Annotated in this window: 108 protein-coding genes and 1 pseudogene (2 of these 109 only partly in view); 54 read left to right on the top strand and 55 right to left on the bottom strand. The window is 69.8% G+C overall.

All coding sequences use genetic code 11. From position 1 onward, the window contains the following. Both ACFVWW_RS02800 and ACFVWW_RS02795 read right to left on the bottom strand, forming a co-directional pair. A protein-coding gene (locus ACFVWW_RS02800; RefSeq protein ID WP_386875505.1) for a PfaD family polyunsaturated fatty acid/polyketide biosynthesis protein crosses the window boundary here: on the bottom strand, positions 1-385 show its beginning. Its footprint begins 1196 nt before the window's first position; 385 of the gene's 1581 nt are visible here — the first part of the coding sequence; it begins with the start codon at positions 383-385; its stop codon lies off the left edge, out of view. A gap of 33 nt (positions 386-418) precedes the next feature. Beyond that, the gene (locus ACFVWW_RS02795) at positions 419-1600 is read right to left on the bottom strand and encodes an SDR family oxidoreductase (RefSeq protein WP_386875503.1); all 1182 of its coding nucleotides are present in this window, start codon (positions 1598-1600) and stop codon (positions 419-421) included. A gap of 760 nt (positions 1601-2360) precedes the next feature. Between ACFVWW_RS02795 and ACFVWW_RS02790 the strand changes: the two genes are divergently transcribed. Further along, a complete protein-coding gene (locus ACFVWW_RS02790) occupies positions 2361-3677 on the top strand; it encodes a wax ester/triacylglycerol synthase domain-containing protein (RefSeq protein ID WP_386875501.1) in 1317 nt (438 codons plus the stop codon). Between the two features lie 66 nt (positions 3678-3743). Here ACFVWW_RS02790 and ACFVWW_RS02785 read toward each other — a convergent pair whose 3' ends face one another. Both ACFVWW_RS02785 and ACFVWW_RS02780 read right to left on the bottom strand, forming a co-directional pair. Then, positions 3744-4967, bottom strand: coding sequence for a wax ester/triacylglycerol synthase domain-containing protein (locus ACFVWW_RS02785; protein ID WP_386875499.1), 1224 nt, complete (start codon positions 4965-4967; stop codon positions 3744-3746). Positions 4968-4992: 25 nt separating this feature from the next. Next, positions 4993-6369: a flavin-containing monooxygenase gene (locus ACFVWW_RS02780; protein ID WP_386875497.1), complete on the bottom strand. Its 1377-nt coding sequence runs from the start codon at positions 6367-6369 to the stop codon at positions 4993-4995. Positions 6370-6763: 394 nt separating this feature from the next. Between ACFVWW_RS02780 and ACFVWW_RS02775 the strand changes: the two genes are divergently transcribed. The 4 genes and pseudogenes from ACFVWW_RS02775 to ACFVWW_RS02760 all read left to right on the top strand — a co-directional run. Next, positions 6764-7378 (top strand): ABC transporter ATP-binding protein, encoded by a 615-nt coding sequence (locus ACFVWW_RS02775; RefSeq protein WP_384328096.1) that lies wholly within the window; start codon positions 6764-6766, stop codon positions 7376-7378. Next, entirely contained in the window at positions 7375-8244 is an 870-nt protein-coding gene (locus tag ACFVWW_RS02770) for an ABC transporter permease (protein ID WP_384328093.1), read from the top strand. Before ACFVWW_RS02775 ends, ACFVWW_RS02770 begins: the two co-directional genes overlap by 4 nt. Positions 8245-8366: 122 nt before the next feature. Next, entirely contained in the window at positions 8367-8888 is a 522-nt protein-coding gene (locus ACFVWW_RS02765; RefSeq protein ID WP_384182677.1) for a hypothetical protein, read from the top strand. 188 nt (positions 8889-9076) lie between these two features. After that, positions 9077-9341: pseudogene (locus tag ACFVWW_RS02760) on the top strand (helix-turn-helix transcriptional regulator); the annotation flags it as partial. A gap of 59 nt (positions 9342-9400) precedes the next feature. Here the strand turns inward: ACFVWW_RS02760 and ACFVWW_RS02755 are convergent. Beyond that, complete coding sequence (locus ACFVWW_RS02755) at positions 9401-10150, bottom strand: SDR family oxidoreductase (RefSeq protein ID WP_386875494.1); 750 nt, start codon at positions 10148-10150, stop codon at positions 9401-9403. A gap of 322 nt (positions 10151-10472) precedes the next feature. On the opposite strand from ACFVWW_RS02755, the gene ACFVWW_RS02750 reads away from it, so the two are divergent. Together ACFVWW_RS02750 and ACFVWW_RS02745 are read left to right on the top strand one after the other, a co-directional pair. Further along, entirely contained in the window at positions 10473-10940 is a 468-nt protein-coding gene (locus tag ACFVWW_RS02750; RefSeq protein ID WP_384328090.1) for a DUF1348 family protein, read from the top strand. A gap of 130 nt (positions 10941-11070) precedes the next feature. Further along, positions 11071-11898: an alpha/beta fold hydrolase gene (locus ACFVWW_RS02745; protein ID WP_384328087.1), complete on the top strand. Its 828-nt coding sequence runs from the start codon at positions 11071-11073 to the stop codon at positions 11896-11898. A gap of 19 nt (positions 11899-11917) precedes the next feature. Here ACFVWW_RS02745 and ACFVWW_RS02740 read toward each other — a convergent pair whose 3' ends face one another. After that, the gene (locus tag ACFVWW_RS02740; RefSeq protein ID WP_386875491.1) at positions 11918-12862 is read right to left on the bottom strand and encodes an oxidoreductase; all 945 of its coding nucleotides are present in this window, start codon (positions 12860-12862) and stop codon (positions 11918-11920) included. A gap of 80 nt (positions 12863-12942) precedes the next feature. Here ACFVWW_RS02740 and ACFVWW_RS02735 point away from each other — a divergent pair, with 80 nt between their 5' ends. The 3 genes from ACFVWW_RS02735 (at position 12943) to ACFVWW_RS02725 (ending at position 15357) form a co-directional block, all read left to right on the top strand. Continuing rightward, positions 12943-13584: a TetR family transcriptional regulator gene (locus ACFVWW_RS02735; RefSeq protein WP_384182664.1), complete on the top strand. Its 642-nt coding sequence runs from the start codon at positions 12943-12945 to the stop codon at positions 13582-13584. A 70-nt stretch (positions 13585-13654) separates the two neighbouring features. Continuing rightward, positions 13655-14632, top strand: a complete 978-nt coding sequence (locus ACFVWW_RS02730) for a CehA/McbA family metallohydrolase (protein ID WP_386875489.1) — start codon at positions 13655-13657, stop codon at positions 14630-14632. 140 nt (positions 14633-14772) lie between these two features. After that, a complete protein-coding gene (locus ACFVWW_RS02725) occupies positions 14773-15357 on the top strand; it encodes a hypothetical protein (RefSeq protein ID WP_386875487.1) in 585 nt (194 codons plus the stop codon). Between the two features lie 56 nt (positions 15358-15413). On the opposite strand, the gene ACFVWW_RS02720 is transcribed toward ACFVWW_RS02725, so the two are convergent. Beyond that, complete coding sequence (locus ACFVWW_RS02720) at positions 15414-15959, bottom strand: hypothetical protein (protein ID WP_384328072.1); 546 nt, start codon at positions 15957-15959, stop codon at positions 15414-15416. 138 nt (positions 15960-16097) lie between these two features. On the opposite strand from ACFVWW_RS02720, the gene ACFVWW_RS02715 reads away from it, so the two are divergent. Together ACFVWW_RS02715 and ACFVWW_RS02710 are read left to right on the top strand one after the other, a co-directional pair. Further along, complete coding sequence (locus ACFVWW_RS02715; protein WP_386876709.1) at positions 16098-16928, top strand: IS5 family transposase; 831 nt, start codon at positions 16098-16100, stop codon at positions 16926-16928. Positions 16929-16961: 33 nt separating this feature from the next. After that, positions 16962-17219: a DUF6221 family protein gene (locus ACFVWW_RS02710; protein ID WP_384328069.1), complete on the top strand. Its 258-nt coding sequence runs from the start codon at positions 16962-16964 to the stop codon at positions 17217-17219. A gap of 19 nt (positions 17220-17238) precedes the next feature. Here ACFVWW_RS02710 and sigJ read toward each other — a convergent pair whose 3' ends face one another. After that, the gene (gene sigJ / locus ACFVWW_RS02705; RefSeq protein WP_386875485.1) at positions 17239-18138 is read right to left on the bottom strand and encodes an RNA polymerase sigma factor SigJ; all 900 of its coding nucleotides are present in this window, start codon (positions 18136-18138) and stop codon (positions 17239-17241) included. A gap of 101 nt (positions 18139-18239) precedes the next feature. Between sigJ and ACFVWW_RS02700 the strand changes: the two genes are divergently transcribed. The 4 genes from ACFVWW_RS02700 (at position 18240) to ACFVWW_RS02685 (ending at position 20201) form a co-directional block, all read left to right on the top strand. Then, entirely contained in the window at positions 18240-18602 is a 363-nt protein-coding gene (locus ACFVWW_RS02700; protein WP_384328063.1) for a hypothetical protein, read from the top strand. Between the two features lie 177 nt (positions 18603-18779). Continuing rightward, complete coding sequence (locus tag ACFVWW_RS02695) at positions 18780-19286, top strand: CS1 type fimbrial major subunit (protein ID WP_386875483.1); 507 nt, start codon at positions 18780-18782, stop codon at positions 19284-19286. A gap of 87 nt (positions 19287-19373) precedes the next feature. Continuing rightward, the gene (locus ACFVWW_RS02690; protein WP_384182650.1) at positions 19374-19535 is read left to right on the top strand and encodes a hypothetical protein; all 162 of its coding nucleotides are present in this window, start codon (positions 19374-19376) and stop codon (positions 19533-19535) included. Positions 19536-19691: 156 nt separating this feature from the next. Next, positions 19692-20201 carry a VOC family protein gene (locus ACFVWW_RS02685; RefSeq protein ID WP_386875481.1) on the top strand — a complete coding sequence of 170 codons (510 nt, stop codon included), beginning with the start codon at positions 19692-19694 and terminating at the stop codon, positions 20199-20201. Positions 20202-20206: 5 nt separating this feature from the next. Here the strand turns inward: ACFVWW_RS02685 and ACFVWW_RS02680 are convergent, their stop codons facing one another. Then, the gene (locus ACFVWW_RS02680) at positions 20207-20878 is read right to left on the bottom strand and encodes an HAD family hydrolase (RefSeq protein ID WP_386875479.1); all 672 of its coding nucleotides are present in this window, start codon (positions 20876-20878) and stop codon (positions 20207-20209) included. A 327-nt stretch (positions 20879-21205) separates the two neighbouring features. Between ACFVWW_RS02680 and ACFVWW_RS02675 the strand changes: the two genes are divergently transcribed. Further along, positions 21206-22270, top strand: coding sequence for a glucose 1-dehydrogenase (locus ACFVWW_RS02675; RefSeq protein ID WP_386876707.1), 1065 nt, complete (start codon positions 21206-21208; stop codon positions 22268-22270). A 279-nt stretch (positions 22271-22549) separates the two neighbouring features. Continuing rightward, positions 22550-22840: a hypothetical protein gene (locus ACFVWW_RS02670; RefSeq protein ID WP_386875477.1), complete on the top strand. Its 291-nt coding sequence runs from the start codon at positions 22550-22552 to the stop codon at positions 22838-22840. Here ACFVWW_RS02670 and ACFVWW_RS02665 read toward each other — a convergent pair. After that, positions 22791-23645: a methyltransferase domain-containing protein gene (locus tag ACFVWW_RS02665; protein ID WP_386875475.1), complete on the bottom strand. Its 855-nt coding sequence runs from the start codon at positions 23643-23645 to the stop codon at positions 22791-22793. The two genes, ACFVWW_RS02670 and ACFVWW_RS02665, sit on opposite strands and share 50 nt — an antisense overlap. A gap of 40 nt (positions 23646-23685) precedes the next feature. Here ACFVWW_RS02665 and ACFVWW_RS02660 point away from each other — a divergent pair, with 40 nt between their 5' ends. From ACFVWW_RS02660 to ACFVWW_RS02650, 3 genes are all read left to right on the top strand, one after another. Then, positions 23686-25176 (top strand): PLP-dependent aminotransferase family protein, encoded by a 1491-nt coding sequence (locus ACFVWW_RS02660; protein ID WP_386875473.1) that lies wholly within the window; start codon positions 23686-23688, stop codon positions 25174-25176. A 157-nt stretch (positions 25177-25333) separates the two neighbouring features. Then, positions 25334-26488 (top strand): site-2 protease family protein, encoded by a 1155-nt coding sequence (locus tag ACFVWW_RS02655; protein ID WP_386875472.1) that lies wholly within the window; start codon positions 25334-25336, stop codon positions 26486-26488. 87 nt (positions 26489-26575) lie between these two features. Beyond that, a complete protein-coding gene (locus ACFVWW_RS02650; RefSeq protein WP_384182638.1) occupies positions 26576-27064 on the top strand; it encodes a DUF6328 family protein in 489 nt (162 codons plus the stop codon). A 105-nt stretch (positions 27065-27169) separates the two neighbouring features. On the opposite strand, the gene ACFVWW_RS02645 is transcribed toward ACFVWW_RS02650, so the two are convergent. Next, positions 27170-28279: a hypothetical protein gene (locus ACFVWW_RS02645; RefSeq protein ID WP_384328043.1), complete on the bottom strand. Its 1110-nt coding sequence runs from the start codon at positions 28277-28279 to the stop codon at positions 27170-27172. Positions 28280-28644: 365 nt separating this feature from the next. Between ACFVWW_RS02645 and ACFVWW_RS02640 the strand changes: the two genes are divergently transcribed. After that, entirely contained in the window at positions 28645-29364 is a 720-nt protein-coding gene (locus ACFVWW_RS02640; RefSeq protein WP_386875469.1) for a hypothetical protein, read from the top strand. Between the two features lie 67 nt (positions 29365-29431). On the opposite strand, the gene ACFVWW_RS02635 is transcribed toward ACFVWW_RS02640, so the two are convergent. The 3 genes from ACFVWW_RS02635 to ACFVWW_RS02625 all read right to left on the bottom strand — a co-directional run bounded on the left by ACFVWW_RS02635 (position 29432) and on the right by ACFVWW_RS02625 (position 32076). Next, positions 29432-30613 carry a S1 family peptidase gene (locus ACFVWW_RS02635; protein WP_386875467.1) on the bottom strand — a complete coding sequence of 394 codons (1182 nt, stop codon included), beginning with the start codon at positions 30611-30613 and terminating at the stop codon, positions 29432-29434. 190 nt (positions 30614-30803) lie between these two features. Continuing rightward, a complete protein-coding gene (locus tag ACFVWW_RS02630; protein ID WP_386875466.1) occupies positions 30804-31541 on the bottom strand; it encodes a hypothetical protein in 738 nt (245 codons plus the stop codon). A 184-nt stretch (positions 31542-31725) separates the two neighbouring features. Then, the gene (locus tag ACFVWW_RS02625; protein ID WP_386875464.1) at positions 31726-32076 is read right to left on the bottom strand and encodes a hypothetical protein; all 351 of its coding nucleotides are present in this window, start codon (positions 32074-32076) and stop codon (positions 31726-31728) included. 290 nt (positions 32077-32366) lie between these two features. Between ACFVWW_RS02625 and ACFVWW_RS02620 the strand changes: the two genes are divergently transcribed. Further along, positions 32367-33527 carry a glutathione-independent formaldehyde dehydrogenase gene (locus ACFVWW_RS02620; RefSeq protein WP_384328028.1) on the top strand — a complete coding sequence of 387 codons (1161 nt, stop codon included), beginning with the start codon at positions 32367-32369 and terminating at the stop codon, positions 33525-33527. 159 nt (positions 33528-33686) lie between these two features. Beyond that, positions 33687-37046, top strand: coding sequence for a LamG-like jellyroll fold domain-containing protein (locus ACFVWW_RS02615; RefSeq protein WP_386875462.1), 3360 nt, complete (start codon positions 33687-33689; stop codon positions 37044-37046). Positions 37047-37124: 78 nt separating this feature from the next. Here the strand turns inward: ACFVWW_RS02615 and ACFVWW_RS02610 are convergent, their stop codons facing one another. Both ACFVWW_RS02610 and ACFVWW_RS02605 read right to left on the bottom strand, forming a co-directional pair. Continuing rightward, a complete protein-coding gene (locus ACFVWW_RS02610) occupies positions 37125-39470 on the bottom strand; it encodes an AbfB domain-containing protein (RefSeq protein ID WP_386875460.1) in 2346 nt (781 codons plus the stop codon). 163 nt (positions 39471-39633) lie between these two features. Beyond that, positions 39634-41925, bottom strand: coding sequence for a beta-L-arabinofuranosidase domain-containing protein (locus ACFVWW_RS02605; protein WP_389679111.1), 2292 nt, complete (start codon positions 41923-41925; stop codon positions 39634-39636). Positions 41926-42474: 549 nt separating this feature from the next. Here ACFVWW_RS02605 and ACFVWW_RS02600 point away from each other — a divergent pair. The 6 genes from ACFVWW_RS02600 to ACFVWW_RS02575 all read left to right on the top strand — a co-directional run bounded on the left by ACFVWW_RS02600 (position 42475) and on the right by ACFVWW_RS02575 (position 49790). Continuing rightward, entirely contained in the window at positions 42475-43560 is a 1086-nt protein-coding gene (locus ACFVWW_RS02600; protein ID WP_386875456.1) for an ABC transporter substrate-binding protein, read from the top strand. Positions 43561-43678: 118 nt separating this feature from the next. Further along, positions 43679-45289 carry a sugar ABC transporter ATP-binding protein gene (locus ACFVWW_RS02595; protein WP_384182612.1) on the top strand — a complete coding sequence of 537 codons (1611 nt, stop codon included), beginning with the start codon at positions 43679-43681 and terminating at the stop codon, positions 45287-45289. Continuing rightward, complete coding sequence (locus ACFVWW_RS02590; protein ID WP_384328017.1) at positions 45286-46254, top strand: ABC transporter permease; 969 nt, start codon at positions 45286-45288, stop codon at positions 46252-46254. Before ACFVWW_RS02595 ends, ACFVWW_RS02590 begins: the two co-directional genes overlap by 4 nt. Beyond that, complete coding sequence (locus ACFVWW_RS02585; RefSeq protein WP_386875454.1) at positions 46251-47312, top strand: ABC transporter permease; 1062 nt, start codon at positions 46251-46253, stop codon at positions 47310-47312. The genes ACFVWW_RS02590 and ACFVWW_RS02585 overlap by 4 nt, the downstream gene beginning before the upstream one ends. Before the next feature lie 101 nt (positions 47313-47413). Further along, on the top strand, positions 47414-48433 hold the full coding sequence (locus ACFVWW_RS02580) for a LacI family DNA-binding transcriptional regulator (RefSeq protein WP_384328011.1): 1020 nt from the start codon (positions 47414-47416) through the stop codon (positions 48431-48433). Between the two features lie 265 nt (positions 48434-48698). Next, on the top strand, positions 48699-49790 hold the full coding sequence (locus ACFVWW_RS02575; protein WP_386875452.1) for an aldose epimerase family protein: 1092 nt from the start codon (positions 48699-48701) through the stop codon (positions 49788-49790). A gap of 20 nt (positions 49791-49810) precedes the next feature. Here the strand turns inward: ACFVWW_RS02575 and ACFVWW_RS02570 are convergent, their stop codons facing one another. The 4 genes from ACFVWW_RS02570 to ACFVWW_RS02555 form a co-directional block, all read right to left on the bottom strand. Continuing rightward, on the bottom strand, positions 49811-50491 hold the full coding sequence (locus tag ACFVWW_RS02570) for a response regulator (protein WP_384182599.1): 681 nt from the start codon (positions 50489-50491) through the stop codon (positions 49811-49813). After that, positions 50488-51762 (bottom strand): sensor histidine kinase, encoded by a 1275-nt coding sequence (locus ACFVWW_RS02565; protein WP_384182742.1) that lies wholly within the window; start codon positions 51760-51762, stop codon positions 50488-50490. Before ACFVWW_RS02565 ends, ACFVWW_RS02570 begins: the two co-directional genes overlap by 4 nt. 140 nt (positions 51763-51902) lie before the next feature. Further along, positions 51903-52751: an ABC transporter permease gene (locus tag ACFVWW_RS02560; protein WP_386875450.1), complete on the bottom strand. Its 849-nt coding sequence runs from the start codon at positions 52749-52751 to the stop codon at positions 51903-51905. Then, positions 52748-53686 carry an ATP-binding cassette domain-containing protein gene (locus tag ACFVWW_RS02555; RefSeq protein WP_384328003.1) on the bottom strand — a complete coding sequence of 313 codons (939 nt, stop codon included), beginning with the start codon at positions 53684-53686 and terminating at the stop codon, positions 52748-52750. Before ACFVWW_RS02555 ends, ACFVWW_RS02560 begins: the two co-directional genes overlap by 4 nt. Positions 53687-53916: 230 nt before the next feature. On the opposite strand from ACFVWW_RS02555, the gene ACFVWW_RS02550 reads away from it, so the two are divergent. Both ACFVWW_RS02550 and ACFVWW_RS02545 read left to right on the top strand, forming a co-directional pair. Then, positions 53917-54504 carry a hypothetical protein gene (locus tag ACFVWW_RS02550; RefSeq protein ID WP_384182593.1) on the top strand — a complete coding sequence of 196 codons (588 nt, stop codon included), beginning with the start codon at positions 53917-53919 and terminating at the stop codon, positions 54502-54504. A 79-nt stretch (positions 54505-54583) separates the two neighbouring features. Next, positions 54584-54841 (top strand): hypothetical protein, encoded by a 258-nt coding sequence (locus tag ACFVWW_RS02545; RefSeq protein WP_386875447.1) that lies wholly within the window; start codon positions 54584-54586, stop codon positions 54839-54841. Positions 54842-54934: 93 nt separating this feature from the next. Here the strand turns inward: ACFVWW_RS02545 and ACFVWW_RS02540 are convergent, their stop codons facing one another. After that, a complete protein-coding gene (locus tag ACFVWW_RS02540; RefSeq protein ID WP_386875445.1) occupies positions 54935-55675 on the bottom strand; it encodes a DUF1775 domain-containing protein in 741 nt (246 codons plus the stop codon). Positions 55676-55724: 49 nt separating this feature from the next. After that, complete coding sequence (locus tag ACFVWW_RS02535) at positions 55725-56381, bottom strand: hypothetical protein (RefSeq protein ID WP_386875443.1); 657 nt, start codon at positions 56379-56381, stop codon at positions 55725-55727. 138 nt (positions 56382-56519) lie between these two features. On the opposite strand from ACFVWW_RS02535, the gene ACFVWW_RS02530 reads away from it, so the two are divergent. Further along, on the top strand, positions 56520-56879 hold the full coding sequence (locus ACFVWW_RS02530) for an ArsR/SmtB family transcription factor (protein WP_384182584.1): 360 nt from the start codon (positions 56520-56522) through the stop codon (positions 56877-56879). A 108-nt stretch (positions 56880-56987) separates the two neighbouring features. Continuing rightward, positions 56988-58253, top strand: a complete 1266-nt coding sequence (locus tag ACFVWW_RS02525; RefSeq protein WP_386875440.1) for an MFS transporter — start codon at positions 56988-56990, stop codon at positions 58251-58253. Positions 58254-58267: 14 nt separating this feature from the next. Here the strand turns inward: ACFVWW_RS02525 and ACFVWW_RS02520 are convergent, their stop codons facing one another. Then, positions 58268-59917: a SpoIIE family protein phosphatase gene (locus ACFVWW_RS02520; RefSeq protein ID WP_386875438.1), complete on the bottom strand. Its 1650-nt coding sequence runs from the start codon at positions 59915-59917 to the stop codon at positions 58268-58270. A gap of 214 nt (positions 59918-60131) precedes the next feature. Between ACFVWW_RS02520 and ACFVWW_RS02515 the strand changes: the two genes are divergently transcribed. Beyond that, on the top strand, positions 60132-60791 hold the full coding sequence (locus ACFVWW_RS02515; RefSeq protein WP_384182577.1) for a response regulator: 660 nt from the start codon (positions 60132-60134) through the stop codon (positions 60789-60791). Continuing rightward, positions 60788-61867 carry a sensor histidine kinase gene (locus tag ACFVWW_RS02510; RefSeq protein ID WP_386875436.1) on the top strand — a complete coding sequence of 360 codons (1080 nt, stop codon included), beginning with the start codon at positions 60788-60790 and terminating at the stop codon, positions 61865-61867. The genes ACFVWW_RS02515 and ACFVWW_RS02510 overlap by 4 nt, the downstream gene beginning before the upstream one ends. A gap of 39 nt (positions 61868-61906) precedes the next feature. On the opposite strand, the gene ACFVWW_RS02505 is transcribed toward ACFVWW_RS02510, so the two are convergent. Together ACFVWW_RS02505 and ACFVWW_RS02500 are read right to left on the bottom strand one after the other, a co-directional pair. Further along, a complete protein-coding gene (locus tag ACFVWW_RS02505; protein ID WP_386875434.1) occupies positions 61907-62827 on the bottom strand; it encodes an oxidoreductase in 921 nt (306 codons plus the stop codon). 163 nt (positions 62828-62990) lie between these two features. Continuing rightward, positions 62991-63728 (bottom strand): class I SAM-dependent methyltransferase, encoded by a 738-nt coding sequence (locus ACFVWW_RS02500; protein WP_386875432.1) that lies wholly within the window; start codon positions 63726-63728, stop codon positions 62991-62993. 351 nt (positions 63729-64079) lie between these two features. Between ACFVWW_RS02500 and ACFVWW_RS02495 the strand changes: the two genes are divergently transcribed. Beyond that, positions 64080-64685, top strand: a complete 606-nt coding sequence (locus tag ACFVWW_RS02495) for a TetR family transcriptional regulator (protein ID WP_384182566.1) — start codon at positions 64080-64082, stop codon at positions 64683-64685. A gap of 28 nt (positions 64686-64713) precedes the next feature. On the opposite strand, the gene fumC is transcribed toward ACFVWW_RS02495, so the two are convergent. The 9 genes from fumC to ACFVWW_RS02450 form a co-directional block, all read right to left on the bottom strand. Continuing rightward, complete coding sequence (fumC, locus tag ACFVWW_RS02490) at positions 64714-66156, bottom strand: class II fumarate hydratase (protein WP_384182564.1); 1443 nt, start codon at positions 66154-66156, stop codon at positions 64714-64716. Then, positions 66153-67817: an NAD-dependent malic enzyme gene (locus ACFVWW_RS02485; protein ID WP_386875429.1), complete on the bottom strand. Its 1665-nt coding sequence runs from the start codon at positions 67815-67817 to the stop codon at positions 66153-66155. The genes fumC and ACFVWW_RS02485 overlap by 4 nt, the downstream gene beginning before the upstream one ends. Before the next feature lie 134 nt (positions 67818-67951). Beyond that, a complete protein-coding gene (locus tag ACFVWW_RS02480; protein WP_386876704.1) occupies positions 67952-68551 on the bottom strand; it encodes a class F sortase in 600 nt (199 codons plus the stop codon). Between the two features lie 148 nt (positions 68552-68699). Further along, positions 68700-69200: a sortase gene (locus ACFVWW_RS02475; protein WP_384182559.1), complete on the bottom strand. Its 501-nt coding sequence runs from the start codon at positions 69198-69200 to the stop codon at positions 68700-68702. 241 nt (positions 69201-69441) lie between these two features. Beyond that, entirely contained in the window at positions 69442-69945 is a 504-nt protein-coding gene (locus ACFVWW_RS02470; protein ID WP_384182556.1) for a flavin reductase family protein, read from the bottom strand. After that, positions 69942-70289, bottom strand: coding sequence for a cupin domain-containing protein (locus tag ACFVWW_RS02465; protein ID WP_384182553.1), 348 nt, complete (start codon positions 70287-70289; stop codon positions 69942-69944). Before ACFVWW_RS02465 ends, ACFVWW_RS02470 begins: the two co-directional genes overlap by 4 nt. A gap of 51 nt (positions 70290-70340) precedes the next feature. Next, positions 70341-71789 (bottom strand): 4-hydroxyphenylacetate 3-hydroxylase family protein, encoded by a 1449-nt coding sequence (locus ACFVWW_RS02460; RefSeq protein WP_384182550.1) that lies wholly within the window; start codon positions 71787-71789, stop codon positions 70341-70343. Then, a complete protein-coding gene (locus ACFVWW_RS02455) occupies positions 71789-72478 on the bottom strand; it encodes a DUF2848 family protein (protein WP_386875426.1) in 690 nt (229 codons plus the stop codon). Before ACFVWW_RS02455 ends, ACFVWW_RS02460 begins: the two co-directional genes overlap by 1 nt. Positions 72479-72549: 71 nt before the next feature. Continuing rightward, positions 72550-74073 carry a UbiD family decarboxylase gene (locus ACFVWW_RS02450; RefSeq protein WP_384182545.1) on the bottom strand — a complete coding sequence of 508 codons (1524 nt, stop codon included), beginning with the start codon at positions 74071-74073 and terminating at the stop codon, positions 72550-72552. Positions 74074-74287: 214 nt separating this feature from the next. Between ACFVWW_RS02450 and ACFVWW_RS02445 the strand changes: the two genes are divergently transcribed. Next, on the top strand, positions 74288-74959 hold the full coding sequence (locus ACFVWW_RS02445) for a UbiX family flavin prenyltransferase (RefSeq protein ID WP_384182542.1): 672 nt from the start codon (positions 74288-74290) through the stop codon (positions 74957-74959). On the opposite strand, the gene ACFVWW_RS02440 is transcribed toward ACFVWW_RS02445, so the two are convergent. From ACFVWW_RS02440 to ACFVWW_RS02415, 6 genes are all read right to left on the bottom strand, one after another. Continuing rightward, the gene (locus ACFVWW_RS02440; protein ID WP_386875424.1) at positions 74912-75886 is read right to left on the bottom strand and encodes a LysR family transcriptional regulator; all 975 of its coding nucleotides are present in this window, start codon (positions 75884-75886) and stop codon (positions 74912-74914) included. The two genes, ACFVWW_RS02445 and ACFVWW_RS02440, sit on opposite strands and share 48 nt — an antisense overlap. 13 nt (positions 75887-75899) lie before the next feature. Further along, positions 75900-77702 carry an FAD-binding protein gene (locus ACFVWW_RS02435; RefSeq protein WP_386875422.1) on the bottom strand — a complete coding sequence of 601 codons (1803 nt, stop codon included), beginning with the start codon at positions 77700-77702 and terminating at the stop codon, positions 75900-75902. Positions 77703-77710: 8 nt separating this feature from the next. Beyond that, complete coding sequence (locus ACFVWW_RS02430) at positions 77711-78937, bottom strand: M24 family metallopeptidase (RefSeq protein ID WP_384182533.1); 1227 nt, start codon at positions 78935-78937, stop codon at positions 77711-77713. An 81-nt stretch (positions 78938-79018) separates the two neighbouring features. Continuing rightward, on the bottom strand, positions 79019-80620 hold the full coding sequence (locus ACFVWW_RS02425; RefSeq protein ID WP_386875420.1) for a gamma-glutamyltransferase family protein: 1602 nt from the start codon (positions 80618-80620) through the stop codon (positions 79019-79021). Beyond that, a complete protein-coding gene (locus ACFVWW_RS02420) occupies positions 80617-81855 on the bottom strand; it encodes an amidohydrolase family protein (RefSeq protein WP_384182527.1) in 1239 nt (412 codons plus the stop codon). The genes ACFVWW_RS02425 and ACFVWW_RS02420 overlap by 4 nt, the downstream gene beginning before the upstream one ends. 15 nt (positions 81856-81870) lie before the next feature. Next, on the bottom strand, positions 81871-82644 hold the full coding sequence (locus tag ACFVWW_RS02415) for a FadR/GntR family transcriptional regulator (protein ID WP_384182525.1): 774 nt from the start codon (positions 82642-82644) through the stop codon (positions 81871-81873). Between the two features lie 286 nt (positions 82645-82930). Between ACFVWW_RS02415 and ACFVWW_RS02410 the strand changes: the two genes are divergently transcribed. The 7 genes from ACFVWW_RS02410 to ACFVWW_RS02380 all read left to right on the top strand — a co-directional run bounded on the left by ACFVWW_RS02410 (position 82931) and on the right by ACFVWW_RS02380 (position 89318). Then, complete coding sequence (locus ACFVWW_RS02410; protein WP_384182522.1) at positions 82931-83371, top strand: heme-binding protein; 441 nt, start codon at positions 82931-82933, stop codon at positions 83369-83371. A gap of 61 nt (positions 83372-83432) precedes the next feature. Beyond that, a complete protein-coding gene (locus ACFVWW_RS02405) occupies positions 83433-84962 on the top strand; it encodes an ABC transporter substrate-binding protein (RefSeq protein ID WP_386875417.1) in 1530 nt (509 codons plus the stop codon). 13 nt (positions 84963-84975) lie between these two features. Continuing rightward, on the top strand, positions 84976-85971 hold the full coding sequence (locus tag ACFVWW_RS02400; RefSeq protein ID WP_386875415.1) for an ABC transporter permease: 996 nt from the start codon (positions 84976-84978) through the stop codon (positions 85969-85971). Continuing rightward, on the top strand, positions 85968-86834 hold the full coding sequence (locus ACFVWW_RS02395; RefSeq protein WP_384182513.1) for an ABC transporter permease: 867 nt from the start codon (positions 85968-85970) through the stop codon (positions 86832-86834). Before ACFVWW_RS02400 ends, ACFVWW_RS02395 begins: the two co-directional genes overlap by 4 nt. Next, complete coding sequence (locus ACFVWW_RS02390) at positions 86831-87868, top strand: ABC transporter ATP-binding protein (RefSeq protein ID WP_384182510.1); 1038 nt, start codon at positions 86831-86833, stop codon at positions 87866-87868. The genes ACFVWW_RS02395 and ACFVWW_RS02390 overlap by 4 nt, the downstream gene beginning before the upstream one ends. After that, positions 87865-88923, top strand: coding sequence for an ABC transporter ATP-binding protein (locus tag ACFVWW_RS02385; RefSeq protein ID WP_386875413.1), 1059 nt, complete (start codon positions 87865-87867; stop codon positions 88921-88923). The genes ACFVWW_RS02390 and ACFVWW_RS02385 overlap by 4 nt, the downstream gene beginning before the upstream one ends. After that, complete coding sequence (locus ACFVWW_RS02380) at positions 88920-89318, top strand: RidA family protein (protein WP_384182505.1); 399 nt, start codon at positions 88920-88922, stop codon at positions 89316-89318. Before ACFVWW_RS02385 ends, ACFVWW_RS02380 begins: the two co-directional genes overlap by 4 nt. Before the next feature lie 41 nt (positions 89319-89359). Here the strand turns inward: ACFVWW_RS02380 and ACFVWW_RS02375 are convergent, their stop codons facing one another. From ACFVWW_RS02375 to ACFVWW_RS02330, 10 genes are all read right to left on the bottom strand, one after another. Further along, entirely contained in the window at positions 89360-90751 is a 1392-nt protein-coding gene (locus ACFVWW_RS02375) for a condensation domain-containing protein (RefSeq protein WP_386875410.1), read from the bottom strand. Continuing rightward, positions 90748-91839 carry a hypothetical protein gene (locus tag ACFVWW_RS02370; RefSeq protein ID WP_386875409.1) on the bottom strand — a complete coding sequence of 364 codons (1092 nt, stop codon included), beginning with the start codon at positions 91837-91839 and terminating at the stop codon, positions 90748-90750. The genes ACFVWW_RS02375 and ACFVWW_RS02370 overlap by 4 nt, the downstream gene beginning before the upstream one ends. Continuing rightward, a complete protein-coding gene (locus ACFVWW_RS02365; protein ID WP_386875407.1) occupies positions 91836-92849 on the bottom strand; it encodes a phosphotransferase family protein in 1014 nt (337 codons plus the stop codon). Before ACFVWW_RS02365 ends, ACFVWW_RS02370 begins: the two co-directional genes overlap by 4 nt. After that, positions 92846-93859: a Gfo/Idh/MocA family protein gene (locus tag ACFVWW_RS02360; RefSeq protein WP_384182496.1), complete on the bottom strand. Its 1014-nt coding sequence runs from the start codon at positions 93857-93859 to the stop codon at positions 92846-92848. Before ACFVWW_RS02360 ends, ACFVWW_RS02365 begins: the two co-directional genes overlap by 4 nt. Further along, entirely contained in the window at positions 93856-95172 is a 1317-nt protein-coding gene (locus ACFVWW_RS02355; RefSeq protein WP_384327952.1) for a hypothetical protein, read from the bottom strand. The genes ACFVWW_RS02360 and ACFVWW_RS02355 overlap by 4 nt, the downstream gene beginning before the upstream one ends. Next, positions 95169-95435, bottom strand: coding sequence for an acyl carrier protein (locus tag ACFVWW_RS02350; protein WP_384182491.1), 267 nt, complete (start codon positions 95433-95435; stop codon positions 95169-95171). Before ACFVWW_RS02350 ends, ACFVWW_RS02355 begins: the two co-directional genes overlap by 4 nt. Before the next feature lies 1 nt (position 95436). Further along, complete coding sequence (locus ACFVWW_RS02345; protein WP_384182488.1) at positions 95437-96612, bottom strand: radical SAM protein; 1176 nt, start codon at positions 96610-96612, stop codon at positions 95437-95439. 8 nt (positions 96613-96620) lie between these two features. Further along, positions 96621-97871, bottom strand: coding sequence for an MFS transporter (locus ACFVWW_RS02340; RefSeq protein WP_386875404.1), 1251 nt, complete (start codon positions 97869-97871; stop codon positions 96621-96623). A 171-nt stretch (positions 97872-98042) separates the two neighbouring features. Beyond that, a complete protein-coding gene (locus ACFVWW_RS02335) occupies positions 98043-98765 on the bottom strand; it encodes a DUF6585 family protein (RefSeq protein ID WP_386875402.1) in 723 nt (240 codons plus the stop codon). Continuing rightward, positions 98762-99859, bottom strand: a complete 1098-nt coding sequence (locus ACFVWW_RS02330) for a M20 family metallopeptidase (RefSeq protein ID WP_386876702.1) — start codon at positions 99857-99859, stop codon at positions 98762-98764. The genes ACFVWW_RS02335 and ACFVWW_RS02330 overlap by 4 nt, the downstream gene beginning before the upstream one ends. Positions 99860-100077: 218 nt before the next feature. Here ACFVWW_RS02330 and ACFVWW_RS02325 point away from each other — a divergent pair, with 218 nt between their 5' ends. After that, positions 100078-101001 carry a LysR family transcriptional regulator gene (locus ACFVWW_RS02325; protein ID WP_384328230.1) on the top strand — a complete coding sequence of 308 codons (924 nt, stop codon included), beginning with the start codon at positions 100078-100080 and terminating at the stop codon, positions 100999-101001. On the opposite strand, the gene ACFVWW_RS02320 is transcribed toward ACFVWW_RS02325, so the two are convergent. From ACFVWW_RS02320 to ACFVWW_RS02305, 4 genes are all read right to left on the bottom strand, one after another. After that, positions 100998-101507 carry a hypothetical protein gene (locus tag ACFVWW_RS02320; protein ID WP_384327946.1) on the bottom strand — a complete coding sequence of 170 codons (510 nt, stop codon included), beginning with the start codon at positions 101505-101507 and terminating at the stop codon, positions 100998-101000. The genes ACFVWW_RS02325 and ACFVWW_RS02320 overlap by 4 nt on opposite strands. Positions 101508-101652: 145 nt before the next feature. Then, positions 101653-101895 carry a DUF6411 family protein gene (locus ACFVWW_RS02315; RefSeq protein ID WP_384182148.1) on the bottom strand — a complete coding sequence of 81 codons (243 nt, stop codon included), beginning with the start codon at positions 101893-101895 and terminating at the stop codon, positions 101653-101655. A 220-nt stretch (positions 101896-102115) separates the two neighbouring features. Then, on the bottom strand, positions 102116-103042 hold the full coding sequence (locus ACFVWW_RS02310; protein ID WP_386875400.1) for a family 16 glycosylhydrolase: 927 nt from the start codon (positions 103040-103042) through the stop codon (positions 102116-102118). A 200-nt stretch (positions 103043-103242) separates the two neighbouring features. Next, the gene (locus ACFVWW_RS02305; RefSeq protein ID WP_384182142.1) at positions 103243-104214 is read right to left on the bottom strand and encodes an acetylxylan esterase; all 972 of its coding nucleotides are present in this window, start codon (positions 104212-104214) and stop codon (positions 103243-103245) included. A 161-nt stretch (positions 104215-104375) separates the two neighbouring features. On the opposite strand from ACFVWW_RS02305, the gene ACFVWW_RS02300 reads away from it, so the two are divergent. From ACFVWW_RS02300 to ACFVWW_RS02265, 8 genes are all read left to right on the top strand, one after another. After that, positions 104376-105674 carry an alpha/beta fold hydrolase gene (locus ACFVWW_RS02300; RefSeq protein WP_384327937.1) on the top strand — a complete coding sequence of 433 codons (1299 nt, stop codon included), beginning with the start codon at positions 104376-104378 and terminating at the stop codon, positions 105672-105674. Between the two features lie 178 nt (positions 105675-105852). After that, a complete protein-coding gene (locus ACFVWW_RS02295) occupies positions 105853-106146 on the top strand; it encodes a DUF5133 domain-containing protein (RefSeq protein WP_384182136.1) in 294 nt (97 codons plus the stop codon). A gap of 201 nt (positions 106147-106347) precedes the next feature. Continuing rightward, positions 106348-107316 carry an NADPH:quinone oxidoreductase family protein gene (locus ACFVWW_RS02290; RefSeq protein ID WP_384182133.1) on the top strand — a complete coding sequence of 323 codons (969 nt, stop codon included), beginning with the start codon at positions 106348-106350 and terminating at the stop codon, positions 107314-107316. Beyond that, positions 107313-108512: an acyl-CoA dehydrogenase family protein gene (locus tag ACFVWW_RS02285; RefSeq protein WP_386875397.1), complete on the top strand. Its 1200-nt coding sequence runs from the start codon at positions 107313-107315 to the stop codon at positions 108510-108512. Before ACFVWW_RS02290 ends, ACFVWW_RS02285 begins: the two co-directional genes overlap by 4 nt. Next, on the top strand, positions 108509-109615 hold the full coding sequence (locus ACFVWW_RS02280; RefSeq protein ID WP_384182128.1) for an acyl-CoA dehydrogenase family protein: 1107 nt from the start codon (positions 108509-108511) through the stop codon (positions 109613-109615). Before ACFVWW_RS02285 ends, ACFVWW_RS02280 begins: the two co-directional genes overlap by 4 nt. Before the next feature lie 258 nt (positions 109616-109873). After that, positions 109874-110740 (top strand): phosphatidylinositol-specific phospholipase C/glycerophosphodiester phosphodiesterase family protein, encoded by an 867-nt coding sequence (locus ACFVWW_RS02275; RefSeq protein WP_384182125.1) that lies wholly within the window; start codon positions 109874-109876, stop codon positions 110738-110740. Between the two features lie 119 nt (positions 110741-110859). Further along, entirely contained in the window at positions 110860-111054 is a 195-nt protein-coding gene (locus tag ACFVWW_RS02270) for a hypothetical protein (RefSeq protein WP_384182123.1), read from the top strand. A 123-nt stretch (positions 111055-111177) separates the two neighbouring features. Next, positions 111178-111792, top strand: coding sequence for a GPP34 family phosphoprotein (locus ACFVWW_RS02265; protein WP_384182121.1), 615 nt, complete (start codon positions 111178-111180; stop codon positions 111790-111792). A 43-nt stretch (positions 111793-111835) separates the two neighbouring features. On the opposite strand, the gene ACFVWW_RS02260 is transcribed toward ACFVWW_RS02265, so the two are convergent. Then, positions 111836-112119 carry the 3' portion of a 2OG-Fe(II) oxygenase gene (locus tag ACFVWW_RS02260; protein ID WP_386875394.1) on the bottom strand. The gene runs 448 nt beyond the window's last position, so 284 of the gene's 732 nt are visible here — the last part of the coding sequence; its start codon lies beyond the right edge, outside the window; the stop codon is at positions 111836-111838.

Below are 112119 nucleotides of genomic sequence, written 5' to 3'. Positions count from 1 at the left end.
CCCCGGCCAGCGCGTGCACGGCCCGCTCCACGTCGGCATGTGCCAGGCCGCCGGCGCCGAAGAACCCGAGCATCTCCGCCCGGGCCATCGCGGACACCATCCGGGTGGTCGCGATGCCGTTCGCCATCTCGCCTGCCACATAAGGGAAACGGACGCCGTGCGCCTCGCAGAAGGTGCGCCCGCCGAGCCACTCGGGGTACAGCGGCGGCAGCGTCCCGAGCACCGGGCCGTCGGGTACCGGACCGGCCGCGAGACCCAGTTCACGGCCGCTCGGCCCGCTGACGATGTGTACGGGTTCCCGGATCAGTCGGGCCCGGGCGGCGATCTCCTCAGGGGAGAAGACCGGCGGGGACGCGGCGGCGACGGGAGCGGAGAGGACGGACACGGAGGGGCTCCAGCGGGAGAGGAGGTGTGCGGGTCAGGCGTACCGGGCGGACGGGAAGACGGCGGTGGGCGACGGCCCGGCGGGAACCCGGCCCCTCGGGACCAGGCCGGACCACAGGTAGTCGAGGTCCACCCGGTCGGAGGCCGCCGACGACCCGAACAGGGCCCGGACCCGGGTGTTGTCGAAGCGCCGTCGGTGGGTCAGGTAGGCCGTCAGACCCGGGTAGAAGTCCACCAGCGTCTCCAGCGCCGACGGGTCGTCCGGCTCCGTGGCGACCAGGTCGATCGACAACTCAACCAGCCGTTCCAGCAGGGTTGCGATCGTCTGCACGGGCACGTCGCGGTCGTGGACGACGTGGTACGTGTCGACTCCGCCCGAGGGCGTCCGGCCGGCCAGCCGCACCATGACCTCGGCCGCGTGCTCCACCTGCATCAGGTTCAGCCGGCCGTGCGGATGACCCAGCAACCGGACGCGGGGACGGCCGCCCGGGTCGGCGCCGTGGGGGTCGTCGGGTCCGTCGCCGTCGTGGCCCGGGTTTCCAGGGCCGGCGGTGCGTCGCGCGTCGCGCAGGATCCGCTCGATGACCTGAAGCGGATGCGAGGGCAGTTCCGGGTGCGGCGGCAGGTCCGTGACGAGGATGCTCGGCCGCAGCACCACGACCGGGCGGCGGTGCTCCCGCGACCACGCGTGGATCAGCACCTCCGCCTCGTACTTGGAGCGTTCGTAGGCGTTCTCGAAGCCGTACGCGTCGTCCAGCTCGTCCTCGTACGCCACCCCCTCACGCCGGCTCCCGGCGACGAAAGCGGTACTCACGTGGTGGACCACGGGTCTCTCGCGTCCGGCGGCGGCCAACTCCAGTACATGCCGGGTTCCTTCGACGTTGGTCCGGCGCAGCTCGGGAAGGTCTCCCTCCAGGTTGATGCTGCCCGCGCTGTGCCAGATCGCGCCGAGACCGTCGGCCAACTCCTGGAACACGCGCCTGGACAGCCCCAGCCCGGGCTGCTCCAACTCGGTCTCCACCACCCGCAGCCGGTCGGGGAGTTCGGCGACGAACGCCTCGGGCACGCCGGTCAGTGCGAAGAACCGGGTGATGCGGTGCAGCGCGTCACCCGACCCCGCGTGGACCAGGACCGTCACCGACCGGTGCGTGTCGAGCAGACGGCGCAGCAGGCGCAGTCCGAGGAATCCGGTGGCGCCGGTGAGGGCGACGTGCATGACCTTGGCTCCAAGGGCTCCGAGAGGGACAGGACCACCATCGCGTGCGAGGGCGGTGAACGCCGGGGCCGTTGCGGCGGCCGGGGAGGCGAGATGTAGCCGGCCGTCCCACGCGCGGCATGACACCGGCGGTCGCGGCGTGCGCGGCCCGACTCGTCCGGCCGACCCGGTGCAACGGGCGTCCGCCGGTACCTCCGGCCCCGCCGGGGGCTGCTCAGGCCCTCTCTTGGGCTTGATGACCACTGGCGCACGGCACACAGTGTCAGACGGTGGACGGTGATGGAGCCCCCGATCCCACCGGCTCACCCGAATGAAGTACCCACGCCACGGTCCGTGGCTGTCCCGGACGGCTCGTCGGAGCTCCCGCCGCGAGCCGGGGCGCCCGGCCGTACGGACGCAACTGAAGCAGTCGGGACCGAGCGGGCCGCCCGGCGGACCGTCCCCCTTTCGGGTGATCTCGCGGGCGGTGGCCGGCAGGCGGTCCCGGGCGGCTCAGCGTCCCCGCCGGCGGCCGGTGCCGGGCGTCGAGCCCGGTGGGGCAGGAGGGGAGCGCGTCCTTCGGGGGCTGCGGGCGAGTACGGCCTTCACCGCGGCCGGATATAAACCGTACCTATTCAGGCCGGTGACGCGTTCGGCGTCGCTGCGGACGTGCACGGGTCGGCGGCCCTTCCGATCGGTGGTCCGTCCCGGTCGGTCGGGGTGGCCGAGCGCCCGGCCTCGCCCCGCCTGCCCGTCCCTTGGCACGAACTGGAGCTCCCCGATGCCCGTGTCCGATCCGTCAGCCCGGTCCGTTCCCTTCCCCAGCTACCCCGCCCACTCGGTCGACCGCGCGTTCCTCAGCATGGAGCGTCGCCACCCCGACGCCCGCTGGGACGCGGGCGGTGTCGCGTACCTGAGCGGTCCGCCCCCGAGCCTGGCGGACTTCCGCGCGTACGTGGGCTCACGCCTGGGCCGGCTGCCCCTGCTCACGAGCCGGGTCGAGGGCGGCTCACGGCGCCCCCGGTGGCGGCCGGACGCGGACTTCGCCGTCGACCGGCATGTCCACGAGGTGGTCGCAAAGGGCCCCGCAGGGTGGGATGCCGCCCTGCACACCGCGCTCGACGCGCCGTTCGCGCCCGGCACCTACTGGGGAGTCTGGCTGGTCCACGGCCATGTGCCTGACGAGTACGCCGTGTGCTATCGCTTCCACCACGCCTGCCAGGACGGTTCGGCCGCCGCGATGACTTTCCGGGCCATGCTGGGCGAGGGGGAGCCCTCGGCCCGCCCGGTGCCGAGGAAGGGCCGCCTGGTCGGTCTGCCCCGAAGGGTGGGCACAGCAGTCGGGCTGGCCACGATGTTCCTGGCCGGCTCCCTCGCCGTTCGCGGCCACCGTACGCCCGTCCCAATCGTCCCCACGGGAGAGCGGCGGCTGTGGCGGGGCCGCGTACCGGCGGACGCCCTCCGCCGGATCGCTGCGGCACATGGCGGATCGGCCCACGACGTCCACCTGGCCGCGCTCGCCGGGGCGTTGTCGGCCTGGTCGGCCCGGTCCGGCGTACCGCTTCCTCGGGTGACGGCGCTGCTGCCCGTTGACGCACGCCGCCCGGACGAGGAACAGACCTGGGGCAACCGCTGCTTCGCCCTGCCGCTGGAGCTGCCCGTGCGGACCGCCCCGGAACGCGGGGCCGGATCCCGGGACGGCGACTCGCCCCTGTGGCGACTGGAGCACGTCATGGCCACGACCCGGAGACTGCGGGGCGAGGCCTGGCGGCAGGCCATTCAGGACCTGGTGCGCTACATGCCGGACCGCCCGACCGAGTGGTACCTGCGAAGGATGCTCTCCCCGCGCGTCACCGACGTCATGGCGACGTCCATGCCGGTCGCCGACAAGGGAAGTCTGGGGGACAGCCGGGTGACCGGCGTCGCCCTGCTCCCCCTGCTCGTGCCCGGGCACCTCTTCGGAGTGGGCCTGTCGTTCTTCGGCAACTGGACCGAGTCGTCCTTCGTGGCTGACCGCGCCCTTCCGCTCGGGGAGCTGCTTCCGGAACTGTGGGAGCAGGCCGTGGGTGAACTGGAGGGAACCTCTGCGCCGGTGTGAACGCGGAGGCGCCGGGGGCGGGGCGCACCGATCGCTCGGGTGCGGCCCCGGGCCGAGCCGTGTGTGTCAGACCACCGCTTCGAGTTCTGCCAGGGCCGTCAGCCACAGCCCCGGGAGGTCCGCGCCGCGGGCGAAGGCCGTGTCGTGGACGACGGAGAGCGTGCACTCGTCCCGGTACCTGAGCAGCGTCAGATGGCAGAGCTGACCGGGCAGGGGAGCGCCCAGCCCGAGCGCGCCGTCCAACCGTGCCTCACCGAGGACCGGCTGTGGCACGGCCGCGGGGAAGTAGGTGCCGGTGAGGGAGGCGTGGCGCGGACGCATGAGCAGCCGCAGCGTGCCGAGGCTCACCGGACGCGGCGCGCGCCGCATGAGAGCGCGGGAGGTGTGCATCCTCCGCTCGACGCGCCCGGGCTCCAATTGACGTGAGAGAGAGGCGAGACGGCGCAGCGGAAGGGGCTCCTCACAGGGCAGCCGCAGACGCACCATGGTGAGGAAGTTGCCCACCGCGCCCCGTTCGCCACCGGTCCGGACCGACAGGGGCCAGAGGAGTGTGAGAGGAGCCGGACGCTCTTCCTCGGCCAGGGCGACAGCAGCCCGCATCGCCCCGGTCAGCGCGGTCAGGAAGACCCCGCTGACGTCAGTACCGAGAGCCCGGGAGACAGCGAGCAGCCGCCGGGTCTGCACCGTCCCGACGGCCGTGGCGAGCTTCCCCGTCGGCGGCCGACGCAGCTCCGACCAGGTGCCGCTGCCCCGCAGGCTCCGGGCGACGTCGCTCATGATGCCCAGCACAGCACGGGAGGAGACCCGCCCCCCGCTGTCGGCGGGCGGAGACGTGTCCTGGACAGCGGGCGACCTTTGCGGTGTGACGCGCGAGGTGAAAAGCGTCCGCAATACGTAGTGGTGCCCCGCGCCGTCTTCCAGAGCGTGGTGGATGCGGAACACCAGCACGTACTCGGGCAGGCCAGTGGTACTGGTGTACCCGTGAATCAGCCAGAGGTCCCAGGGCGGGCGGGGTGCGGCCGGCAGCGGCCGCATCAGCACTTCCTGGAGACAGTTCTGCCACTGCTCCCGGGGATCCGTCATGATCAGATCGTGTACATGCTGACGCAGGTCGAGGTCCGGGACGGGGACGAAGCAGGGACGAGGCCCCAGCCCCTCCTCGACACGGTGGGTCAGCGTCGGAAGGTCCGCGAGCCTGGCCCGTACGTGCCGGCGCAGGGCGTCCGGTGAGGGTGGCTCCCCACGGAAGCGCACCGCCCACCCCACCGCCAACTGGTGCGTGCCGGACATCCGGTGGAACAACTGGCTGAGCGGATCACAAGGCGTCGGCCGCCGGGGCGGGGCCGGCCACGGCGGGCAGGGCCGGGACGGCGCTGCCCGCGCGACGCCTGCCTGCTCGGCGCTCCCGGCGGAGGGCTCTTCGGTAGGAGCGGAAGTCAATTTCGATCCCATGGCGGTAGGTGGACACGTACGTCTTGCGATGGCGGCGCCACTCGTGCGCGATCGCCCGCGTCATGTCTGTCGGCGACGGCAGGGCGACAGCGCCCTCGATCAGCTCGGCGATCCATTCCGCCTGCGGTTCGAGCAGCGGGAACGCCGCACCGGAGGGCTGCGCGAGCCCCATGAAGTAGAGCCCGGGGACGCGGGGCGGGACCGTGCGCAGATAGAGCTCCGTGCGGCCGTCCGAGGCGGCGAACACGGAGGGTTCCATGAAGGGGAAGGAGATCCTGTAGCCCGTGGCGTACACCACGGCGTCCACCGATTCACGGCTGCCGTCCCTGAAGACCGCTGTGTCCCGGCCGAAGGAACTGACGCCGGGCTTCGGTGTGACCGCGCCCCGGGCCAGCTGGGCGAGGAGTTCGTCGGAGGTGGAGGGGTGGCCGGCGAGCGGTCCGCGGACCGGTTCGGGGAGCCCGTAACGAGCCGGCGCACCGCGGGTGAGCCGCAGGAGGAGCCGCAATGCCGGATCCTTGACGAACCGTGGGAGATCGGACAGCGGGCTCCACACCAGATGGTCCGCCGGACGGCCGAGCAGCATCTTGGGGAACAGATGGGCCGCGTCGCGCGCGGAGAGGAACGTCCGCGCCGACGTACGCGAGATCTCCGCCGCGATTTCGCACGCGGAGTTGCCCATGCCGATCACCAGCACCTGCCGACCGGCGTACCGGTCAGGGGTGCGGTAGTCGTGCGAGTGGATCGCGGTCCCCCCGAATTCCTCGGCGCCGGGCAGGGCGGGGGCCGGGAGGCGCGGATCCCAGTGATGCCCGTTGGCCACCACCACCTCGGTGTAGCGCCGCGTCTCCTCGGCCACGCCGCCACGGCGCCGGCAGACCACCTCCCAGCCGCCGTCGTCCAGGGGCCGCACCGAGGTGACCCTCGTGCCGAACACGATGTGGCGGTGCAGGCCGAACGACGCGGCGTAGTCCTCCAGATAGGCCAGGACCATGCTGTGGTGCGGAAAGACCGGGTAGGTCTCCGGCATGGCCAGGGAGGAGAAGGACATGCTCTCCTTCGAGATGTTCGCGTGCAGGGACGCGTACACCCCCGACATGCCGTTGTCGTTGCCGTACCGCCAGAGTCCGCCGATGCCCGACCCGGCCTCGAAGCAGTCGAACGGAACGTTCCGCGAGGCAAGGACCTTGCTCGCGGCCAGGCCGGACGGGCCGGCGCCGATGACGCATGTTCTCCGCATGACTGACCGGCCTTCCTCGTGCGTGCGTGACATCTCCGGCATCCACATGGACGGGACCGCCGGAGGGGCGCTGCGACGGCGTCAGGACGGGCAGACCTAGGTCCTGTCCGGTACCTGACCCGTGGACCGGGGCGAAACCCGGGCGGACCTGCCGCCCCCCAGTCCTGGCCACGCTAGCCGCCCCGGTCGCCCCGAAACCTGTTTCCGCCGGCAAAGCCGCCGCACGTGTGACGCGGTGTGCGCCGGATTGACGGCGTGGAACGGAACCGCTCCTGGCGCCGTTTCCGTTGCGCTGCCTGCTCGTTGGGCACGGGCGGACCGGTTCCGCCGCCCATCGGAAGACGCGTACAGCTTCCGTGGCCATCCGGAAGACCTGGCACGACGGAGCAGCGCGATGGACGTCACAGATGTGCACCACTCCTACCGGCAGCACGCCGTTCTACGGGGCGTCGACCTCCGGCTGCGGCCCGGGGTCCTCGCCGGGATCGTCGGGGAGAACGGCGCCGGCAAGACGACGCTGCTGAGGATCCTCGCCGGTGAACTCCGGCCGGACCGGGGCTCGGTGCACCACAGCGGCAGGTTCGGCTACTGCCCGCAGTCCGTGGTCCTGGACGACTCCTTCACCGTCCGCCAGCACCTGGACTTCTTCCGGCACGCCTTCGGGCTGGCGGACCTGCGGCGAGCCGAGGAAGTGATGGAGACCCTGGCCTTCACCGAGTACCTCGACCAGCGCGCGGGTCTGCTCAGCGGCGGCTCACGGCAGAAGCTGAACCTGACCCTCGCGCTCATGCACGACCCGGACGTGCTGCTGCTTGACGAGCCCTACCAGGGCTTCGACTGGGAGACGTACCTGCGCTTCTGGGAGCTGGCGACACGGCTGCGCGACGCCGGACACTCGGTGCTGGTCGTCTCGCACCTGGCGTACGACATCGAGCGGCTGGACCAGCTGTGGCGCCTGGAGGACGGGCGCCTCCACCGCCAGGACCGGTGCGCGGAGGCGGCGGCATGAGGCGGCACTGGTCCCTGTTCACCACGGCCTCCCGGTACGCGCTGATCGGTCACGCGCGCAACCGGTTCGCGATGCTGCTGGTGGTGCTGTACATCCCCGTGTGGATCGCCCTGGCCTACGTGACCATTCCCGACCGGCCGGCGCCGTTCCGGCTGCGGGCCACGGGCGAGGTCCTGACCCCGCCCGGCAATCACCTCACCCAGATCACCGGCGCGCTGAACGCGGTCACCCTGATCGCCGGGTTCATGATGTTCGCCGCCACTTTCACGGGCGGTGCCTTCGACCGGCGCCTGGCCATGGCGGGGTACCCGCGTCGCCACCTGGTCCTCGCCAAGCTCTCCGCGCTGTCCGTGGTCTGCGCCGCCGTCGCGGCATACGCCACGGCCGCCGCCGGCTTCGCCTGGTCCCCCCGACAGCCCCTCATGCTGGCCGCCGCGCTGTTCTGCGCCGCCCTGACCTACGGCGCGCTCGGAGTGGTCTTCGGCTCGGTGCTCCGCCGTGAGGTGGAGGGCATGTTCGCCATCCTGATGATCAGCATTATCGACGTCGCCCTGCAGAACCCCCTGTCGAGCTCCGGGTCGGACAGCGCCGTCGTGCGCTTCCTGCCGTCGTACGGAGCCGTGCAGGCCAGCATGTCCGCGGCCTTCTCCACCGCGCCGGTGGCCCCGGGCCTCGCGATCCAGTTGCTCTGGCTCCTGGGGGCGGCGCTGGCCGGGTTCATGGTCTTCCGCCGGCGTACCCGCGACGCACTCCCACCGGAACGGAAGCGACGCACCCCGGACCGCTCCGGGCCCGGTGTCAACGCGGGCGCGCCCGTGCGCACGCCGGAGCCCGGCGCAGTCGCACAGCGCGTACGACCCACCTGACCGGCGGGCCACCGGCCGTCCGGCCTGACGGCCGCCGTGACCTGTGGGAGCCGGAGATCGTTCTGCAACCGGGCGTTGATTCGTCGCCCGACCACCACATTCACGCAAGGAGCGCCATCCCCATGACCCTTTCGCGTACCGTCCGGAGTGCGGTCCTCACCGCGGCTCTTCTGTCCGCCTCCGCCCTGGCCTTCCCCGCCTCCGCGCAGGCGGCTCCGCTGCCGCCCGCGTGTCAGGAAGCGCTGCTCACCCCCCTCGACAAGTTCCCCGTTGCGGACTTCACGGTCCCCGACAAGGTCCAGAGCGCCATGCTGAACGAGGTCGCGAACCTCAGCGAGGCCGACCAGCAGGCCTTCACCGAGAAGGCGTGCGCGGCCTGGAACAACTGGGCCACCAAGAACGGCCAAGCGGTGGCCACGGACCTGGACACCCGCTACCGGAACGCCGCCGGACCCGCGTGCAACAAGTTCACCACCGCCGCCATCGGGACGATCAAGAAGTACGCCCCGAACATCCCAGCCGGGACAAGGGAGTTGGAGAAGGTGGCCAAGAAGGTCTGGCAGAACGCCATGCAGAAGCTCGCCGTGGAGGCCACCAACGCCGACTGCCGTAAGGCCTACAACGGCGTAAAGGCCGGCTGGTAGCGAGACCCGTCGGATGACGCCCGCGTCCGCCGTCTGACGTTTCATCTGTCGCCTGGCGCTTCCGTCCGTCGTCCGACCCGACGGTACGGAAGCTCCAGACGAGACCGCGCCTGTGTAGCGGGCTATCGAACCCGCACGTCTCAGCGGGTGTCTCGTTCTCGGACCCACCGGCGGGAGCCGGGGTCAAGAGCGTCTCCGCCTTCTACCGCAACTTCCAGGCGGTGACCGCGATGAGCCCCATCCAGTTCCAGAAGCAGATCCGGCTGCAGGAGGCCCGGCTACTGCTCGCCACCCACCCGGGCGACGTCACCGGAGTCGGCCACCGCGTCGGCTCTGACAACCCGTCACAGTTCAGCCGGGAATACCGCCGCCAGTTCGGCGCACCCCCCCAGCCAGGACGCCACCCGCCTGCGTCACACCGTGGGCGCCCCCGCGGGCGTCGTCCTTCCCTGACGTGACGGGACATCAGCCGGGCGTGCCCCGATATGCACTGGGTGGTACTTGAGCGTTGGTCACTTCGCCTGAGCGAGATGGACCGCATCGGAACCGGCCGGGAATCGGAGCTGGCCGGTCGTGTCGTGCACGGCTCGCCACACCGTCTCGGCGACGTCGCTCTCCTTGGTGAACAGGTCCTGACCCGTGAAGTCGCCCATGGCCTTCTCCGCCCACGGTACGTAGGGCGCCGGGACCAGCTCGTCCAGCGAGGCGCCGTTCGTCGCGTTGGCTGCGAAGTTCGTCGTCAGGCAGGCGCCCGGCTCGACCGTCTTCGCCCGCACTCCGAAGGGCGCGAGTTCGAGCGCGAGGGATGCGGTGAACCCCTCGATGGCCATCTTGCTCGCTTTGTAGACGGCCGAGAGCGGCATGTGGCTCAGCACCACGCTGGAGGTCACGTTGACCACCACGCCGGAGCCGCGCTCGCGGAAGTGGGGCAGCACCGCCTGCGTCGTCGCCATCACACCGAACGTGTTGGTTTCGAAGACTTCCCGCACTCGGGTCATGGGGGTGCCCTCGAACACACTGATCGACGGGACACCCGCGTTGTTGACCAGGACGTCGATGGGCCCCGCTGCCTCGAGCGCGGCGGTGATGGACTCGGGCTTGGTCACGTCTAGCTCGACAACGCGGAGCCGCTCCGACTCTGGCAGGACGTCAACACGCGGCGTGCGCATCGTGGCGATGACGTTCCACCCCTGCGAGTGGAAGTAGAGGGCGGTCTCCCGTCCGTATCCGGATGAGGTACCGGTGATCAGAATTGTCTTCATGGTGTGATCCTTGCGATGTGGTGGGAACCGCGGGTGGGACGGCATTTTCCCGCTCCGCGGAAGAACTCGTGATCCCATTGAATCGCTCTGACCTGCGGTGATAGTAGAACTATCCTCGCTTCCTCTTGCACAATCCTCCCCCATGGTCCAGCTCGGCTTGGTATCCCAGGAGGAACACCATCCCGTTCGATCGATCGGAGTCGGCTGCAGAGCGGTCTCCGAGGCTCGGTTATACCGTTGGAGGCACATCGCGGCACGCACCCCGGCGTTGCCGTGCGTAGTCGTCGCGGCGTGACGCTGCGGCCAGTCTCCGGGAGTAGCCGTGACAGCACACCCTCCCCTCCCGCCCTTCACACGGGAATCCGCGATCGAAAAGGTCCGATTGGCCGAGGACGGCTGGAACAGCCGAGACCCGCAGAAGGTATCCCGCGTGTACACCAAGGACTCCCGCTGGCGAAACCGTAGCGAGTGGGTCACTGGGCGCGACGAGATAGTCGATTTCCTCACGCGTAAGTGGTCCAGGGAACTGGACTACCGGCTCATCAAGGAACTCTGGGCCTTCGACGGCAACCTCATCGCGGTGCGGTTCGCCTACGAATCGCACGACACCGAAGGCAACTGGTACCGCTCCTTCGGCAACGAGAACTGGGAGTTCGAAGAGGACGGCCTGCTGGCCGTGCGGCACGCCTCCATCAATGACGTACCCATCAAGGAATCCGAACGCAAGTACCACTGGCCGCTCGGGCGCCGTCCCGACGACCATCCCGGACTCAGCCAACTCGGCTTCTGAATCTCGGGCTCCACAGCTCCGCGGACCGACCGGTTGCCGACCCGTCGGACGGCGGTCAGCATGGATAAGGAGCCATGCGCATGGCGTCTCTGGACCAGTACGAAAGGACCAGTACGAAAGGAACCGCACCATGCCCTTCGTCACCGCCAAAGACGGAACAGAAATCTTCTACAAGGACTGGGGATCCGGGCAGCCCGTGGTGTTCTCCCACGGATGGCCACTGACCGCCGACGCGTGGGATCCTCAACTGAAACTCATGGCGGACAACGGTTTCCGAGCCATCGCCCACGACCGGCGTGGCGGTGGACGCTCCGGCCAGACCTGGCAGGGGAATGACCTCGACACGTACTCCGACGACCTGGCGTCACTCATCGAAACCCTCAACCTGCGCGACGCGATCCTCGTCGGCCACTCGACCGGCGGCGGTGAGGTCACCCGCTACATCGGTACGCACGGCTCCAGCCGGGTCGCCAAAGCCGTACTGCTCAGCGCGATCCCGCCACTGATGCTCAAGACGGACGCGAATCCGGAAGGGCTTCCGATCGAGGTATTCGACGAGATCCGAGCAGGCGTCGCGAAGGACCGATCGCAGTTCTACAAGGACCTCAGCGCCGCCTTCTACGGCGCGAACCGCGATGGATCGACCGTCAGTCAAGGCACCCGCGACGAGTTCTGGCTCTTGGCGATGTCGGTGGGTATCAAGGGCGCCTACGACTGCGTAGCGGCCTTCTCCGAGACAGACCTCACCGAAGACTTGAAGAGGTTCGACGTCCCCACTCTGATCGCACAGGGCGACGACGACCAGATCGTTCCCATCGTGGCCTCCGGAAACAAATCATCCCAGCTCGTGAAGGACGTCGTCTTCAAGGTCTACCCGGGCGCCCCCCACGGCCTCTCGATGGTCCCCGCTTTCGCCGAGCAGTTCAACAAAGACCTGCTCGACTTCGCACGCAGCTGATCTGCCCTCCGGGCTGCGGCTATGCGCAGCTGGACGGGGGTCGGAACGCGAACCGCACGTCGGTCAATTGTTCCGACAACTCCCACAGGCGCCGGCCGGTCTCGGCGTCGGCCGCCGCGGGGGACAGCTGTACCCGCGTCGGTCCGCCGCGCAGCTCACCCAGGCCATCCGGCCCGATGAACTGACCGCCCTCCACGTCCGGGTCGGTCGCCGCGTACAACTGTGGCAGCGCACCCTGGTCGGGGGACTGGGCGAACGGGGTGAGGATGCGGCCGAACAGCAGCTTCACCATGCCGACCGGCGCGCTCGTCTGCAGGTTGGTGGCGGCGTAGCCGGGGTGGGCGAGCAAGCTGCGCACCGGGCTGCCGACCTCGGTCAGCCGCCGGTGGAGTTCCTGTCCGAAGACGGCGTTGGCGAACTTCGACTGGTTGTAGAAGGCCATGGGGGAGTACGTGTGCTCGCCGGCGAGGTCATCGAAGAAGAGGCGCCCCTGCCGGTGGTTGGTCGAACTCACCGTGACCACCCGGGGGTCGTTCCCGTCCGCCAGCAGGTCGAGCAGCAATCCGGTGAGCGCGAAGTGGCCGAGATGGTTGCTGGCGAACTGCAACTCGTGGCCCTGCGCGCTCAGCGATCGAGGCGGCGCCATCACGCCGGCGTTGTTGACGAGCACGTCCAGCCGTGGATGGTCCGCACGCAACTGATGGGCGAAGGCTCGAACCGAGTCGATATCGGCCAGGTCGATGTGGCGCACCTCAAGGCGGGCGCCCGGATGCTCGGCGGTGATCTCCGCGGCCGCCCGGCGGCCCTTTTCCTCGTCGCGCACCGCAAGGATCACGTGCCCGCCCCGGCGGACGAGCGCCCGGGTGGTCGCCAGGCCGAGGCCACTGTTGGCTCCGGTGACGACGAACACCCGCTTGGTCTGGTCCGGGATCTGCTCGGCGGTCCAGCGCTGCTGCTGTGTCATGTGGCACAGGTTGCCCCTACTGGCACTAAGTGTCAAGACGCTCCTGGGTGTCATGCGAGGCATCGAGGTACCATGGCCCGATGAGTACCCGCCCCGAAGTCAGCCTGGCCCAGCGCAAGCGTCAGCTCGTCTCGGACGAACTGACCGAGGCGGCATTGCAACTGCTGGCTCTGAAGGGGTTCGACGTGGTCACCATCGACGAGATCGTGACCACCGCCGGCGTGTCCAAGCGGACGTTCTTCCGGTACTTCGCGTCCAAGGAGGACGTGGTCGTCCAGTTCCTGACCGACATGGGCACCGGCATTCACGCGGAGTTGGCAGCCCGCCCCAGCAAGGAGCGCCCCTCCGTGGCGCTGAAGCACGCCGTCTGGGTTCCCATCGCGGCCTGCGCCGACCACTCCGACAGGGCACTGCGAGTTGTTCAGCTGATTCTGCGTACCCCCGCCCTGCACGCACGCTTCCTGGAGCGCCAGGCGCAGTGGCGCGACGACCTGACGGCGGAGCTGGCACGCCGCCTGGGACTCGACCCCGCCACCGGTCTGTACCCGCAGCTGGCCGCCGGGATGGCGCTGACCGCCTTCAATACCGTGCTGCAACGATGGAGTGACAGCGACAGCGCCGAGGACCCCGCCGAACTGACCGACCGGGCCTTCGCTGTCATCGCCCCGGCGTTGGACGCCGTCGAAACGGCGAGCCCCCCTCGTACCCGCGCATCGCGGTAGCCGGCGAGACGGGAACTCGTGCCGGGGCTAACGGCGTTCGGTTGGCAGGGCGGAAAGACCGAGGAGAACGATGCCACCGGCGAATGTTCCACCTGCGCGCGCGGAGGGCCGAGGCCGTGGCTGGTACCGCGGGGACTGTCATGTGCATTCCGTGCTCTCGGATGGCGAGCTCACCCCGGATCAGTTGGCAACGGCCGCAAGCGCAGCCGGGCTCGACTTCATCGCGACCACGGAACACAACTCCGCCGACGCGCACGGAGCATGGGGCTCTCACTGCGCTCGCGACCTGTTGGTGGTGCTCGGCGAGGAAGTGACCACGAAGACCGGACACTGGCTCGCGCTCGGTATCGGACCAGGTCAGGTGGTCGGCTGGGAGTACGGTGTCCGGGAAGGACTGATCGACACCTACGTAGCGCAGGTTCATGACGTCGGTGGAATATGCGTGGCCGCCCACCCACACGCGCCCTACCCGTCGGGCGTCTTCATGTATCCGTACCAGGGCTTCGACGTTGTTGAGGTCTGGAACGGGCTGTGGGCGTCGGACCTGCCGTGGAACGCCGACAACGAGGCGGCTCTGGCGGAATGGGGCCGCAATCTCGGGGCGGACATCCACCAGGGACGATGGCGACCGGCGATGGGCAACAGCGATACCCATCTGCAGGGCCAGATCGGTATCCCGCATACCGTCGTCCTCGCCGAGGAGTTGAGTACGGAGGCGATCCTCGCGGGCCGGAGTTGGATCGCCGGTTCGACCGCAACCGAGCTGTCCTTCACGGCCACCGCTGCCGACCGCGGCGTGGGGGTGGGCGAGCGACTGGAGACCCTTGGAGAGCAGGTAGCCGTTCGAGCACACATCCGCGGTGTCTCCTCTGCCACTGTCAGTTTCCACACCGACCGTGGCAAGGTCCACCGCCAGACGCTGCCCAACCACGGCTCGGGCACCGCCGAGTGGCACACCACCGCGGAGGAGTCGACGTTCGTCCGGATCGAGGTACGCCACCCGAACGGCCACATGGCAGCACTCACCAACCCGATCACCTTGAGCTGATTCCGCGACGAGACCACCGGCGGGCCCTGCTGGAGCCGGCCTGCGGGATCATCTACACCGTCGGCTCCGAGGACAGTTCTGGCTGACCTGGAGTCCTTCGGTCTCACCCAGCCATCCCGGGACAGGAGACAACGCAAGACATGGATGACGCGTTCACACTCCTTCGGCAGGCCGTCGATCTACTGCCCGAGGATGCCGCGGCAGAGAACGGCCAGACGGTCGGGGATGTCCGCGAGGGCATCGGATGCCAAGAGTGGGAGATGGTGCTCGCCGTTCTCATCGAGATCGGGAACGTCCAGCACCCGTCCCCGGATTTCTGGGAGCGTCTTGCCGAGGCAGCTCGGCAGATGATGCTCGACCGGAGCCGCCGTTGGTGTGAGTGGCGGTGCTGGGAGGCCCAGCACGGCACTGTCCGGGCGACCCTGAGTCTGGTGGGTGCTGAGGAGGGCCGACGCCGGGCTGCCTTTGCCGGGGACGGTCAGCTCAGGCCGATGTGGGACATCGGTAACCGCACCGCCGACGGAGAGCAGGATCTGAACATCGCAAGGCTGTGGGTGGAGTTCGCGGAGGAGCTCGGCCCTGGAGAGACCGCCGATGTCCGGCTGGCTCCCCTGCGGCCCGAGCAATGGAGGCATCTGAAGTGTGGTGACGTGATCACCATGCACGAGGCCCGACCTGTCGCCGGCACGGCCACGGTCATCGAGGTCCTGCCTCCTCACACCTGACCCACTTCGTGGGCGCCCAGGTGCTGGGCGGCCGCTCGCCCGGTGGTCGTCAGTGCTTACCGGAGATCGGGCAGTGGTCCGGAGCCCTTCGGGTAGCAGCCCTCTTCAAGAGGGAAAAGGTACTTCCGGAGGTCCGCGTCGAGCCCTTCAGCGATGTAGGCCGCGAAGTCCCTCAGCCCCTCTGCTGCTTCCCGCTCGTCAGACCTGTCGCTGGACGACCATCTGGGCAGGAGAGACTCCAGGTGCTCGGTAACCCGTGCACGGTCGCGCCACCAGTCCCGAACAGACTCGGGTGTCCATCGGCTGTCGCCGTCGCAGGCATACCCGCAGTACGGATCTGCCTGTGCTGCCTCCACCAGGTTCAGGACCTCGGCCGGGGTCGCCGGCTGGCGATACACGTACTCACCGAGATACTCGCCGCCGTAGAGCACATGACGCGGTGCGTGCCGGCAGCCTGTCCAACAGTTGTCGGCGATGCCGGTGTAGAAGGGGCCAGGAACGTTCAACCAGAGCCGGTCCTCCCAACGCCCCCTGAAGGAGGTCGTGGGCTCGCCTTCTGGAAGCGCCGCTATCGGTTCCTCGTACAGCTCTTCGTAGGTCACCCGCGAAGCGTAGGACCCGACGGGAACGCTCTCCGAGCGCGTGGGAAACGATCTCCCAGCCCTCCGCCTAGAGCGTGTCTCTTTGATCGGTTGGTCAGTTGATCGGATGTGTCTGTCCGATTAGTGATCACTGATGCGATGTGGGACCGGATCGAGCCGCTGATGCCGGCCGATCCGGTCCGCGGTCGACGGTGGGCCGATCACCGCCGAACCTTGGAGGCCATCGCATGGAAGTACCGCACCTGCTCGCCGTGGCGGGACCTGCCAGACGAGCTCGGCTCGTTCCAGACCGCTCACAAACGCCTGATCAGGTGGGCCGTGGACGGCACTTGGGAACGCACCCTCGCCGCAGTTCTGGCAGCGGCCGACGCTGATGCCGACATCGGCTGGACCGTCTCGGTGGACTCCACCGTCTGCCGAGCCCACCAGCACGCCGCCGGAGCCCGGAAAAAGGGGCGCCGGGTCGGGTCGAACCTGACGACCATGCCCTCGGACGCTCCCGCGGTGGCCTGGAGCACGAAAGTCCACCTCGCCAGCGACAATCGCGCACGGCCCCTGGCCCTTCACGTAACCGCAAGCCAGTCGGGCGACGCCCCGGCCTTCGAGACCGTCATGGCCGGCATCCGTGTTCCGCGAAGCGGACCCGGAAGACCAAGGACTCGGCCGGAGGCCGTCCTGGCGGACCGCGCGTATTCATCCCGCGCGATCCGGAATCACCTTCGCCGACGCGGAATCCGCGCCGTCATCCCCCAGCCGTCGGACCAGGTCGGCCACCGTCTGCGGCGAGGCCGCGCCGGCGGTCGCCCACCAGCTTTCGACGCCGAGGCGTACAAGCAGCGCAACGCCGTCGAGCGATGCATCAACCGACTCAAGCAGTGGCGAGGCCTGGCCATGCGAACGGACAAGCTTGCCATCGCCTACCAAGCCGCACTCCACCTCGCCGCCATCCTCATCTGGACAGCCGCTTGACCGCCTAAGCGCCTTGCTCGCGAAGATGGCCACATGGACGATCTTGTGAGGTTCCTCGTCGCACGCGTCATGGACGACAACCACACCTACGCCTACGTTGCCGACACCCTGGGCGGCGAGGCTCTTCTCGACAGCCATCTCCCCATGCTCGACCTGACCGAGCAACTGGCGCACGACTACAAGGCCATGGATTCCTCGGACCCCCGCTCGGCCGGCCTGGCATACGCGCTACGAGTCCTCGCCCAGTCATACGCCGAGCACCCCGCATACCACCAGAAATGGCGGCCATAGCCTTTCAAGGAGACAGGGCCTAGCCGTCCCGCAGCCACGGCCGTAGCTTCTGCGGATTGCGGATCGCCCAGATTCGGGTGACGCGGCCGTCGGCGACATCGAGCGAGGCTACGGTCATGACGACGCCGGCACGCTGGGCCACCAGGCCCGGTGCGCCGTTGACCGACCGCTCCAGGAGTTCGAGGCCCGGAGCCTTGTCTGCGAGCGTGACCATGTACTGGGCGATGCGCGCACCGCCTTCGATCGGGCGTAGGACGGTACCGACCATGCCGCCGCCGTCGGCGGTCATCACGGCGGCCGGGTCGAGGAGGTCGACAAGGGCCGCGATGTCCTTGGTCTCCCATGCCTCTTTGACACGCCGCACCGCGTCGGCCTGCCCGGCCGCCGTCGCCGGAGCCCGCGCGACGCGCACCCGCCGCCGGGCGGAGGCCGCGAGCTGCTTGCAGGCCGCAGGGGTCCGGCCGAGGATGCCGGCGATCTCGGCGAAGGGGTACCGGAAGACGTCGTGCAGGACGAACGCCACCCGCTCGGCGGGCGTCATCGACTCCAGGACGACGAGGAAGGCCATGGTCACCGATTCGTCCAGGACCATCTGGTCGGCGGGGTCGGTGCCATCGCCGTGGCCCCACTCGGCGCGGTCGGGCAGCGGATCGGGCAACCACGCGCCGACATAGCGTTCACGCCGGGCCCGCGCCGAGCCGAGCACGTCCAGGCAGATGCGGCCGGTCACCGTCGTCAGCCAGGCGCCGGGGGACACGATCTCCTCCTGCCGACTTCCTGGCAGCGCGTACCAGCGCGCGTAGGCCTCCTGTACGGCGTCCTCGGACTCGGCCAGTGAACCGAGCAACCGGTAGGCGACATTGATCAGTTGGCGCCGCTCACCGGCTATCTCATCGGTGCTCGTCCCAGGCGTCCCCATGCTCCCGACCGCCTCCTCGCCTTACCTTTCGCAGGCCCGCGTCGTCGGGCTGGTGAGACCTTATCGATCTACTGCCCCCGGGCGGAAAAGGGGACCGTGGCATGGCAACCCAGGCGACGACACAGCACCGCTTCTCGTTTCTGCAGATCGCGATCACTCTGCAGACCCTGACCATCTTCCTTCAAGCGGTCTCCGCCGGACTGCTGCTGACCTCGTCCTACGGTGAGACGCTGCACAGCGTCGGAGCCCGTGTGATGTACGGGGCGTCGATGCTGTACGTGCTCGCGGCGGTGCTGGCGTGGAAGCCGGGCGGCGGCTCGCCCCGGCCCGTCTGGCACGCGTCCGGCTTCCTTGTCCTCGCCTCGGTCCAGGTCGTGCTCGGCATCGCGCACATACCGTCGGTCCATGTCCCCCTGGGCGTCCTGATGTTCGGATTGAGCGTGCTGGCGCTGGCGCGGCGCTGAAGTCCGCTACGGGTGCCAGCAGCTCTACGACCAGCGACTGGCCACCCTGCCCGGTGTCCAGCGTCTGATCTCCACCCTGGTCATGAAGCGTGTCGTCGACGACCGGCCGCTGCCCGAGCAGCCACCGCCGCAGGGCACGTGCGCGTGACTTTGCGCCACCGGCCAAGTTGACCGGGCATGACGAGTACATCCCGCCCGCTCACCGTCGCTGCCCTCGCCGTCGCAACGGCCGCCGCCACGGTCTCCGGCGCCGTCGCCGCGCCCCAATCCGACCCCGTTCCCTCTCCGGTCCACATCTCCGCGACCATCCCCAGCAAGCAGTTCCACGTCCAGCCCAGGGATCCCAACTTCGGCAAGGACGAGGTCCTGTCCTACAACCCCGTCTCGGGTGAACTCTCCCCACTCAGGGGCACATTCGACGTCAAGAATACAGACGGCAGCGTCCACGCCTACATCGAAGGGGGCCCCGCCTCCCTCTCCAACAGGTCGGACGCCATCCCGTTGACCACCACCTTCAACGGCGTGGTGTTGACAGCAACACCCCAAGAGGTCGTGAACGACGGAGAGTCCACTCCCGGAACGCAAGCCGACATGGTGATCGCTGCCGCCAAACCGGCCGACACTCAAACCGGGCTCTACACGGCCGGCTTCACCGTCATCTTCGACGCCGTTCCCCGCGGGTAAGCCAGAAGAACAGATCCCACACGACGTCCATGGGGCCGGCGCGGGGCGGTACATTCCCGCCGGCCCCACCACGCGAGAGTCCCAGCGGTGGCAGCACCCGCCGGGCACGAAGATCTCACCAAGGTCTTCGGCAAGGACCGCCGCCCCTGGATCACCGCCGCGGCCGTCGGTGATCTGTGGCCGGGGGAGAAGGCAGCACGTAGCGTGGTGTGCAGATGCCCGGCGGATGTCTCCAGCCCGGTGGCGTGATCGAGCTGCCCGAGAGATTCCGGACCCCGCACGAGGGCGACGCCGTGCCCTTCACGGGGACCGGCGGGCAGCGGATCACCGCCGCCGGACAGAGCCTGGCCGGCCGCGCCGACGGAAGGACGGGAAGGTACGGCACAGAGACGTTTGGAGGTCTCGATGGGTACCGATTCAGCGGCAACGCCCAGTTCCGGCGGGTCCTCGCGGGCCGGTGAGCCGGCCGATGAGCCGGCTGATCCGCCGGTGGAGGGCCACGGGCCTCGGCTGGCGTCCGTCGTGATGTTCGTCCAGGATCTCGACAGCTCGGTGGACTTCTATCGTGAACTGCTGAAAATGCGGGTCACCGTACGCTCGACCACCGCCGCGCTGCTCGTCGGCACGGATGGCACCCAGCTGTACGTACGTGCCGTGGGCCCCGGCGCGGATCACCCGCTCGGCGCCATCGGCATCCAGTACGTGATCTGGACGGCGGACAGCCGCGATGATCTCCGTCGGTGCGAGCGCGTACTCAAGGACCGCTCGGCTCTTGTCCTCGCCTCCGAACAGGCGGCTGACGGCTTGGCGGAGGTCGAAGGCCGCGACCCGAGCGGTCTGCCCATATTGGTGGCCTACCCCGGCCCCGAGGATACGGCGCGTCACCAGATCATGCCCCGTGTCTACGCCTGGTGACCGCCTCACAGACCCGGGAAAGGCTCCGCCAGGGAATTGAGCACATGATCGGCCTTCGCGGCCCGCAGCTCAGACACGGTGTAGTGGCCGCTGGCGACCCCGATCGCCGTCGCGTTCGCCGCATGGGCCGCCTCGGCGTCCCGCGGTGTGTCGCCCACTACGTACACCTCTTCCCGGGCGAGATCCCGTCCGTGCAGCCGGGCGGCCTTGGCGACGGCCATCCTGGTCACCTCTCCCCGGTCCGGCGAGTCCGAGCCGTAGGCGCCGAACAGGAAGTAGCGGCCGAGCTTGCCCGGTTCCATCTTTGTCCTGGCCGCGCCCTCCATGGCGCCGGACGTCAGGCCCAGGATGATCCCGGCATCCGCGATCCGGCGCAGCGTGTCCTCGACGCCATCCAGAACCCGGTAGCCGTCGGACCGCCAGATGTCGTCCGACAGGTGCAGTAGGTACGCGGCGAACAGCCGGTTCATCTCGTCGGGGCCGGCGTCCCGGCCGAGCACCCCGCGAAACGTCTGCCGGCCGACCTGCGGATCGGTCTCACCGGCCGAGGTGTGTTCACCGATGTCGGCGGCCACACCGTGCAGTTGATCGAACGCCCATGTCCAGCTGCGCGCACCGGCGCCGCCGGTGTGCACCAGGGTTTCGTCGATGTCGAACAGCACCGCGATCGGGCCCATGTCCCTGCCCCTCTGTTCCGTTGCGAGCTCGGCGACGGCCTCCTTTTCAGGATGGCGGAACCGGAGGTGCTCGGCGAGCGGTGGCGACGGTGTCCGGGAACGGGAGCACCCTGCTGATCGCGACAGCGGGGTGGAACGGCGATACGTTGGAGAGGCGGGCCGGCCTGCGGCGCCGGATGCGCGTGATTCCCCGTACGCGGGCCAACCCGCCGTACGGGGACCAGCCCGGCCGTGCGCGAACCAGCCCGGCACGCGAACGGCCGCGCCCTCTCACTTCGCAGGTGGGGCAGACGCAACGCGCGCGTTCGGTGCAAGGAGGGCATGGAGATGAAGGCCATCACCGTCGTACCCGGTCAGCCCGGTCAGCCCGGTCAGCCCGGTCAGGTGGAGACACGCGACGTCGACGAACCCGGCCCGGCACAGGGCTCGTTGCTCGTCGAGGGCCGGCTGCTCGGCATCTGCGGTACCGACATCGACATCGTCGACAAGGGCTACGGTGCGCCGCCGCCCGGTCAGGGGCGCCTGCTGGTCGGGCACGAATCCCTGGGTACGGTGCTGGAGGCGCCCGAGGGCAGTGGTTTCGCACCGGGAGACCTGGTCGCCGGTATCGTGCGGCGCCCCGACCCGGTCCCCTGCGGACCGTGTTCGCACGGCGAGTGGGACTTCTGCCGCAACGGCCTGTACACCGAGCGCGGTATCAAGGAGCTGAACGGCTTTGGCTCTGAACGGTGGCGGTCCGAACCGGAGTACGCGGTCAAGCTCGACCCCGGGCTGGGCGACCGCGGAGTCCTGCTGGAGCCCGTCTCCGTACTCGCCAAGGCATGGGAACAGACCGATCGCATCCTGACCCGGTCCTCCTGGAAGCCCCAGGTCGCTCTGGTCACCGGCGCCGGGCCGATCGGCCTGTTCGCCGCGATGCTCGGGGTGCAGCGCGGCCTGGAGGTGCATGTACTGGACCTCAACGCCAGTGGACCCAAGCCTCAGTTGGTCGCGGACCTGGGTGCGACGTTCCACACCGGCGACGTCCGGGACATCGGTCTGGAGCCTGACGTGGCCATCGAATGCACCGGTGTCGGTTCACTGGTCTACGCGCTGACGGATGTGGTCGGGGCCGGCGCCGTCATCTGTCTGACGGGCATCTCCCCCGGCAGCAGGAAGGTCGCCGTGGACCTGGACGCGACCAACCGGGAAATGGTGCTGGAGAACATCGTGGTCTTCGGCTCGGTCAACGCCGGCCGGCGTCACTACGAGCAGGCCGCCGACGCCCTGGCCAAGGCGGACCCGGGCTGGCTGGACCGCCTCATCACCCGGCGGGTGCCGATGAGCGGCTTCGCCGACGCCGTGCACAAGCACAGCGACGACGTCAAGGTCGTCGTCGACCTCCACGCCTGAGCGAGCAGCCTCGTTGGGCCGTCCGGGTGAATCGGCGCCGCGCGGCAATCCGGGGCGGGGGGTGTGCCGAATGCCGTGTGGTGACAGGGGTGCCGGTGCGAGAGGCATCCCTTCACTGCCTGTCCCGGATCCGAGACCTAGTCGGATCCGGGACAGGGTGCGGCCTTCCGTTGTCACGGAAAAGCGAAGGGAGTATTTCATGCGGGGCGCCTTTGGCATGCCCGTCGTGGCAGCGGGAGTTCTTCCCTTGCCCAGCAGCGAAACGTGTCTTGTTATCCCGTGCCGAGCGACACGGGGAGCGTCGGAGCTCTCGCCGCACCGCTGTTCGTCCTCGGCGCTGCCGGCGTCGCCGCGGCCGACAACTCCGACTTCCACAAGTCGAGGACCTCCGTCAACGAGCACGGTGCCTGGACCGGGCAGATCAGCTCGCACGCGAGCACCCGCGGTGACGGCTATGGCCGGTTCGGCGACCGAGGCGCATTCGGCTACGGCGGCCGCCTCGCGGGCCGGCGGGTGACGGTCATCGGCCCGCGGTGGCGGCGCCGGGCGGGTTCACGGCGACGGCCTTGAAGAATGTGTAGTGGAAGGTCCCGTCGGCCTGTGCGGTGCGGTGCAGGTCGGTGATCCCCCGATCCCAGTCGGCCGCGGTCGTGAGCCCGGCGGCCAGTGCGTCGGCCCGGGACGATGCGACCATGGCGATGAACGTGTTGCGCGTAAAGCCGTCGACCAGTGCGGGCCGGGTCTGGTCGGCGTACACCGTGCGGGGACGAACCACGATGTCCTCGTATCCCGCCTGGGCCAGCAGCGGTTGCACCTGCCGGCCGATCAGCGCGTTTCCGCCGGCGGCGGACTGCAGTTGGACCTGACGTTCGATCGCCGCCTGAGCGTATGCGCTGGTGGGATGGAAGAACGCCGATCCGTGATCCCCTTCGATCACGGTGATGGTGCCCTCGGGCCGCAGCACGCGCCGTAGCGCGGTCAGTGCCTGCCGGGGGTCCGACAGATGCTCCAGGACGAAGCAGACGAAGACATGGTCGAACTCCGCCTCGGCGAAGGGGAGATCGAACAGATCAGCGTGACACCACTCCACATCCGCCCCCGGCGCGTGGGCCGCGACACGGGCGCGGGCCTGTGCGAGGGAATCATCAGCGTGGTCGACCGCGACGATGTGGGCCCCCGGGCCGGCCCGGGCCAGGTGGATCGTCTGGGCGCCGACCCCGCAACCGATCTCCAGCACCCGGCTACCGGCGGGATAGGCCGTGCCCGCGTGCAACAACGCCGCCAACGTGTCCGCCTGGTCGCCGAGCCGGGCCGCCTCGCGTTCCGAGTATCCGTGCACATAGCCGGCCGTCACGCTCGCTTCAGGGGATGTCATCGCTGTATCCATGCGTTCACCCTGCTGCCACTATGGCTCGATGAACAGGTCCAATCGGCGCTCCTCCGACCAGTCCATAGTGTCCGGAGCCGACTTCCTGCAACTGAACATCGACGACGCGCCGGTGGGCAGGCGATCCGACTGGCTGGCCCGGCAGCTTCGGCTCGCGATATCGGACCACCGCCTGCCGGTGGGGACCAGGCTGCCGGCCACCCGGGTACTCGCCGACGAACTGCGGGTGTCCCGCGGCGTGGTCACAGAGGCGTACCAGCGACTGACAGAGGACGGGCACGTGGCAGGACACGGGCGCAACGGAACGATCGTTGTCGCCGCTCCCGCCTCGCCGCCGGAAGTGCCCCCGGCCACGCCCGGCGCTCGACCGTCGCCGAGTGCGCTGTTCGCGGCCGCACCCGGTGCGGACATTTTCGACTCGGTGCGAGCGGCACCCGCCCGGATCGACTTGTCGCCCGGCGTGCCCGACCTCGCCGCGTTTCCGCGATCGGCGTGGCTGCGTGCCGAACGCAGCGTACTCGCCAACCTCCCGGCGTCCGACCTCGGATACGGAGACCCTCGTGGGACACCGGCGCTGCGCCACGCCATCGCCAACTGGCTCGCCCGCAACCGGGCGATCAGGGCGGACCCGGCCGAGATACTCATCGTCGCCGGCACCTCCCAGACACTCAGCCTGCTCGGACGCGCGCTGCGTGACGACGGGATCTCCGCGGTGGCCGTGGAGGACCCAGGATCACTCGGGGCCCGCCAGCTTCTGCGCGATCAACGGTTGGACACCCCGCCGGTCCCGGTCGACTCCCACGGCGCGCGCGTCGACGCACTGCGCGACACGGCCGCTCCAGCCGTTTTGCTGACGCCCGCGCATCAGTTCCCGACCGGAGTGGTGCTCAGTGGTGCTCGGCGTCGTGAACTGATGGGCTGGGCCACCGAGAACGAGGGACTGATCATCGAGGACGACTACGACGCCGAGCACCGCTATGACCGGCCTCCGGTCCCCGCCCTGCGATCCGTACTTCCCCGTCATGTCTGCTATGCCGGGAGCGTATCCAAGCTCCTCGCCCCCGCTCTGCGTATCGGCTGGGTTCTCGCACCGCCGAGGTATCAGGACGCTCTGATCGCCGCCAAGCGTTTCGCCGACCTCGGCAACGCGGCACTGCCGCAGCAGGTGCTGGCCCAGTTCATGGAATCGGGCGAGATGGAACGCCAGTTGCGGCTTCTGCGCACACGCCACCGCCGTCGCCGGGACGCCATGGTCGACGCGATCAGAACCCACCTTCCGCACGCGGTCGTGCACGGCGCCGCGGCGGGCCTGCACCTGATGATCACGTTCGACGCCGAGTTCGCCGACACCGACCTCGCTGCCGCCGCACTTGCCCGTGGCGTGAAGGTGCAGCCACTGTCCTGGCACAGCCAGCACGCAGCACGCCCCGGGCTGGTCCTCGGCTACGCGGCGAGCTCGCCCACGGACATCAGCGAAGGTGTGGCAACCCTCGGCGACGTCCTGCGCCGCCTGCCCTGAACCGAGTGCTTCCTGAGCCGCCCCTGCCTGCGATGGGCTCTGCGGCGCCCAGGGCGCCGCGCTTCGGATGCCGGGCAGTCCTCATGGCCGCACCATGGGAGCAGCGTTCCGTCGGCTGACGTATCGGACGGAACGCCGATCAGACAGGGAGAGTGACGTGCGAGCAACCTTCTCGCTGGGGCGGATCGCCGGGGTGCGGATCGGGGTGCACTGGAGTGTCCTGGTGATCTTCTTCCTGCTCGCGCTGGGCCTCGCGCAGGGCCGCTTTCCGCAAGTGGAGCCCGGGCACACGCCCGCGTTGTACTGGGGTGCCGCACTCATCACATCCCTGTTCTTCTTCGCCTCTCTCCTCGCCCACGAACTCGCCCATGCCATCGTCGCCCGGCGTAACGGGGTGCAGGTGGAGGACATCACACTGTGGCTTCTCGGCGGCGTGGCCCGGATGAGATCGGAGGCGAAGAATCCGGCCGCGGAAGTGCGTATCGCAGGGGTCGGCCCTCTGGTCAGCCTCCTGCTCGGAGTGTTCTTCGGCCTCTGCGCCTGGCTCCTCCATCTCGGGCACGCCTCGGGACTGCTCGTGGAGGCGGTGCTCTGGCTGGCCGTGATCAATGTCCTCCTTGCCCTGTTCAACGCCATCCCGGCCGCTCCGCTGGACGGAGGCCGCCTGCTGCGCGCCCTCCTGTGGCGCCGGACCGGAGACCGGCTGCGGGCGACGATCAACGCGAGCGCCGCGGGGCGCGCCTTCGGCTGGCTGCTCGTCGCGGCCGGCTTTCTCCTGTTCGTCGTGACCCGCACCTTCGAGGGACTCTGGCTGTCCCTGATCGGCTGGTTCCTCATTGCCGCCGCCACCGCGGAAGGACGGCAGGCGCAGGTGCGGACCACCTTGGGGGGCATCCCGGTCCGGCAAGCCATGACCCCCGACCCGGTCACCGTGCCGATCGGGCTGACCGTCTCGCAGTTCCTCACCGACCCCCGCCACCGGTATCGGTATTCGGCTTTTCCCGTGGTGAGTGAAGGAGGCAAGGCGGAGGGGCTGGTCACCCTGGACCGTGCCAGGCGTGTCCCCGAGGAGCAGCGGGAGTCTCGTACGGTCGGGGACGCGATGCTGCCGTTGGCGCAGGTCACCACGGTCGCGCCGGACGTCCCGCTGGCGGACCTCCTGCCGCGTATGGAGCCCGGCGCGGAGCACAGAGTGCTGGTGCTGGAGGACGAACGGCTCGTCGGCATCATCTCCGCCAGCGACGTCAGCCGAACGGTCACCTACCTGATGGCCACCCACCAGCACACGGGGGAATGGCGAAAACGGCAGTAACACGGCAGGGGGTGTCGTCATGTCGATTGACGAGACATGTCGCTGTCCGGGCATGCGTGGCCCTACCGGTCGCGGCATAGTGAGGCCATGACGACGATGCCGGAGCAGCCCTGGGTGCGGCGCCCGGAGACACCCGCGGAGCGGGCCGACCGCAACCTGGTGGAGCTCCTTCAGGAGCTGCGGGTCATTCAGACCGGCGTCCAGATCGTCTTCGCCTTCCTGCTCGGTCTCGCGTTCACCAGTCGCTTCGGCCAGCTCAGCGAGTTTCAGACCGGCGCCTACATCGCGACGCTGCTGCTGACCGTGGTGGCCTCGGTGATTCTCTCCACTCCCGTGGCCCTGCACCGGGGGCTCTTCCACAGGGGCGCCAAACGCCGCATCGTAGACGTGTCCGCACGGCTCGCTCTCGTCGGACTCTTCTTCCTTGCCCTTGCCATCAACGGCGCCGTCCTGTTGGTGACCGATGTGGTACTCGGGCACACGGCGGCTGCCACCATCACCGCCGTCACCGTAATGTTGTTCGCCGCCATGTGGTTCCTGCTGCCCTGGGTGCTGCGTCGCCCCTTTGAGTGTTGACCACAGGTGACGGGACAGGCGCGGTTCCCCCGTTGCTCCCGGCTCGTATCGCACCGGGAGCAACGGCCGGCCCTGGCCTTCTTGACGGCCCGACCGGAACAGAGGTCAGAACGCCGAGGTGTACGCGGTGAAGAAGGGGGCCTTCACCGGCGTTCCGCCAGGGCCGAAGCAGTTGACGTAGAGCTGGACGGCGCCGCCGGGCCTGGCCCAGGGGGCGTACAGGCCGCAGTATCCGGGGCCGCTGCCGTAGGCGGTGGTCTGAGCGGTGTCCGAGGGGACGGCCACCGACGGCAGGGTGACGACGAAGGGCGCTCCCGAGCCGCCGAGGGTGTTGGTGGCGCCGTGGGAGTTGTAGTTGGTCAGCGGGGGCAGCGATCCGTTGTACCAGAGGTAGCCGAACGACCTCGGCGGGAAGGCCGGTCCATGGACCGCCCGCAGATAGGAATAGCTCAGGGTCCACTTGGCGTCGTACGGTGCGTTGGACGCGTCGTAGCAGGCGACCACGACGGTCTGCCCGGTGGAGCCCGGCGCCCAGTCGGACACCTTGCAGTGTGCCCCCTGCTGCGCATCGACCGCCGTGACCTGGAGGTTGCCGGCGTAGCCGGACAGCCCGAGACCGGGCAGCCACGCCTTCCAGATGCCGGTCGAGCCCTTGCTCACCGTGTTCACCGCCCCGGTGGAGTTGTACTGGGTGAGAACCGTGCCGCTGCTGTCGGAGTACACATAGCCGTAGGAGCCGGTCGGCGTGGCGGGAGCGCCGCTGCTGCTGGTGTAGAGGACGGTGAAGGTGGAGTTGTCGGGTGCACCGCTGGGGAGATAGCAGTTCACGTAGACGTCCTCACCGGATCCCGCGGGCTGCCAGCCGGCGAGCTGGCACCAGTGAGCGGCGCTGTTGACCGCGGTGACGTGGGCGATCCCGCCCGGGCCGCCGATCTGCGGGAAGTGCACCACGTACGAGCCGAGGCCGAGCTGGTCGACCCTGACGGGGTTGGCGGACGGAGAGACCCAGCTGCCCCACTGACGGGAGGGGTCGGGTACGTAGCCGGGGGGCGGGGTCGCGTTGTCCAGGTAGGCGAACCCCCAGCGGTCGGGGACGGCGGCCTGGGCGGTGCCGGCGGCGGGCAGGGCGGCGGCCAGCAGTGCGGCCAGCATCCCCATGATGAGCAGAACGGCCCGGACGGGTCTGTTCGACGGAGCTGCGGTGCGGGCGTGCATGGGCGTACCCCCTGTTGGTGAGGTCGGTGCTGCCTGCGCGGTCCGGTGCTGTGGTGCGGAAGTCCGGTGTGTGCGGTCGCGGGACGGGCGGCCTCGGCGCTGACCTGCGGCGGCCGTGGAGAACCACGGAAGTACGTGCCCGCCCGCGTCCCGACGGTGCGTCACACGCTTGGAGTCCGGCGCTCACAGTCGCAGAAGAACGGCCCCGCTGTGGCGTTCTCCGCCAGCCGTTCCGGTGCCCGCCGCACCTGCCCCAGGGGCTCCGGAACCCGCTCCACCACCACGGGTCGCGGCGCGCGTCGGCCGGTCCTGCCGCGCCCCGGTGCTCTGTCGTCGCACCCCGCCCCTTCCGCCCCACGCCCTCCGTGCGCACCGCCGCCGCACATGGCCGGAACACGCTTTCGCGCCCCGGCCGGGCCGCCGTGGCAGCCGCCGTAATTCGGTGGCCGACTGCGCTTCTCCGGCAGGATGATGAGCGGGTGAAAGGCTCACAGGAGCGTCCCTCCGCAGTTCTGGACGGGACCAGACGCAAGCTGGACCGAGCGGCCAGTACCGGGAACCTCGTCCGCATCGACAGATCTATCCGGGGCGCCGATTCGATCGAAGGGTTCGTCGTCGGCGCGAGCGGCGCGTGGACGCTGCTCGCACCATGTACGGACGTGCTGGTCGACGGCTATACGGCGGTGCGGACGAGCGACATCACCCGGGTGAAGCGGCGCGGCGATGAGAATTCGCTGACCGTCCGCGCCCTGCGACGGCGCGGGCACTGGCCGGTGGCGAAGCCGATGGGCGGTGTTCTGCCACGTGATCTGCACGAACTGCTGGTGGCAGGCAGCCGGCACTACGGCCTGCTCGGTGTCCACACCGAGCACCGGAGGACCGACGCGTGCTGGATCGGCGCGCTGGTCGGTCTCAGGCGGAAATCGCTTGGACTGCACTTGATCGACCCTGATGCTCGATGGCACGACGAGCCGTCCAAGTTCGCCGTCAAGCATGTCACCAGGGTCGACTTCGGCGGCCGCTACGGACAGGCATTGCGGGAGTTCGCGGCGCCTCGGCCATGGTTTGCCGACGGCCCGGCATGAAGCCTCTGCCCGGCCGTCGGCGCCCCGAAAGGATGCGGCGTTTCCTCCTTCGTCGACGCGTTAGGCGTCAGGCGGTGTGGAGTGTCAGGCCGTAGCGGCTGAGGACCGGGTTGATGGGCTGGTAGAACGACTGGCCGCCGCTGGTGCAGTTGCCGGAGCCGCCGGAGGTGATGCCCTGCGCCTGGTCACCGCTGATGTAGGAGCCGCCGGAGTCACCGCCTTCGACACATACGCTGGTCTGAGTCATCGCGTACACCGCGCCCTGGCTGTAGTTGACGGTGATGTTCTTGCCCTGGATGACACCGCAGTGCCAGTGTGTGGTGGAGCCGGACCGGCAGATGGAGGCGCCGACAGGGGCTTCGTTGGAGCCGCGGACGAGCTGGTCGGGGACCTGGCCCCAGCCGAGGACCACGGGCGCGGTCCACCAGCCGCTGCCCACGTTGACCCAGGCGTAGTCGTTGCCCGGGAAGGTCGATCCCTGGAAGTTGCCTATGTAGGAGCCGTCCCAGCCGCTCACCGAGGCGCCCGCGCCGCCGCAGTGGCCGGCCGTGACGAAGCCGCCGTGGACGGAGAAGCCGATCGAGCAGCGGACGTTGCCGGTGTAGTACGGGTCACCGCCCACCGTGCCGGCGGCCGTCGTGCGCGGGGCCTCGGCGTCCTCGCGGACCGTGACGGGGCCCGCCTTCAGGGCGCGGGAGACGAACGCCCGGACATCGCTGTCGGCTCGGTCGGCGGCCGCGACGTTCACCACGACGCGGTTGGTGCGTTCGTCGACCTGCCAGCTGCTGACGCCCTGCGGGGCCTTGAGCTTGTCGATCTTCTTCTTGACCGCGTCCAGCTGCTGGGCCGAGTGCCGCACGACGCGGGGGGTCGCGCCGGCCGCGCGGATCGCGGAGGCCTTCGCCGCGCTGGTGACGGCGACGGTCACCGTGCCGCTGTCGGCGTCGAACCACGAGCCACCGTAGGCGGAGCCGGCGGCTTCCTTGGCCCGGCTCTCTACCGCGGTCGCCTTCTTCTCGGCGGCCAGACGAGCCGTGGCCTGCGGCTTTGTCAGCCCGAGGTCGCGCTGCATGGCGTCGAGCAGACCGGTGGACACGGGCGCCGCCGAGGGGGCGGAGGCGGTGGGGGCCGCCGAGGCCGCAGTCAAGCCGGCCGTGGTCCAGCCGCTGAGCAGCAGGAGGGCAAGACCGGCGCGGATCGCGAAGGCGTTTCTCAAGGCTTTGGCCTTTCTGGGGGGTTGAAGCGCCATGAGGGTGACAGAGGCAAGCCCTGAGAGCGCTCTCAGGGCTTGCTCGGCGGGAGCCTAACCGAGGTCGATTGTCAGGTCTATGCCAATGTCGCGTTTGCTTGGCGCTCATGGCCGTCGGCGGTGCTCCGGAGTGCGGTCCGCCCAGGACGACGTATGCCGCCGCTCTGTGGGCAGAACGTCCGGGCGCCCGCTACCGGGGTCGCATCAGGTCCAGGTCCTCGCCCCATGCGTCCAGCACCGCGCCGTGCCCGACGAGCCGGGTTGCCGCCTCGACACGAGCGAAGAGACGCCGTTGAAGGGATGCGTCGCCCGTCCCCGAGATGCGGTCCACGACCTGCAACAGACAGCCGGTGTCCCAGCCGGGCAGTGGGTACCGCGTGAGTTCCCAGTGCAGGTACTTGTTGTAGGGCCGGGGGCGATGGTCCAGAGCGAAGAGCAGCTCCAGCAGGAAGCCGATGCTGTCGGCGGCGTCGAGCCGGGCGGCGAGCGGCTGTCCGTCGCGGTCGTTCTTCACGGAGCGGTAGAGGGAGTTGGCATAGGCGTCGAGCCACTCGCCGGCGCCCCGGAATGCCTCATCGGCGTCGAGCCGTGCCTTGGCGGTCAGGATCCGGGCGATACCGCCATCGAGACGGTCCAGCACGATGCGGGCGCGGGCGAGCGCATAACGCTCGAAGCCGGGCATCCCGGCGGTCCGGAAGTCGGCGAGGGAAACGAGGACGAGGTCCAGCTCTGCCGTGCGGTGGCCGGCGAAACGAGCGAGCTCCGTCGTCGCGCCATCTGCGAGGACGACGTACAGGTCATGGTCGGAGTGCTCGGTGGCCATGCCCTCGTGAGCGTAAGAACCTTTGAGTACGAGGCCGACGACGGCCGGGTCGGCGGCGGCGAGTTCGACGAACGCGTCGTAGCTGAGGGGTTGCTGGGCGGTCATTGCGTGATCTCCGGTGGGATGCCGACGGACATGCCTGCCGGGGCGGCCACCGGCTACCGGGGTCGCCCGCACCGTCCGCGGCGGCGGATGGCCGTCGCTCAGGAAATCAACGCACGGGTGGACTCTATCGCCCACGGGCCGGCCGGCGCGGGTGTTCCCGTACCGGACCACCGCTGACGGACCGTCAGACCGTCGGCAGCGCCGAGTGCTTCAGGTCCGCGTGCGGGTCGGAGACGACGCACATGATGTCGCGGTCGCCGTCCGCCTTCCTGGTGCTGGTCAGCGGTCTGCTGACCAGCCGCGCTCTCGGCGCGGGGGCCCTTGTCATCGTCTTCGGGATCGGGATGGCAACGACGCTGACGCAGATCGTGGTCGAGCCGCCGTCCTGCTGAGTCGCCTGTACGGCTTGCCCGGCCCGTACGGTTTGCTCGGCCTGGGCGGCTTGCGCGGCCGGAGCACCGGCCAGGGCCGTTCCGCCCAGCAGCAGGGCCGCGACCACCACCCACCGGGCGAGCAGCCGCCGTAGTGATCCCATCTGAATCCTCCTGATCGTTTCATTCATCGCGGCTGAGATCCTGACAGAGCCGCGCTCGCCATTGCCAGCTCAACTGGGCTTCGATTACGGAGCAGTTGGTGACACCCGGCAGCAGGTCAATGCCCCGGGCCGCCGGGTCGTCCAGGGGTGCCTGAGGTGGCGGGGGTGGGATCCGGGTGGGACGGTGGAGAGGAGGTTGCTTGTCTCCAGGAGGGGGTGAGCACCACCATCGGACCGCCACCATGCGCAGCAGGTCGGCCTGGGTGCGTGGTGGCAACAAGGGAATGATTATGAAGGCAGCGGTATACGAAGGACCGCGGACGGTCACGGTGAAGGACGTACCGGACGCGAAGATCGAGCACCCCTGCGACATCATCGTGAAGATCACAACTACCAACATCTGCGGATCCGACCTGCACATGTACGAAGGGCGCACCTCCTTCGAGACGGGGCGCACCCTTGGACACGAAAACCTGGGGAAGGTCGTCGAGGTCGGCTCCGCGGTCAGCAAGGTCAAGGTCGGGGAGTACGTGGTCCTGCCGTTCAACATCGCTTGCGGTTTCTGCAAGCAGTGCGAGAAGGGCCTGACGAACTACTGCCTGACCATGCAGCCGGAACCCTCCCTGGCCGGTGCCGCCTACGGGTTCGCGGACATGGGGCCCTATCAGGGCGGCCAGGCCGAACTGCTGCGCGTGCCGTACGGCGACTTCAACGCTCTGCGCCTGGGCGAGGACGCGGCCCAGCGCCAGTTGGACTACGTGATGCTGGCCGACATCTTTCCCACCGGCTACCACGCCACCGAGATGGCAGGTGTCAAGCCCGGAGACCAGACCCTCGTCTATGGTGCGGGCCCCGTGGGGCTGATGGCGGCCTACTCGGCGATCCTCAAGGGCGCCGGCCGGGTGTGGGTGGCCGATCACCAGCCGGACCGGCTGCGCATAGCCGAAGAGATGGGGGCGATCCCCATCAACACCGCCGAGCAGAGCCCGGCCGAGGTCGTGAAGGAAGCAACTCTCGGACTGGGCGCCGACAACGGCTGCGAATGCGTCGGCTACCAGGCTCACGACCCGCAGGGGCACGAGGACGCCAGCCTGACTCTCAACGGCCTGATCGATTCCGTCCGCTTCACCGGCAGCATCGGCGTGGTGGGCGTGTTCCTGCCCCAGGACCCGGGCGGCGCGGACACTCAAGGAGATCTCGAAGCCCACGGCAAGGTGCCGATCGACTTCGGCCTGATGTGGTTCAAGGGCCAGAAGATCGGGACCGGTCAGGCCCCGGTGAAGAGGTACAACCGGGCCCTGCGTGACCTGATCGCAGGCGGCAAGGCCGATCCCGGCTTCATCGTCTCGCACGAGATCAATCTCGACGAAGCTCCCTCCGCCTACGAGCACTTCGACGCTCGCGACGACGGCTGGACCAAGGTTGTTCTCCACCCGGACGGCCGCGGCTGACACAGCCGATGCCGGCGGGGCGTCGCAACCCGTCACTTTCCCCACAGGTCCCCGATGGACGGTGCACACCCGTTCACCGGGGACCTGCACGTTCGCACATTTTCCATCGTTGAAAATGTGCGTGCACGACTGTTGTTATGTGTTTGGGGCTGTGGCTCAATGTTCGACTATGTGCTGCTGCATCCCGCAGGTGCGAGGCACTTCTGTTCCTTCGACGAGGACGACGCCTTGAGACAACAACCATTTCGCCCCCGAACGCTGCTCCGAGCCCTGGCGTGTACGGCCGCACTTCTGCTGCCCGTCGGTGCCACCCTGGTCCCGGCCGCCGCTGCCGCCCCGCCGGCCGGTGCCGCCTCCGTGACCGCCTCCGCGACCGCCTTCGCGTCCGACGACCCGGCCACCGATGTGCACGGTCTGAAGGGCGAGTACTTCAGGATGTCCGCGCCGGGGGCTCGCGACTTCGCCGAGCTCGGCGGCGTGGCGCTCGACCCGGAGATCAACTTCCCTGGTCTCACCGGGACGTTCGAGTCCACGACCGGACGCACCGAGAACACGACAGCCCGCTGGACCGGGCAGATAGCGGCCCCCGCCACCGGTGACTACACCTTCTCCGCGATCGGCGACAACGGGTTCAGGCTCTTCATCGACGGCAGCGTCGTCATCGACCACTGGGTGCCCGACTGGGACGTCGAGCAGCACAGTGAGCCGGTCGCACTGACCGCCGGCGAGCCGCACGAGTTCCGGCTCGAGATGTTCCAGGACATCGGCGGCGCCAACATGTTCCTCCGCTGGGCCAGCCAGGACCTGAAGAAGCAGATCGTGCCGGAAGAGGCGTTCACCCCGCCGGCCGACTTCGAGGTCTACCCCGTCGCGCTGAGCGTCGCCGAGGACGGCACGCGGCTCCAGGCGACGTTCGACGACAAGGTCGAGAACATCGGCGGCGTCAAGGACCACCTCAAGATCGAGGCCGACACCTCACCGATGCCGGTGAAGTCGGTGGCCAAGGCGTCCAACAACCCCAAGGCCCTCGTCGTCACGCTCGCGGCGCCGATCCAGAAGGGCCAGCAGGTCCGGGTCGCGTACGACGGTGAAGGCGGTCTCCGTGCCGGCGACGAGACCGTCCCCGAGATCAGCCGTACGGCCAAGAACCGGTCCACGCACCGGCTGACCACCACCTGGGGCGACAAGCTCGACCGCGACCACCCGCTGCCCGAGTACCCCCGGCCTCAGCAGGTGCGCGACCAGTGGATGAACCTCAACGGCCCGTGGGAGTTCACCGGAGCCACCGAGGGCGAGCAGCCGCTCTTCGGCAAGCGGCTCGGCGAGCGCATCATCGTGCCGTTCCCCGTGGAGTCCCAGCTGTCGGGTCTTGAGCGGCACGAAGACCACATGTTCTACCGCAAGCTCGTCACGGTGCCGAAGAACTGGTCCGTCGGCAAGGGGCGCGACGGCGGCAAGCGGCTGAAGCTCAACTTCGACGCCGTCGACTACCGGTCCACCGTGTGGGTCAACGGCAAGAAGGTCGCCGAACACACGGGCGGCTACACCGGATTCACCGCCGACATCACGGACGCGGTCAAGGGCAGCGGCCCGCAGGAGATCATCGTCGCGGTCACCGATGTCACAGGACCGAACCAGCCGAAGGGCAAGCAGTCCACGAACCCGGGCGGCATCGTCTACACCCCGTCCTCCGGTATCTGGCAGACCGTGTGGATGGAGCCGGTCGCGCCCGCCGCGGTGGACTCCCTGACGACCACCCCGGACATCGACAAGGGCACCCTCGCGCTGACCGTCAACTCCGCCGACGCCTCGGCCGGCGCCCGGATCACGGCCGTCGCCCGCGACAAGAAGGGCAAGGCCGTCGGCACGGTCACCGGACCGGCGAACCGCGCGCTGACCCTGCCGGTCAAGGACCAGCACCTCTGGTCGCCGGACGACCCGTACCTGTACGACCTCGAAGTGAGCCTGACGGACGGCCGGTCCAAGGACAGCGTCGACAGCTACTTCGGCATGCGTTCCCTCTCCGTCGAGAAGGTCGGCGGCTACCAGAAGCTCGTACTCAACGGGAAGCCGTTCTTCTCGCTGGCCATGCTGGACCAGGGCTTCTGGCCCGACGGTCTGTACACCCAGCCCAGTGACGCGGCGCTCACCTTCGACCTGAAGGCGCAGAAGGACCTCGGCTTCAACGCGGTGCGCAAGCACATCAAGGTGGAGTCGCCCCGCTGGTACTACCACGCGGACAAGCTCGGTCTGCTGGTGTGGCAGGACTTCGTCTCCAGCGACATCAGCACCGACCAGGGCAAGCAGGCGTTCCTCTCCCAGGGCAAGGAGATGATGAAGCAGCTCCACAACTCGCCCTCGATCGGCGGCTGGATCGTCTTCAACGAGGGCTGGGGCGAGTGGGACCGCGTCGAGACCGGAAAGATCACCGAGGCCGTCCAGGCCGACGACCCGTCCCGCGTCGTCAATGCCCACAGTGGTGTCAACTGCTGCTCGTCGAAGGGTGACTCGGGCAAGGGCGACATCATCGACCACCACGACTACGTCAACAACGACGCGCCGTTCCCCGACCACCGCGCCGCGATGGACGGTGAGCACGGGGGCTTCACGCTCCGTACCGCGGGACACATGTGGCCGGGCGCTCCGGCGGCGATCTACAGCGGCGTCGCGGACAAGGACGCCCTCACGGCGAAGTACGTCGACAACACCCGTACGTACTACCTCGCCGCGGCCGGGGCCGAGCTGTCCGGTTCCGTCTACACCCAGGTCAGCGACCTGGAGAACGAGCTCAACGGGCTCTGGACGTACGACCGTCGGGAGATCAAGGTCGATCCGAAGAAGGTGCGGCAGATCAATCAGCAGGTCATCGCGGCCGGCGCGGCCGCCGGTGACCGCGACCAGCTGAAGGGCGGCGCCGCCTGGTCGCTGGACGAGAACAAGGGCACGACGGCCGCCGACAGCGGTCCCAACCGGGCGCCCCTGACGCTCAACGAGGGCACCTCCTGGACGCCGGGCGTCCAGGGCTCCGCGCTCAAGTTCAACGGCCAGGGGCAGTACGCCGAGACCCGCGGCCCCGTGGTCGACACCACCCAGGACTACTCGGTGTCGGCCTGGGCGACGCTCGACGCGCTGCCGGGCAACTACGCCACGCTGGTCAGCCAGGACGGCCGGCGGACGGAGAATCCGTTCTATCTCCAGTACGGCCAGGGCGCGTTCGCCTTCAGCACGCCGGGCGGTCACCGGGCCCGGCTGGAGATGACGCCCGAGACCGGGAAGTGGTACCACCTCGTCGGCGTACGGGAAGGCGACGAACTGAAGCTGTACGTCGACGGCACGCTCGCGGCGACCGCCCCGGCCGGCCCCGCCGACGTCAGCACCGGGCCGCTCTCCGTGGGCCGTGCCAAGTGGGGCGGCGCGAACGGTGACTTCTGGAACGGCTCCATCGACCAGGTGAAGGTGTACGACACGGTGCTCACCGCGGTGGAGGTGAGCACGCTCCACGACGCCGAACAGCCGTAACGCGCGACGGCCCGGCGGCGACGAGACCGTCGCTGCCGGGCCGCCCGCCGTGGCCCGTACAGGGCCTGGCGGTTCAGATCACGGAGCCCATGGAGCCTCCACCGCCCAGGTGGTGTCCTCGGTGAACGTGGCCGGGTTGTCCCAGACATGACCGCCGCCGGGCGTGGCGAGCCAGACCTCCGAGTCGATGTGGCGGAGGTAGCTGCCGGGGAGATTGGCACTGGACAGGCGCACCCCGCCCGTCCCCGCGACCGCGCAGAAGGTGGCGTCGGCCTTGAAGAGGGCCGAGCCGTCGTTCGCGTCCCGGCGGATCCGGAAGTCCCGGTGCCGCAGATACTCGCCGGGATAGTTGCGGGACTCGAACGAGTAGCAGTTGCTGTTGGCGAGACCGGTGACGATCTTCCAGGTGGCGTCGTTCTTGAGCAGCCCGTCGCTGCCGCCGTCCACGATCGCGGTGCGGGCGAGCTGGTTGTAGTGGCGCAGGTACTTGTTGGTGTGGCCCGGGGTGGTGACCCGGAGCGACTTGTACTGCCCGGTCGGCAGTGTGACCGGCGGGGCAGGCGTCCGGGAGGCCTGGATGAGGGCCTGGTTCGCGGCCTTCACCCGCGCGGCGTCGACCTTGACCACCTGGCGGTCGTAGGTGAGCAGGCCGTTCACCTCGTTCTCGACGTCCGTGATCTCCGTATAGACCGAGGCGGAGAGACCCGCGGGCATCTGGCCGATACGGATGCTGTCGAGCAGACCGACGAAGCGGTTGTTCAGGGCGGCGATGCTCGGCTGGTCCTCGTAGCTGAAGCCGCCGCCCGGGTACCACTCGTGCCCGGGGACCTTGTACCCGAGACCGCCGAACTCGCCGAGGACGGCGGCCCGGGTGGCGGTGGGCGCGGTGTTTCCGGGACCGACATAGATGTGGTTGTCGACCACATCGCCGTTGCCCCCGTCGACCGAGCCGCAGCAGTTGACCCCGCTCATGTTGTTGACCAGGCGGGACGGGTCGTACGCCTTCACCTCGTCGGCGATCCTGGCCTGGTCGTACTGCCCCCAGCCCTCGTTCTGGTTGACCCACATGACCACGGACGGCGAGCTGCGGTGCTGGTCGATGATCGCGTGGTACTCGGCCTCCCACTGGGTACGGGCGGCCGCGTTGGGGCTCTTTCCGGTGTCCATCGCCGGCATGTCCTGCCAGACGAGGAGCCCCAGCTTGTCCGCCCAGTAGAACCAGCGCTGCGGCTCGACCTTGATGTGTTTGCGGACCATGTTGAAGCCCAGGTCCTTGTGGGCCTGCAGATCCGACTTCAGCGCGGCGTCGGTCGGCGCGGTGTAGATGCCGTCGGGCCAGTAGCCCTGGTCCAGGGTGCCGCTCTGGAAGACGAATTTTCCGTTGAGTACGGGGCGCAGGATGTTGTCGACCTTGGCGACGGCGATCGACCGCATGCCCGCGTAGCCGCCGACCGAGTCCACGGCCGTCGAACCGTCGAGCAGCTCGGCCCGTACGTCGTACAGGAACGGGTCGTCCGGGCTCCACAGCCGGGGATTCGGTACGGGTACGGAGATGTCGGCGCCGGCGGCGCCGGTCGCCGTACCGACCGTGGTGCCGCCGCTGGAGACGGTGACCCGGACGCTGCGGCCGCCCGCCGCCGCGGTCTGCGCCTTCACCCGGAGGGTGCTGTTGCCCAGGTTCGGCGTCATGTCGAGGCGGGTGATGTGGGCCGCGGCGACCGGTTCCAGCCAGACGGTCTGCCAGATGCCCGAGGCCGCGGTATAGAAGATGCCACCGCCCGGATGCGGCTTCACGTCGTTGATGCGCTGCTTGCCGACGGCCTGGCCACCGGTCTGCGTCGGGTCGTAGACGGAGACCACGACGGTGTTCGTGCCGCCGTTCAGCTGGGGTGTGATGTCGTACGAGAACGAGTCGTACCCGCCCTTGTGCGCACCGACCTGGGTGCCGTTGACCCAGACGGTGGTCTGCCAGTCGGAGGCGCCGAAGTTGAGCTTGACCCGGCGGCCGTTCCAGTTCGCGGGGACGGTGAAGGTGCGCTTGTACCAGAGCTTGTCGGTCTCGGTGATCCTGCGCTGGATGCCGGAGAGCGCGGACTCGGCGACGAACGGAACCCGGATCTGGTCGGGGAACGTCCCGGGCTGCCCGGCGTCGCGACCGGTCACCGCGAAGTCCCAGATGCCGTTGAGATTGGCCCAGTCGGGACGGGTGAGCTGCGGACGCGGATACTCGGGCAGCGGATTGTCGACGGGCACCTGGTTGGTCCAGGGGGTGGTCATCGGCGCGGGCTTCGGCGTCCAGGCCGCCGCCTGGGCGGGCGCCGTTCCGGCCCCGACCAGGGCGGTCGCCACCAGCGCCAGCATGCCGGTCGCGGCCGCTAAGCGTTGCCACCACGGCCGGCGGCGGGGGATGGGCACACGGTTCATCGGTCCTTCTCCTTCACGGGTTCCGCTCCCCGCGCCGGATCGGCACGGGGAGCGGTGCGGGTGGTGGTGCGGCGATGGTGCCGTCAGGGGTGCGTGGTGGTGCGTGATGGTGCCGTCAGGGGTGCGTGGCGGTGCGGTCGGCAGTGCCGGAACCTCTGGAGCGTCAGACCAGCTGCCAGAGGTGGTCGGCGGTGCCGCTGTCGGCGAATTGCACGACGTGGGCGCTGTCGGCGGTGGACATTCCGTCGACGCCGAGGACCTTGCCGGAGTGGCGGTTGCGGACGCGGTACCAGCCGTCGCCGTTGGGGACGAGCTGCCAGAGGTGGTCGTCCGTGCCGGTGTCCCCGAACTGCACGACGTGGGCGCTGTCCGCCATGGACATACCGTCGACGCCGAGCACCTTGCCTGAGTGCTGATTACGGATCCGGTACCAGCGGTCGGAAAACCACCGCTCCGCGTCAGGACCGGCCGTCGGGAACGAGGTGATGCGTAGTCGCGCGGCGCCCATCGGGACGAGGGTGACGTCCTCCACCGGCTCGGTGCTGAGTGCCGGACTGTCCTGGAGCGGCGCCACCACATGCTCGCTGTCCGCCGTCCACTCCGGGATCCGGCGGGCCCGTGCGGTCATGCTGACCGGGGTGGTGCCGAGCGTGAAGGGGTTGTCACCGGGGGGACGGCCGGTGGAGTGGTGCCGCAACGAGTTCTCGTCCAGCACGAGCCCGTAGTTCCAGGGGGAGGTGGCGTGGACCGCGTACTCGGGGAACTGGTCGGTGCCCCCGATGCGCTGGTACTCCTCACCGATCCGCAGCGAGTAGGTGAGCGGTCCATGGTCGACGCTCACCGAGTCGTGGTTGTCCGCCCAGGTCCGTACGGCGGTGGTCTGGGGGAAGCGCAGTGTGACCGTGTCGCCGTTGGCCCACTGCCGGTCGATACGGGTGAAGGCGGGGCCTGCGGGAGCGCTGACCGCACCCCCGTTGACCTTGATCTCCGGCTTCGCGCACCAGGCGGGCACCCGCAGCACCAGCGGGAAGCGCAGGCTCTTCGGGGTTGTGAGAGTGAGCGTGACCGTGTCCGTGAACGGGTAGCCGGTCTCCTCGGTGAACGTGACCTCGGTGCCGTCGGCGACCTTCGCGGTGACCTCGCAGCTCGCGTACATGGCGGCGGCCAGACCACCGTCCGGGGTGGCCAGCCAGAGTTCCTCGGCGAAGTACGGCCAGCCCATTCCGTAGTTGTGCGGGCAGCAGCGGTACTGGTCGACGCCGGGCAGGAACGCCTGCATCGCGAAGCCGTTCTGGAACTGACGCGCCTTCTTGGGCACATTGTCCAGATCGACGCTGTTCGCGCTGGTGATGTAGTGGATGGCCCGGCCCGACGGGTCCAGCGAGGCGGGCAGCGAGTTGAAGGCCAGCTCCTCGCAGCGGTCGGCCCACAGCGGATCACCGGTGATCCGGGTGAGCAGCTGGTGGCTGGCCATGAATTCGACGATGCCGCAGGTCTCGAAGCCCTGGCGCGGGTCGCCGTGCCCGGGGCGGGCGTTCTCGTCCCCGGCGAATCCGCCGCCTGGGAACTGCCCGTACTGGTCGATCGCTTTGCCGTACGTCCCGTACGTGTCCCGGGTGTCCGTGGCCGATCCGCTGCGCAGGGCGTACTGGGCGGGCTCGCGGAAGCCCTGCGCGATGTTGACGTTGTGCGGGTTGACGAGGTTGTCGCCCCAGTCCGCCCCGTACCGGTGGATCTTGTCGGCCAGATCGAGCAGATAGGTCTCTCCGGTGCGGTTGAACAGCCAGAAGACGCTGTCCAGTCCGTCGCCCCAGCGCAGCGCGATCCAGCTGGTGTTGAAGGCGCCGGGCCCCTGCGCGTTCATGTAGCGGAAGAACCTGCTGAGGAAGGGGATGACGCGGCTGTCGGCGCTGTACTCCTGCCAGGAGCGCAGGGCCTGGATGAGCGGGAGGAACGGCCAGAAGTCGGGGCCGCCGTTCAGCGAGGTCCGCAGGGATTTCGGGCCGAAGAAACCGTCGGACTGCTGCGTGGTGAGGATCGCGTCGATCCAGCGGCGTACGGCGGCCAGGGCTGTGGCGTCCCGGGTGACGATCGCGAGGTCGGTGTATCCGCGCAGCCAGTACGGGACCTCCTCCCAGCCGCCGCGGTCGGGGCGTACCCAGCCGGTGGCGGTGAAGTCGAGGAAGTGCGAGAACTCCTCGTAGCGACCGCACAAGCCGTCCAGCTGGAGCTTGAGCTGTCCGGCCAGCCAGCCGCGCGGGGTGATGTGGCCCGGCGGCAGCTTCAGGAACGCCGTGGGGTGGAGCGGGGCGGCGTTGGGGGAGTAGTGGCCACCGCGCGCGGCGGCCACCCGGCCCTCGGCCGCGGTCGCGGTGGTGGCCCAGCGGCTGGTCGCGGCCGTGGCGACCGCGGTGGCCACGGCGCCGGTGACGAGTTGTCTGCGGTTCAGAGGCATGGGTGGGGGCTCCTGCTCTGCCGGCCGTGCGGGCTTCGGCTCATGTCGGGGGATGAGACGGGAGGTGGGGGCCACGGCGAACCGGTTCTGGGCCGGCCTGGTACTTCCGCGCATGGCGAGGGCAGCTGTCGCCTACGGCGGTCCGGGGGCGTCAACTTCCTTGCAACGTTAGAAATTTGGCGTCCGGCGGTATGACAGCACGCCGTCAAGCGGCTGTCCAGAGATGTCACAGAATCTGGGGCCCGCCGTCCGGCCGGCCGGGGTGTCCGGTGCGATGCGCGCCGCCGACACATTTTGGAAACGCATCGACAACTCTCTTGCCGCCTGCGCCGCAGCGCCTATATAACGTTGTAAACCGAGCCGCCGACAGGCAGCGCAGGCTCTCACGGCCGCCATCAGTACAGCTCGTAGCGGGGTCGTGAGGAATGCGGCGTCATCAGCCACCGACGCGGCTGACGACCGTCCAGCCCCGCCCCGGTCCATGCCCTGCCCATGCCCCGACCGCACCCCGACCGGAGTGCCGTCACCCCGCCAAGGAGCGTCCTGCGCATGACTACCCAGCGCCGATCCCGTCCCCTCGCCGTCGCCTGCCTGCTCGCCGCCACCGCCACGCTGGCCGTCTCCGGCTGCTCCAAGTCGGAGACCACGGACAACGCGGGCGGTGACAGCAGCCAGGGAGCCCAGGCGGTCAAGACCCCCGAGGCCGCGTCGGGCGCCGGCTGCTCACTGACGAGCTACGGCGCGCCCAAGCTGGACCTGAAGAACGCCGTGGTCGGCTTCTCGCAGTCGGAGAAGGAAGCCAACCCCTTCCGTATCGCCGAGACCCAGTCCATCAAGGACGAGGCCGCCAAGGTCGGCGTCAAGAAGCTCCTCACCACCAACGCGCAGTCGCAGCTCTCCAAGCAGATCAGCGACATCCAGGACATGCTGTCCCAGGGCGCCCAGTTCCTCATCGTCGCGCCGCTGAACTCCGACGGCCTGGAGCCGGCGCTCAAGGCGGCCGCGGCCAAGAAGGTGCCCGTCCTCACCATCGACCGCAAGCTCAACTCCACCGCCTGCAAGGACTATGTCGCCTTCCTCGGCTCCGACTTCGTGGAGCAGGGCAAGCGCGCCGCCGACGCGATGATCAAGACGACCGGTGGCAAGGGCAAGGTGGCCATCCTGCTCGGCGCGTCGGGCAACAACGTCACCACCGACCGCACCAAGGGCTTCGTCGACCAGCTCAAGGCGAAGGCGCCCGGCCTGGAGATCGTCGCCCAGCAGACCGGCGAGTTCGCCCGCGACAAGGGCCAGCAGGTCATGGAGCAGCTCATCCAGTCCAAGCCCGACATCACCGCCGTCTACGCGGAGAACGACGAGATGGGCCTCGGCGCCGTCACCGCGCTGAAGGCGGCCGGCAAGAAGCCCGGCAAGGACGTCAAGATCGTCTCGATCGACGGCACCCGTAACGCCGTTCAGGCCCTGGTCAACGGTGAGTACAACGCCGTCATCGAGTCGAACCCGCGCTTCGGGCCGCTGGCCTTCGCCACCGCCCAGAAGTTCTACGCCGGCGAGGAGATCCCGGAGAACGTGATCATCGCCGACCGCGCGTATGACGAGTCCAACGCCAAGGCCTCGCTCGGCGGGGCGTTCTGACCCCTTCGCCGCTCGGCGAAGCGTTCCGACTCCTCCGGTTCACAGCCGCCGTGGCGACCCACCCGCCACGGCGGCCCCGGGCCCATCCCCTTGGACCAGCGGAAGGCCAAGAAGACCCATGGCACCACCCGAAGCAGCACCTCAGGCGCCGGAGGAGACCACCCCACCGGCGGCCGGCACCGTCCTCGAAGCCCGTTCGGTGAGCAAGCGGTTCCCGGGCGTCGTCGCTCTCGACCACGTCTCCTTCTCCCTGCGCGCCGGGGAGACCCACGCGCTGGTGGGGGAGAACGGGGCCGGCAAGTCCACCCTGATCAAGGTGCTGACCGGCGTGTACCAGCCCGACGAGGGCGACGTACGGATGACCGGACAACAGGTGCGGTTCGCCCGGCCGTTCGAAGCGCAGCAGGCAGGCATCTCCACGATCTACCAGGAGGTGAACCTCGTCCCGCTGATGAGCGTGGCGCGTAACATCTTCCTCGGCCGCGAGCCCAAGAACCGCTTCGGCCTCATCGACTTCGGCCGGATGCACCGCGAGACCACCGAGCTGCTCGACGGCTTCGGTGTACGCGTCGACCCCCGCCGCCCCCTGCACACCCTGGGCATCGGCACCCGGCAGATGGTCGCGCTGGCCCGCGCCGTCTCCGTCAACGCCCAGGTGGTCGTGATGGACGAACCCACCTCCTCCCTGGAACCGCGCGAGGTCGAGACCCTCTTCCGGGTCATCGAGAACCTGCGCGGCCAGGGCATCGCCGTGCTCTACGTCAGCCACCGGATGGACGAGCTCTACCGGATCTGCGACCGGGTCACCGTGCTGCGCGACGGCCGCCACATCCACACCGGCGACCTCGCGGACCTGAACCGGATGCAGCTCGTGTCGATGATGCTCGGCCGTGACATGGCAGAGGTCCGGCGCAGCGGCGTGACCAACTTCGCCGCCGAGGGACACGACGCGGCACGCACCCCCGTACTCACCGCGACCGGCCTCACCCGCCGTCACCAGCTCGAGGACGTCTCCCTGTCGCTGTACGGCGGAGAGGTGCTCGGCCTCGGCGGCCTGCTCGGCTCTGGACGCAGCGAGACGGCGAAGGCCCTGGCCGGCGCGCTGAGCCTGGACGGAGGCGAACTCACCGTCGGTGGCCGCACCCTGCGCAGGCTCACCTCGGCGGGCGCGATCCGCGCGGGCATCAGCCTGCTGCCCGAGGACCGCAAGGCCGAGGGAATCATCCCCGGCCTCTCCGTGCGCGAGAACATCGTGCTCGCCGCCATGCCCCGCCTGTCCCGCGCCGGAGTGGTCTCGCGGCGCAAGCAGGACCGCATCGTCGACATCTTCATGAAGCGGCTGCGGATCAAGGCGGCAGGACCCGAGCAGAAGGTCGGCGAACTCTCCGGCGGCAACCAGCAGAAGGTCCTCCTCGCCCGCTGGCTCTGCCTGGAGCCCAAGGTCCTCCTGCTGGACGAACCGACGCGCGGCATCGACGTCGGCGCCAAGGCCGAGGTCCAGAGCCTCATCGACGACCTCGCAGGCGAGGGCCTGGCCGTCCTGCTCATCTCCTCCGACATCGAGGAACTCATCGAGGGCGCCGACCGGATCGTGGTGCTGCGCGGCGGAGCCGTCGCCGGCGAACTGTCCGGCGACAGCGTGGGCGAGAGCCAACTGCTCGAAGTGCTCGCCGACCACTCACCGGCGCCCGAAGGGAAGGCCCCGGCCGCACAGGAGGACCCGCGATGACCCAGGCCACGCTCACCCCCGCACGCCCCCTGGCCCGGCTGCGCGACCCCGGCTGGTACCAGGAGTACGGCGTGTACGCGGCCGTAGCCGTACTGCTGCTCTTCAACGCCCTGTTCACCGAGCACTTCATGACCGCCGACAATCTGCGCACGCAGCTGGTCCAGGTCGCCCCCATCGTCATCGTGGCGCTGGGCATGGCCCTGGTCATCGGCACCGAGGGCATCGACCTGTCGGTCGGCTCGACGATGGCACTCGCCGCCGCCCTGCTGCCGCTCTACCTCGGATACGGACTCGTGCCCGCGCTCGCTGTGGCCCTGCTGGCCGGAGCGGTCGTCGGAGCCGTCAACGGCACGCTGGTCTCGCTGATCGGGCTGCAGCCCATCGTCGCCACGCTCGCCCTCTTCGTCGGCGGCCGGGGCATCGCCCTGGTCATGGCCGACGGCCAGCTCAAGCAGATCGTCAACCCCGACATCCTCGCGCTCGGCACCGACTCCTTCCTCGGTGTCCCGCTGGTCGTGCTGATCGCAGCGGTGCTCGCCGCCGCCGTCGCGTTCCTGGTGCGGCGCACCACCTTCGGCCGTCAGATCGTCGCCGTCGGAGGCAACCGGCCGGCCGCCGCGCTCGCCGGGCTGCCCGTCAAGCGCGTACTGATCGGCGTGTACGTGCTCTGCGGGGTGCTGGCCGCCCTCGCGGGCATCCTCGCCACCGCCAGGCTCACCGCCAGCGACCCCTCCTCGCTCGGCACCCTCATGGAACTCTCCGCCATCACGGCGGTCGTCGTCGGCGGAACCCCGCTGAACGGCGGCTCCATCCGGGTCCTCGGCACCGTCGCGGGCGCCCTGCTGATGCAGCTGCTGCGCGCCACCCTGGTCAAGCACGACCTGCCCGACTCCACCGCACAGATCGCCCAGGCGGCCATCATCATCGCCGCCGTCTACGTCGCCCGGGAGCGTCGGTCCCGATGAACGAAACCACACCCGCTCTCCGCGCCTCCGCCCGAGCGCCGAAGAAGACCCCCGCCCCGGCCGGCGGCGACGCGCCCCGCAAGGTGCCCGCCGCCGAGACGACCTTCACGCAGCGTCTCGCCGAGCTCGTGCAGCGTCAGGGCGTGCTCGCCGTTCTGCTCGCGGTCGTGCTCGTCGCCTCGTTCGTCTACCCGACGTTCGCCACGCTGGACAACGCCCGCGGTGTGACCGTACAGGCGTCGTTCCTCGCGGTGGTCGCGCTCGGTATGACCCTGGTCATCATCACCGGCGGCATCGACCTGTCGGTGGGATCGGTGTTCGCGCTGGGCGGTGTCCTCGCCGCCTGGGCCTCGCAGTGGGGCTTCCTCACCGCGCTGCTGGTGCCCCTCGTGGTGTGCGGGGCCATCGGTCTGCTGAACGGCTTCCTCATCGCCCGCGCCGGGATGGCTCCCTTCATCGTCACACTCGCCACGCTGCTCGCGGCCCGCGGTCTGCTCCTCGCCTTCACCGACGAAGGCGCCACCACCTACCTGGTCCCCAAGGACTCCGCCTTCGCCGAGCTCGGGCAGGGCAGCGTCTGGGGCTTCGGCTACCCGATCCTGATCGCGCTGGTGCTGTTCGGGGGCGGCGGACTGCTCCTCCAGCGCACCTCGTTCGGACAGACGCTCTTCGCCGTCGGCGGCAGCAGCGACGCCGCCACCCTGATGGGCCTCCCGGTCGCCCGTACCAAGATCCTGGTATACACACTCAGCGGACTGCTGGCGGGACTCGCCGGTGCGCTGAACGCGGCCCGGCTGACCTCCGGCGTCACCATCGTCGGTGTGGGCATGGAGCTGGACGCGATCTCCGCCGTCGTCATCGGCGGCACCCTCCTCATCGGTGGCGCCGGATCGGTCAGCGGCACGCTCTGGGGCGTCCTGCTGCTGGCCGTCATCCAGAACCTGATCAACCAGATCGGCTCGCTCAACTCCTCGTACCAATCGGTGGTCAGCGGCGGCTTCCTTATCGTTGTCGTCGTGGCGCAGCGCTATCTGGCGCGCAGTCGTAGAACCACCTGAACGGAACCGGATCCCGGGTGGCCGTGCGGCCGCCGGGATCCGGCCAACCTCAGGCCCCGGACTCACCGGGGCCGGATTTCCCGGTCGAGTCAAGGAGTGTCGTGGGCGTCAGCCTCAAGGACGTTGCGCAACGGGCGGGCGTGTCCATCAAGACCGTGTCGAACGTGGTCAACAACTATCAGCACGTCACCCCCAAGATGCGTGCCAAGGTGCAGCAGGCCATCGACGAACTCGGCTACCGGCCCAACCTCACCGCGCGCCATCTGCGCAAGGGGCGCACCGGGATCATCGCCCTGGCCGTACCGGAGTTCGGCAACCCGTACTTCGCCGAGCTCGCCGGCGCGGTCGTCGACGCGGCGGCCCGGCACGACTACACCGTGCTGGTCGACCACACCGCCGGACTGCGCGAGAAGGAACTCCTGGTCAGCCAGGGCTTCCGGTCGCATGTGATCGACGGACTCATCCTCAGCCCGATCCATCTCGAGACCGAGGACCTGATGGCGCGCACCGAGACCGCGCCGCTGGTCCTGCTGGGCGAGCGGGAGTACGAAGCCCCGTACGACCACATCGCCATCGACAACGTGGCGGCGGCCCGCGAGGCCGTACGGCACCTCCTCGACCACGGCCACCGCCGGATCGCCTTCCTCGGCTCACGTACCGGCCAGGAACGCCAGCCGGCCCATCTGCGCCTGCGGGGCTGGCGCGAGGAACTCCTGTCCGCGGGCATCGAGCCGGACGAGAGCCTGGTGATCGTCACCGACGGCTACGGACGCGAGGACGGCGCCGCCGCCATGGCGGCGCTCCTCGACCGCGGGGAGCGGCCGGACGCCGTCTTCGCGTACAACGACCTCATCGCCATCGGCGCGATGCGCACCCTCACGGAACGCGGTCTGCGCATCCCCGCCGACATCGCCGTCGTCGGCTTCGACGACATCGAGGAGAGCCGGTACGGAGCCACCACGCTCACCACCATCGCCCCGGACAAGGAAGCCATCGCCCGGCTCGCCGTCGACAGTCTCGTCGAACGGCTCTCGGGAAAGCCCGTACCCGAACCACGCAGGCCCCGCCCCGGCTACCGCCTGATCGTCCGCGAATCGACCGGGCCCCGGAACGCGCCCTAGGCCATGTCCGCAAAGTTTCGCCTGGCCGACGGCGTTCGGCACGCACGCTCGCCGCGTTGTCGGAATCATCCGAGTACATCCAGTACACGAATGATCCTCCGCCTTGCGATCGCACGCACCGAACGCCGTCGGCCCCGCCCTCCGGGCGGACGGCGCTACTTCGCGGACACGACCTAGGCGGTGGGAACCGAGCGGCCGGACCGCCGCGCTGAACCCCGGGCAGCCCACGTCACTCCCGGCCATCCGCTCGTCGCAAGGATCCCTGATGCCCAGCCCCACCGCGCACAGCAAGCCGTTCGGCACCGCCCCCGGGCGGGCGGAGGTCGATGTCTGGACGCTCGACTCCGGCTCCGGAGTCCGGGCCGAGATCCTCACCTACGGCGGCATCCTGCACCGGCTCCTGGTGCCCGACACCACGGGAGCCACCGCGTCGGTCGTCCGCTCGCTCGCCTCCCTCGACGGCTACACGGGCAAGAACCCCTACTTCGGTGCCCTCATCGGCCGTTACGCGAACCGCATCGCCCACGGCCGCTTCACCCTGGACGGCGCCGCGCACCACATCCCCGCCAACGACCGGGGCCACGCACTGCACGGCGGCCCCGACGGCTTCCACACCAAAGTGTGGGAGGCGACCGATCACAGCACCGACGGCGCCGCGGCGCTCCGGCTCACCCTGCACAGCCCCGATGGCGACATGGGATTCCCCGGCGCGCTCGATGTCACCGTGACGTACACCCTCGACACCGAAGGCACCCTCGCCCTCGACTACACCGCGACCACCGACCGCCCCACGGTCGTCAACCTCACCAACCACGCCTACTTCGACCTGACCGACGAGGGCGACATCCTCGGCCACACCCTTCAGGTGGACGCCGACACGTATCTCCCCGTCGACGGCGACGGCATCCCGCAGAGCCCCGCCGTCGCTGTCCGGGACACCCCCTTCGACCTCACCGTTCCGCACACCCTGGGCGACCGGATCGGCCTGCCCGACGAGCAGCTCCGTACGGCGGGCGGCTTCGACCACTGCTGGGTCCTCCGGGACCTGGAACCCGGCCGCGCCGGCGACCTCCGCCGGGCCGCCCGTCTCACCGCCCCCGACGAGACGAGGGTCATGGAGGTGTGGACCACGGAACCCGGCATCCAGGTCTATACCGCCAACCAGCTCGACGGCTCCCTGACCGACCCGGCCGGCCGGCTCCACGAACGCCATGGCGCCATCTGTCTGGAGACCCAGCACCTGCCCGACTCACCCAACCGCCCCGGCCACCCCAGCACGGTGCTGCGCCCGGGCGAAGTGGCGCGCAGCAGAACCGAGTTAAGGTTCCCGCACCTCAACGGGCGGCGGACGTTCTGAGCGACGGGGCGGCGCTGCGGCTACTCGGCTTCGCCAGGGCGTGCCAGGCCCAGGTCGTAAGCGAAGATCACGGCTTGAACGCGGTCGCGTGCGCCGATTTTCGCGAGCATGCGACCGACATGGGTTTTGACGGTGGACTCGGCCAGGACGAGACGTTCGGCGATCTCCCGGTTGCTCCAGCCCTGCCCGACAGCCACCAGGATCTCGCGCTCCCGGTTGGTGAGCGAGCGCAGCCGCTGGTCGTCGTGGGGTGTCGATGGGTCCGGTGAGTGGCTCGGCAGATGGTGGGAGTAGGCGTCAAGGAGCCGCCGCGTGAGGCCCGGTGCGATGACGGCGTCGCCCGCGGCGACGGCGCGGATACCCGCCAGCAGTTCTTCCGGGCGGGCGTCCTTGAGGAGGAAGCCGCTGGCGCCGGCGCGCAGGGCGGCGTGGGCGTAATCGTCCAGGTCGAAGGTGGTCAGGATGAGAATGCCTGAGCGTCCGCCCGCCGCGATGATCCGGCGAGTGGCCTCGATGCCGTCCATGCCGGGCATCCGCACGTCCATGAGGACCACGTCGGGGCGCAGTTCCGCGGTCCTGCGCACGGCGTCGGCCCCGTGTGATGCCTCGCCGACCACCTCGATGTCCGGGACCGTTTCCAGCAGGATCTGGAAGGCGTAGCGCTGTAGTTGCTGGTCATCCACGATGAGCACGCTGGTCACGAAGCACCGCCCCGGGTGGCTGGGAGGGGCGCGAGGCTGAGGGTCGCCCGTACAGTCCAGCCTCCGCCGGGCCGGGGCCCGGCGGTCACCGTGCCGTTGTAGAGAGCCGCTCGCTCTCTCATGCCTGCCAGCCCGTGTCCCTCCTGGTTCGTGGGGCCGCGCCGCGCTGTGCCCGGGCGCGGGCCGGTGTCCTGGACTCGGATGTACAGCTCCGAGCCGTCCACGGTGAGTGCGAGGTCGACCCGGGTGTCGGCGCCGGCGTGTTTGAGAGCGTTGGTGAGTGCCTCTTGAACGATGCGGTAGACCGTCAGCTGCACGCTGCGGTCAAGGAGGTCCAGATCGCCGTCGGTCCGGTAGACGACCTGTGGCCCAGCGGCCCGGACACGGTCGCACAGTGCGTCGAGGTCGGGGATGCCGGGCTGAGGACTGAGCTCGGGAGCGTCCGCGCTCTCCCGCAGGACGCTGAGCATGCGCCGCAGCTCGCCCAGAGCCTGACGGCCGGTGTCACCGATGAGCTGAAAAGTCTCCTTGCCTCTCTCGGGGGCGATGTCGGCCGCGTACGAACCGGCATCGGAAAGGGTGATGATGACGGCCAGATTGTGGCCGACGATGTCGTGCATCTCACGGGCCACCCGGGCGCGTTCGGTGGCGGCGGCCAGCTTGCTGCGCTGGTCGCGTTCGACTTCCAACTGGGCCGCGCGCTCCCGCAGGCCCGCGAGCTGAGCCTGCCGGATCCGCACCGCCAGTCCCAGGGTCACGGGCGCGATCGCGGTGCTGAACAGAAAGAACAGGGCGTCCCCGACGGACACCGCGGTGGCGAACCGCACGGCGATGAACGCCAGCGCGCCGGCCATGGTGGCACACGCCCAGGGCAGGTGCCGCAGTCGGCCGTGCACGGTCAGGCTGTAGAGGGCGACCAGCAGCGCGACGTCGGCGCGCAGCCATACGCTCAGCGACCACTGGATCAGGAACACGGCCGCGACGGCGGCGAAAGCCGCGGACGGCCTCCTGCGCCGCCAGAACAGGGGAACCAGCAATCCGGCCTGCAGCGCCAGCATCCAGGGCAGGGGCGGTTGCGTGAACCTGTCGGCGAACTCTTCCGGGCCACGGCCGCCCTTCACCAGGTCCGGGACGCAGAAGAACAGGAACACTACGCCCACCACCGCTGTGTCCAGCAGCCAGGGACGGGCGTGGTCCGCCTGCCGCAGACGCCGGCCGGTGCGGGACAGCCGGGCGACCAGCGGATGCCCCCACAAGGGATCAAGCCCCAGGGGCGGCGGACGCGAGGGCGCCTCCGTATCGGCGCTGCGGTCGGTGGTCACGGGAGTCACCTGTCCATCGTGTGCGAGGCGTGTCCGCGCGGCGCCGGCGATAGCCCGTCACCGCGCAGACGGCGGGGTGGACGCTGCCGTCAGGCGTCTGTACGTACCAGCCGGTAGGCGGCCCCCGCCAGCGCGAGAACGACCCAGCCGAGCAGCACGACCAGTCCGGCTGCGGGCGACAAGGTGGTGGCGTCGTGGTGGAGGGCGAACATGGACCCGCCCGCGTTGCTGGGCAGGTACGGGCTGATGTTGTCCTGCCACGTGGTCGGCAGCAAAGAGATCAGGCCGGGGACCAGCATCAGGGCGCCCACCAGGACCGATATGCCCGCTGCCACGGAGCGCAGCAGCGCGCCCAAGGCGACGCCGAGCACACCGACCAGGCCGAGGTAGAGTCCCGCGCCCAGCAGGCTGCGCACCACGCCTGCGTCCGAGAAGGTCATCGCCGCGCTCGTGCCGGAGACGATCCCGCTCGCGAACAGGAAGGTGGCGAATGCGCCGACCGTGCCGATCACGAGCGCGACCAGGCCGAAGACCGCCGACTTGGACCACAGCACAGGAAGGCGGCGCGGGACCGCGGCCAGTGTGGAGCGGACCATGCCGGTGGAGTACTCGCCCGCGGTGACCAGTACACCCAGTACACCCAGCGCCAACTGCGCGAAGTTTGTGCCGAACAGCGAGAGACTCACAGCCGTGGACGTGGCGAAGTCGGCGTCCATGCGTTGGCCGGAGCTGATCCTGGACTCGTACTGCGCCGCGGCGATGATGCCGAAGGCCACCAGGAACAGCAGCGCCAGACCCAGGGTGATCCAGGTGGAGCGCAGGGACCACAGTTTGGCCCACTCCGAGCGCACCACCCGCCTCCCGGTCACGCGATAGGCCGGGCGTGCGGCGGTCGTCGGGACGGTCGCGGAGGTAGGGGCCGGGGTGATGGTGCTCATGCGGCACCTCCGAGAATCTCGATGCCGCCGGTGGAGCCGTGGTACTCAACGGCATCCCTGGTCAGGTCCATGAAGGCCTCCTCCAGTGAGACGGTCCTGACGCTGAGCTCAAACAAGGCGATGCCGTGTTCCGCGGCCTTGAGCCCGATCGCGCGAGCGGAGATACCGGTCACGTACAGCTCCTCCGAGCCGGCGCGTCCGGTGATCTCGACGCCGGGTCCGGCCAGGACCTCGCGCAGGCGGGCCGGTTCAGCCGTGGCCACCGTCACGCTGTCGCCACCTGCCTCGCGGACCAGGTCCTTCACCGTGGTGTCGGCCAGTAGACGCCCGCGGCCCACGACCACGAGATGGTCCGCCACCAGAGCCATTTCACTCATCAGATGCGACGACACGAAGACGGTACGGCCTTCCGCGGCCAGACCTGTGAGCAAATTGCGGATCCACAGCACGCCCTCGGGGTCGAGTCCGTTGACCGGCTCGTCCAGCATGATGGTCTGGGGATCGCCCAGCAGTGCCGCCGCGATGCCGAGGCGCTGGCCCATTCCGAGCGAGAAAGCCCCCGCCCGTTTCCTGGCGACACTCCCCAATCCGGCCAGATCAATGACCTCGTCGACCCGGCGCCGCGGAATTCCATGGGTGAGCGCCAGCGAGTAGAGGTGGTTATAGGCCGAGCGTCCCGGATGAATGGACTTGGCCTCCAAAAGTGCCCCGACCTCCTGCAACGGTGCGGCATGCTGGACGTAGCGGCGGCCGTTGACCTGCACGGATCCGCTGGTCGGATCATCCAGACCGATGATCAGCCGCATGGTGGTGGACTTTCCGGCACCGTTCGGACCGAGAAATCCGGTGACAGTGCCGGGCCGGACGACGAAGCTCAGACCATCCACCGCGACCTTTTCTCCGTACCGCTTCGTCAACTGGTGTGCTTCGATCATGAGCTGTCTCTCGTTTCAGGGAGGTCAGGCTGTCTTGGACCGCATACTGAAACGCTATAGCTGAGGCCATCGTCATTCGTGCTACCTCAGGGTGAGCCGGGCGGAGCGGGGTGGTACCGCAGTGCCACACCTCACGGCGTACCGCATTTCAGAATGACGACGGCGGTACTCATGACTGCGTTCGAGATGGCGCCCCGCTACGGGTCCACGTGGGTGATACTCACACGGACATGCTGATCCCGACCGCCGCCACCCGTACCGCGACCGGCAGCGCCGCCCGCGCTGCCGCCTTCACAGTGCTGAGCGGCGCCATGGCGGCCGGGCTGCATCACGCGACTGCGGACTCGCCCGTTTCCTCGCCCGGTCTGGCGCTCGCCGCCGCGGTGATGTTCCTCAGTACCTTCCCCGCCTTCCACTACGGGACGCGCGGCGCGGTCGTCGCTGTCGTGGTGGTGATACAGGCGGCTCTGCCGACGTGGCTCAACGCCACCGAGAGCGCGGTTCTGCGGGACGGGCACCACAGGCTGCCCCCGGTCTGGCACCACAGCAGCCCCGCCATGGCCGTACTGAACCTCACGGTCGGCCTGGCATTGGCCTGGCTGCTGCACGGCGCCTGCGCTCTGCCCTCGCAGGTCTTCCGAGCCTGGACGGAACCGGCCCGGCAGTGGGTAGTACGGCTGGCGAGGGCGCTCTCGCTGCAATTGCCCCAACCGTACGAGCCCGCTGTGCCGCACCCCGGGCTCCTCGCCCCACGGGCGCTGTCCTCCCAGACCGCGCACCTCACCCTCCGGCACCAACGGGTGCCCTGCGGTCCGTGAACGACGACGTGCTCCCACGTCCTCACGTGCCGTCCGGCCGTGACGCACCGATCGTCAACGCCGCCCCAGGAGTTTCCGTATGCTCACGCACCTCGTCGAGGTGTGCCGGGCAGGCTCGGCCTGCCCGCGCCTCCTCGCACACCCCGACGCCCCGTCACCCGCGGAGGTCTACCGACCGCAGGACACCACCCGTACCGGCGAGGGTCTCCTCGACTTCCTGACCTCCGCCCAGTCGCTCCTTCTGATCCTCGTGGGCGCCGTGGCCGTTGTCCTGTTCGCCGCGACCGCCTGGCGGAGCAGACGCGAAGAACGCGAAGAGAGGAAGAGGCCGCGCTGAACGCGCAGCCTGTCGACCCGCCCGAGAGGCCGTCTCGTGGAGCTGCGAGGCCCGGCGGACCCGTTCGTACGGGCCCGTCGGGCGGCCCGTAGGTCAGGTGGTGCTCGCGCCGCCGCGGCGCCTGAACCACCACAGGCCGCCGCCGATGAGGGCGACCACGACCACGACGAGGGCGGTGATCAGAACCGGGTTCGAGCTGCCCTCCTCCTTGCTTGCCGTGCCGGCTCCGGTGGGTGACGGTGTGTTTGCCGGCTCACTCGCGGCCGGGGTGGACGGTGCGGCCGTGGTGGGCTCGGCGGTCGGGCTGGGGCTGACCGGCTTCGCGCCGGGGGGCGCGGGCTTGAGTTCGAGCATCGGCGCGGGACTGCCGTGCTCGCCCGCCGCGGGCTCTTCGAGTTCGATCCACCGGTCGACGCGGCCGTCGCTGTAGGTCTGTAGCGTCTTGAAGGCGAGGGACTCGGCATCCGGTAGCTGCCGTACGGTCACCGCGTACACGGCGTCCTCGCCCCCGGCGACCGCGGGGCCGGCCACGGTGTAACCCCGGCTCGTCGCCGCGAACTTCCAGCCCTTGGGACCTTCCTTGTAGGTAACGTCGGACGGTGCGATTCCGTCGGGCAGGACCACCTCCAGCTTGGTGATTCCCGCCTTGTCCGACTCCGTCTCGGCGTTGAAGACCAGGGTGACGTTCTCGGCGAGGGCGACGGCGCTGTCCCCCTCCGCCTCGACCTCCACATGCGCCGACGCGGGAGGGGCCACGGCGAGGGAGGCCGCTATGACAAGAACGGTGACGGCGGACAGACGGCGCGCGGCGCGCGGCCGGTTGATACGGGACACAGGTAACTCCTATGAGGGCGTACGGGCACGCCGAAGCGCACCTCCGAGGTCAGTTGGCGAGAGCGGACTCCGCCGGAGGACCTCGACTCACCACCGCATGCGCCAGCACCGGAGAGATACGCGGGAGCGACCGCGACCGCGCTCCTCCCGGTCGCAGAACGCGCGGTACAGGCGGGAGCGGTCCGGCGGTGACCAGCCGTACGAGGATCTCGGCGATCACATCGCCGAGGTGCTCGCCCACGGCCCGGCACGCGGCGTCCGCCCGCTGCAGAAACCAGGCCACGAGCAGGGCCGCCACGATGTGCGCCGCTGTCATCGACACCCCGTGACGGCCGGCGTGCCATGCCTCGTGCGCGTGGTGAGGTACGCCGTGACCGGCCATCACGTGCGGATCCCTGCCGGTGCGTTCTCCTGCACGCGTGAGCCAGAGGTGCAGAGCGGCCTGCGCGGCCCCGGTGGCCGACACCACCACGGGCAACGACCTCGGCCCGCGGGTAGCGGGGACCGTCAGGAGGAAGAGCAGACCGAGAGCGGCCCAGACGCTCCTCCAGGGCACCGGATGCCCTGAGGACAGGTGGTGTCCGGTGACGGCGAGCCCCGTACTCGCCACGGCGAACACCCCGGCGCGGGCAGCGGCGACCGGCGCACCGGTCAGCCGGTCCGGGCCGGCTCGGTGCGTAGCGCGGGCATCTCTCGTCCACGGCATGGCGGCCCCATCATGAGGCACGGCCGCCGGCCGCCGGAACAGAGTTCCGGTATGTCCCACCGCGCCCCGGGACGCGGCCCGTAGCGGCCGGGCGCTCCGGCGCAGGGCGTGCGCCGAGCGCGCGCCTACGATGTGTTCATGCCCGGACGCCATGAATCCTCAACAGCGAGCGATGCGCATCAGCACACGCCGAGCGTCCGCGAGCTTGCCGCGGCAGCGTCGGTCTTCTCCCTGCTCTCCGACCCCACACGACTGCATCTGGTGTGGCTGCTGACCCGCGGTGAGTCCGATGTGACCACGCTGGCGGCAGCGTGCGGAGCGGCACGGCCCGCGGTGAGTCAGCATCTGGCCAAGCTGCGGCTGGCGGAACTGGTGCAGGCGCGCAAGGACGGCCGTCACGTCGTCTACGCGCTCACGGACGGACATCTTCGTCGCCTCGTCGTTGAAGCGATCAGCCATGCCGACCACCAGGTCACCGGCGAACCCTGGCACGACTGAACACCATTCCCTCCGACGCTGGCGGGATCAGGCCAAACACGTGCATGATTGCGCACATGTGCACTAGGTTGACGGGCGCACCCGTCCGCCGACCGAGGAGCACGTCCCATGCTCGTTGTGCTGCGCAACCGCACCTATCGGCATCTGTTCACGGCCCAGGTCATCGCCCTCGTGGGAACGGGGCTGGCGACGGTGGCCCTGAGTCTGCTGGCCTACGACATGGCCGGGGCGAACGCGTCCGCCGTTCTCGGCACGGCACTGGCGATCAAAATGGTCGCGTACGTGGGCGTCGCTCCGGTCGTCGGCGCGTTCGCCGACCGGATACCGCGGCGCATGCTGCTGGTGGCGATGGACCTGACCCGCGCCGGTGTCGCGCTCTGTCTGCCGTTCATCGCCCAGGTGTGGCAGGTCTATGTCCTGGTCTTCCTGCTGCAGTGCGCCTCGGCGGCCTTCACCCCGGCGTTCCAGGCGACGATTCCGCACGTACTTCCCGAGGAGCGCGACTACACCCGCGCCCTGTCGCTGTCACGGCTGGCATACGACCTGGAGAGCCTGTTCAGCCCCGCCCTCGCGGCCGCTCTGCTGTCCCTGATTTCCTACAACTGGCTGTTCGCGGGCACCAGCGTGGGCTTCCTGGCCTCGGGCGCACTGGTCGTATCCGTACTCCTGCCCACACCCACACCCACACCGGTCGAACGCACCGGAGGCGTCTACGCGAAGGTGTCTTTCGGCGCCCGGCTCTTCCTCGCCACTCCCAGGCTCCGAGCCCTACTGGCACTGGACCTGGCGGTCGCGTCGGGTGGCGCCATGGTCATCGTCAACACGGTGGTGCTGGTGCGCGACAACCTGGGCCGGACCGTCGGTGACGTCTCGTTGGCGCTGGGCGCCTATGGAGCCGGCTCCATGGTCGCCGCCCTTCTGCTGCCGCGCGTACTCGACCGCGTCGGTGACCGTACGGTGATGCTGCCCGCGGCCTTCGTTCTGACCGGAGTGCTGACCGCGTTCTCGGCCGGCGCAGCCGTCACACCCGGCCCCTGGGCCTGGCCGGTCCTCCTTGCCGGGTGGACACTGCTCGGCGCGGCCTCCTCCGTGATCCTCACTCCGAGCGGACGCCTGCTGAGCCGCTCCGTCACGGACGCCGACCTCCCCGCCGCGTTCGCGGCGCAGTTCACCCTCTGCCACAGCTGCTGGCTGCTCACCTATCCTCTGGCGGGCCGGCTGGCCGCTCAGGCCGGAATGCCTGTGGCGGCTGCCGCGCTGGCCGTGATCGCACTCGCCGCCGCCATCACCGCGTCGGCCATCTGGCCGCGCGGAGACCCCGACCGCATCGACGCTCTGCACTGCCACCGGCCCTCACCCCGGCGGACGTTCTGATGGGCGACGGATCGTCACGTCGGCAGTGACTGCTCGGCCCAGACGGTCTTGCCGGAGTCGGTGAAGCGGGTGCCTTGGTGCTGGGTGAGCTGGGTGACGATGGACAGGCCGCGGCCGCCTTCATCGCTCACCATCGGCTGACACCGACGCGGGCCCGCGCTGCTGCTGTCGGACACCTCGCAGATGAGTGTGCGTTCATCACGGATCAGACGGAGTCCTACCGGCCCGGCGGAGTAGCGGATGGCATTGGTGACGAGTTCGCTGACGACCAGGGTGGTGGTGAACGCGAGTTCGTCGAGCATCCATGTCGCCAACTGCCGGCTGGTCCAGGTACGGGCGACGGAGACAGCGGCGGGGTCCGGCAGCAGATTCCGGGTGGCGACGTTCCCGGCCTCCAGGGCCCGGGTGCGGGCGATCAGCACGGCGGGATCGCGGCCCGGGGACGGGGCGCGAGCGACATGGGCGAGGACTTCTCGTACGTCCGGTCCGCATCGGGTCATGGCCTCGCGCAGCTGCTGCGTGAACGGGTCGAGAGCGGCGTGCGGTCCGTCGGGACCGTCACTTCGCAGGAACAGGGTGCTTCCCGGGGGCACGTCGAACTCGGTGATCTCGAAGGGCCGGCTCTCGACGCCCAGGGGCTGGTGAGAGGCGAGGCGGGGGGCGCTGACGGTGCCGTCAGGCTGGGCGGTCATGAGAAACGCGGTGCCCGCCCGGGACGCGGTGCAGTGCCCGGTGACAGGGTCATGGACCACGTACAGGCAGCCGGCGCCGATCTGCTTCTGATCGCGGGGGTGCTGATCGGCCAGGCGGATCACCACATCGTCCAGATGGGCGAGCAATTCGTCGGGCCGCAGGTCGAACGGAGCGAGCGTGGTGATCGACGCTCTCAGCCGGTTCATGCCCGTCACGGCGTGAACGCCTTTCCCTTCCGCCCTGCCCACCACCAGGGCCACCCTCGCGCTGGACAGCGGGAGAACGTCGAACCACTGCCCTGCTGAGCCTTCCGCCGCGGCGTCACCGTGGGCCGCATCGAGCGCGCTGACGGGCGGAATCTCCTCGGGCAGCAGGGACCGTTGCAGAAGCCGGGCGAGGGCGTGCTCCTGGATGTGGCGGCGGATGGTGTCCAGGCACCGCGCGGCGCGGTCCGCGAGCTTGGCGGCCGCGTGGAGGTCCTCTTCCTCGAAGGGAGCAGAGTCGGCCCGCCGGTACAGGACAGCCAGGCCGAGGGCCACCCCCCGGACCGTCAGCGGGAGCACGATGAGGGAGTGCGCCCCCGCCTCCCGGAGCAGCCGCGCGGGCGTGGGGTAGCGGGCGAGCCATCGGCTGTCGTGGTCCAGGTCGCGGATGAGACGCGGGCGCAGATCGATGAGGCTCCGCCTGCAGGGGGTCGCGGGCGGGATCCGGCTCACGTCACCGACGGCGTACGGGCTCCTGACCCCTCCTCCTCGCGCGGAATGGGCGGAGTGGAAGGCGGCACGCCGCAGCCGCATGTCCGCGTCCACCGGTCCTGGCGGGGGCGCGTCGCCGCGGAGCAGTACTTCCAGCACATCGACCGAGGACGCGTCGGCCAGCTCGGGCACCGCGGCCTCGGCGAGTTCCTGGGAGGCGCGGAAGAGCTTCTGCGAGGTGACGGGGGCCTGGACTGTGGTGGTGCGGGAGGGCATGGTGATTGTCCTGAATAGGAGACGCCGATCGGATGATGTCCTTCCAGCCTGACGCGTGAGCGGTTCCGGGGCGTTCGCACTGACCCGCAGACGGGCGTCCGTAGTACGCCCCGCCTGCTTGCGGGGTTGCACCGTCGCCGCGGAGTGCCGCGGGCTCGCCGCTGCCGCGATCCTCCGGACCGCACGGAGCGATCCCGGGATTTACGGTTGTTCCATGGACGTCGACCGCGGTGCCAGCGGGGAGGCGGCCGCGCCCCACCTGACCGTGGTGCTCGCGGACGACCACCTGGTCGTCCGCGCGGGCATGAGGCTGCTGCTCTCCCAGGACCCCACGTTCGAGATCGTCGCCGAAAGCACCACCGTTCCCGAGACCTTGCGGGCGGTGGAGCGGCACCGTCCGTCCGTGCTGGTCCTGGACCTGACCCTGACGGGCCGGTCCAGCCTGCGGTCCATCCCTGAGCTGCTGGCGGTGTCACCCCGTACCCGGATCCTGGTCCTCACGATGCAGGAGGATCCCGCGTTCGCCCGCGAGGCGCTGCGGACCGGCGCGGCCGGCTACCTGCTGAAGGAAGCGGCCGCGGAGGAGCTCCTCGGCGCGCTTCACCAGGTCGCCGCGGGAGCCGCTTACGTTCAGCCCTCCTTGGGCGCCCGCCTGGCCGTCGCCGGCCCGGAGGACGACGACTCCCTGACGGCGCGCGAAGTGGAGGTGCTGTCCCTGCTCGCCCTGGGGCACACCAACCAGGAGGTCGCGGAGAGCCTGCATGTCTCCATTCGGACGGTGGAGACACACCGGGCCAGGATCCGGGACAAACTCGGGACCGAGACCAAGGCGGACCTGATCGCCGCGGCGCGAGAGCGCGGGCTGCCGGCATGACCGACACACCGCGAGCGCGCGCCAGCTCCGTCATGGAGACCGCGGGCTCGCTCCTCCTCGTCGGCGCACTCGTTTTTGAGATCGCCCACCACTCGCTGCGCATCGAATTCGCGCTCTGCCTCGCCGCCGCCGTCTCCTTCCTCGTGGCCGCGGCCCTGAGCGCCGATTCACGGCGGTCGTGGCTGGTGATCATCAGTGGTATCTCGCTCGTGATCGCCGTGACACTGCTGGTCCACATCGTGCGGCAGCCGCTGCTCAACGGTCTGCACCTGGTTCCCCTCACACTGATCGCCTGCGCCGCCGCGATCGGACACCGGTCGGCTCTGCGCCACCGCAGTGTCGATCGGGAGTGGAGCCGGGCCCGTCGTGATGGTGAAGAGCGAGAGCGACGACGCTGGGCCCGTGAGTTGCACGACGACACACTCCAGGAACTGGGCGCCGTCCAGATCGTGCTGGCCTCGGCGGCCGCCGGCAGCAGGCCCGATTTCATGAAGGAAGCCATCGACCAGGCGCGGGGCCTGATCGGCAACCAGATCACGTCCCTGCGGCATCTGATCGCGGAGCTGCGGCCGGCCGCCCTCGACGAGCTCGGACTGCGACCGGCCCTTGAGGCGTTGTGCCGGCGAACCTCGGAGATCTTCGGCGTCGACGCCGAGCTGCGCGTGGGGGCGCGCTGGAACCAGCCCGGCGCGAAGCTGTCGCCCGAGGCGGAGGCCCATGTCTACCGCATCGTGCAGGAAGCGGTGACCAACGCGGTCAAGCACGCCCGGCCGACCCGGATCCGCGTCGAACTCGACAGCGACGACCGCGTGATCTCCACGACGGTTACGGACAACGGCAGCGGAATGACGGCTGAGCCCGCTGCGTCCGCCGTCCGCCCTTCCGCTCGCGCGACCACCGCCTCCCCGCCGGCGTTCGGAGGGATGGGCCTCGTGGACATGGGTGAGCGCGCCGATCTGCTCCATGCGCGCCTCACGGTGCGCTCGACGCCCCAGCACGGCACGTCGGTCACCCTGCAGATCCCGCGCCACGGCAAGAGGCGGCAGACGACGAAGCCGCCGAAGGCATCGGGATAGGACCGGCCCGCCCCCGGCGACATGCCTCCAGGAAGAGTCTCACTGGAAGGCGTAGCTGACGTGGGTGAGGCGTTCGGACAGTTCCCAGAGGTCCTTGGCGGTCGCCGGATCGGCCGCGGCCGGCGGAAGGGGGACGATGCCGGGAGCGCCCCGTCCCTCCATCCGCCCGGTGGGGGCTACGAAGGCGCCCGCCGGGACGGCCGGGTGGGTGGCCGCGAACAAGGACGGCATGGCTGCCTGGGTGGGGGTCTGCATGATGAGGGGCTCGATCACTCCGGAGACGATGGCCTTGATGACGCGGGGCACGTGGCGCTGGATACCGGTCATGGCCGCACCGGGGTGGACAGCGACGGCGGTCAGGCCGGTGCCGTGGGCGCGGCGCACGAGTTCCTGGGTGAAGACGACGTTGGCCAGCTTGGATTTCGTATAGGCGCCCATGGGGGTGTACTTCCGCTCGCTCGCCACGTCGTCGAAGGTGGTGCCGCGGCTGCGGGCGACGCGGGCGCTGACGGTGACGACCCGCGAGGCGTCCGAACGCAGCAAGGCGGGCAGCAGGCGACCGGTCAGAGCGAAGTGCCCCAGATGGTTGGTGCCAAAGGTGAGTTCGAAGCCGTCCTTGGTCGTACGCCGCTCCGGTACGGCCATGACTCCCGCGTTGTTGATGAGCAGGTCGAGCGGCCGGCCCAGGGAGAGCACCTGCTCGGCGGCGGCAGCCACCGAGGCGAGGTCCGCGAGATCGAGTTGCAGGGTGGTCAGCTCCGCGGCGGGGACTTCCCCGGCGATGGCGGCCGCCGCCTCCGCCAGTGACGACGTGGAGCGCCCTGCCAGGAGTACGGCGGCGCCCGCGCGGGCGAGTTCCAGCGCGGTGTGGAAGCCGATACCCGTATTGGCACCGGTGACGAGCGCGAATGTGCCGCTCTGGGAGGGGAGACTGCCGGCGGCCCAGGTGGAGGCGGACATGGGGATGCTCCTTGGATGGCGTGTATGAGTTGAGGGCGCTGATCCAGGAGGCGGTGCGCCGCTACCGACTAACCGGATAGTTGAATTGAAGCAGCGCACGAGTTCGACTGTCAACTATCCGGTTAGTGAGTGCCGTGCGGGTATGAGACGGGATCCGCCGCGGCTACGGCCGGGTGGCGCGGCGGAAGAGGGCTGTCCAGAGGAACGGTTCGCCGAAGCTGGGGGACTCGGGTGGTTCGTCGTGCATGCGGCGCAGTTCGATCTCCGTCAGGTCGGAGAAGATCCAGCGCAGGGACTCGGGCGTGTAGGCGAGGCCGCCGTGGAGGCGGGAGTGGCGGTAGAAGTCGGAGTCGGGGAGTTCGGACCCCATCCCGCCGGCCGCGAAGCAGGTGAGGGCGAGGAAGCCGCCGGGCGCGAGGACCCGGTCGAGGAGGGCGAGGTAGCTGATACGGCGGTGCGGCGGCAGGTGGTGGAAGCAGCCGGAGTCGTGGATCAGGTCGTACGGGCCGCCCAGCTCGGTGCCGGTGAGGGTGAAGGCGTCACCGCACCGGAATCGGACCTCGGCCCCCGCCTCGCGGGCGCGGTCCTCGGCCCAGGCGATGGCCGCGGGGGAGAGGTCGACAGCGTCCACCGTGAAGCCCAGCGAGGCGAGGTGGAGCGCGTTGCGGCCCGGGCCGCAGCCCAGGTCGAGGGCGCGACCCGCGGTGATCAGGCCTCGGTCGAGGTAGGAGACCAGGTTCTCGTCCGGCTTCGCCACGAAGAAGGGCACCGGCTTGGAGCGGTCCGCGTAGAAACTGTCCCACCAGGAGCCCGCGCCGGCCGTCCAGCGGTCGGCCTCCGGCGCGAACAGGCTGTCCAGGAGCTTCAGTACATCGTCCACCGTGCGGATGTGACGGTCCATCAGGGCCACCTTTCTCGGTCAGGCGATCGTAGGTCCGACAGGCACGAAAGCCCAGCTCAGGCGGTATGGCCGGAGGCAGTGGCCGACCCGTGAGGGGCTCGGTCGAGGAGGGGGAAGGCCGTCACCTCCAGGTGCGGGTGAACCGCCGCGCGGGCCCCCGCCGCGGGTCGTCACGGGGGCAATCCCGGCCGCGCCGATCCGGGTTTCTGTCAGCGTCCGCGCGGTGAGGGCCGCCTTGGAAGGACGTAACTATCCGGTTAGTCAGTGCGTGGCCCACTCCCCGGCCTCCCACACGGGCGGTGGGGTGTTCCGGCCGGGCTTTCCATCCAGTTAGTACGTTACGCTGGCGCGATGATACGAGACGCTCAGGCCACCCGGAAACGGCTGCTGGAGGCCGCCGCGGAAGAGTTTTCGCGGTACGGCGTCGCGGGGGCGCGGGTCGACAGGATCGCCGCTGCCGCCCAGAGCAACAAGGCCCAGATTTACCACTACTTCGGCAGCAAGGACCGCTTGTTCGACGCGGTCATGAACTCGATCGTGGTCACCACCGCGAGCGAGATCCCCATCGATGTCCACGATCTGCCCAGGTACGCGGGACGGCTCTTCGACCGCTACGAGGAGAGTCCACAGATCGCCCGGCTCGCCACGTGGTACCGCCTGGAACGTACGAATACGACGGAACAGGTCGAGGCGCTGGCCGACACCATCCACGAGGAGCTGGAAGAGATCCGCAAGGCTCAGGTGGCCGGCGTGCTCCCGTCGAGATACCGTCCGGCCGACCTGCTGAATCTGGTGCTGCACCTGTCATTTCTGTGGGCCTTCGTCTTCCCGGAACTCCAGGGGCACATCAAAGCGGCCTCGCGCAGCCATCGCCGCCGCGTGCTGACCGACGCGGTGGCGGCCCTGCTGAAGGACGACGACAGCGCTCCCGCCGGCACGAGCCGGTCGTCACGCTGATCGGGGGACCGGACCGGGTCTCTTCTCTTCAGTCGGGGAGTCCGGCCATCGCACGGGGGTTGATGACGCGGTCGTAGTCCTCGGCGGTGAGATAGCCCGTGGCGAGGGCGGTTTCGCGCAGGGTGGTGCCCTGGTCCGCCGCCCGGTGGGCGATTTCGCTGGCCCGGTCGTAGCCGATCTCGGGGGAGAGGGCGGTGACGAGCATGAGGGAGCGGGAGACATCCTGGTCGATGCGGTCGCGGTTGAGCTCCGTGCCCTCGACGCAGTAGACGCGCAGTTTCTCGCTCGCGTCGGCGAGGATCCTGGCGCAGTGGAGCACGTTGTTGATGATGACCGGGCGCATGGCGTTGAGTTCGAAGTTGCCCTGGCTCGCGGCGAGCGCGACGGCGCTGTCCTCGGCGAGGACCTGGATACAGACCATGACCATGGCCTCGCACTGGGTCGGGTTGACCTTGCCGGGCATGATCGAGCTGCCGGGCTCGTTGGCGGGCAGGACGAGTTCGCCCAGGCCGCAGCGCGGGCCGGAGGCCAGCCAGCGCAGATCATTGGCGATCTTCATCAGCGGTACGGCGACCCCGCGCAGTCCGGCCGAGGCGGCGGCCATCGCGTCCAGCCCGCCCTGGGCGGCGAAGTGGTTGGCGGCGACGGTGAAGGGCGTGCCGGTCAGCCGCGCCAGTTCGGCGGCGACCGCGGGACCGAAGTTCTCCGGTGCGTTGAGGCCCGTGCCGACCGCGGTGCCGCCGATCGCCAGCTGGTGGAGCGCGGGGAGGGTGGCGCGGACCCGCTCGTGGGCGTCGGTGAGCTGTGCGGCGTAACCGGACCACTCCTGACCGACCGTGAGCGGGACCGCGTCCTGCAGATGGGTGCGGCCGACCTTGACGACATCCCGCCACGACGCGGCCTTGTCCGCGATGGCCTGGGTGAGCGCGGCCAGCGACGGCATCAGATGGTCGTGCAGGGCCCGCACCGTGGCGAGGTGCATCGCGGTGGGGAACGTGTCGTTGGAGGACTGCCCCATATTGACGTGGTCATTGGGGTGGACCGGCGTACGCGAGCCGAGGGTGCCGCCCACCAGCTGGATCGCCCGGTTGCTGATGACCTCGTTGACATTCATGTTGCTCTGCGTGCCGGAGCCGGTCTGCCAGACATAGAGCGGGAAGTGCGCGTCGAGTTCGCCGGCGATCACCTCGTCGGCGACCCTGACGATCAGGTCGGCCTGCCAGCCGGGCAGGCGGCCGTCGCGGCCGTTGACCAGGGCGGCGGCCTTCTTGACGTAGCCGTAGGCGTGGTAGACGGCCTTGGGCATCCGGTCGTCGCCGATCGAGAAGTGGATCAGCGAGCGCTGGGTCTGCGCGCCCCAGTACCGGTCGGCGGGCACCTCGACGGTGCCCAGCGAGTCGCGTTCGGTACGGGTGCCCTCCGCGTCGATACCGATTCCCAGATCCCGCACCACCGGCGGGGTGCTGTTCATCGGGCACTCCCCGCGTCGGGAAGGGATTCGTACCGGGGCTGCCACATCGCGTCCTGGACGGCCTGCACCAGGTCCTCGGGGCTGTTCTCGGCGACGCCGTCGGAGATCGCGGCGCGCGCGACGGCGACGGCCACGGTGGCGGAGGACGCACGCAGGTCCGCCACGGGCGGCAGCAGGGACGCGCCCGGGGCGCCGACCCGCGCTTGGCCCGCGACGGCTTCGGCGGCGGCGAGCAGCATTCCCGGCGTCACGCGCCGGGCCCGTGAGACCACGGTGCCCAGGCCCAGCCCGGGGTAGAGCAGGGCGTTGTTGGCCTGTCCGATGACATGCCGGACCCCGTTCAGTTCGACAGGGTCGACGGGGATGCCCGTGGCGATGAGGGCTTTGCCGTCGCTCCAGGTGAGGAGGTCGGCGGGCATGGCCTCGATCCGCTCGGTGGGGTTGGACAGCGGAAAGATGACCGGCCGCTCGACGTGTTGCGCCATCGCGGTCACCACCTCACGGGTGAAGGCTCCGGTGGCGGTCGAGGTGCCGATCAGAAGGGTGGGCCGCGCGCCCCGTACGGTGGCCGGCAGGTCGATGCCGCCCTCGTCCGACCAGCCCCGTACTTCGGCGGCGGGGCGGGCATAGCCGCGCTGGTAGTCGCGCAGATCGTCCATGTCGTCGGTGAGCAGCCCCTGCTTGTCCACCAGCCACACCCGGCGTGCCGCGTCAGCCGGCTCCAGGCCGTCGCGGACCATCGCCTCCACCAGCTGGTCGGCGATCCCCACGCCCGCGGTGCCGGCTCCGAAGATCACCAGCCGCTGGTCCCGGAACGGGATCCCGGTGACCTTCAGCGCGGAGACGACGGCTGCGAGGGTGATCGCGCCGGTGCCCTGGAGGTCGTCGTTGAAGATCCGGTAGCGGTCGGCGTTCTGTTCCAGGATGCGACGGGCGTTGTCAGGACCGAAGTCCTCGAAGTGCAGCAGCGCGTGCGGGAACAGCTCGGCGGCCGTCTCCAAATAGGCGGCGACGAACTCGTCGTAGCGCTTCCCGCGGGTACGGCTGCGGCGTACGCCGAGGTAGAGCGGGTCGTTGAGCAGCGTCTCGTTGTCGGTGCCCACGTCCAGCACCACGGGGATGCAGCGGTCGGGGTGCAGGCCGGCCGCCGCGGTGTAGACGGCGAGCTTGCCCACCGAGATCTGCACCCCGTTGACGCCCCAGTCACCGATACCGAGGATCTCCTGCGCGTCGGTGACCACCAGCAGGTCCACATCGTCGGGCCCCAGCCCCCGCCGCTGGAAGGCCGGCCGCACATCCTGTGGACGGTCGATGGACAGGAACACCCCGCGCGGGCGGCGGTATTCGTGGCTGTACCGCTTGATCGCATCCCCCACCGTGGGGTCGTAGACGATCGGCAGCAGTTCGGTCAGATGCTCGCCGAGCACCCGGTAGTACAGCACCTCGTTACGGTCGTGCAGCTCCTCCAGATACACGTTCTTGGCCAGCGCGTCAGGCTGCCTCTGCAGCTGTTCGTACGTGCGCCGATGCTGCTCCTCCAGAGACAGAACCGCGTCGGGCAGCCATCCCACCAGCTCCAGCCTCTCGCGTTCCTCCGTGGTGAAAGCGGTGCCGCGATTGGTCAGCGGATCGGACATGACCGCGGGCAGAGCCTGGGACACGGGAGCACTCCTCATCGAAGATCCTGCACTCCTTGTATGGTCGTCCCCGGGCGCGCGCCCCGCTCGCGCAGACCGTCCGACCGCGGTGAACGGGTGACGGCGGCTCCGGAACGGCTCCGGCGAAGGGCGGTTGGCTATGTCACCGCGGTCAGCGTCGCGTAGATCACGATGTTTCCCTGATAGCCCGTCCGCCGGGAGTAGCCGCCGCCGCAGGTGATCACCCGCAGTTCGGCCCGGCCGGAGCTGCCGTAGACCTTCTCGTCCGGGAACCCCTTCTTGTCGTGGACCTCCACGCCGTCCACGGAGAACACGGCCGTGCGCCGGTCCGCCCGGCTGATCTCGATGAGGTCGCCCTTGGTCACGGCGCCGAGGTCGTAGAAGACACCGGGGCCGGTGGGTGTGTCCACGTGCCCGGCGGTGACGGCTGTCCCCGCGGAGCCGGGAGCCGTGCCGTCGCCGTACCAGCCGGCCAGGCCGGGCTTGTCGGCGGGCGGGGGCCGTAGCGCTCCCGCCGCGTCGAGGTCCAGTCGGGTCAGGGGGGCGTCCACGCCTATGGCGGGGATCCGAAGCCGGACCGGATCCGACCGGCGCAGGGGCAGGACGGCGGCGGGCGCGGCCGAGGGCCGTGCGGAGGCGGAGAAGGCCTGGGCTGCGGAGGGCTGCGGTGGCCGCTCGTCATGTGCCCCGTCGATCACCAGCAGGCTGCCCGCCATCAGTGCGCAGGCCAGCAGCATGACCGGAGGGGTGAACCAGTCGGAGGAAGATTCGATCGTGTAACCGGTTTCCCTCACGGCTCTGCCTCTGCTTCGCGACGGGGCGGGGTTCTCGCGGCCCCCGGCACCGGTGTGGTGTCCGGGGGCCGGTGTGGCGGGAGTTCGGCGGTCAGCTTCCGAGACCTCGGGGGCGGCGGCGGATCCTGGCCACACTCCCGGCGGCTGCCGCGACGAGCAGGGCGGCGCCCAGGGCGAGCCGTGTCTCTTTGTCCTCGGCCCCGAAGCCGGCGTCGACCGCGCCGCTCGGGCGGCGGCCGGAGACCTGGTAGGTGCCCGTGAGCTTGATCCGCGGCGGGCACTTCACGATGACGGTGTCGCTGCCGGACCGGGCCTCGTCCGGGATCTGGAACTGGCCGGTGAGCACGCCCTCACGGTCGCCCTCGAAGAGGTGGAACGCCCCTCCCGCCTTCGACTCGCCCTTGCCGTAGGTCACTTCCGGGCCGCATGCCTTGGTACTGACAGTGACCGTCGAGCCCGGGGCTGCGTCCCCCGGGCTGATCTGTATGCCCGAGTCACCGGCGGGGGCGCCGGCGGCGACCGCGGCCGGGACCGGCAGAACAAGGGCGCCGAGAACCAGGGCTATGCCTATGCCACATCGTGCGTTACGCATGTAGATCCTCCAACGGAGCAGTATCCGGCCTGTCTGCGCGGCGTCTCTGCTGTGCTCCGCTTACGAGGCAACCGACAGCCCGTCACCACCGCAACACGACGTATCGGCACCTGTGTCACCCGGGCGGGCGCAGAGGCTGCTCCCGCCCGGTCGTTTACGCAGGTCACCGGAGTAGCGGCGGTCACCGGGGAGGAAACACCGGAAGGACGGCGAACGGGCTACGGACGCCCTCCCGGCCTGGTCAGTAGAACCACTGGGGCGCGGGGGCGGACTGGTCGGCGACGGCGCAGAACCTGCCCCCGAGGAAGCCGAGCGGCTCCCCCTCGCGGTCGGCGAGCCGGTCGACCCGGCCGACGATGATCTGGTGGTCGCCGGCCGGTACGACCTGCTCGACGGCGCACTCCACATGGGCCAGGGCGTCGGGCACGACCGGAACGGCGAAACCGCGGCCGTGCTCCAGGGGGAGCCCGGCGAAGTGGTCCGTACCGCGATGGGCGAAGCGGAGCGCGATCCGCTCCTGTCGCGCGGAGAGAATGCTGACGCCGAACCGGCGGCTGCGCACGATCGCCGTCGTGGTGCGGGCCGAACTGGCCAGGCACACCAGCAGCAGAGGCGGTTCCAGCGAGACGGACGTCAGGGAGTTCGCGGTCATTCCATGGGCCGCGTCGTCGTCCACCGCCGTCACGACCGTCACCCCGGTGAGGAACCGGCCCATGATGCGCCGCATCTCCAGGCTCTCGATCATGGCGCGTAATAACGTACTTCGAAGGTCGTGCAGCCTTCGGTGGTGCGCCACGGCCCGTGCTCCATCCCGGGCGGCCGGCAGGCGTACATGCCCGCTGTGAAGGTCTCGCCGAGTCTCAGGTCCGTGATCGAACCGGTGAGGATGTAGACCTCTTCCCAGAAGTCGTGGGTCAGCACGCCGTTCGGTGTCGTGTCGGTCCCGGGGGCGAAGGTGAGGATCCGGGACGCCGCGCCGGAGTGGGGGTCCAGCGAGAGGATGCGCTCGCTGAGTGCCGGTACGTCCCCGGCGCAGGGTGTGGGTTCCACGGACTCGGCCGGGAAGAATTCGTACGCGCGCTTGGCCATCGCCTGACGCCTCCGTTCGGTTGCTCGGCCCACCGGCCGATCGGGTGTGGGCTATTCGTCGCTGCCGTAGCTCGCCAGGAACCTGTCGACCTCGTCGACGGCCTCCTCGTAGCCGTAGTTGCGGAACGCGTAGCCCTTCGCCACGAACGGGGCCCCCGCGTAGAACATCTCGTACTGCTGGTGCCGGCCGCCGAACTCGCTGCCGAACGAGTCCCAGGCCAGCTTGAAGAGCTTGACCCGGTCCTCCGCGTCGACTCCGGGGGACCTGACATAGCGGTCGATGTCGGGGCGGGTGGTGGAGCTGCGCATGTCCTCGACGCTGGACGGCACTTGCAGGACACCGCCGCCCACCAGCTCGCGCAGGATGGACACCGCGCGTGGATACAGCTCCGACTGGAGCCCCATGGCGCCGTAGAGCGCGCGGGCGCCCGGCCGCCAGATCCCGGCGTCGTCCGGGGTCGCGGTGTGCTCGGCGGCGATCACACCGGACTCCACCACCGAGGCGATGGCGGCGAGTTCACCCAGTTTCTCGACCACGCCGGGTATCCGGTCGATGCCGTTGACGGCGGCGACCTTGCGTGCGATCCCGGCGAGGAACTGGAGTTTGACCGCCAGTCTGATCTGGGCCTGCCAGTTGCCGAAGACATGCGCGCCGGTGTCGAAGAACTGCCGCTTCAGGCCGTCGACATCGCGGTCGACGAAGACCCGCGACCACGGGACGAACACGTCGTCGAAGACGACAAGGGCGTCGGTCTCGTCGTAGCGGCTGGTCAGCGGGTAGTCGTAGCCACTGGTCGCGGCGGGCGCGTAGGGGCGGCGGCAGTGGAGCTTCAGACCGTCGGTGGCGATCGGGAGGACGAAACTCAGCGCGAAGTCGCGGTCCTCGGGGCCGAGCGGCTTGATGCACGAGACAAGGATCTCGTCGGCCACGGCGGCGCCCGTCGCGAGCATCTGCGCGCCGGACACCACCAGGCCGTTCAGGCCCGCCGCCGCCACACCGACCTGGACGAAATCGTCACCCCAGGCGTGTGCGGTGGTCGCACGCGACATCTGGGGCGGGATGATGGCGTACGAGACGTAGAGCTGCTCGCGCTGGACCTTGCGGTGGTACGCCGTCACGTTCTCGCCGAGCTCGCGCCCGCCGCTGTTGAACTCCTCGGGATGCGTCGCGAACGCGGTGAGGAAGGCGCCGACATGGTCAGGGCTGCGGCCCACCCAGCCGTGGCTGTGCCGGGCCCACAGCTGCACCGCCCGGCGGTAGGCGGCCAGCTCTCTCGGGGTGCGCGGGGCGGTGAAGACCCGGTTCGTCTCCTCTCCCGTCGCCTCGTCCACACACGACATGCGCGAGTTCGGATCCGCCGCGACGTCGTACAGCTCGGCGACCGTACGGGCGATCGGGGAGAAGGCCGGATGGGCCGTGACGTCCTCGACGCGCGCGCCGTCGACATAGACCTCCCGCCCGTCCCTCAGAGCGGCGAGATACTCAGCACCGGTACGCATCAGGGCCTCCTCCGGCCGACGTGGTAGGTGTGCGCGAGATGCGCACGACCCGGCATGGTGAGGGCGATGTCCCACCGCCGCCCGGGCTCGAACCGGCCGTGCAGCAGCGGCAGGGTGCCGCAGAAGAGGGCCAGGTCGCCTGCGTCGGGTGCGAGGGCATCGGGTGTCAGGGCGTCGAGTGCGCGCCGCCAGAGGTCGCCGGGCGTGCGCAGGCCGCCGAGCGTTCCGTCCTGGTACGCGCGGCCGTCCACGGCCGACGTCGCGCGGACGGCGTCGAGGTCCACCGAGGACGGCTCGCCAGGCAGGGCCAGCACCGAGGCACCGACCGGCTTGGGGCAGACGGCCTTCGACTCGAGGACACCGCGCCGCTCCAGTTCCCGGTCGGTGTGGTCGGATCCGACGGCGAGATACCACCGGCCGCCGGCCCGGATCAGCACCGGTTCGACTTCCCCGGAGGTGTGCTCGCCGGCGACGGCGATGTTCTCGGCGGTCGTCAGGAGCCGTGGGTCGAGTGTGTAGAACATCGGGACCGTCGGCGGGGGTTCCACGCCGATCTCGGCCAGCTCGGCTATGTGGGCACGTACCGCGGTCTCGTCACGGCCGGTGTAGCCCGCCACGATCAGCCGCCGGGGCCGGACGACGACCTCCTCGTCGCTGCCGGCGACACGCAGCTCCAGCCGGGGCGCCACGGGGGTCGCGAGACGTGAAGGGCTCGGGGGGTTGGGGGGTCTTGGAGTTTTTCCGGGTCTCGAAGGGAGTGTCATCGGCCGCCGTCCCATCCGGTGAAGTGGTAGTCCGCCCATCGCTCTCGCACCTGGGCGAGGTCCTCGGCCGCCGGCGCCACGGTCGGCGGGAAGCGCGCGCCGTTCCACTGGGGCTGCGGCTTGAAGCGCCAGGTCTTGGTGGCGTCGATGAGCATGCGGTTCCACAGCCCCGCGCCGAGGTCGTCGACGGAGCGCTCCTCCAGCGGGGTGCTCGGGTCGATCGGCGACCCGAAGGTTCCCGGGAAGACCACGATGTCGTCGGTGCCCGGGCGTACCCGGTAGGCGATGGCCCAGTCGGTCGCCGAGTAGTCGCCCGGGTCGATGTCCTCGTCGACGACGATCACGTACTTGTAGCGGTACAGCGCCGCGCCGCTCGCCCACAGCGCGGACGCGACCCACTTCGCGTGCCCTTCGTTGACCTTGCTGATCTGCACGACGATCGTCGTGCCGTTGTTGACGGGATGGACGAAGATGTCCCGTACGCCGGGAACCCCGGCGGTTTTGAGCGTCTGCCAGGCGATGGCGGCCCGCTGCACGGACGACATATAGCTGTTCTCGCCCGAGGCTCCCGGCAGCGATCCTTCGAGCGTTCCCCTGAAGACGGGGGAGTCGCGATGGGTGATCGCGGTGACCTGGATGGTCGGGCGCCGGGTCGGCAGGTCGCTGACGTATCCGGTGAACTCCCCGAAGGGGCCTTCCATTTCGTAGCTCTCCGGGTCCGGCGAGATGAATCCCTCGACGACGATCTCGGCCGTCGCCGGTACCGGCAGGTCGACGGTCCGGCCCCGGACGAGGGGTACGGGCTCTCCCAGGTAGGCGCCCATCACGTCGTACTCGCACACGTCCGGCGGGAGCGGGCTGCCGGCGAGGAAGTCCATGACCGGATGCCAGCCGTAGACGCAGGCCACCGGCATCGGTTCGCCGCGCTGGACGTACTTCGCCCAGTGCCGGCCCCAGTGCTGGCTGGGCACCATCAGCATCGGGATCTTGTCCGGCCCTGAGATCATCCCGCGGTAGACGCCCGCGTTCACCGAGCCCGTGTCCGGATCCTTGGTGATCACCGCGCCGAAGGTGTTGATGTAGCGACCGCCGTCGAGGTGGTGCCACTGGGGGACCGGCAGCTCCCGCAGGTCGATGTCGTCGCCCAGGACGACGTTCTCGTGGACGGGCCCGTCGTCGACGAAGACGGGCGGGATCCGCTCGGCGTTCATGCGCAGCACGTGCTGCACCAGTTCGTGGTTGCCGATCTCGTCGTCGAATCCCAGCAGCAGCGAGATCCTGCGGTGGCCGGCCAGCAGGCCGGTGGCCAGTTGGCCGCACCGGGCGCCGGGGAGGCCGTAGTCCTTGATGTTGCTGAACAGCAGGGCGGGACCTTTGCGGCGCAGCACCTCGCGGGCGACCGTGCCGAGTTCGCGGTTCCAGTCGACCTCCCCCTTGACCTCGGCGAGTTCACCGTGGGCGGCCAGCATCGCCATCGCTCGGCGCAGGTCCGTGTCCGTCGGGGGCGGGGAAAGCGGCAAGGAAAGCACCTCCAGTCCGGAATCAGCCGGAGCCGGGCCGGGATGCGGCCGGGAGCCGGGATTCGGCGGGGAGTCGGGATTCGGCCGGGACGGCCGAACCACACTGCAAGGCTGCGCCGGGTGAGCGCCGGGCAGCAATAACGTTCCGGCTATGGCGCCCATAGCCATTGGCCGACCGCCCGGACGCACGGGGGCGGTTAGTGTGTTTCCGCCGGTGACGGAGTCGGTGGCGGTGGCGGTGACGGAGTCAGTGTGGAAGGCGGCCATGGCGAAGCAGCGGTTGATCGTCGCGCTCACCGGCGCATCGGGGGTCGTGTACGGGATTCGCGCCCTCCAGATGCTGCGGCCCGACCCGGACGTGGAGACGCATCTGGTCATGACGAAGGCCGCGTGCGCGACGCTCGCCCAGGAGTGCGATCTGACCGTCGCCGATGTGCGCGGACTCGCCGATGTAGTCCATGCCGACGGTGATCTCGGCGCGGCGATATCGAGCGGCTCCTACCGCACCGCCGGCATGCTGGTCGCCCCGTGCAGCGTCAAAACACTGTCCGGTATCGCTCATTCGTACGACAACTCGCTGGTGGTCAGGGCCGCCGATGTGACGCTCAAGGAGCGCCGCCGGCTGGTCCTCCTGCTGCGGGAGACCCCTCTGCACGCCGGCCATCTGCGGTTGATGAGCGAGGTCACCACGGCCGGGGCGATCGTGATGCCGCCCGTGCCGGCGTTCTATCTCCGGCCGCGGTCCGTCGAGGACATCGTCGACCACACCGTCGGCCGCGCCCTGGACCTGCTGGACGTCGCACCGCCCGGCCTGCGCCGATGGGACGAGGACGGGCGCTCAGCCCGCTCGTCCGGCCCCGCCGTCGCCGTCGAGGGGATCTGGTAGGCCGAGAAGGCCGGGCGGCTCCTCCGTCCTGCCCCGGCCCGAGGCCGACGCCAGATGCGAGGCGGACACCAGATGCCTGACGATCGCGCGGGACGGCGGCGCCAGAGCGCCCGCGCCGCGCCACACCACGACGAGGTCGCGGTGCAGATAGGGCTCCTGGATATGCACGGTGGGAAGCCCGGCGTCGGCGGCGAGTTCGGGCAGTACGCAGATGCCGATGCCGGCCCGGACCATGGCCCAGACGCTCGCCAGATGGCGCGCCTCGATCGCGATGGCGGGCGCGAACCCCACCCGTCGGCAGGCCGACTCCATCAGCTCGCGCAGCGCGCTGCCCGCCGGCATGGCGACGTAGCTCTCCCCGGCCAGCGCGCGCAGGCTGGTCTCGGACCGCCCGGCGAGCGGGTGCCCGGGCGGCAGCACGGCCGCGAGCGGTTCGCGGGCCAGCGGCATCCGGCTCAGCTCGGCCTGTACGGTCTGCTTCCGCACCGCGGCCAGGTCCAGCCGGTTCGTACGGACCATGTCGACGAACTCCTCCGAGGAGTCGCGTTCGACCACCGAGACCGTGACCTCCGGATGCTCGCGGCGCAGGCTCGCGAGGGCGCCCGGGAGCAGCCCCGCGCCCACGCTGGGCAGCACCCCGAGCGTGACCCGCAGACGGGCCGCGGGCCGCTGCGCCTCCCGTACGGACTCGCGGGCCCGGTCCAGCTCGCCCAGCGCCCGGTTCGCGTGCTGGAGAAAGACCTCGCCGGCCGCGGTGAGGGTGACATGCCGCCCTGACCGCTCGAACAGGACGGCCCCCAGCTCGTGTTCGAGCTTGCGTACCTGGACCGACAGGGAGGGCTGGGCCAGATAGAGGCGGGCGGCGGCGGCCGTGAAGCTCCCGGTCTCGGCAATCGCCTGTACGTAACGGAGCTGGTGTATCTCCATGCCGGCTCACGTCCTATCGCGCGGCGGAGGCCGCGGCCGGCGGCCGGCGGGCGGCGCGGAGCCGGTCCAGCAGGGCGCGGACGACCGGCCGCCAGTCGGCCACGACGCCGAGGTCGGCCGTACGGAACACCGGTGCGTCCGGATCCCGGTTGACGGCCACGACGGTGGCCGCGCGGCGCACCCCGATGGTGTGGTGGTCCTTTCCCGACAGACCGAGGGCGAGGTACACCTCCGGAGCGATGCTGCGCCCGGTGACCCCCACCTGACGGCCGTGCGGCTGCCATCCCCGGTCGGTGACCTTGCGTGTCGCGGCCAGCTCCGCGCCGACCGAGGCGGCCAGTTCCCGCAGTAGGGGGTAGTCGTCCGGGTCCACACCGGCGCCCACGCCGATGACGATCCGCGCCGACGCCAGTTCGTCGATCCCGCTGTCGGTCCACTGCCGTACATGCGTCACCCGGCTGTCCGCCGGGGCCGTCAGCGAGATCACCGGGATCCCGGCGGGTACCCGGGAGACCGGTGTCGCCAGCACCCCCGGGCGGACGGTCACGAGCTGGACGGCGGAGTCGGCGTACACCGCCGCGAGCGTGCTGCCGCCCGCGACCGGCTTCTGGCAGATCAACTGACCTTCTTCCAGCGCCAGTTCGACCGCGTCGCCCACCAGTCCCGCGCCGAGGCGGGCGGCGATCCGCGCGGCCACCTCACGGCCCCAGCTGGTGCCGGGACCGAGCAGCGCGCGGGGGCCGCGGTCCAGGCACCAGCCGGCGACGGCGGAGGCGATGTCCTCCTCGGCCGACGGGCGGCCGGGGTGGCCGGGGTGCCCGGGGTGGCCGGAGACGATGACCGCCTCGTCGGCGCCCCAGCATTCGGCGGTCTGCGGGGTGAGATCCGTCCCGGACAGGACAGCCGTGACCCGGCCGGGACTCAACCGGGCCGCCTCGCCCAGCAGTTCACGGGTGATGCGTGGCCGGCCCGGCTGGGCCAGCACGGCCACCGGGTATGCGCCGGCCTGTCCGGCCATCCCGGGATGCGGCCGGGCCGGGGCGGTGTCGGCCGCGGCCGATTCCAGGATCTCCGCGATTCGTCCGGCCTGTGCGTCGAGACCGCCGGCGAGGACCGTTCCGGCCCGTACGGACGTCAGCCGGCGCAGTGTCCCCACCCGGGTCGGGCTGCCGGCCTGGCCCCATGGTCCGGCGCCGAGGTCCGCCGCAGTCACCAGCCGGATCCGGTCGCGCAGTGCGGGCGTCTCGACGGCGTCGGGGCGCTTCGCCGGCGCGCACAACCGCTCGGCGCAGGACAGGACGGCGGGCAGCGCGACCACCGAATCGCGCCAGCCGTCGTCCCGTTCGGTACGGGCGGTCAGGACCTGGCCGGCGAGGCGCAGCTCGCGCACGCCGGCCAGGAACGGCAGGCCGGTGAGCTCCGCGAGCTGCGGCCCGACCTGCCCGGTGTCGGCGTCCACCGAGTTGCGCCCGGTCAGGATCAGGTCGAAGGGGCCGGCCAGGGTGAGGGCCGCCGCGAGCGCCCGTGCGGTGGCCAGGGTGTCCGACCCGGCGAACGCGGGGTCGCTGATCAGTACGCCGTCGTCGCAGCCGAAGTCCAGTGCCTCGACCAGCACCTGACGGGCCGTCATCGGTCCCATAGTGACGACCGTGCAGCTGCCGCCGGTCGCGGCGGCCAGCTCGACCCCCTTGGCGACGGCCCGCCGGCAGTGCGGGTTCATCTCCATCGGCACTCCGGAGCGGGCCAGCCTGCCGTCACGGTCGAGCGCGATCTCCTCGATCAGCGGGACCTGCTTGACGAGGACCGCGATCCGCATCGGCCCGCTCACAGGACCGTGAGCCGCGGGGGCAGCCGGTTGACCGAGCGGGCGCCGTCCTCGGTGATCACGAAGGTGTCGCCCATGAAGACCCCCTTGGTCACATCGGCGCTGCACGGGTGGATCTCCACACAGCAGGCCATGTTCGGCTCCAGCACGATGTCCTTGTCCGGCCGGTGCGAGGTGCCGACGAAGGGCCCCGCGTCCAGGGGGTTGAAGACGCCGTGCACGAGCGGGGCGACGACCTGGTATCCGCGGTCGAGGATGACCTGACCGGCCTCCCGCAGGTCGCGTGCGGTGCAGCCGGGGCGCAGCGCCTCGGTCACCTGCTCGTACGCGGTGAACATGACGTCCAGGAGGTCTTCGTACTCCGGCGGCGGCGCGCCGAAGACGATCGGCTTGCCGGTCTGGGCCTCATATCCGTGTCCGTCGCGGGCGCCTATCTCCATCAGCAGGACGTCGCCCTGCGCGATGGTGCGGTCGATCGGGCGGGGCCGCTGGAATCCGCTGACGGGCGTGAACATCGATTCCGCACAGGCGAGGACCATGCAGGGGATCTCGCCCCCCTGGTCGGCGATCGTCTGGTAGATGATCCGGAAGAGGTCCTTCTCCTGCATGCCGGGCCGCAGTTCGTCGATCACCGCCTGTACGGCGGCGTCCCCGATGCGCCCGGCCTCTTCCAGGCAGACGAGCTCCTCGTCGGACAGGACGGTCCTGATCCGCCAGAACTCGTCGGAGAACTCGGGGAATTCGGCGCGGGGGAACGCCTCGCGCAGTGCGTCGTGGTGGTCGCGCGGCAGCGAGAGCCAGGGCGCCGGCTTGACGATGCCGATGCGTCCCGTCTCCAGCCGCAGTTCCCGCAGTCGCTCCACCAGGATGCCGGAGGTGTTCAGCGCGCCGCGCACGTCCGGGATGACCGAGCGCGCCACCCGGTCGGGAAGGCGGGCGTTCAGCCCCAGGACGGCGAGGGTCGGCTCGCCCTCGCGCGGGAAGATGACGAAGGAGTCGAGTTCCATCGTGCCGATGTAGTTCGACAGCCATCGGATGTTCGCCCAGCCGCGTTCCCAGATCGCGTTGCTGCCGCTGACCAGCAGGCAGTCGAGGTCGTGCTCGGCCATGAACCTCCGGGTGAGGTCATGGCGCCGGGTGAACTCCGCGTCGGAGAACGTGGGCCACCGATAGGCGGCGCGGTCGATCTCATCGTCGTATCTGATGATGCCGTTGCGGATCGACATGCGGGACTCTCCTTCCTGGTATGGGGTCGTCTTCCTGGTGTTGATCGTCGTGTCGGGGCCTGCGCCGCCCGAGTGGCCCGTTCAGCACCCGCTGACCGCGGCGCCCCGGCGGCTGTCCGCCACCGCGTACGGCTTCGCCCCCGGGCCTGTGCCCACGACCGTGCAGCTGCCGAAGAGGTCGTCGTCGCGGAACTCGGCGACGGCCACCGGGTGCCCGAGCCGGCGCAGGCCGTCCGCGTGCTGCTCCGGGAAGCCCTGTTCGAGGTGGAGCATTCCGTCGTCGACGTTCCGGCGCGGGGTTCCGTGCAGCCAGCGGGGCTGCTCGACCGCGGCCAGCGGCGCCATCCCGAAGTCGAGGTGGTTCACCAGGACCTGGAAGTTGGTCTGCACCTGCCCGCGTCCTCCCGGCGTGGCGCCGGCGATCACGAGCCGTCCGTCCCGCTTGGCCATGTACGTGTTCAGGGTGTGCAGCGGCCGCCCGCCGGGCACGAATTTCGGACCGGGGCCGCCGTCCAGGCGCAGCCCGGCCAGCCTGTCGTTGAGTACGACGCCGGTGCCCTCGACGATCTCGCGGGAGCCGAATGTGTTGAACAGGCTGTGGATCAGCGTCACCGTCGTGCCGTCCGCGTCGGTGATCGCCAGGCAGGTCGTGTCGTTCCCGCCGGGCAGCGGGATCCGGCCGCCCTCGGCCCCGGACGCCAGCCGGTCCCGCCACCACGCGGCGCGGGTGGGTGAGAGCCGTTCGACGATGTCCGGGAGTGTCAGCTCCTGGGCGTTGTGCAGATCCGAGAAGGCCGCCACCTTGCAGCGCACCATGAGATCGACCAGCTCCACGCTGCCCGGTTCCGTCCCGGACAGGTCGAACTGTTCCAGCAGGCCGAGTTCGGAGAGCATGAGCATGCCCATGGAGACGGGCGCGTGCTGGTAGATCCGGTATCCGCGGTAGCCGACCGAGAGCGGTTCGGTCCACTGCGTCAGATGACCGGCGAGATCGACCGCGTCGAGCAGCCCGCCGGTACGCCGCATCTGGCCTGCCAGCTTTTCGGCGAACTCCCCCCGGTAGAACCAGTCGGTCCCGTAACGGCCCAACAAGTCCAGGCTGCGGGCCAGATCGGGCTGGGTGAAGACCTCGCCGGCCCGGTGGCCGTTGCCGGACAGGAGAGACGACAGCCCGGGATACTCCTCGTCGCCGGCCGCCGCGACAGCGGCCACGGCCGCCGCCGTACGGTGGTCGAGCGCGAATCCCTTCCCGGCGAGGCCGATCGCCGGTGCGAGCAGCGCCGCCAGGGGCATCGAGCCGAACCGCTCAAGGGCCAGGCTCCATGCCATCGGAAGCCCCGGTACGCCGACCGACAGCGGCCCGAACCTCGGCAGCCGGTCACGCCCGGCGAGCGCCGCACCGCGGCGGAACGGCGCGGCCCCGCTCCCGTTGAGAGCGACGACGCCGGTGTCCTCGCGATCCACCATCAGGAACAGGTCCCCGCCCAGACCGCACCACGGGAACTCGACCACGCACTGCGTCGCGGACGCGGCCACCGCGGCATCGATCGCGTTGCCGCCGGCCGACAGCACGGCCGCGGCGGTGTCCGCTGCCTGCCGGCTGCCGGCCGCGACCACGCCCTGGTCACCGTAGACGAGGGAGCCGCTGCGCGGCCCCGGCTCGGCGGCGGGGCCGGTGCTCAAGCCTGTGCGGGGTGAGCGCCGGGCGCCGGGGAGTCCCACGGCGTCGACAGCAGACGGAGGTAGTCGCAGGCGTTCCCGCCCATCAGCTTGCGCAGCGCCGGCTCACCGATCGTCTCGCCCCAGGCGAGCACATGATCGGTGTGTTCGGGGAACATGCACTCCGGGTGCGGGAAGTCGGAGGCGTACATGAGCACGCCGTCACCGAGGATGTCGTTGGTGGCCTTGGTGAGCTGCGGTCCCTCGTGGGCCTCGATCGCGCAGAACACCTTGCCCATCTGCACGTATTCCAGAGGCGTGTGCTTCAGACCGGGCTTGACCCCGCCCTTGACGTAGGAGACCTGGCTGGTCAGCCGCACGATCCAGTGGGCGAGCCAGCTGTGCCCGGTCTCGACCGTGGCCAGGCGCAGGTTCGGATAGGTGTCCAGCATGCCGCTGATCAGGACGTAGGACATCAGCCGCTGGGCCCCCCACACATGTGCCGCCGTGCGGGCGACGATCGGGTTGTCCCAGATGTCGCGGTAGCCGGGGAAGTAGGGGGGCTCGTAGAAGAAGCTGTGGTGCAGCAGCGGGAGGTCGGCCTCGTCCATGGCCTCCCAGATGGGCGCGAGATCCGGATCGTCCACCGGCACGCCCTCCGGCAGGAGCGGCCAGGCCGCGGCGACCCAGTCCTCCCCGGCCAGTTCGCGGATCGTCTTGGCGGCCCACTCCGGGTCGGCGGCCGGCGCGAGGACCAGGCCCTTCAGCCGCCGGCTGTCCGCGCTGCAGTAGTCGGCCTGGTAGCGGTGGTAGGCGCTGTACATCGACTTCGCGAGACTCAGATCGAGGGCGGTGCTGCCGGGTGCCCACGGCGCGGGGATGAGGACGTTGATGTCGACGCCCTCGACGTCCATGTCGAGGAGCCGTCCCTCGGAGTTGTCGTGCTGGATCCCGTCGCGCGGCTTGCCCGTCGCGATGTTCTGGACACGGCCCTCCAGCGCGCCCTTCCCGCCGCCGCCCTCGCCCTCCTCGCTGTCGCTCTTCATTCCGGCGACCCGCTTGTACGGGCGGGGGTCGACCCGTACCACGTCGTAGTCGGTGGTCGGGTGCCCGCGGCCGGGGACGGGGGTCATGGTGCGGGTGTACGGCGCCAGCTCGGCCTTCCGGTCGAGCAGCTCCCGGTCGGCGTAGCGGAGCAGGACCTCCAAGGAGGGTGTGACGTGGGTGTCGACATCGACCACTCTGTAACCATTGCGCATGAAGAGCACTCCCTATCAAGGTGCGGGACGGACGCTCGCTACGGCCGAGTCCGAGGTACGGACCCGTTCCATGAGCGCGTGTGCGGTGAAGTTGAGGTGTTCGAGGGTGATGCGGGCGGCTTCCTCGCCGTCTCCGGACGCGATGGCCCGCAGGATCTCCTCGTGCCCGAGCGGGCCGCGCCCGATGGGCTGCTGGCCGGGCCGGCCGAACACCCGCCAGAAGGCGGGCCGTTTGAACAGCAGATGGCGCGCGGAGTGGTAGACCTGCGCGAGCACCGGATTGCCGCCGGCGACAATGACATGGGTGTGGAACTCCATGCTCAGCGTCTGGTAGGTCTCCGGATCTCCCGGCTCCATGGCCGAGACGATGTCGTGCAGTACGGCGAGGTCCTCGGCGGTGTGGTGCGTGGCCGCGAGCCTGGCGCCCTCGACTTCGAGGAGTCTGCGCGTGGCGAAGACCTCCTGGATCGACGCGCGCACCGCGAAGGCGCCGTAATCGACCTCGTTCTCGGGTACCTGCTGCGCGTCGTTGACGATCAGCTTCTTCGCCCGGCGATGGACGAAACCAGCGACCTCCAGCCCGCGCAACGCCTCCCGGACCGTGGTGCGTCCGACGCCGAAGGCCTCGCCGATCTCCCGTTCCGTGGGCAGCGCCGTGCCGGACGCGAGACGCCCGGACAGGATCTGCTCGCGCAGCCTGGTCAGCACCGTCCCGGCGAGCGTGCTGCGCCGGATGGCGCCGCTCGGGAGCGTGGGGGACTGGTCCTGTGAAGTCTGGTCGCCGGTCATGAGCGTGTGAACCTCCGTGGCCCGGCTGCCCCGTTCATCCGGGCTCGGGCCGACTCGTTGTCGCTTACTGTCAGACAATAAGATAGAGCTCCAGCGGCGCTCGTCAAGACCGAGTTGGCCGGAACCGGTTGCCGGGGCCGACTTCTGCCCTGTGATACCGCATGTTTCCGTCATGTTTTTTCGCGTCGCATCGCTTGACGCGGATGCCATGGGTGGTGATGCTGAGGGCCAACTTGGTCAGACAAACGGTCAAACAGTCCGGCCTTGGAGGGTACGGATGGACGCCATGAACCGCAGGGGAGCGGACCGCGCTCCGATGGATTTCGAGTGGGCGCTCCGCTACGTCATGAAGGCGCGGGAGTTGGGCGCCGAGCGGGGGCTTCACGTCACCGTCGCCGTGCACGACGCAGCCGGACACCCGGTGCTCGTCGCCCGTGGCAGCGAGAAGTGGCACGGCCCGTACATGGCGATGGGAAAGGCCCGACTGGCCGCCGCATTCGGAAAGCCGACGGCGGTCCTACTGGAGAACTGGCGCGACCGGCCGCTGTTCGCGTCCAGCCTCAACGATGTGCTGCCCGGAGGAGTGACCTTGAATCCGGGCGGCTACCCCATCGCGGTCGACGGCAGGATCGTCGGAGCGATCGGGGTCGGGGGCGGGACCCCTGACGAGGACGACATGGTGGCACGCCTCACGGTCGAGGCGCTCGCCTCGGGGGACTCCGCATAGGAGGTATGCGACCTCCCTTATTCACCGCGCCAGGCGGTGGACCAAGAAAGGACCCCAGGAGATGGGTTCACTCCGAGCAAGACAGCTGATCGGCTTCATAGGCTCCGGCGCGATCGTGATGTCCGGCCTCACCGCGTGCGGCGGTTCGCCGTCCAAGGCGGACAAGGGCCCCGGCGCGCTCGTCGCGGCAGTATCCACGGAACCGTCCACGCTCGACCCCCAGCTCAGCAATGACCGCAGCACGCGGATCGTCACCGACAACGTATTCGAGACCTTGCTCGTACGGGATGTTAAGGCCGCGATCCAGCCCAAGCTGGCGACGGCTTACGAGCGGGTCGACGACACCACCTGGCGGCTCACCCTCCGCAGTGGTGTGACCTTCCAGGACGGCTCTCCGTTCGACGCCGATTCGGTCGTCTACAGCATCGAACGGATCATCGACCCCGACTACGAAACACAGCGCACCTCGTACATCGAGGGAATCGCCGGCGCGCTCAAGGTGGACGAGCTGACGGTCGACATCAAGACCGACGGTAAGAACCCCATTCTGCCCGCCGAGTTGACCAGTATCCCGATGGTCTCGGAGAAGTCCGCGTCGGCCAAGGGCTTCGGCCAGAGCGTCGTGGTGGGCACCGGGCCCTACCGGTTCAGTAAATGGGACCACGGACAGGACATCCAGCTCACTCGCTACGACGGGTACTGGGGCAGCGACCCGTCGATCGAGCGATTCACCGTCCGGGTGATCGCAGACTCGCAGACCGCGCTGTCCGCGCTCCAGGCCGGCGAGGTGGACCTCGTCTTCGACCTCCTGCCGGAACAGGCCCAGCTCGCACCGCAGGTGAAGGAGATCAAAGCCTCCGACTTCAGCTACGCGGCCTTCAACACCTACAAGAAGGAGCTGTCCGACCCGCGGGTCAGGGTCGCGATGAACCTGGCGGTCGACAAGGAACTCATCGCGAAGACGAGCTACCAGGGACACGCGACCCCGAACGCCGCGCAGAACCTCGGGGAGGGCATGATCGGGTTCAACTCCGCTGTCTCCGCCTTCCCCTACGACCCCGAGCAGGCCAAGAAACTGCTCGCCGAGGCCGGCTACCCCGACGGATTCGACATTCAGCTCAATGTCCCGATCGGGCGGTACAGCAAGGGCGAGGAGACGGTCGAACTCATCGCCGACGAGCTCAAGGACGTCGGCATCAGGGCCGAGGTCGTCAAACACGAGTGGAACGAGTACCGCGCCGCCGGGCGGGTCAAGGGCACCAAGAAGGGCGCCTTCGACATCAAGTACGGCTGGAACTCGAACGAATGGTTCGACGCGGCCCGGATCGAGGCGCACATCACCTGCGACGGCGATTCCAGCAAGTACTGCAACAAGGACGTCGACAAGCTCATGGCAAAAGGGCTGACGACCTTCGACCAGACCGAGCGGCAGTCCATCTACGCCGAGGCGTGGCAGGAACTGCACGACGACCCCTACTCCATCTATCTGCTCCAGCAGAACTACATCTACGGCACAAGCAGCCGACTGGTGTGGACGCCCCGCCCCGACGACACCTACTTCGTGTCGACGATGAGCTTCACGAGCGAGTGAGGGTGATCCGGAGATGACGCTGACGACCGTCGCGCGCCGCAGCGGTGCCGCGCCCACCCGCAAGGGCAGGGGGGCACGGCGAACCGCACTCGCCTGGATCGTGCTGCGTCGGTTGCGCGACGCCGTCGTCGTCCTCGCCTTCGTCCTGGTGGCGATCTTCCTCATCGGGCACTTCGTCGGAGACCCGGCCTCGGCGTACGCGCCACCGGACGCCACCGACGCCCAACTGGCCCAGCTCCGGCACTCACTCGGACTCGACGAGCCGTTCTGGGTGCAGTTCGCGGATTTCCTGCGTGACGTCGTACGACTGGACACCGGTACGTCCATCTGGCAGCAGCGGCCCGCGATGGACGCCGTCATGGAGGTGCTGCCGAACACGGTCCTCCTGGCGGCGGCCGGCACCCTGGCCGCGGGGGTGGTCGGGGTGCTGACCGGGGTGCTGGCCGGCGCGAACCCCGGATCGCTCGCCGACAGAATCATCAACGTGTGCTCGGTGGTGTCGCTGTCGGTCGCGAACTTCTGGGTCGGTCTGCTGCTGATCATCGTCTTCGCGGTGCAGCTCGAACTCGTGCCCACGTCGGGCTGGTACGACTGGCGCGGCCTTGTCCTGCCGATCGCCACACTGGCCTTCATCCATGGCGGGCGCATCTGCCAGGTGACCCGCTCCGCGGTCCTCGGCGAGATGACGAAACCCTATGTGCAGGCCGCGCGGAGCCGCGGCCTGCCGCGATGGCGCCTGGTGGGCGGGCACGTCGTGCGCAACGCCGGTACCACGGTGCTCACGACGGTCGGCTGGGAGTCCGCCCGGATGCTCGGCGGCTCGCTGTACCCGATCGAACTCGTATTCGGCTGGCCCGGGGTCGGGCCGTTGATGACGACCTCGGCGTCCAGACACGACTTTCCGATAGTGGAGGCTGCCGTGCTGGTCACCGCATCTCTGGTGATCCTGATCAATCTGGTCGTCGATGTGGCGACGCATCTGTTCGACCGACGGTCGCAGGCGACATGAGCGCCCCGGCGCTGCGCGCCGCCGCCGTCCGATGGCCCGAACTCGTGGCCGGTATCCGGTCCAGGCTGTGGTGGATCTGGGGCGCCCTCCTTCTCGCGCTGCTCGTCGTGGCTGTCGCGGGGGACCGGTTCGCCTCCCAGGAACTGCTGGCCCAGGCACCGACCGACCGGCTGCTGCCACCGCTGTCGCGTACCGCGACAGGACTCCATGTGCTCGGTACGGACGAACTCGGCCGCGATCTGCTGTCCAGGATCATCGTGGCGGCCAGGCTGACGGTGTTCATCGCGCTGAGCGCGTCGGTGATCGGCCTGGTCGTGGGGGTCACGATCGGGATGTGCGCCGGCTACTTCGGAGGCTGGATCGACCGGGTGGGCATGCGCCTGACGGAGATGCAGACCGCCCTGCCGATGTTCCTGTTCGTGATCATGCTGATGACGGTCACCGGCCCGTCGGTGACCAATCTGGTCGTACTCCTGCCCACCTTCGTCTGGCCGACCATCGCCCGTGTCGTACGGGTCGAGACCCAGCAGTTGCGCGCGGCGCCGTTCGTCATCGGAGCCGTCGCGCTCGGCGCCGGCAACCGGCAGGTCCTGCTCGGGCACATCCTGCCCAACCTCGCGCCACGGCTCGCGGTCCTGTTCGTCATCGAGATCGGACAGGTCGTGCTCGCGGAAGCGGGGCTGAGCTTCCTCGGCGCCGGGATCCAGGACCCGGACCTGACCTGGGGACTCCTCATCGCCTCCGGACGCGACTTCCTCGCGGTGGCCTGGTGGCTCACGATCATGCCGGGCGTCTTCCTGGCGTGCGGCGTGTTCGCCGTGAACATGTTGTCCCGGACATTCGAACGGAGGTCGCAGACATGACGGTCGGAATCCCCCTGCTGGAGGTGAAGGACCTCACGGTCGTGTTCTCGACACCGAGCGGCCCGCTGCGGGCGGTCGACGGAGTCTCGTTCCGGCTCGACCGGGGGGAGGCGCTGGGCGTGGTCGGGGAGAGCGGCAGCGGCAAGTCCGTCACCGCCTCCGCCCTGCTGAGCCTGCACCCGGTCCTGAGCCGGGTGCGGGTCAGCGGCGAGGCACGGCTCGACGGAACCGATCTGCTGACGCTGCGGGAGGCGGCGCTCCGCCGGATCCGCGGCCGTCAGATCGGCTATGTCTTCCAGGACCCGCTGACGGCGCTCAACCCGGCCATGAAGGTCGGCGCCCAGCTGGCGGAGACCCTACGGGTGCACCTCGGACTCGACCGGAGCTCCGCGCGCCGCCGCGCCGTGGAACTGCTCGAACTGGTCGGCATCCCGAACGCGGCGGGCCGGCTGGACGACTATCCGGACGAGTTCAGCGGCGGGATGCGGCAGCGCATCCTGATCGCCGCGGCCGTGGCGTGCGAGCCGAAGCTGCTCATCGCCGACGAGGCCACCACCGCGCTGGACCCGACGGTGCAGGCCCAGATCCTTGTCCTGCTGGGAGATCTCCGGCGCGAACTGGGCATCGCCATGATGATCATCTCGCACGACTTCGGCGTGGTCGCCGCCACCTGCGACCGGGTGCAGGTGATGTACGCGGGACAGATCGTCGAGAGCGGTCCGGTGGGCCGGGTGCTGCGGAGCCCCCGGCACCCGTACACCGCGAGTCTGCTGCGGCTCGCGCCGCGGTTCGAGGTCAACCAGCACCGCAGACTGCGTCCGATCCCCGACCGCGCGCTCACCGTGATCGACGAGCGGAGCGGCTGCCGCTTCGCACCCCGCTGCGAGCTGGCCCTCGGCCACTGCGGAACCCAGGATCCGCCTTGGTCGGCCGCGACCACCGAAACAACCCATGGCGCCGCGTGCTGGCGGGACGAGGACGAGGTCGCCGACTTCGCCCTGGCCTCGGCGGCCGAAGGAGGAGAACCCTCGTGAGTACGATCCGGGAACCGGACGTGGCGGCGCCGTCCGCCCAGCCGGCGAACGCACCCGTCCTGACTCTGGAGAACCTGACGGTCCGCTATGCCGGCCCGTCGGACACGGAGATCACGGCGGTGGACGGAGTCTCGCTGAAGATCTGGCCCGGCGAGACGGTCGGGCTGGTCGGTGAGAGCGGCTGCGGGAAGTCCACGCTGGCCCGGGCCGTGCTGCGGCTTCAGCCGGCCGCCGAAGGCCGTGTCGTCTTCGAGGGCCAGGACCTCGGCGGAATCGACGCGGTCGACCTGCGCCGGCTGCGACGGCGTCTCCAGGTCGTCTTCCAGGACCCGCGGGCCTCGCTCGACCCGAAGATGCGCCTCGGCGACCTGATCACCGAATCACTGAAGCTGCACGGGCTGGCCGACCGGCGGGAACGCCGCGCGGTGGCCGTGGAACTGCTGGGAGAGGTGGGCCTGGACCCGGCGCTCGCCGCACGCCGTCCCGCCCAGCTCTCCGGCGGGCAGCAGCAGCGGATCGCGCTGGCGCGCGCCCTGGCCAGCAAGCCGCGTCTGGTGGTCCTCGACGAACCGGTGTCCGCGCTCGACGTCTCCGTACAGGCACAGGTCATCAACCTGCTCCAGAGCCTCCAGGAGAACCACGGGATCGCCTATCTGTTCATCGCCCACAACCTCGCCGTCGTCCGCCACCTCAGCCATCGGGTGGCGGTCATGTATCTGGGCAAGCTGGTCGAAGTGGCGCCCGCCCACAATCTGTTCGCGAACCCGGTCCACCCGTACACCAAGGCGCTGATCGCGTCCGTCCTGCCGCCGCAGGAAGCCGCCAGACAGCGGCTGGAAACGGCGCGCAGGCTGGCGCCCGGCGAGGTGCCGAGCCTGACCGACATCCCGAGCGGCTGCCGCTACAGCACCCGCTGCCCCTTCGCCGATCAGCGGTGCAGGACCGAGGAACCGCGGCTGACACCGATCGAGGGCGGTCACTCCGAAGGGCACCTGGTCGCCTGCCACCACTGGCGCAGGGTCGCCGACTCGCTCGGGGAGGTGCGAGCCCGATGACCGGACGGACCCCGGTCTCCACACCGGAGGCACCCACCCCCACCGGCCCCTTCAGCCAGGCGGTGCGCGCCGCGGGACTCGTCTTCACCGCCGGCCAGGCCGGGCGCAACCGCGAGACGGGGGTGATGGGTGACCTCGCCGAGCAGACCGACTGGGCGCTGCGCAATCTGGACGCGATCCTCCGGGCCGGCGGCTCGTCGCTGCGGGACGCGGTGAAGCTGACGATCTTCCTGCGGGAGGGCACCGACCCGGCGCCGCTCAACCGGGTCTACCAGGAACACCTGCCCGAGCCGCGCCCGGCCCGCAGTCTTGTCCTCGTCAGCCGGCTCAAGGGCCCGGACATGCTCGTGGAGATCGAAGCCATCGGTGTCGTGACCGGTGACCCCGAACCGTAGGGGGTGTCCGGCGGCCTCCTGCCGGGGGTGTACGCCCCCGGTCAGTGCGGCACCTGCTCCAGAGACACGCCGGGATCCGCGGCGAACTGGCGCAGGACGTCCACGTAGTCCTGGAGGAAGCGTTCGGCCCAGCCCTCGCTGTACTCCCGGGTATCCGTCCTGAGCTCCACGAGAGCCGTGTCGCCCGCGTCCCGGACGAGCATCCGGATCCCGCCGCGGGGCACCTCGTTGCGGGGGATACGTGTGATCCTGATGCGCAGCTGTGCGGTGTCGAGTCGCCAGGCCGCCCCCGCTCCTGACACGTCGAAGTTCACATATCTCGGTCCCTGCCCCAGCGCGGAGCGGTGCCGTATGCCGTAGTGCGCCGCGTCGATCTCCCGTGTCATGAGAGCGTGCGGCAGTTCCTGGTGCCGCAGAGCGCCGAAAATGGTACGGCTCTCCCGCTGCGCGGCCTCCGCGAGTGTGGGTGCGCCCGACAGGTCGGTCCTCAGGACGCAGGGCGTCGCGAAGTAACCGACCGCGCGCTCCAGTTCCTGATGGTTGCGGTTCGCGAGCGATCCCATGATCGCCACATCCGAGGCGATGTCCTCGCTCGCACCGAGCCGGCGGCGCCAGTGGCGCATCGTGATCTTCAAAGCCGCCGCGAAGACGGCTGACGGAGTCACGCGGTGCTGCCTGGCGGCGCGGGCGAACTCGGCGTACAGCGGTCGCTCCAGGGTGAATCTCCCCACCCGGAGCCGTGGTTGACCGCCCGGCGGCCCGTCGGGGTCGGTCAGCAGCGACGCCGGGACGGTGCCCACACCGGCCAGCTTGCGACGCCAGTACTTCATCAGCCTGTCGAGTTCGTCTCCCCGCAGGAACTGACGCTCGGAGAAGGCGAAGTCACTGAACTGGAAAGGCAGGGGCGGCAGCTCGGCGTGGGCCGGCGCGCTGCCTGACGCGTACAGCGTGAAGAGGTCGTCGGCCAGGATCTGGCACGACGCGCCGTCGGCGATGACATGGTCGATGACAAAGCCCACCAGGTGGCGGGCCGGGGCGGTACGGATACACAACACGCGTATCAGCGGGCCCTGCGAGAGATCGAAGGGCACAGCCGCGGCATCCGCGATCAGCTGTTTCGCGGTGTCCATGGCTTCGTCGGTGTCATCCGTCTCGGTGGAGAACTCCTGGAAGTCCACCTCGTCCACGGCGCGCAGATCCACCGGGTGCGTGCCGGTGCCGGTCTTGGGAAAGACCCATCGCAACGCCTCGTGGCGTCGCCGCAGTCCGATCAGCGCGTCCCGCAACCGACAGGGTTCGAGGTCTCCTTCGACCTGGCAGCCGAAGACCAGGACATTGTTCATGAGATGGATGTCGCGGCCGTGGGTGAGGCGCTCTTCCTGCGTGAACGAGGCGAGTCGCGGCCCGGAGCGGTCCGCCGGGAGCAGCTTCATCCGGAACACAATGCTCCTTCGGGAGTGTGAGCGAGTGCCGCGGCGAGGTCGCGGGGGCGGGCGGCCGCGCCGATCAGGGCGCGGTGCAGTGGTTCCAGCAGCCCGGGCCCGAACTTCTCGGCACGCCAGTCCTCGTAGCGCACCGCGAACCCGAGTCCCGTCCACAACTCGGCGTTGCGCGCCTCGTGTTCGCCGGAGGGTTCCAGCAGGACGAGCGGGGTGGCCGACCACAGAGAGTCCAGCAGGGTGCCGCCGCCCGGCTTGCTGACCATGGCGCGTGCGTGACGCGCGAGATCGTAAGAAGTGTGGTGCGTCGTACCGCGGCTGTACCGGACCGTCGACATGTCCTGACCGGGCAGGATCCGGCCGAGCGGCGGATAGCCGTCGTCGAGCCAGGGATGCCATGCCGGGTCGATCATGAAGTAGCGAGACCGAGGGCCACCGCCCTGGGCTTCGGCCGCCTCGTGGACGACGAGGTCGAGTGCGTGTCCCGCGCTTTCCAGGGTTACGGCGCGGTCGCGGTACGTTCCCATGCCCCAGCCGCCGCCGTGCACCAGCAGGCGCTCGTCGCGTTCGGCCCAGGGTACGGGCGGCCGCGGGTCGACCGGCACCGTCCACGGCAGCGCCCGGTCCGCCGCGGAGGCCAGCCAGATCTGCTCGGTACCCGGGGGCAGCGGCCCTGCCCGGCGGAAGGACGGGGAGACAGCCGAGTCGACATGGCAGATCACCACCCGGGGCGGACGCGCCGAGCGGCGCACGAAAGCGTCGGCGATGCTCAGCCAGAATCCGGAGAAGACGACGAGGGTACGCACGTTCTGGTCCGTCCAGCGCTGCTCCAGCTCGGCGAGCGCGCCGGCCGGGACCGACCGCGCCGGGTCGGAGGCGAGGCGCTGGCCGGCTCGCGCCGTACGGAAGTCGCGGTGGAAGAGGGTCCGGGAGGCGGCCACCGCGTCGCGCCGGTCCTCGGGCAGGAGACGCTCCAGTACGTTCACCATCACCTCGGCGCCCTGCTCGCGCAGCCGTGACGCCAGCAGCAGCCCCGGGACATGCACGCCGAGAGCCACCCCGGAGGTGAGGATCGCGATCATCCGCGCTCCCCGACGGCGGACTCCAGCTCCCGCAACGCGGCGACGAGCTGAGGTCCCACGGCCCGGCGTGCCCAGAGCCGTTCCTCGGCCGGACAATCGCGTGGAACGACCTCCACCAGCATGATCAGATAGAGGTAGCCGCGGTACAGCGCCAGGCGGCGGCGCACCGACGCGTCAAAGACCGCGGAGCCGCCGCCCGCGGCGTATCCGGCCAGGAAGTCCGCGTCCTCCTCGATGTTCGCGAAGAGGGCCAGGGAGACGAAGTCGGCGACGGGGTCGCCCCAGAACATCCGCTCGCCGTCGATGATGCCACTGAGGGTCCGTGTCCCCGCCTCGCTGTCGAGCAGCAGGTTTCCCTGCCACAGGTCGAAGTGGACCAGGGCCGGCCTGCTGACCTCGTCGAGTACGTCCGAAGCCGCGGTGAACAGTTCTCTGATCCGGGCCAGGGGCACGGGCAGCCACGCCTGATAGCGCTCCGCGTCGCCCAGTACCGCTTCGGTCATCGCGGTGAACGCCTGCCGCCAGGTCGCCGCCAGTGGGCCCAGGGGCTCCGCGGGATATCCGAAGCCGGGTCCTGTCACGGTGTGGAGTGTGGCCACCAGGTGTCCCAGACGCTCCCTGAGCCTGCGGCGCTCCTCGTCCGGCAGGGTCTCGGCCGCCTCGTGCCAGGGGGATCCGGGCCGTCCGGTCATGATCAGGTACGGGTCCGGTGTGGTGGTCCCGTCGAAGTCGCTGTGGACGACCTCGGGAACCGGTACATCCCCCGCGGTGGCCGCGGCGGTGTAGAAGACGGCCTCACCCCGCAGGAGTTCTCGTTCGTAGCTGAGTCCCGGGGTGTCCGAGGGCGGCGGAATCTTCACCACCCACTGCCGGCCGTCCGGGAGCGTGACCCGGACGACGGTGTTGTAGGTACCGCCGGCGAGTGGTTCGTACCGTGCCGTCTCCGCGTCGGTCACGCCTGCGGCTTTGAGGACCAGGGCGGCGCGCTCCTCCTGGTATTGCTGGTTCACGTACGTTCCTCCTCGGGCCCGGTCGGAGCCACTCGCTGACGTGCTTCCTGATGGATGGCGGCCATGCGTGCGATCCGGGGACCTGACGCGTCGAGTTCGGCGCCCCAGTGGCCGCTGTCTCCCCGCATGAGCCCGCGGATACGCGCGAATTGCTGGTGGTAGTACGAGACCGGCGCGGTCCGGGTGACGGTGGTGCGACCGGCCGACGTACGCACGGCGAGATTCAGCGGGACGGCGCCCCGTGCGGGCAGCAGTACACCACGTATGCGTACGGACGCCTCGGCGAAGACGAACGTGTGCTCGGCTACGTGCCGGGGGCCGAAGGAGCACTCCAGCCGCGCGAGGCGTCCCGAGGGAAGGCGCAGGGAAGCGGAGAACGTGCTGTCCACCCCACCGGGACCGTCGAAGTCCGAGTGGCCGGCGCCGTCCGTGCCGTCAAGACCGACGGTGTCCTGAAGCGCCTGGAGCCAGTAGCTCGCCGCGTCGAAGAAGCAGCCGCCACCCAGGTCCTGACGCAGGCGGTAACCGCCGCGCCGCGGTACGGCGAAGCTGAACTCACTGCGGACCTCGCGCAGTTCTCCGTACCGCCCCGAGCCGATCCACTCACGCACCGTCGTATGCCAGGGGTGGCCCAGCGTGGGCAGCGCTTCCAGGACATGTCCGCCGCCGCGGCTCTCGGCCCGCTCGATCGCCGCGTGGTCGTCCGAGCTGAGGCAGAGCGGCTTCTCGACGACGACGTATTTGCCCGCGGCCGCGGCGCGTTCGGCCCAGACCGCGTGTGCCGAGTTGTGCAGCGAGACATAGACCAGCTGGATGTCAGGATCGGCGACGACATCGGCGTAGCGGAGGTGGGCACGGCCGAGACCGTGCCGGAGAGCGAACGCCTGCGCCCGGCCGGTGTCGGACGCGGCGACGGCTCGTACCCTCATGTCCTGGTGGTCCGCGCTGGGCTGGAGCATCGTACGGACGGCGATGTCGGTGGCCCCGATCAGGCCGATACCGAAGGTCATGTCGCCGCGCTTTCCGCCGCGCTGGTTCTTCCCGCGTCGATTCCGGCCCGCCGGGCACAGTCACGGGTGTACGACCGCCAGGAGGGGAAGTCCTCCGGCGGGCAGAACGCGGCGCAGACCAGGCGGCCCCGTGGGGCCAGGATCGCGCTGCCCACCAGGGGAAGGACACCGGCCCGGCCACCGCCCGTGTACAGCAGGCCATCCGCTGCCAGCGCCGCGAGCAATGTGTCGATCCCGGTGCCCGGCGCCACCGAGACATCGTCCTGCCACAGATGGGAACGCAGCCCGTGGGTGCGCGCGCGACGGTCCAGCTCCAGATTGAGCAGGCCGATCGACTGCCGGGCGTTGATCTCGACGACAGGTACCCAGCTTCCGTCGCGCAGCGTCATCGAGTCGATGCCGACCGGCCCGAAGTAGCCCTCGGCGGCCAGCTCCTGGGCGACGGCGCCGAGCAGCGCACCGTACTCACGGCGGGCGAGCTCCACTTCGAGCCGGTGCGGAACGGGAAGGGAGGCGGCATGCCGGTATCCGTTGTTGCTCATGCGCTGGAGCCCGAGCCGATGCCAGGAGCCGTCCTGGTTGATCACGAGGTGGGCCGAGAAGTCCTGGTCCCGGTCGTAGCGGTCCTGCACCACGAACTCGATCCGCGCGCCGTGCTCCTCCTGTCCGCGAAGGTGGCGGAGCAGCCGGGCGAGCGCGCGCGGGGTGGCGATTTCGAGCGTGCCGCGGCCCGCGACCCCGTACGAATCCTTCACCAGGGCGATGCCGTCGCCGGCCTCACCGAGGACGGCGTCGACAGCGGATTCCAGCTCCTTGGCCGACCGCACCACCTGTCCGGCGCCGGGCATTCCGATGCGGTCGGCCACGGCGGACGACCAGGCTTTGCCGTTGACCCGTACGACCGTCTCCTGCGGCGGCAGGCCGTGTGAGGCTTGCATCTCCCGCGCCAGCTTCGTGGTGGCCGGAAGCACGGCGAAGGGACTCAGCCCGCCCTGTCCGGCCACAGACCTTCGAAGTGCCGAATCGCGCAGGAGCGCCTCTTCGACGCTCTCCGCCGGCCCGGCGTGGGCGGCCAGGTGCCGGAAGGTGAAACCCGCCGCGCCGAGGGCTTCCCGCTGGGCCGGGTCCAGCGGGTTGTGCGTGATTAGGAGATCGTCGGGAGAGGTCAGGCCGAACAGCATCTCGTCCAGCCCCGCGACGACGGGGTCGGCTCCTCGCGCGGCCAGCCGGGGCAGTTCAGCCAGGTCGGTGGGGCGCCAGTGCTGTTCGGCGTCGAAGGTGCCGAAGCGGACCGCCCCGGTGGAGGCGGTCACGGACGCTCGTCCTGCCCCCCGATGACCTGCGCGCTGAACTGCCGCACGGAGCGCAGGTGCTCCAGGCTCAGTGTCTCGTAGTCCAGCTCGATGTCGAATTCGTCCTCGATGCGCAGCAGGAACTGGATGGCCTGCAGGGAGTCGAGACCGAGCTCGCCCACCATGTCCGCGTCCGCTGATATCTCGTGCGGTGCGAACTTGCCCCCCAGAATCTCGGACAATACCTTCTTCACCCTGATCTCGGTGTCGGCCGGGACAGTCACGTCACACTCCGTTCAGATAAAGGAGAATGCACTTCGAGCACACAGGCATCATGCCGGTATCGGCGAGGATCGAGCGGACCCGGCGGAACTTCTCGCTCTGCCACAGTTCGAGCGTCGGCGTCTCGTAGAGATTCCCCACCACGAACTCCGGGAAGAACTTGCACGAGCTCACATTTCCGTCCGCATGTACTTCCATGCGATTGGTCACCGCGAGACAGCGTGTCCGTTTCTGCGCCGGCTGAGAGGTGCCGGTGATGAACGACTCGATCTCGCTCTCGTCCAGTTGCGGCTGATACCGGACGCGAGGCCCCCAGGTACGGCCGGCGAGCCTGGCCATCGAGTCACGCAGTACGGGGAGGAGCTCCGAGGGGAGCTGGTAGGTGTACGAGTGCCAGGTGGGCCGCGCGGTTCCGGTTTCCGGCGCGAGCCACCCGAAATGTTCGCGGTAGACGTCGTCCATCGCGTGCGCCACTTCAGGGCTGATGTACCAGGGAAACTGGAAGTAGACGGTGTTGACGTCCAGTTCTTCCGCCCATTCCATGAACTCGTACATGCGGTGCACGGTGACATGGGACACCATGCAGGAGACCGAGAGCTCACCACGGAATTCGCCGCGCCGCTTCAGGTCCAGCATGGCCTCGATATTGCGCACGGTCCGGTCGAACGTCCCCCGGCCCCGCAGCTCTTCGTGATCCTTTCCGAGTCCGTCCAGGCTGACCAGGAGGTTCAGGTTCTGTCCCATCCGCAGCAGGTCGTCCATCCTGCGCTGGAAGAGCAGTCCGTTGGTGCACATGTTGACGGTTCTCGGGTATGTCTCGATGAGGCGCGACACCTCGTCGAATTGAGTGTGCATCAAGGGCTCGCCGCCCCAGAGGAAGAGCTTCCCCCGTACCTCGGCCGTGTCCTTCAGGACGTTGGCGACCACCGCCGTGTCCAGCTCCGTGCGCTGCTTCTCGACACTCCAGTCCCGGAAGAATCCCTGTTCGTTCCACTGGTAACAGTGGGTGCAGCGCAGATTGCACCGGTAGGTGAGCTGGAGGCTGACTTCTCGCGGAATGTCCGACGCGTAGGAGGCGTTGCTGCGCAACTGGGCCCGGGACTTCGAACGGATCGACACCGTGTGCTTGATGTCGGCGAATTCCTTCTCGGTGAGCGTGCGGCGTGTCTGTGGGTGCATGACTCTCCCTAGGCTTCACGGACGTGACTGGCCGATGGCGCTGGGTGCGGCTTCTTCGTGACGGCCGGGATCCTGCTCATCCGGACGACGGAGGGGACAAGGAGCAGAACGGCGCAGCCCAGGACGAGGAAGGCGGAGGAGCTCAGTAGCACGGTCGCCGCGCCGACCTGGGCGGCGGCGGGCCCGGTGAGAGCCCGGCCGACCGGCATCAGGCCGGTTGAGCCGATGACGTCGTAGGCGGAGATCCGGCTCAGCGCGTGCGGGGGCGACTGTGACTGTACGGCGGTCGCCCAGGTGACGGCCCAGAAGGCGTTCGCGGTACCGCCGAGGACCATGGCGAGCGCGAGCACGGCGAGCGGCGCCTCAAGGGCGATGGCCGCCGGCAGCGGTGCGAGTCCGGCCAGCGCCATTATCCCCGTACGCAAGGGCCTCCCGGGCTTGATCCACAGTCCGAGCAAGCCGCCCGCGATGGCGCCGAGGGGGAAAGCCGAGATCAGCAAACCGTAGGTCGACGCGCCGAACCGGTCTATCAGCAGGACCGCTTTGAGCACGTCGAAGGGGCCGAACACCACGAGTCCGAAGAGCGTGAACATCGAGACGACGGACCACAGCCACGGCCGCGAGGAGAACTCCTGCCAGCCGGTGGCCAGATCGCGCCAGACCCGTGGCGGACCGGTGGGGCGCATGGCCGGCGCCTTCCGGATGCGCCAGAGCAGCCAGCCGCTCGCTGCGTACGAGAGGGCGTCCATGGCTATGACCACGGAGGCGTCGGTCACGGCGATCAGAAGGCCGGCCAGGGCGGGGCCCGCGAGCGCCACGATCGATTCCGTCGTGCGGACGGTCGCATTCGCCTCTTGGAGCCTTGTCGGTGCCAGCTGTCGGAGCAGCCCCGCCACCCCGGGCTGGAAGAACGCCTGGGCCACCCCGATGCTCGCGGACAGGGCGATGATCTGCCACATGGCAGGCCGGCCGGTCAGGAACAACAGCGCGACGCAGCCCTGCAGGAGACATCGGGCAAGGTCCGCGACGATCATGGGAATTCTGGGATGGAAATGATCCAGAACAACGCCACCGACCAGCATCAGTAAGACGACGGGGCCCATGGCGGCGCCCAGTACGAAGCCGACTTCGGATATTCCGTATCCCGCGCTGAGCATGGCGGCTGTCAAGCCGATGGGATAGACCGCGTCGCCGAGCCTTGATAATGCGCGAGCGACGACGAAACGCCTCACGTCCGTATCGCCTAATATACTGGTCATCAAAATCGCGACTTCGTCTCCGGCCTCCGGCGCATCCGATATCCCACCTGCTCGGGTAGGAGTGAAGCGGGTTGCCGGGGCAGTGTCAACAGTGCCCCGGCTTCCCCAGGCCCCGTCCGGTCGGTCTCCAAGTGGCGCGATAGCGACGGTGGTTCAGGACCACTCTGTCCCCTATTGCGGGCAGAGGTTCCTGGCGATGGTCAGGAAGACATAGAAGTTCGCGATACCGCTGATCGGCTTGCTGGACCAGGGGCTGGATTCGCCCGCCCTCATGATGTGGACCCTGCCCGCCGAGACGCGGATCTCCTGGACGCCGGACCAGGGGAGGTGGTGGTGCCTTGTGGTGGCCAGGCCGGTGCGGGAGACCGTGAAGTCACCGAAGGTCATTGCCTGGCCCTCCAGGATCGTTTTCAGTACCGCCGGGCCCTGAGCGCGGACGACGGCCTCCTGCATCAGAGGGCCCCAGGTTTCGGGGCCGTCATAGAATTCCGTGATCCTGGCGTTGGTGAGCCCCGGGCCGACGGCGGAGTAGGCGTAGGTGACGGGGCCGGGGATACCGTTGATGATCTTCTGGGTGATCTCCTGGTAGAGCCTTACGGAATCCCAGCGGATGGCGACCATGCCGTCGCCGAGCTGCGGGTGCACGATCATTCCGTTCTCGAACAGGTGGAGCCGCTTCGCGGCCTGCTTCCTGCTGAAGTTCGGGGTCCTGCGCAGCCACCAGTAGAACAGCAGACCGGGAATCACGAAGAGCAGTAAGAGATGGACGGCCGAAAAGATGTGGAGGGCGACGAGTAGTTTGCCCAGGCGTTTGGGGGCGAAGGAGCGCTGAAGCGCGCCGAGGCGGTGACGGGCGGCCAGTTCGGCGGCCTCGGGCGGCAGGGGAGAGGTCATCGCCGTGTCCTCGCGATCAGTTGAGCGAGCAGACGCGTGCGGGGTGCCATCCACTCGACCACGACATGCTCGCTGTCCGCGTGGGCGCCGCTGCCGACGGCACCTATGCCGTCCAGCGTCGGACAGCCGGTGCCCGCGATGTAGTTGCCGTCGGAGGCGCCACCGACGGCGATTCCCCGCAGCGGCTCCTGGCCCAGCTCCGAGGCGATCTCGGAGGCGAGGGCGAACAGTCCGGCGGAGGACGCCGGTTCCATGGGTGGTCGTTTCTTGCCGCCCAGTACCCGCAGCCGCGCTCCGTGCGTCCGGGCGGTCAGCCCGCGAATGAGGGCGTCTATCAAGTCCTGCGCCGCCAGTGTCGGTACGCGCACGTCCACCGATACGCGCGCCAGCGCGGGCACCGTGTTGAGGGTGCTGCCGGCCGACAGCAGGGTGGGCGTGATGGTCGGGACTCCCAGGACGGAGGGAGCGGCGCGGTCCATCGAGGCCGCCAGGCCGGCGATGGACAGGACCTGATGCGCCGCCTCGACCGCGGCGTTGACCCCCTTCTCCGGTTCGAGACCGGCATGGGCGGCCTTGCCGTGCACCACGACCTCGTACCGTGACGTGCCCTTACGGGCGGTCTTGAGCGCGCCCTCCGCGTTCGCGGACGCCTCCAGTACGAAGGCGGCCGCGCAGCCGCGCGCGGACTCCTCGATCAGCTCCCGGGAGGTCGGGGAGCCGACCTCCTCGTCCCCGTTGACGAGTACGCACACGCCGTCCGGGGACGGCAGGGAAGCCAGCGCGTGGAACATCTGCACCAGCCCGGCCTTCATGTCCAGGACACCGGGGCCCCTGGCGATCCCGTCGGCCACCGACCAGGGGTGGGTTTCCAGTGAGCCCATGGGCCACACCGTGTCGTGGTGTCCCACCAGGAGCACCCGCGGGGTGCCGAAGGTCCACCGCAGATGGGTGACACCGTCGATGACGATCGTCTCGGGCACCGCGCCCAGCAGTCTCGCGCCCTGGGAGCCGACCACCTCGGCGCTGCGGGCCACTGCCGAGTGGTCGGCCGAGAAGGACTCACAGACCACGAGTTCCTTCAGATCGGCCAGCATCGCCGGCAACGCGATCGTGGCACCCGCGGTCACCTGACCCGCCCCGTCTCGGCCTTCTGCGACAACAGCACGCTTCCTCCAGGGATTTGATGGTGGGGATGTCATGGCGGGCCGCAGTGGCGAGGGGGCCTCGAACCGCGGCCAGGTGATCGACGTTAGGAGGGGACAAGGCATTCCACCAGCGACTAGATTGCATGTGAGCCATGCATAGGAGGAATGTGTTCGAGATCGACGCACTGCGTCTGCTGGTGACCGTGGCCGGAACCGGTTCGTTCACCGGAGCGGCGACGCGGCTCAATTACACGCAGTCCGCGGTGTCCCGGCGGATCGCCTCGCTGGAACAGCAGGCGGGCGGGCCGCTGTTCGAACGGCTCCCCAGAGGCGTACGGCTGAACCCCGCCGGTCACGCGCTGCACCGGCACGCCGTGGACGTGCTCGAGCGTCTGGCGAGGGCGGAGCAGGAACTCGCCGTGATCCACGCGGGTCAGGGCGGGACGCTGCGCGTCGGGGCGTTCGCGACGGCCAACATCTCGTTGGTACCGACTGCCTTGCGGGCGTTCAAGCAGGCCAGGCCGGAGGTCGAGGTCATCGCGACCGAGGGCCGGAGCGGCACGTTGACGCAGCGGCTGGCGGACGGGGCGCTCGACCTCGCCGTGGTCAGTGACTATCCGTCAGGTCTGCCGTCGGCCGACGGTGTCACGACGGCCTTTCTGCTGGAGGACGAGTTGCTCGTCGCCCTCCGGCGCGAGCATCCGCTGGCGGGAGCCGGGACGATCGACCTGTGGGAACTGCGCGACGAGGCCTGGCTCCAGGACGCACCCGCGGGCGGTCCCACGCTGCTCCTCGACGCCTGCGCCCGGGCGGGCTTCAGGCCGAAGAAGCTCATCAGGATCGCGGAGTGGACCGGGAAATTCGGTTACGCGGCCGCCGGTCTCGGGGTCGCGCTGGTCCCGTCACTGGCCGCGTGGGCGGTCCCGGCGGAGCTCGTCCTCTGCCGGCTCGGTGACCTGGCTCCGCGCCGGACCGTACACATCGCGCTGCCCGCCGCCCCGCTGCCGGCGGCACGGGGACTGCGGGACCTGCTGCGCGCCACCGTTGCTGACGGGTGGTCGCGGGAACTCAGCGCCCCGGACAGCCCTTAGGGTGCGGGCGACGGCTCGGAGTCGCACGGCCGCTTCGACGTGCCGAGCAACAGCGCTCCCTCGTAGGACTCCGCCATCGGTTTGTGTTCCTCGGCTATCGCCGACCCGCCCACGGAGCCCTCCCAGCCTTCCTTCGTCAGAAACGCGTCCAGGTCGCCATCCGTGTAGCTGTCATCCGCGGTCCAGCCGCGTTCCACGAGACGATCGACCACGGCCCGTACGTCTTCGGGGGTCGGCGGCTTCTCGGTGAAGACCATCTGGGAAATGATGGGGCAGGCCGACACGCGGGACGGCTTGATGAACTGCTTCCGGCCTGTCGTCTTCGCCGAGGCGTACCGGAGATCGCTGGTCGCTTCGGTGCGGCTCATCGCCACGGCGGGCGACGCCGAGGGCTTCGCCCGTGCACCGTCCTGCTGCGTCGTCGCGGACCCGGCGGAGCCACCGCACCCCGACAGCAACAGCGCCGCTATCGCGAAGGCCGGCACCGCACTTGTCCCACGTCTCATGATCCCCACCCACGTCGTATGCCTGTCACCGCACGGTGCCGCATGCGTCCCCCACCTGCGGCAGCGGGATTCTGTCACGCGCCGCGCAACGCGCGAGCTCCGCCCCCGCGCATCGGGGGCGGAGCTCAGGATCGTGGGGTCCGGATCAGAAGGGCATACGGCCCCGGGTGCGGCGTCCGGCGGAGCCGCTGTGGCTCACGGCGCGTGAGCTGCTGCTGAAAGGCTTGCGCAGCAGTCGGCCGAGAGCGCCGGGGGCCTTGCCCGCCACCTGCCCTCCTGTGCCCAGAGTGCGCTGGGTGCCGCGCTCCGGGTGGCGGGACAGACGCGGAATCAGAAAGGCGAGCACGAGTAGCACTGCGCAGACGGCGACGATACCAACGATGATCATGCGACGGTCCTCCTCCGGCTTGGGCGCGATGTACTGATCGGCTACCCGTCCGTCGCCCTCGCATACGTCGCCGAGCCCGGCCGGCTCCGGTGGTGCCCGCCGGTACGGAGACGGCGGAAAGGGAAGGCCGCCGGTCCGATGACCGGCGGCCTCCCCTTTCTCCTGTCAGCTTTCTCCTGTCAGCGGCCGGGACGTATCCGTTCCGCCGACGCGTTCGCGGCTACGACGTGGGCAGCGCCTTGTCGGCGGTGGTGACACGGACGTAGTCGACGACGAGCTGCTGCGGGAACGAGGTGCTCCCGTCCGGGTCGCCCGGCCAGTAGCCGCCGACGGCGAGGTTCAGGATGATGAAGAAGGGCTTGTTGAACACCCACTGACGGCCGCCGAGGTCGGCGGGCGTCCGGGTCTGGTAGACGTTGCCGTCCACCGACCAGGTGATCGAGTCGGGCGACCAGTCGATCGCGAAGGTGTGGAACGCGTCGGCGAACGCCTGTCCGCCCGGCAGGGTGTAGCCGGCGCCGATGCCGCCCTCGCCGGAGTAGCCGGGGCCGTGCAGCGTGCCATGGACGGTGCCGGGCTCGAAGCCGACGTTCTCCATGATGTCGATCTCACCGCTGTTGGGCCAGCCGACGCTGCCGAGGTCGTCCCCGAGCATCCAGAACGCGGGCCAGATGCCCTGGCCGCGCGGGATCTTCATCCTGCTCTCGACATGTCCGTACGTCGAGGTGAACTTTCCGGAGGTGTTCAGCCGGGACGAGGTGTACTCACAGGCGCCGTACCAGCACTGATACCCGGCCGGATTCTCCTTGCGCGCGGTGATGACCAGGTTGCCCTGGCCGTCGAGTGCGGCGTTGTTGTTTCCGGCGGTGTAGTACTGCCGCTCGTGGTTGTTGACGTTGTCGCCGGTCTCGATCTGCCACTTGCTGCCGTCGACAGCGGATCCGGCCCCGCCGTCGAACTCGTCGGCGAACGTCACCGCGGCGGGTGCCGCGGCGGTACGGGAGGATGACGCGGCCGTGTGGGGGGCGGGCGCGGCGGATGCTCCGACGGGCAGTGCGGTCAGTGCTCCGGCGCAGCAGAGCAACGAGAGGGCGTACAGCGCCGTGCGGCGCCGCTTGGAGGTGTGCTTCGCTTGGTTCACAGTCATCACATCACTTGAGTGGGGGGCATGTGCATGACATTTCATTGCTGAGAGGTGAACACAATTCATGATCACCTGTGGCTGATGGTTCAGTTCTCGATTTAAGAGACTGTCGAGACGGTCGTCAAGAAGCCGAACAACAGCGGAACGCGAACGCGCCAGTCGACGCCGTTCCCCTCAGCGAGTCACTCGCAGCCGGTTCCCTGTCAGGCCGTCAGCTTCCCCGGCAGCCAAGCCAGTTGGGCGGCCTGCTGGAAGGGACCGCCCCCCTCGTGGTCGTTGAAGTCGTACACCTCGATCGACTTGTCCTTGCCCGCGTAGGCGTTGAAGGCCCCGAAGACCGTCGACGGCGGGCAGGTCTGGTCCTCCAGCGCCACCGAGAACAGCGCCGGAGCCCTCCCGCGCGACGCGAAGTGCACCCCGTCGAAGTAGCTGAGCGTCCGCCGCACGTTCCGCGTCCTGTCGCGGTACGTCTTCAGGTAGTTGCCCACCTCCCGGTACGGATTGCGGTCCGTGAGCGTCGTCGCCCGCGGGAAGTCGCAGAGGAACGGCACATCCGGCGCGATGGCCGTCAGGTCCGGCACCAGGCCGCCGACCGCCAGGGTGATCCCGCCGCCCTGGCTGATCCCGAGGGCCGCCGTCCGTGAGGCGTCGACGAGGGGATGCGCGCGGGCGGCCTCTACGGCGCGCACCGCGTCGGCGAACAGGCGCCGGTAGTAGAACGCGTACGGGTCCTCGATGCCCCGGGTGAGGAAGCCGGGGTACGCGGAGGCGCTGCCCACCGGGTCGGGGGTAGCGCCGCCGCCCCAGCCGCTGCCCTGCCCCCGGGTGTCCATCACGAAGTGCGCGAAGCCGGCCGCGCCCCAGAGCAGATGGGTGTGGGGCAGGCCGCGCCCGCCGCCGTAGCCGAGGTACTCCACCACCACGGGCAGCGGCTCAGATGTCCCGGCGGGCAGGATCAGCCAGCCCTTGACCGGGTGGCCGCCGAACCCCGCGAACGTCACGTCGAACACGTCCAGCGCCGTCAGCGCCGTGGGTACGGGCTCGAAGCGGGCGGCGAGCTCATGGCCGCGCGTCTCGGCGAGGGTCTCGGCCCAGAACTGGTCGAAGTCCTCAGGCTCCGTCGACCGGCTCCGGTAGCCCCGGAGCTCGTCGAGGGGCAGATCGAACAGGGACATGCGGGACCACCTTGGTCGTAAGAGACGGACAACAGGACGATACGACCGGGGCCGGCGCCGGTGTGCGCCGGGAGCGGGGCGGGCTCCATCGCTCCCGTACCCGTGTGCTGAACTGTCCGGCGTGACTGCCCCGGCGGGGGCGATCGAGAACAGGAGCCCCCTTGACCAGCTATCGCCAGCCCGGCGTCGTCCTCACCGACCACCGCTTCACGGTCCCGCTGGATCACAGCGACCCGTCGGGGGAGCGGATCGAGCTGTACGGCCGCGAGGTCGTCGCGAGCGGGAAGGCCGACGCCGGCCTGCCCTGGCTGGTGTACCTGGAGGGCGGCCCCGGCTGCGCCGCACGCCGTTTCGTCGGACAGCAGGCCTGGCTCGGCCGTGCCCTCAAGGAATTCCGGGTGCTTCTCCTCGACCAGCGCGGCACCGGTCTCTCCACCCCCGCCGACCGGCAGACCCTGCCGCTGCGCGGCGGCCCCCAGGACCAGGCCGCCTATCTCGCCCACTTCCGGGCCGACTCCATCGTGCGTGACTGCGAGACCATCCGCCCGGGGCTGACCGGCGGCGCTCCCTGGACCCTGCTCGGCCAGAGCTTCGGCGGTTTCTGCGCCACCCACTATCTCTCCACCGCCCCCGAGGGCCTGGCCACCGTCGTGATCACCGGCGGGCTGCCCTCCCTGGACGCCACCGCCGACGAGGTCTACCGCGCCGCGTATCCGCGGATCGCGCGCAAGGTCGAGGGGCACTACGCCCGCTACCCGCAGGACATCGGCCGCGCCCGCCGGATCGCGGAGCACCTCGCCGAGCGCCGCGTCGTGCTCCCCACCGGATACACCCTCACGCCCGAGGCCTTCCAGTCCCTCGGCATCCTGCTCGGGGGCGGGGACGGCAGTCACCAGCTGCACTACCTGCTGGAGAACGCCTTCGTCCCCACGCCGGGGGGCCAGGCCCTCTCGGACACCTTCCAGGAGGGCGTGGCGTCGGCTCTCTCGTACGCGGGACGCCCGCTGTACGCCGTGCTCCACGAGGCGATCTACGCCCAGGACGACCGGGCCACCGCCTGGGCCGCCGAGCGGGTCCGCGCCGAATTCGCGCGCTTCGACGCGGCCAAGACCCTGGCCGGGGAAGGCCCGTTGTACTTCACCGGCGAGACCATCCACCCCTGGCACTTCGACGCCGACCCCGCGCTGCGCCCGCTGCGCGAGGCCGCCGAACTGCTCGCCGCCCGCACCGACTGGGCGCCGCTGTACGACACCGCGCGGCTCGCGGCCAACGAGGTGCCGGTCGCCGCGGCCGTCTACCACGACGACATGTATGTCGACACGGACCACTCCCTGAGCACGGCACGGGCGATCCGCGGGCTGCGTACCTGGGTGACGGACGAGTACGAGCACGACGGGGTACGGGCGAGCGGCCCGCGCGTCCTGGACCGGCTGCTGGCGCTCGCGAGGGGCGAGGACTGAGCGCCTCTCGGGCGACCTTCGAGGTCTTCGCCCGCTGATCCGCGGCCTCCGGGCCTCGGCGAGCGGATGCCCGGCGCTGGGGGGAGAATAGGTATCAGGGGACTGGTGCCACGCTGCGCGCGCGGCCGGTCCCGCCCCACGCCGTCCTCGCGATCCTGGCGTACGGAAGGAACCCTGGGTGAGCGGGCGGACTCCGATGCTGGAAGTGGTGCACATGCTGCTACCGGACAGACATCTGGTCGCCGATCTGCTGGGTCGCTACCGGGCCTGGGAACGGCTGGTGCTCGCCGAGCCGCTGGACGAGACCACCCGCAGACGGTTCGAGGACGTGGCGTACACCCTCTGTGTGCTGATGGGGCAGCGCACCGCACGTGAGGCGATCTGGCAGGCGGAGGCGTATCTGCGCCGGATCCAGCCTGTCCCGGTCTTCCCGGAGGGAAAGGAGAGCGTCACGCCGGGAGTTCACGAATGATCAAGGCTTGGTAGGCACACAACCGCGGCTCCGGGCGGGCGCGTTGCTCGCGCCGTTCGAGCCGCGGACCCGTATGCGCGGGCCCGGGTACGTGGCCGGGCGCGGCCGAAGACATCAGGAGCGGGCTGTTCCCCCGAAGGCAAGCGACCGCTTAGTATGCGAAAGAGTGCGGTACTGCCCATCGTGTGTGGAGGCCCCGAAATGCAGGCATGGCGAGTGCACCGGAACGGCGAGCCGAGCGAGGTGATGCGGCTCGAAGAGGTGGAGCGCCCTGTGCCCGGCGACGGACAGGTCCAGCTGCTGGTCCGTGCCGCGAACATCAACTTCCCCGATGCCCTGCTCTGCCGCGGTCACTACCAGGTGCGGCCGCCGCTGCCCTTCACACCCGGTGTGGAGATCTGCGGGGAGACGGAGGACGGGCGCCGCGTCATCGCCACGCCCGCGCTGCCGCACGGCGGTCTGTCGCAGTACGTCGTCGCCGACGCCGCCGCGCTCCTGCCCGCGCCCGAGGCGCTGGACGACGCCGAGGCGGCCGCTCTGCACATCGGCTACCAGACGGGCTGGTTCGGTCTGCACCGGCGGGCGCGTCTCCAGGCGGGCGAGACCCTGCTCGTCCACGCGGCGGCCGGTGGCGTCGGCAGCGCAGCCGTACAGCTCGGCAAGGCGGCCGGAGCCACCGTCATCGGCGTCGTCGGCGGACCCGAGAAGGCCCGCGTCGCCAGGGAGCTGGGCTGCGACGTCGTGATCGACCGCCGTACGGACGACATCGTCGCCGCCGTGAAGGAGGCCACCGGCGGCCGGGGCGCGGATGTCGTCTACGACCCGGTGGGCGGCGACGCCTACACCGCGTCCGCGAAATGCGTGGCCTTCGAGGGCCGCATCGTGGTCGTGGGCTTCGCGAGCGGCGCCATCCCCAGCCCCGCCCTCAACCACGCGCTGGTGAAGAACTACTCCGTCATGGGCCTGCATTGGGGTCTCTACAACACCAAGGACCCGGCCGCCGTCCTGCGTTGCCACGAAGAGCTGACCGGTCTCGCCGAACGAGGCGCCATCAAGCCGCTCATCAGCGAGCGGGTGCCGATGAAGGGCGCGGCGGACGCCGTCCAGCGCGTCGCGGACGGCGTCACCACCGGACGCGTGGTCGTCCTCCCGGAGGGCGAGGACCGATGACCGACGCCACCGAACTACGCTCCCTCACCAGGAAGTTGCTGGCCGAGCACCCGCCGGCCGACACAGCGCGCACCGATTTTCTCAAGGCCCGCTTCGACGCCGGACTCGCCTGGGTGCATTACCCCGCCGGGCTCGGCGGACTCGACGCGCCGCGCTCCCTCCAGGCCGTCGTGGACGCCGAGTTGGCGGCCGCCGGGGCACCCGACAACGACCCGCGCCGGATCGGCATCGGCCTCGGCATGGCCGCGCCGACCATCCTGCGCTTCGGCACCCAGGAGCAGAAGGAGCGCTTTCTGCGGCCCCTGTGGGTCGGCGAGGAGGTGTGGTGCCAGCTCTTCAGCGAGCCGGGAGCGGGCTCCGACCTGGCGGCGCTCGGTACCCGCGCCGTACGCGACCCGGACACGGACCCCGTCTCCGGCGACTGGATCATCGACGGGCAGAAGGTATGGACCTCCAGCGCCCATGTCGCCCGCTGGGCCATCCTCATCGCCCGCACCGATCCCGACCTGCCCAAGCACCGGGGCATCAGCTACTTCCTCTGCGACATGACCGATCCCGGTGTCGAGGTGCGGCCGCTGCGCCAGATCACCGGCGAGGCCGAGTTCAACGAGGTCTTCCTCACCGGCGTACGGATCCCCGACGCGCACCGCCTCGGCGAGATCGGCGAGGGCTGGAAGGTCGCACAGACCACGCTGATGAACGAGCGGGTCTCCATCGGCGGCGCCCGGGTCCCGCGCGAGGGCGGCATGATTGGCACGCTCGCCAGGACCTGGCGTGAACGGCCCGAGCTGCGCACGCACGATCTGCGTCAGCGCCTCGTCACGCTGTGGGTGGAGGCCGAGGTCGCCCGCCTGACCGGGGAACGGCTGCGCCAGCAGCTCGTCGCGGGGCAGCCAGGACCCGAGGGCAGCGGAATGAAGCTCTCCTTCGCCCGGCTCAACCAGGAGATCAGCGGTCTGGAGGTGGAACTCCTCGGTGATGAAGGCTTGTTGTACTCCGACTGGACCATGCGCCGGCCCGAGCTGGTCGACTTCACCGGGCGCGACGCCGGCTACCGCTATCTGCGGTCGAAGGGGAATTCCATCGAGGGCGGTACGAGCGAGGTACTGCTGAACATCGTCGCCGAACGTGTCCTCGGCCTGCCCTCCGAGCCGCGCAACGACAAGGACGTCGCCTGGAAGGACCTGGCCCGATGACCGAAACCTCCCCCGATCTGCTCTACTCGGACACCGAGGACGATCTGCGCGCGGCCGTACGGTCCTTGCTCACCGCCCGCGGTGATGTCCCGGCGGCGCTCGTCCGCGCCGAGGCCGGCGATCCGTACGACCACGAGCTGTGGACCTCGCTCACCGCCGGGATCGGCGCGTCGGGTCTGCTCGTACCGGAGAAGCTCGGCGGCCAGGGCGCGAGCCACCGCGAGGCCGCCGTCGTACTGGAAGAGCTGGGCCGGAGCGTCACACCCGCGCCGTATCTCACCAGTTCGGTGATGGCGACCGAGACGCTCCTCGCCTGCGACGGCGAGAGCACGGGGAGCACGGATGTCGCGGGTCTGCTCACCGCGCTCGCCCACGGCCATCGCGTCGCCGTACTCGCGCTGCCGCTGGCCACGGCCCCGGACGCACCGCTCCCCGTCGGCGCGAGCACCGTGACCGGCGTGGCCGACGCCGTGCGCGCCGATCTCCTGCTCGTGCTGAACGACGACGGGCTGTACGCCGTCGAGACGGCCTCGCCCGGCGTCACCGTCGAGCCGCTGACGCCGCTCGATCTGACCCGGCCCCTCGCCACGGTCACCGTCGACCCCGGCGCCGGGATCCGGATCGCCGACGCTTCCGCGGCGGAGGCCGCCGTACGCCGAGGACTGCTGGCCGGGGCCGGGCTGCTCGCCTCCGAACAGCTCGGCATCGCCGAATGGTGCCTGGAGGAGACGGTCAGGCACACGCGCGAGCGGCATCAGTTCAACCGCCCCATCGGGTCGTTCCAGGCGCTCAAACACCGGATGGCACAGCTCTGGCTGGAGGTCGTCTCGGCCCGCGCCGCCGCCCGGAACGCCGCCGACGCGCTGGCCACCGGCAGCCCGGACGCCCCGCTCGCGGTGGCCGTCGCGCAGGCGTACTGCGGGCGGGTCGCCGTCCACGCCGCCGAGGAGTGCGTCCAGCTGCACGGCGGGATCGGGATGACCTGGGAGCACCCCGCGCATCTGTATCTCAAGCGCGCCAAGTCCGATGAGATCGCGCTCGGTTCACCCGGCCGGCACAAGGAGACGCTGGCCGTTCTGGCCGACCTGCCGGGCCCCGGGTAGCGGCCCCTGGCCGGGGCGGGCCCGTGGCCGTCGTCGGGTACCACCGCCGCGAGCGCGGTGCGGGGCCGCCCGGCGTCGGCCACGGCCGCGTCCCGCCGGAGCGCCGGCGCGGCCGTACGGTCCGCCGGACGCGGGTCGCCGGACTGTCTGAACCACAGCCGTCGCGCCGGCGAACTCTGCGCCGGCCGCTGTCGGTCGGGCCACGAGAGGACCGATACTCGCCTGGACCGCGCCCCACCGCGTCCACCTGGAGGCATCATGGCCCTCACCACCCGCCGCAGAGCCGTCAGCACACTCGCCGCCGCGATCACGGGAGTGGTCGCGGCTCCCGCGTACGCGCAGGCCGCATCACGGACACCGGCCAGTCCAGGGCCCCGGCCGCTGCGCCAGGCCCACGCCCACAACGACTATCTGCACCCGCGCCCCCTCCTCGACGCCCTGTCACACGGCTTCACCAGCGTCGAGGCCGACATATTCCTGGTCGACGGCGAGCTGCTGGTCGCTCACGAGGCCACGGATCTCGACCCGGCCCGCACCCTCCGCGCCCTCTACCTGGACCCGCTGGCGGCCCTCGTCCGGGCCAACCACGGCTCCGTACACCAGGGTTACCACCGTCCGGTGCAGCTGCTCATCGACATCAAGACGGACGGCGCCGCCGCCTACGCCGAACTCCACCGCCAACTGACCTCCTACCGCTCGATGCTGAGCCGCTTCGCGTACGGTTCGGTGCGCCTCGGCGCGGTCACCCCGGTCATCTCCGGCGACCGCGCGGCGCGCGTCCCGATGGAGGCGCAGCGGACCCGGTACGCCTTCTACGACGGGCGGCTCGAGGACCTCGGTACCGCGGCGGGCGCCGCGTTCATCCCGCTCATCAGCAGCAACTGGACCACGACCTTCAGCTGGCTGGGCGTGGGCGCGTTCCCCGCCGCCGAACGTGCCGAGCTGCGCCGCATCACCGCCACGGCACACGGCCGTGGTCAGCGCGTGCGCTTCTGGGGGACGCCCGACCAGGCGGGGCCCGCGCGGGACGCCGTCTGGGCCGAGCTGCTCGCCGCCGGCGTCGACCACGTCAATTCGGATGACCTTGCGGGGCTCGAACGTTTCCTGCGTGCCCGCCGCCCGTAAACGCGATCACCAGGGACAACCACCCGAATGGCGGACATGCCAGTCGGCCGTACGGGACTCCTCCTCCGCCACACTGGCCGCCGAATGCCGCGATTCCGGTGCGGCGGAGGAGGTTGTCGATGGCTATTTCGATCTCACTGATGCTGCTTCTGGTGATCCTCACGGTGATCTTCATGCGCAACGGCGGACTGAAGCTCTCCCACGCGATGGTCTGCGTCCTGCTCGGGTTCTTCCTGGCGGGGTCGAGCATGGCGCCGACGATCGCGAACGGGATCTCCGCCACGGCCGGGGTGGTGGCCGGCCTCAACCCGTGAACGACGTTCCGGGATGGAGCACAGAGAGCGCCTATAATATGAGGTAAGTATGGAGAAATGATTTAATTCGCACCATGTGCCTGATGCGACAGACCGGGCCCTCGTGCTGACATGGAGCCCTTCATGACCACACCGCGGGACCTGTTGATCGTTGCCATGGACAGGGCGTCCAGCAGCCCCGTGGAGCGTGGCGATCTGTCGCTCGCGCTCGCGGGAGCCGAGGTGATCGACCTCCTCGGCGCCCAGGCCGTCGAACTGGACGACGGCGACCTCGTGCCGAGCGCCCGGCGAGCGGTGGCCGACCCCCTGTTGGACGAGGCCGCGTCGTCGCTGGCCCGCCAAGCGCCGTACGAGTCGCTCGGCGACTGGCTGTGGCGCAGAGGCCGCGGTCTGTCCGCCACCTATCTGGCCGCGCTTGAGGCGGAAGGGCAGCTGGCCCGGCAGCGCCGCCGCCGCTGGATGCTCTTCCGTACCAAACGGGTGGTGCTGGTCGATTCGCCCGCCCGCAGCCAGGCGGCGGACCGCTGGACAGCGGATGAACCCGTCCTCGCCGCCCTCGCCGCGGCCATCGGGATCCGCGACGAATCGACCGGAGACTTCCCGAGCGTGTCCGACGACGAGGTGGCGACCGTGCTCGCCGCCGTCACCGACGCGTTGGGGGAACTGGCGGACGAACGGCAACGGCGAGGCCGGAGGCTGGACGAAGCGGCAGTGAACAACGTCCGCCGAGGCTACTGACGATCGCGGCCCCCGCAGTCCGTGCACCGTGTCCGCACGGGCATCAGGAGGCGTTGTGGAAGACCAGGCCGAGGGTGCGCCGGCTGCCTGAGCGTACGGCGCTGACTCCGTGCCGTACCGGCGAAGCCGACCAGCCCCGCTTGGAGAGCACGGGCCGGTCGCGGGTGGTGAAGATCAGGCCGTGGCCCTGCGTCAGCAGGGTGGCGGTGCCGCGTGACTGGGCGCGGGGGCGCTGCTCGACGAGCAGGAACTCACCGCCGGTGTAGTCGGTGCCCGCCGCGTCGAGGCCGACGACGACCTGGAGCGGGAAGACCGCGTCGCCGAAGA

The organism is Streptomyces sp. NPDC058198, assembly GCF_042882605.1.
In the GTDB taxonomy this organism is placed as follows: Bacteria; Actinomycetota; Actinomycetes; order Streptomycetales; family Streptomycetaceae; genus Streptomyces.
This window is presented reverse-complemented; position numbering and strand designations above follow the sequence as displayed.

Coding starts and splice junctions, on each gene's coding strand:
- ACFVWW_RS02795 (WP_386875503.1), bottom strand. CDS start 1,600: ATGCACGTCGCCCTCACCGGCGCCACCGGATTCCTCGGACTGCGCCTG.
- ACFVWW_RS02790 (WP_386875501.1), top strand. CDS start 2,361: ATGCCCGTGTCCGATCCGTCAGCCCGGTCCGTTCCCTTCCCCAGCTAC.
- ACFVWW_RS02785 (WP_386875499.1), bottom strand. CDS start 4,967: ATGTCCGGCACGCACCAGTTGGCGGTGGGGTGGGCGGTGCGCTTCCGT.
- ACFVWW_RS02780 (WP_386875497.1), bottom strand. CDS start 6,369: ATGCGGAGAACATGCGTCATCGGCGCCGGCCCGTCCGGCCTGGCCGCG.
- ACFVWW_RS02775 (WP_384328096.1), top strand. CDS start 6,764: ATGGACGTCACAGATGTGCACCACTCCTACCGGCAGCACGCCGTTCTA.
- ACFVWW_RS02770 (WP_384328093.1), top strand. CDS start 7,375: ATGAGGCGGCACTGGTCCCTGTTCACCACGGCCTCCCGGTACGCGCTG.
- ACFVWW_RS02765 (WP_384182677.1), top strand. CDS start 8,367: ATGACCCTTTCGCGTACCGTCCGGAGTGCGGTCCTCACCGCGGCTCTT.
- ACFVWW_RS02755 (WP_386875494.1), bottom strand. CDS start 10,150: ATGAAGACAATTCTGATCACCGGTACCTCATCCGGATACGGACGGGAG.
- ACFVWW_RS02745 (WP_384328087.1), top strand. CDS start 11,071: ATGCCCTTCGTCACCGCCAAAGACGGAACAGAAATCTTCTACAAGGAC.
- ACFVWW_RS02740 (WP_386875491.1), bottom strand. CDS start 12,862: ATGACACAGCAGCAGCGCTGGACCGCCGAGCAGATCCCGGACCAGACC.
- ACFVWW_RS02735 (WP_384182664.1), top strand. CDS start 12,943: ATGAGTACCCGCCCCGAAGTCAGCCTGGCCCAGCGCAAGCGTCAGCTC.
- ACFVWW_RS02730 (WP_386875489.1), top strand. CDS start 13,655: ATGCCACCGGCGAATGTTCCACCTGCGCGCGCGGAGGGCCGAGGCCGT.
- ACFVWW_RS02725 (WP_386875487.1), top strand. CDS start 14,773: ATGGATGACGCGTTCACACTCCTTCGGCAGGCCGTCGATCTACTGCCC.
- ACFVWW_RS02715 (WP_386876709.1), top strand. CDS start 16,098: ATGTGGGACCGGATCGAGCCGCTGATGCCGGCCGATCCGGTCCGCGGT.
- ACFVWW_RS02710 (WP_384328069.1), top strand. CDS start 16,962: ATGGACGATCTTGTGAGGTTCCTCGTCGCACGCGTCATGGACGACAAC.
- sigJ (WP_386875485.1), bottom strand. CDS start 18,138: ATGGGGACGCCTGGGACGAGCACCGATGAGATAGCCGGTGAGCGGCGC.
- ACFVWW_RS02700 (WP_384328063.1), top strand. CDS start 18,240: ATGGCAACCCAGGCGACGACACAGCACCGCTTCTCGTTTCTGCAGATC.
- ACFVWW_RS02695 (WP_386875483.1), top strand. CDS start 18,780: ATGACGAGTACATCCCGCCCGCTCACCGTCGCTGCCCTCGCCGTCGCA.
- ACFVWW_RS02685 (WP_386875481.1), top strand. CDS start 19,692: ATGGGTACCGATTCAGCGGCAACGCCCAGTTCCGGCGGGTCCTCGCGG.
- ACFVWW_RS02680 (WP_386875479.1), bottom strand. CDS start 20,878: ATGGGCCCGATCGCGGTGCTGTTCGACATCGACGAAACCCTGGTGCAC.
- ACFVWW_RS02675 (WP_386876707.1), top strand. CDS start 21,206: ATGAAGGCCATCACCGTCGTACCCGGTCAGCCCGGTCAGCCCGGTCAG.
- ACFVWW_RS02665 (WP_386875475.1), bottom strand. CDS start 23,645: ATGACATCCCCTGAAGCGAGCGTGACGGCCGGCTATGTGCACGGATAC.
- ACFVWW_RS02660 (WP_386875473.1), top strand. CDS start 23,686: ATGAACAGGTCCAATCGGCGCTCCTCCGACCAGTCCATAGTGTCCGGA.
- ACFVWW_RS02650 (WP_384182638.1), top strand. CDS start 26,576: ATGACGACGATGCCGGAGCAGCCCTGGGTGCGGCGCCCGGAGACACCC.
- ACFVWW_RS02645 (WP_384328043.1), bottom strand. CDS start 28,279: ATGCACGCCCGCACCGCAGCTCCGTCGAACAGACCCGTCCGGGCCGTT.
- ACFVWW_RS02635 (WP_386875467.1), bottom strand. CDS start 30,613: ATGGCGCTTCAACCCCCCAGAAAGGCCAAAGCCTTGAGAAACGCCTTC.
- ACFVWW_RS02630 (WP_386875466.1), bottom strand. CDS start 31,541: ATGACCGCCCAGCAACCCCTCAGCTACGACGCGTTCGTCGAACTCGCC.
- ACFVWW_RS02625 (WP_386875464.1), bottom strand. CDS start 32,076: ATGGGATCACTACGGCGGCTGCTCGCCCGGTGGGTGGTGGTCGCGGCC.
- ACFVWW_RS02620 (WP_384328028.1), top strand. CDS start 32,367: ATGAAGGCAGCGGTATACGAAGGACCGCGGACGGTCACGGTGAAGGAC.
- ACFVWW_RS02615 (WP_386875462.1), top strand. CDS start 33,687: ATGTTCGACTATGTGCTGCTGCATCCCGCAGGTGCGAGGCACTTCTGT.
- ACFVWW_RS02610 (WP_386875460.1), bottom strand. CDS start 39,470: ATGAACCGTGTGCCCATCCCCCGCCGCCGGCCGTGGTGGCAACGCTTA.
- ACFVWW_RS02605 (WP_389679111.1), bottom strand. CDS start 41,925: ATGCCTCTGAACCGCAGACAACTCGTCACCGGCGCCGTGGCCACCGCG.
- ACFVWW_RS02600 (WP_386875456.1), top strand. CDS start 42,475: ATGACTACCCAGCGCCGATCCCGTCCCCTCGCCGTCGCCTGCCTGCTC.
- ACFVWW_RS02595 (WP_384182612.1), top strand. CDS start 43,679: ATGGCACCACCCGAAGCAGCACCTCAGGCGCCGGAGGAGACCACCCCA.
- ACFVWW_RS02590 (WP_384328017.1), top strand. CDS start 45,286: ATGACCCAGGCCACGCTCACCCCCGCACGCCCCCTGGCCCGGCTGCGC.
- ACFVWW_RS02585 (WP_386875454.1), top strand. CDS start 46,251: ATGAACGAAACCACACCCGCTCTCCGCGCCTCCGCCCGAGCGCCGAAG.
- ACFVWW_RS02575 (WP_386875452.1), top strand. CDS start 48,699: ATGCCCAGCCCCACCGCGCACAGCAAGCCGTTCGGCACCGCCCCCGGG.
- ACFVWW_RS02560 (WP_386875450.1), bottom strand. CDS start 52,751: ATGAGCACCATCACCCCGGCCCCTACCTCCGCGACCGTCCCGACGACC.
- ACFVWW_RS02555 (WP_384328003.1), bottom strand. CDS start 53,686: ATGATCGAAGCACACCAGTTGACGAAGCGGTACGGAGAAAAGGTCGCG.
- ACFVWW_RS02550 (WP_384182593.1), top strand. CDS start 53,917: ATGCTGATCCCGACCGCCGCCACCCGTACCGCGACCGGCAGCGCCGCC.
- ACFVWW_RS02545 (WP_386875447.1), top strand. CDS start 54,584: ATGCTCACGCACCTCGTCGAGGTGTGCCGGGCAGGCTCGGCCTGCCCG.
- ACFVWW_RS02535 (WP_386875443.1), bottom strand. CDS start 56,381: ATGCCGTGGACGAGAGATGCCCGCGCTACGCACCGAGCCGGCCCGGAC.
- ACFVWW_RS02530 (WP_384182584.1), top strand. CDS start 56,520: ATGCCCGGACGCCATGAATCCTCAACAGCGAGCGATGCGCATCAGCAC.
- ACFVWW_RS02525 (WP_386875440.1), top strand. CDS start 56,988: ATGCTCGTTGTGCTGCGCAACCGCACCTATCGGCATCTGTTCACGGCC.
- ACFVWW_RS02520 (WP_386875438.1), bottom strand. CDS start 59,917: ATGCCCTCCCGCACCACCACAGTCCAGGCCCCCGTCACCTCGCAGAAG.
- ACFVWW_RS02515 (WP_384182577.1), top strand. CDS start 60,132: ATGGACGTCGACCGCGGTGCCAGCGGGGAGGCGGCCGCGCCCCACCTG.
- ACFVWW_RS02510 (WP_386875436.1), top strand. CDS start 60,788: ATGACCGACACACCGCGAGCGCGCGCCAGCTCCGTCATGGAGACCGCG.
- ACFVWW_RS02505 (WP_386875434.1), bottom strand. CDS start 62,827: ATGTCCGCCTCCACCTGGGCCGCCGGCAGTCTCCCCTCCCAGAGCGGC.
- ACFVWW_RS02500 (WP_386875432.1), bottom strand. CDS start 63,728: ATGGACCGTCACATCCGCACGGTGGACGATGTACTGAAGCTCCTGGAC.
- ACFVWW_RS02495 (WP_384182566.1), top strand. CDS start 64,080: ATGATACGAGACGCTCAGGCCACCCGGAAACGGCTGCTGGAGGCCGCC.
- fumC (WP_384182564.1), bottom strand. CDS start 66,156: ATGAACAGCACCCCGCCGGTGGTGCGGGATCTGGGAATCGGTATCGAC.
- ACFVWW_RS02480 (WP_386876704.1), bottom strand. CDS start 68,551: ATGCTGCTGGCCTGCGCACTGATGGCGGGCAGCCTGCTGGTGATCGAC.
- ACFVWW_RS02475 (WP_384182559.1), bottom strand. CDS start 69,200: ATGCGTAACGCACGATGTGGCATAGGCATAGCCCTGGTTCTCGGCGCC.
- ACFVWW_RS02470 (WP_384182556.1), bottom strand. CDS start 69,945: ATGATCGAGAGCCTGGAGATGCGGCGCATCATGGGCCGGTTCCTCACC.
- ACFVWW_RS02465 (WP_384182553.1), bottom strand. CDS start 70,289: ATGGCCAAGCGCGCGTACGAATTCTTCCCGGCCGAGTCCGTGGAACCC.
- ACFVWW_RS02460 (WP_384182550.1), bottom strand. CDS start 71,789: ATGCGTACCGGTGCTGAGTATCTCGCCGCTCTGAGGGACGGGCGGGAG.
- ACFVWW_RS02440 (WP_386875424.1), bottom strand. CDS start 75,886: ATGGAGATACACCAGCTCCGTTACGTACAGGCGATTGCCGAGACCGGG.
- ACFVWW_RS02435 (WP_386875422.1), bottom strand. CDS start 77,702: ATGCGGATCGCGGTCCTCGTCAAGCAGGTCCCGCTGATCGAGGAGATC.
- ACFVWW_RS02430 (WP_384182533.1), bottom strand. CDS start 78,937: ATGTCGATCCGCAACGGCATCATCAGATACGACGATGAGATCGACCGC.
- ACFVWW_RS02420 (WP_384182527.1), bottom strand. CDS start 81,855: ATGCGCAATGGTTACAGAGTGGTCGATGTCGACACCCACGTCACACCC.
- ACFVWW_RS02415 (WP_384182525.1), bottom strand. CDS start 82,644: ATGACCGGCGACCAGACTTCACAGGACCAGTCCCCCACGCTCCCGAGC.
- ACFVWW_RS02410 (WP_384182522.1), top strand. CDS start 82,931: ATGAACCGCAGGGGAGCGGACCGCGCTCCGATGGATTTCGAGTGGGCG.
- ACFVWW_RS02405 (WP_386875417.1), top strand. CDS start 83,433: ATGGGTTCACTCCGAGCAAGACAGCTGATCGGCTTCATAGGCTCCGGC.
- ACFVWW_RS02400 (WP_386875415.1), top strand. CDS start 84,976: ATGACGCTGACGACCGTCGCGCGCCGCAGCGGTGCCGCGCCCACCCGC.
- ACFVWW_RS02395 (WP_384182513.1), top strand. CDS start 85,968: ATGAGCGCCCCGGCGCTGCGCGCCGCCGCCGTCCGATGGCCCGAACTC.
- ACFVWW_RS02390 (WP_384182510.1), top strand. CDS start 86,831: ATGACGGTCGGAATCCCCCTGCTGGAGGTGAAGGACCTCACGGTCGTG.
- ACFVWW_RS02380 (WP_384182505.1), top strand. CDS start 88,920: ATGACCGGACGGACCCCGGTCTCCACACCGGAGGCACCCACCCCCACC.
- ACFVWW_RS02375 (WP_386875410.1), bottom strand. CDS start 90,751: ATGAAGCTGCTCCCGGCGGACCGCTCCGGGCCGCGACTCGCCTCGTTC.
- ACFVWW_RS02370 (WP_386875409.1), bottom strand. CDS start 91,839: ATGATCGCGATCCTCACCTCCGGGGTGGCTCTCGGCGTGCATGTCCCG.
- ACFVWW_RS02360 (WP_384182496.1), bottom strand. CDS start 93,859: ATGACCTTCGGTATCGGCCTGATCGGGGCCACCGACATCGCCGTCCGT.
- ACFVWW_RS02345 (WP_384182488.1), bottom strand. CDS start 96,612: ATGCACCCACAGACACGCCGCACGCTCACCGAGAAGGAATTCGCCGAC.
- ACFVWW_RS02340 (WP_386875404.1), bottom strand. CDS start 97,871: ATGACCAGTATATTAGGCGATACGGACGTGAGGCGTTTCGTCGTCGCT.
- ACFVWW_RS02335 (WP_386875402.1), bottom strand. CDS start 98,765: ATGACCTCTCCCCTGCCGCCCGAGGCCGCCGAACTGGCCGCCCGTCAC.
- ACFVWW_RS02330 (WP_386876702.1), bottom strand. CDS start 99,859: ATGCTGGCCGATCTGAAGGAACTCGTGGTCTGTGAGTCCTTCTCGGCC.
- ACFVWW_RS02320 (WP_384327946.1), bottom strand. CDS start 101,507: ATGAGACGTGGGACAAGTGCGGTGCCGGCCTTCGCGATAGCGGCGCTG.
- ACFVWW_RS02315 (WP_384182148.1), bottom strand. CDS start 101,895: ATGATCATCGTTGGTATCGTCGCCGTCTGCGCAGTGCTACTCGTGCTC.
- ACFVWW_RS02310 (WP_386875400.1), bottom strand. CDS start 103,042: ATGACTGTGAACCAAGCGAAGCACACCTCCAAGCGGCGCCGCACGGCG.
- ACFVWW_RS02305 (WP_384182142.1), bottom strand. CDS start 104,214: ATGTCCCTGTTCGATCTGCCCCTCGACGAGCTCCGGGGCTACCGGAGC.
- ACFVWW_RS02290 (WP_384182133.1), top strand. CDS start 106,348: ATGCAGGCATGGCGAGTGCACCGGAACGGCGAGCCGAGCGAGGTGATG.
- ACFVWW_RS02285 (WP_386875397.1), top strand. CDS start 107,313: ATGACCGACGCCACCGAACTACGCTCCCTCACCAGGAAGTTGCTGGCC.
- ACFVWW_RS02280 (WP_384182128.1), top strand. CDS start 108,509: ATGACCGAAACCTCCCCCGATCTGCTCTACTCGGACACCGAGGACGAT.
- ACFVWW_RS02275 (WP_384182125.1), top strand. CDS start 109,874: ATGGCCCTCACCACCCGCCGCAGAGCCGTCAGCACACTCGCCGCCGCG.
- ACFVWW_RS02270 (WP_384182123.1), top strand. CDS start 110,860: ATGGCTATTTCGATCTCACTGATGCTGCTTCTGGTGATCCTCACGGTG.
- ACFVWW_RS02265 (WP_384182121.1), top strand. CDS start 111,178: ATGACCACACCGCGGGACCTGTTGATCGTTGCCATGGACAGGGCGTCC.